Origin of the sequence: Paenibacillus oceani (genome assembly GCF_014705615.1) — a bacterium.
GTDB lineage: Bacteria > Bacillota > Bacilli > Paenibacillales > NBRC-103111 > Paenibacillus_AB > Paenibacillus_AB oceani.
Genome location: NZ_JACXJA010000038.1, coordinates 1 through 108,931, shown reverse-complemented (window position 1 = coordinate 108,931; position 108,931 = coordinate 1). Strand labels below are relative to the sequence as shown.

General features: G+C 55.9%; 102 protein-coding genes, 1 pseudogene, 1 riboswitch and 1 other annotated feature. Of the genes and pseudogenes, 24 read left to right on the top strand and 79 right to left on the bottom strand.

The genetic code is table 11. The annotated features are described in order from the left end of the window. Positions 1 to 198: 198 nt before the first annotated feature. Together IDH45_RS24875 and IDH45_RS24870 are read right to left on the bottom strand one after the other, a co-directional pair. A complete protein-coding gene (locus IDH45_RS24875) occupies positions 199 to 1,413 on the bottom strand; it encodes a DegT/DnrJ/EryC1/StrS family aminotransferase (protein ID WP_223836932.1) in 1,215 nt (404 codons plus the stop codon). Positions 1,414 to 1,726: 313 nt separating this feature from the next. After that, on the bottom strand, positions 1,727 to 2,008 hold the full coding sequence (locus IDH45_RS24870; RefSeq protein WP_190930839.1) for an alpha/beta-type small acid-soluble spore protein: 282 nt from the start codon (positions 2,006 to 2,008) through the stop codon (positions 1,727 to 1,729). Between the two features lie 171 nt (positions 2,009 to 2,179). Between IDH45_RS24870 and IDH45_RS24865 the strand changes: the two genes are divergently transcribed. The 3 genes from IDH45_RS24865 (at position 2,180) to IDH45_RS24855 (ending at position 3,806) form a co-directional block, all read left to right on the top strand. Beyond that, positions 2,180 to 2,611 carry a CBS domain-containing protein gene (locus IDH45_RS24865; RefSeq protein WP_190930838.1) on the top strand — a complete coding sequence of 144 codons (432 nt, stop codon included), beginning with the start codon at positions 2,180 to 2,182 and terminating at the stop codon, positions 2,609 to 2,611. A 236-nt stretch (positions 2,612 to 2,847) separates the two neighbouring features. Next, on the top strand, positions 2,848 to 3,444 hold the full coding sequence (locus tag IDH45_RS24860) for a TetR/AcrR family transcriptional regulator (protein ID WP_190930837.1): 597 nt from the start codon (positions 2,848 to 2,850) through the stop codon (positions 3,442 to 3,444). Next, the gene (locus IDH45_RS24855; RefSeq protein ID WP_190930836.1) at positions 3,441 to 3,806 is read left to right on the top strand and encodes a DoxX family protein; all 366 of its coding nucleotides are present in this window, start codon (positions 3,441 to 3,443) and stop codon (positions 3,804 to 3,806) included. The genes IDH45_RS24860 and IDH45_RS24855 overlap by 4 nt, the downstream gene beginning before the upstream one ends. Here IDH45_RS24855 and IDH45_RS24850 read toward each other — a convergent pair. The 11 genes and pseudogenes from IDH45_RS24850 to IDH45_RS24805 all read right to left on the bottom strand — a co-directional run bounded on the left by IDH45_RS24850 (position 3,689) and on the right by IDH45_RS24805 (position 14,748). After that, positions 3,689 to 4,354: a YdcF family protein gene (locus IDH45_RS24850; RefSeq protein ID WP_190930835.1), complete on the bottom strand. Its 666-nt coding sequence runs from the start codon at positions 4,352 to 4,354 to the stop codon at positions 3,689 to 3,691. The genes IDH45_RS24855 and IDH45_RS24850 overlap by 118 nt on opposite strands. Further along, positions 4,351 to 4,905: a hypothetical protein gene (locus IDH45_RS24845; protein WP_190930834.1), complete on the bottom strand. Its 555-nt coding sequence runs from the start codon at positions 4,903 to 4,905 to the stop codon at positions 4,351 to 4,353. The genes IDH45_RS24850 and IDH45_RS24845 overlap by 4 nt, the downstream gene beginning before the upstream one ends. A 243-nt stretch (positions 4,906 to 5,148) precedes the next feature. Continuing rightward, positions 5,149 to 5,289, bottom strand: a pseudogene (locus IDH45_RS34290) (alpha/beta fold hydrolase); the annotation flags it as partial. Beyond that, positions 5,283 to 6,386, bottom strand: a complete 1,104-nt coding sequence (locus IDH45_RS24840; protein ID WP_190930833.1) for a histidine phosphatase family protein — start codon at positions 6,384 to 6,386, stop codon at positions 5,283 to 5,285. The gene IDH45_RS24840 and the pseudogene IDH45_RS34290, both read right to left, overlap by 7 nt. A gap of 1,121 nt (positions 6,387 to 7,507) precedes the next feature. After that, on the bottom strand, positions 7,508 to 8,476 hold the full coding sequence (gene nrdF, locus IDH45_RS24835; RefSeq protein WP_190930832.1) for a class 1b ribonucleoside-diphosphate reductase subunit beta: 969 nt from the start codon (positions 8,474 to 8,476) through the stop codon (positions 7,508 to 7,510). A gap of 36 nt (positions 8,477 to 8,512) precedes the next feature. Further along, positions 8,513 to 10,597: a class 1b ribonucleoside-diphosphate reductase subunit alpha gene (nrdE, locus tag IDH45_RS24830; RefSeq protein WP_190930831.1), complete on the bottom strand. Its 2,085-nt coding sequence runs from the start codon at positions 10,595 to 10,597 to the stop codon at positions 8,513 to 8,515. Next, a complete protein-coding gene (nrdI, locus tag IDH45_RS24825) occupies positions 10,584 to 10,943 on the bottom strand; it encodes a class Ib ribonucleoside-diphosphate reductase assembly flavoprotein NrdI (protein WP_190930830.1) in 360 nt (119 codons plus the stop codon). Before nrdI ends, nrdE begins: the two co-directional genes overlap by 14 nt. Before the next feature lie 206 nt (positions 10,944 to 11,149). Further along, positions 11,150 to 11,348: riboswitch (cobalamin riboswitch) on the bottom strand. Positions 11,349 to 11,638: 290 nt separating this feature from the next. Further along, the gene (locus tag IDH45_RS24820; RefSeq protein WP_190930829.1) at positions 11,639 to 12,136 is read right to left on the bottom strand and encodes a cysteine dioxygenase; all 498 of its coding nucleotides are present in this window, start codon (positions 12,134 to 12,136) and stop codon (positions 11,639 to 11,641) included. A gap of 176 nt (positions 12,137 to 12,312) precedes the next feature. Beyond that, positions 12,313 to 13,101 carry an SDR family oxidoreductase gene (locus IDH45_RS24815; RefSeq protein WP_190930828.1) on the bottom strand — a complete coding sequence of 263 codons (789 nt, stop codon included), beginning with the start codon at positions 13,099 to 13,101 and terminating at the stop codon, positions 12,313 to 12,315. A 41-nt stretch (positions 13,102 to 13,142) separates the two neighbouring features. Beyond that, positions 13,143 to 13,874, bottom strand: a complete 732-nt coding sequence (locus IDH45_RS24810) for a phosphonate ABC transporter ATP-binding protein (protein ID WP_190930827.1) — start codon at positions 13,872 to 13,874, stop codon at positions 13,143 to 13,145. Between the two features lie 190 nt (positions 13,875 to 14,064). Further along, on the bottom strand, positions 14,065 to 14,748 hold the full coding sequence (locus IDH45_RS24805) for a metal-dependent hydrolase (RefSeq protein WP_190930826.1): 684 nt from the start codon (positions 14,746 to 14,748) through the stop codon (positions 14,065 to 14,067). 97 nt (positions 14,749 to 14,845) lie between these two features. Between IDH45_RS24805 and IDH45_RS34285 the strand changes: the two genes are divergently transcribed. Further along, positions 14,846 to 14,971, top strand: a complete 126-nt coding sequence (locus IDH45_RS34285; RefSeq protein WP_223836931.1) for a DUF6254 family protein — start codon at positions 14,846 to 14,848, stop codon at positions 14,969 to 14,971. Between the two features lie 307 nt (positions 14,972 to 15,278). On the opposite strand, the gene IDH45_RS24800 is transcribed toward IDH45_RS34285, so the two are convergent. The 3 genes from IDH45_RS24800 to IDH45_RS24790 all read right to left on the bottom strand — a co-directional run bounded on the left by IDH45_RS24800 (position 15,279) and on the right by IDH45_RS24790 (position 17,821). Then, positions 15,279 to 15,410, bottom strand: a complete 132-nt coding sequence (locus IDH45_RS24800; protein WP_190930825.1) for a DUF4023 domain-containing protein — start codon at positions 15,408 to 15,410, stop codon at positions 15,279 to 15,281. A gap of 195 nt (positions 15,411 to 15,605) precedes the next feature. Next, positions 15,606 to 16,940 (bottom strand): DegT/DnrJ/EryC1/StrS family aminotransferase, encoded by a 1,335-nt coding sequence (locus tag IDH45_RS24795; RefSeq protein ID WP_190930824.1) that lies wholly within the window; start codon positions 16,938 to 16,940, stop codon positions 15,606 to 15,608. Positions 16,941 to 16,996: 56 nt separating this feature from the next. Then, complete coding sequence (locus tag IDH45_RS24790; RefSeq protein WP_190930823.1) at positions 16,997 to 17,821, bottom strand: M55 family metallopeptidase; 825 nt, start codon at positions 17,819 to 17,821, stop codon at positions 16,997 to 16,999. Between the two features lie 170 nt (positions 17,822 to 17,991). Here IDH45_RS24790 and IDH45_RS24785 point away from each other — a divergent pair, with 170 nt between their 5' ends. Next, positions 17,992 to 18,885, top strand: coding sequence for a helix-turn-helix domain-containing protein (locus IDH45_RS24785; RefSeq protein WP_190930822.1), 894 nt, complete (start codon positions 17,992 to 17,994; stop codon positions 18,883 to 18,885). Positions 18,886 to 18,971: 86 nt separating this feature from the next. Here IDH45_RS24785 and IDH45_RS24780 read toward each other — a convergent pair whose 3' ends face one another. The 3 genes from IDH45_RS24780 to IDH45_RS24770 all read right to left on the bottom strand — a co-directional run bounded on the left by IDH45_RS24780 (position 18,972) and on the right by IDH45_RS24770 (position 22,125). After that, positions 18,972 to 20,192: a GNAT family N-acetyltransferase gene (locus tag IDH45_RS24780; protein ID WP_190930821.1), complete on the bottom strand. Its 1,221-nt coding sequence runs from the start codon at positions 20,190 to 20,192 to the stop codon at positions 18,972 to 18,974. 175 nt (positions 20,193 to 20,367) lie between these two features. Further along, complete coding sequence (locus IDH45_RS24775) at positions 20,368 to 21,234, bottom strand: MurR/RpiR family transcriptional regulator (RefSeq protein WP_190930820.1); 867 nt, start codon at positions 21,232 to 21,234, stop codon at positions 20,368 to 20,370. 27 nt (positions 21,235 to 21,261) lie between these two features. Continuing rightward, the gene (locus IDH45_RS24770) at positions 21,262 to 22,125 is read right to left on the bottom strand and encodes a sugar phosphate isomerase/epimerase family protein (protein WP_190930819.1); all 864 of its coding nucleotides are present in this window, start codon (positions 22,123 to 22,125) and stop codon (positions 21,262 to 21,264) included. 367 nt (positions 22,126 to 22,492) lie between these two features. Here IDH45_RS24770 and IDH45_RS24765 point away from each other — a divergent pair, with 367 nt between their 5' ends. Next, positions 22,493 to 24,628: a HelD family protein gene (locus tag IDH45_RS24765; RefSeq protein ID WP_190930849.1), complete on the top strand. Its 2,136-nt coding sequence runs from the start codon at positions 22,493 to 22,495 to the stop codon at positions 24,626 to 24,628. A 321-nt stretch (positions 24,629 to 24,949) separates the two neighbouring features. Beyond that, entirely contained in the window at positions 24,950 to 25,690 is a 741-nt protein-coding gene (locus tag IDH45_RS24760) for a YqaA family protein (protein WP_190930818.1), read from the top strand. A 23-nt stretch (positions 25,691 to 25,713) separates the two neighbouring features. Here IDH45_RS24760 and IDH45_RS24755 read toward each other — a convergent pair whose 3' ends face one another. Further along, positions 25,714 to 26,646 carry an MBL fold metallo-hydrolase gene (locus IDH45_RS24755; RefSeq protein WP_190930848.1) on the bottom strand — a complete coding sequence of 311 codons (933 nt, stop codon included), beginning with the start codon at positions 26,644 to 26,646 and terminating at the stop codon, positions 25,714 to 25,716. A gap of 189 nt (positions 26,647 to 26,835) precedes the next feature. Here IDH45_RS24755 and trhA point away from each other — a divergent pair, with 189 nt between their 5' ends. Continuing rightward, positions 26,836 to 27,483, top strand: coding sequence for a PAQR family membrane homeostasis protein TrhA (gene trhA, locus IDH45_RS24750; protein ID WP_190930817.1), 648 nt, complete (start codon positions 26,836 to 26,838; stop codon positions 27,481 to 27,483). Between the two features lie 135 nt (positions 27,484 to 27,618). On the opposite strand, the gene IDH45_RS24745 is transcribed toward trhA, so the two are convergent. The 24 genes from IDH45_RS24745 to IDH45_RS24630 form a co-directional block, all read right to left on the bottom strand. Continuing rightward, complete coding sequence (locus tag IDH45_RS24745; protein WP_190930816.1) at positions 27,619 to 27,906, bottom strand: ferredoxin family protein; 288 nt, start codon at positions 27,904 to 27,906, stop codon at positions 27,619 to 27,621. Continuing rightward, positions 27,903 to 29,213 (bottom strand): FAD-dependent oxidoreductase, encoded by a 1,311-nt coding sequence (locus IDH45_RS24740; RefSeq protein ID WP_190930815.1) that lies wholly within the window; start codon positions 29,211 to 29,213, stop codon positions 27,903 to 27,905. Before IDH45_RS24740 ends, IDH45_RS24745 begins: the two co-directional genes overlap by 4 nt. Beyond that, positions 29,210 to 30,301 carry an electron transfer flavoprotein subunit alpha/FixB family protein gene (locus tag IDH45_RS24735; protein ID WP_190930814.1) on the bottom strand — a complete coding sequence of 364 codons (1,092 nt, stop codon included), beginning with the start codon at positions 30,299 to 30,301 and terminating at the stop codon, positions 29,210 to 29,212. Before IDH45_RS24735 ends, IDH45_RS24740 begins: the two co-directional genes overlap by 4 nt. Positions 30,302 to 30,351: 50 nt before the next feature. Continuing rightward, on the bottom strand, positions 30,352 to 31,197 hold the full coding sequence (locus tag IDH45_RS24730; RefSeq protein ID WP_190930813.1) for an electron transfer flavoprotein subunit beta/FixA family protein: 846 nt from the start codon (positions 31,195 to 31,197) through the stop codon (positions 30,352 to 30,354). A gap of 15 nt (positions 31,198 to 31,212) precedes the next feature. After that, positions 31,213 to 31,464, bottom strand: coding sequence for a hypothetical protein (locus IDH45_RS24725; protein WP_190930812.1), 252 nt, complete (start codon positions 31,462 to 31,464; stop codon positions 31,213 to 31,215). Positions 31,465 to 31,600: 136 nt separating this feature from the next. Then, positions 31,601 to 32,497: a fumarylacetoacetate hydrolase family protein gene (locus IDH45_RS24720; RefSeq protein WP_190930811.1), complete on the bottom strand. Its 897-nt coding sequence runs from the start codon at positions 32,495 to 32,497 to the stop codon at positions 31,601 to 31,603. A gap of 71 nt (positions 32,498 to 32,568) precedes the next feature. Continuing rightward, entirely contained in the window at positions 32,569 to 33,312 is a 744-nt protein-coding gene (locus IDH45_RS24715) for an amidohydrolase family protein (protein ID WP_190930810.1), read from the bottom strand. A 144-nt stretch (positions 33,313 to 33,456) separates the two neighbouring features. Then, complete coding sequence (locus IDH45_RS24710) at positions 33,457 to 34,236, bottom strand: IclR family transcriptional regulator (protein ID WP_190930809.1); 780 nt, start codon at positions 34,234 to 34,236, stop codon at positions 33,457 to 33,459. 71 nt (positions 34,237 to 34,307) lie between these two features. Further along, positions 34,308 to 35,066 (bottom strand): SDR family NAD(P)-dependent oxidoreductase, encoded by a 759-nt coding sequence (locus tag IDH45_RS24705; RefSeq protein WP_190930808.1) that lies wholly within the window; start codon positions 35,064 to 35,066, stop codon positions 34,308 to 34,310. A 2-nt stretch (positions 35,067 to 35,068) separates the two neighbouring features. Continuing rightward, the gene (locus IDH45_RS24700; RefSeq protein WP_190930807.1) at positions 35,069 to 36,388 is read right to left on the bottom strand and encodes an aspartate aminotransferase family protein; all 1,320 of its coding nucleotides are present in this window, start codon (positions 36,386 to 36,388) and stop codon (positions 35,069 to 35,071) included. A 25-nt stretch (positions 36,389 to 36,413) separates the two neighbouring features. Beyond that, positions 36,414 to 37,898 (bottom strand): M81 family metallopeptidase, encoded by a 1,485-nt coding sequence (locus IDH45_RS24695; RefSeq protein WP_190930806.1) that lies wholly within the window; start codon positions 37,896 to 37,898, stop codon positions 36,414 to 36,416. A gap of 4 nt (positions 37,899 to 37,902) precedes the next feature. Next, positions 37,903 to 39,216 carry a M20/M25/M40 family metallo-hydrolase gene (locus tag IDH45_RS24690; RefSeq protein ID WP_190930805.1) on the bottom strand — a complete coding sequence of 438 codons (1,314 nt, stop codon included), beginning with the start codon at positions 39,214 to 39,216 and terminating at the stop codon, positions 37,903 to 37,905. Then, positions 39,216 to 39,611, bottom strand: coding sequence for a RidA family protein (locus tag IDH45_RS24685; RefSeq protein ID WP_190930804.1), 396 nt, complete (start codon positions 39,609 to 39,611; stop codon positions 39,216 to 39,218). The genes IDH45_RS24690 and IDH45_RS24685 overlap by 1 nt, the downstream gene beginning before the upstream one ends. Positions 39,612 to 39,673: 62 nt before the next feature. Continuing rightward, a complete protein-coding gene (locus tag IDH45_RS24680) occupies positions 39,674 to 40,774 on the bottom strand; it encodes an alanine racemase (RefSeq protein WP_190930803.1) in 1,101 nt (366 codons plus the stop codon). 278 nt (positions 40,775 to 41,052) lie between these two features. After that, on the bottom strand, positions 41,053 to 41,940 hold the full coding sequence (locus IDH45_RS24675; RefSeq protein WP_190930802.1) for a carbohydrate ABC transporter permease: 888 nt from the start codon (positions 41,938 to 41,940) through the stop codon (positions 41,053 to 41,055). Between the two features lie 12 nt (positions 41,941 to 41,952). After that, complete coding sequence (locus IDH45_RS24670; protein WP_317891282.1) at positions 41,953 to 42,918, bottom strand: ABC transporter permease; 966 nt, start codon at positions 42,916 to 42,918, stop codon at positions 41,953 to 41,955. A 171-nt stretch (positions 42,919 to 43,089) separates the two neighbouring features. Beyond that, positions 43,090 to 44,784: a polysaccharide deacetylase family protein gene (locus IDH45_RS24665; protein ID WP_190930801.1), complete on the bottom strand. Its 1,695-nt coding sequence runs from the start codon at positions 44,782 to 44,784 to the stop codon at positions 43,090 to 43,092. A 357-nt stretch (positions 44,785 to 45,141) separates the two neighbouring features. Beyond that, positions 45,142 to 45,312: a protein YhfH gene (gene yhfH, locus IDH45_RS24660; RefSeq protein WP_190930800.1), complete on the bottom strand. Its 171-nt coding sequence runs from the start codon at positions 45,310 to 45,312 to the stop codon at positions 45,142 to 45,144. A 183-nt stretch (positions 45,313 to 45,495) separates the two neighbouring features. After that, complete coding sequence (locus IDH45_RS24655; RefSeq protein ID WP_190930799.1) at positions 45,496 to 46,056, bottom strand: DUF1273 domain-containing protein; 561 nt, start codon at positions 46,054 to 46,056, stop codon at positions 45,496 to 45,498. A gap of 235 nt (positions 46,057 to 46,291) precedes the next feature. Beyond that, a complete protein-coding gene (locus tag IDH45_RS24650; protein ID WP_190930798.1) occupies positions 46,292 to 46,723 on the bottom strand; it encodes a PaaI family thioesterase in 432 nt (143 codons plus the stop codon). A 94-nt stretch (positions 46,724 to 46,817) separates the two neighbouring features. Beyond that, on the bottom strand, positions 46,818 to 48,599 hold the full coding sequence (locus IDH45_RS24645) for an acyl-CoA dehydrogenase family protein (RefSeq protein ID WP_190930797.1): 1,782 nt from the start codon (positions 48,597 to 48,599) through the stop codon (positions 46,818 to 46,820). Between the two features lie 16 nt (positions 48,600 to 48,615). After that, positions 48,616 to 49,800 carry an acetyl-CoA C-acyltransferase gene (locus tag IDH45_RS24640; protein ID WP_190930796.1) on the bottom strand — a complete coding sequence of 395 codons (1,185 nt, stop codon included), beginning with the start codon at positions 49,798 to 49,800 and terminating at the stop codon, positions 48,616 to 48,618. A gap of 15 nt (positions 49,801 to 49,815) precedes the next feature. Next, positions 49,816 to 52,206, bottom strand: a complete 2,391-nt coding sequence (locus IDH45_RS24635) for a 3-hydroxyacyl-CoA dehydrogenase/enoyl-CoA hydratase family protein (RefSeq protein WP_190930795.1) — start codon at positions 52,204 to 52,206, stop codon at positions 49,816 to 49,818. A gap of 34 nt (positions 52,207 to 52,240) precedes the next feature. Then, positions 52,241 to 54,430, bottom strand: a complete 2,190-nt coding sequence (locus tag IDH45_RS24630) for a (Fe-S)-binding protein (RefSeq protein ID WP_317891281.1) — start codon at positions 54,428 to 54,430, stop codon at positions 52,241 to 52,243. A gap of 216 nt (positions 54,431 to 54,646) precedes the next feature. On the opposite strand from IDH45_RS24630, the gene IDH45_RS24625 reads away from it, so the two are divergent. Further along, a complete protein-coding gene (locus IDH45_RS24625; protein ID WP_190930794.1) occupies positions 54,647 to 55,420 on the top strand; it encodes an electron transfer flavoprotein subunit beta/FixA family protein in 774 nt (257 codons plus the stop codon). A 21-nt stretch (positions 55,421 to 55,441) separates the two neighbouring features. Further along, on the top strand, positions 55,442 to 56,443 hold the full coding sequence (locus IDH45_RS24620) for an electron transfer flavoprotein subunit alpha/FixB family protein (protein WP_190930793.1): 1,002 nt from the start codon (positions 55,442 to 55,444) through the stop codon (positions 56,441 to 56,443). Here the strand turns inward: IDH45_RS24620 and IDH45_RS24615 are convergent. Beyond that, entirely contained in the window at positions 56,418 to 57,068 is a 651-nt protein-coding gene (locus tag IDH45_RS24615; RefSeq protein WP_190930792.1) for a GDSL-type esterase/lipase family protein, read from the bottom strand. The two genes, IDH45_RS24620 and IDH45_RS24615, sit on opposite strands and share 26 nt — an antisense overlap. 166 nt (positions 57,069 to 57,234) lie before the next feature. Between IDH45_RS24615 and IDH45_RS24610 the strand changes: the two genes are divergently transcribed. Together IDH45_RS24610 and IDH45_RS24605 are read left to right on the top strand one after the other, a co-directional pair. Beyond that, a complete protein-coding gene (locus tag IDH45_RS24610; RefSeq protein WP_190930791.1) occupies positions 57,235 to 58,410 on the top strand; it encodes a M20 family metallopeptidase in 1,176 nt (391 codons plus the stop codon). A 64-nt stretch (positions 58,411 to 58,474) separates the two neighbouring features. Further along, on the top strand, positions 58,475 to 59,281 hold the full coding sequence (locus tag IDH45_RS24605; protein WP_223836930.1) for a hypothetical protein: 807 nt from the start codon (positions 58,475 to 58,477) through the stop codon (positions 59,279 to 59,281). Positions 59,282 to 59,494: 213 nt separating this feature from the next. Here IDH45_RS24605 and IDH45_RS24600 read toward each other — a convergent pair whose 3' ends face one another. Continuing rightward, positions 59,495 to 60,529, bottom strand: coding sequence for a M42 family metallopeptidase (locus tag IDH45_RS24600; RefSeq protein WP_190930790.1), 1,035 nt, complete (start codon positions 60,527 to 60,529; stop codon positions 59,495 to 59,497). A gap of 169 nt (positions 60,530 to 60,698) precedes the next feature. Between IDH45_RS24600 and IDH45_RS24595 the strand changes: the two genes are divergently transcribed. Then, on the top strand, positions 60,699 to 60,848 hold the full coding sequence (locus IDH45_RS24595; RefSeq protein WP_190930789.1) for a hypothetical protein: 150 nt from the start codon (positions 60,699 to 60,701) through the stop codon (positions 60,846 to 60,848). A 520-nt stretch (positions 60,849 to 61,368) separates the two neighbouring features. On the opposite strand, the gene IDH45_RS24590 is transcribed toward IDH45_RS24595, so the two are convergent. Then, positions 61,369 to 62,118, bottom strand: coding sequence for an alpha/beta hydrolase (locus IDH45_RS24590; RefSeq protein ID WP_190930788.1), 750 nt, complete (start codon positions 62,116 to 62,118; stop codon positions 61,369 to 61,371). A 244-nt stretch (positions 62,119 to 62,362) separates the two neighbouring features. Here IDH45_RS24590 and IDH45_RS24585 point away from each other — a divergent pair, with 244 nt between their 5' ends. The 3 genes from IDH45_RS24585 to IDH45_RS24575 all read left to right on the top strand — a co-directional run bounded on the left by IDH45_RS24585 (position 62,363) and on the right by IDH45_RS24575 (position 65,137). Next, positions 62,363 to 63,229, top strand: a complete 867-nt coding sequence (locus IDH45_RS24585) for an amidohydrolase family protein (RefSeq protein WP_190930787.1) — start codon at positions 62,363 to 62,365, stop codon at positions 63,227 to 63,229. 29 nt (positions 63,230 to 63,258) lie between these two features. Then, positions 63,259 to 64,236, top strand: coding sequence for a zinc dependent phospholipase C family protein (locus IDH45_RS24580; RefSeq protein WP_190930786.1), 978 nt, complete (start codon positions 63,259 to 63,261; stop codon positions 64,234 to 64,236). 217 nt (positions 64,237 to 64,453) lie between these two features. Next, positions 64,454 to 65,137 carry a DUF2238 domain-containing protein gene (locus IDH45_RS24575; protein ID WP_190930785.1) on the top strand — a complete coding sequence of 228 codons (684 nt, stop codon included), beginning with the start codon at positions 64,454 to 64,456 and terminating at the stop codon, positions 65,135 to 65,137. Between the two features lie 783 nt (positions 65,138 to 65,920). On the opposite strand, the gene IDH45_RS24570 is transcribed toward IDH45_RS24575, so the two are convergent. From IDH45_RS24570 to IDH45_RS24555, 4 genes are all read right to left on the bottom strand, one after another. Next, positions 65,921 to 67,192, bottom strand: coding sequence for an MFS transporter (locus IDH45_RS24570; protein ID WP_190930784.1), 1,272 nt, complete (start codon positions 67,190 to 67,192; stop codon positions 65,921 to 65,923). A 177-nt stretch (positions 67,193 to 67,369) separates the two neighbouring features. Beyond that, positions 67,370 to 68,356, bottom strand: coding sequence for an ABC transporter permease (locus IDH45_RS24565; RefSeq protein WP_190930783.1), 987 nt, complete (start codon positions 68,354 to 68,356; stop codon positions 67,370 to 67,372). Beyond that, positions 68,346 to 69,863, bottom strand: a complete 1,518-nt coding sequence (locus IDH45_RS24560; RefSeq protein ID WP_190930782.1) for a sugar ABC transporter ATP-binding protein — start codon at positions 69,861 to 69,863, stop codon at positions 68,346 to 68,348. The genes IDH45_RS24565 and IDH45_RS24560 overlap by 11 nt, the downstream gene beginning before the upstream one ends. An 85-nt stretch (positions 69,864 to 69,948) precedes the next feature. Continuing rightward, complete coding sequence (locus tag IDH45_RS24555; protein ID WP_190930781.1) at positions 69,949 to 71,040, bottom strand: sugar ABC transporter substrate-binding protein; 1,092 nt, start codon at positions 71,038 to 71,040, stop codon at positions 69,949 to 69,951. Positions 71,041 to 71,356: 316 nt separating this feature from the next. On the opposite strand from IDH45_RS24555, the gene IDH45_RS24550 reads away from it, so the two are divergent. The 3 genes from IDH45_RS24550 to IDH45_RS24540 all read left to right on the top strand — a co-directional run bounded on the left by IDH45_RS24550 (position 71,357) and on the right by IDH45_RS24540 (position 73,395). Next, entirely contained in the window at positions 71,357 to 72,226 is an 870-nt protein-coding gene (locus IDH45_RS24550) for an AraC family transcriptional regulator (RefSeq protein ID WP_190930780.1), read from the top strand. Positions 72,227 to 72,324: 98 nt separating this feature from the next. Further along, positions 72,325 to 72,504 (top strand): hypothetical protein, encoded by a 180-nt coding sequence (locus IDH45_RS24545; protein WP_190930779.1) that lies wholly within the window; start codon positions 72,325 to 72,327, stop codon positions 72,502 to 72,504. A gap of 498 nt (positions 72,505 to 73,002) precedes the next feature. Beyond that, complete coding sequence (locus tag IDH45_RS24540) at positions 73,003 to 73,395, top strand: LytTR family transcriptional regulator DNA-binding domain-containing protein (protein ID WP_190930778.1); 393 nt, start codon at positions 73,003 to 73,005, stop codon at positions 73,393 to 73,395. Between the two features lie 41 nt (positions 73,396 to 73,436). Here the strand turns inward: IDH45_RS24540 and IDH45_RS24535 are convergent, their stop codons facing one another. Then, complete coding sequence (locus IDH45_RS24535; protein WP_190930777.1) at positions 73,437 to 75,122, bottom strand: long-chain-fatty-acid--CoA ligase; 1,686 nt, start codon at positions 75,120 to 75,122, stop codon at positions 73,437 to 73,439. Positions 75,123 to 75,238: 116 nt separating this feature from the next. Next, positions 75,239 to 75,772 carry a hemerythrin domain-containing protein gene (locus IDH45_RS24530; RefSeq protein ID WP_190930776.1) on the bottom strand — a complete coding sequence of 178 codons (534 nt, stop codon included), beginning with the start codon at positions 75,770 to 75,772 and terminating at the stop codon, positions 75,239 to 75,241. Positions 75,773 to 75,966: 194 nt separating this feature from the next. Between IDH45_RS24530 and IDH45_RS24525 the strand changes: the two genes are divergently transcribed. Then, positions 75,967 to 77,718, top strand: a complete 1,752-nt coding sequence (locus IDH45_RS24525) for a sensor histidine kinase (protein ID WP_190930775.1) — start codon at positions 75,967 to 75,969, stop codon at positions 77,716 to 77,718. A 101-nt stretch (positions 77,719 to 77,819) separates the two neighbouring features. Here the strand turns inward: IDH45_RS24525 and IDH45_RS24520 are convergent, their stop codons facing one another. From IDH45_RS24520 to IDH45_RS24495, 6 genes are all read right to left on the bottom strand, one after another. Then, the gene (locus tag IDH45_RS24520; protein ID WP_190930774.1) at positions 77,820 to 78,308 is read right to left on the bottom strand and encodes a hypothetical protein; all 489 of its coding nucleotides are present in this window, start codon (positions 78,306 to 78,308) and stop codon (positions 77,820 to 77,822) included. Further along, positions 78,305 to 78,967 carry a trimeric intracellular cation channel family protein gene (locus tag IDH45_RS24515; RefSeq protein WP_223836929.1) on the bottom strand — a complete coding sequence of 221 codons (663 nt, stop codon included), beginning with the start codon at positions 78,965 to 78,967 and terminating at the stop codon, positions 78,305 to 78,307. Before IDH45_RS24515 ends, IDH45_RS24520 begins: the two co-directional genes overlap by 4 nt. A gap of 30 nt (positions 78,968 to 78,997) precedes the next feature. Beyond that, positions 78,998 to 79,432, bottom strand: a complete 435-nt coding sequence (kapB, locus tag IDH45_RS24510; RefSeq protein ID WP_190930773.1) for a sporulation phosphorelay system protein KapB — start codon at positions 79,430 to 79,432, stop codon at positions 78,998 to 79,000. A 16-nt stretch (positions 79,433 to 79,448) separates the two neighbouring features. Next, a complete protein-coding gene (locus IDH45_RS24505) occupies positions 79,449 to 79,769 on the bottom strand; it encodes a thioredoxin family protein (RefSeq protein WP_190930772.1) in 321 nt (106 codons plus the stop codon). 3 nt (positions 79,770 to 79,772) lie between these two features. Further along, the gene (locus IDH45_RS24500; RefSeq protein WP_190930771.1) at positions 79,773 to 80,294 is read right to left on the bottom strand and encodes a hypothetical protein; all 522 of its coding nucleotides are present in this window, start codon (positions 80,292 to 80,294) and stop codon (positions 79,773 to 79,775) included. 163 nt (positions 80,295 to 80,457) lie between these two features. Next, positions 80,458 to 82,074: an ABC-F family ATP-binding cassette domain-containing protein gene (locus tag IDH45_RS24495; RefSeq protein ID WP_190930770.1), complete on the bottom strand. Its 1,617-nt coding sequence runs from the start codon at positions 82,072 to 82,074 to the stop codon at positions 80,458 to 80,460. A gap of 379 nt (positions 82,075 to 82,453) precedes the next feature. On the opposite strand from IDH45_RS24495, the gene IDH45_RS24490 reads away from it, so the two are divergent. From IDH45_RS24490 to IDH45_RS24480, 4 genes are all read left to right on the top strand, one after another. Beyond that, positions 82,454 to 83,887, top strand: coding sequence for an NAD-dependent malic enzyme (locus IDH45_RS24490; RefSeq protein WP_190930769.1), 1,434 nt, complete (start codon positions 82,454 to 82,456; stop codon positions 83,885 to 83,887). 374 nt (positions 83,888 to 84,261) lie between these two features. Beyond that, a complete protein-coding gene (locus tag IDH45_RS35075; RefSeq protein ID WP_317891280.1) occupies positions 84,262 to 85,311 on the top strand; it encodes an acyltransferase family protein in 1,050 nt (349 codons plus the stop codon). 276 nt (positions 85,312 to 85,587) lie between these two features. Then, positions 85,588 to 86,100 (top strand): SGNH/GDSL hydrolase family protein, encoded by a 513-nt coding sequence (locus IDH45_RS35070; RefSeq protein WP_317891279.1) that lies wholly within the window; start codon positions 85,588 to 85,590, stop codon positions 86,098 to 86,100. A gap of 75 nt (positions 86,101 to 86,175) precedes the next feature. Further along, entirely contained in the window at positions 86,176 to 86,370 is a 195-nt protein-coding gene (locus IDH45_RS24480; RefSeq protein WP_190930768.1) for a hypothetical protein, read from the top strand. Between the two features lie 266 nt (positions 86,371 to 86,636). Here IDH45_RS24480 and IDH45_RS24475 read toward each other — a convergent pair whose 3' ends face one another. The 20 genes from IDH45_RS24475 to IDH45_RS24380 form a co-directional block, all read right to left on the bottom strand. Next, entirely contained in the window at positions 86,637 to 88,412 is a 1,776-nt protein-coding gene (locus IDH45_RS24475; RefSeq protein WP_190930767.1) for a DUF6382 domain-containing protein, read from the bottom strand. 13 nt (positions 88,413 to 88,425) lie between these two features. Continuing rightward, entirely contained in the window at positions 88,426 to 88,941 is a 516-nt protein-coding gene (locus IDH45_RS24470; RefSeq protein WP_190930766.1) for an A24 family peptidase, read from the bottom strand. A gap of 98 nt (positions 88,942 to 89,039) precedes the next feature. Beyond that, entirely contained in the window at positions 89,040 to 89,699 is a 660-nt protein-coding gene (locus tag IDH45_RS24465) for a TadE/TadG family type IV pilus assembly protein (protein WP_190930765.1), read from the bottom strand. Positions 89,700 to 89,786: 87 nt separating this feature from the next. Next, positions 89,787 to 92,021, bottom strand: a complete 2,235-nt coding sequence (locus IDH45_RS24460) for a hypothetical protein (RefSeq protein ID WP_190930764.1) — start codon at positions 92,019 to 92,021, stop codon at positions 89,787 to 89,789. A gap of 35 nt (positions 92,022 to 92,056) precedes the next feature. Continuing rightward, positions 92,057 to 93,064, bottom strand: a complete 1,008-nt coding sequence (locus IDH45_RS24455; RefSeq protein WP_190930763.1) for a TadE/TadG family type IV pilus assembly protein — start codon at positions 93,062 to 93,064, stop codon at positions 92,057 to 92,059. A 50-nt stretch (positions 93,065 to 93,114) separates the two neighbouring features. Beyond that, on the bottom strand, positions 93,115 to 93,348 hold the full coding sequence (locus IDH45_RS24450) for a Flp1 family type IVb pilin (RefSeq protein WP_317891278.1): 234 nt from the start codon (positions 93,346 to 93,348) through the stop codon (positions 93,115 to 93,117). 28 nt (positions 93,349 to 93,376) lie between these two features. Next, the gene (locus IDH45_RS24445; RefSeq protein ID WP_190930762.1) at positions 93,377 to 94,147 is read right to left on the bottom strand and encodes a type II secretion system F family protein; all 771 of its coding nucleotides are present in this window, start codon (positions 94,145 to 94,147) and stop codon (positions 93,377 to 93,379) included. A gap of 3 nt (positions 94,148 to 94,150) precedes the next feature. Beyond that, positions 94,151 to 95,035 (bottom strand): type II secretion system F family protein, encoded by an 885-nt coding sequence (locus tag IDH45_RS24440; protein WP_223836936.1) that lies wholly within the window; start codon positions 95,033 to 95,035, stop codon positions 94,151 to 94,153. A 71-nt stretch (positions 95,036 to 95,106) separates the two neighbouring features. Next, the gene (locus tag IDH45_RS24435) at positions 95,107 to 96,336 is read right to left on the bottom strand and encodes a CpaF family protein (protein WP_190930761.1); all 1,230 of its coding nucleotides are present in this window, start codon (positions 96,334 to 96,336) and stop codon (positions 95,107 to 95,109) included. Continuing rightward, the gene (locus IDH45_RS24430) at positions 96,281 to 97,471 is read right to left on the bottom strand and encodes a nucleotide-binding protein (RefSeq protein ID WP_190930760.1); all 1,191 of its coding nucleotides are present in this window, start codon (positions 97,469 to 97,471) and stop codon (positions 96,281 to 96,283) included. Before IDH45_RS24430 ends, IDH45_RS24435 begins: the two co-directional genes overlap by 56 nt. Positions 97,472 to 97,745: 274 nt before the next feature. Beyond that, on the bottom strand, positions 97,746 to 99,392 hold the full coding sequence (locus IDH45_RS24425) for a serine/threonine protein kinase (protein WP_190930759.1): 1,647 nt from the start codon (positions 99,390 to 99,392) through the stop codon (positions 97,746 to 97,748). Positions 99,393 to 99,625: 233 nt separating this feature from the next. Then, positions 99,626 to 100,606 carry a C40 family peptidase gene (locus tag IDH45_RS35065; RefSeq protein WP_190930758.1) on the bottom strand — a complete coding sequence of 327 codons (981 nt, stop codon included), beginning with the start codon at positions 100,604 to 100,606 and terminating at the stop codon, positions 99,626 to 99,628. A 157-nt stretch (positions 100,607 to 100,763) separates the two neighbouring features. After that, positions 100,764 to 101,714, bottom strand: a complete 951-nt coding sequence (gene ilvA / locus IDH45_RS24415; protein ID WP_190930757.1) for a threonine ammonia-lyase — start codon at positions 101,712 to 101,714, stop codon at positions 100,764 to 100,766. 85 nt (positions 101,715 to 101,799) lie between these two features. Beyond that, positions 101,800 to 102,069: a binding site (T-box leader), on the bottom strand. A 45-nt stretch (positions 102,070 to 102,114) separates the two neighbouring features. Continuing rightward, entirely contained in the window at positions 102,115 to 103,173 is a 1,059-nt protein-coding gene (locus tag IDH45_RS24410; RefSeq protein ID WP_190930756.1) for an SAM-dependent methyltransferase, read from the bottom strand. 49 nt (positions 103,174 to 103,222) lie between these two features. Further along, complete coding sequence (locus IDH45_RS24405; RefSeq protein WP_190930841.1) at positions 103,223 to 103,987, bottom strand: ABC transporter ATP-binding protein; 765 nt, start codon at positions 103,985 to 103,987, stop codon at positions 103,223 to 103,225. A gap of 242 nt (positions 103,988 to 104,229) precedes the next feature. Then, positions 104,230 to 104,601: a cyclic-phosphate processing receiver domain-containing protein gene (locus IDH45_RS24400; RefSeq protein ID WP_190930755.1), complete on the bottom strand. Its 372-nt coding sequence runs from the start codon at positions 104,599 to 104,601 to the stop codon at positions 104,230 to 104,232. Next, a complete protein-coding gene (locus tag IDH45_RS24395) occupies positions 104,598 to 105,440 on the bottom strand; it encodes a deoxyribonuclease IV (RefSeq protein ID WP_190930754.1) in 843 nt (280 codons plus the stop codon). Before IDH45_RS24395 ends, IDH45_RS24400 begins: the two co-directional genes overlap by 4 nt. A 21-nt stretch (positions 105,441 to 105,461) precedes the next feature. Next, entirely contained in the window at positions 105,462 to 106,271 is an 810-nt protein-coding gene (locus IDH45_RS24390; protein ID WP_190930753.1) for an Fpg/Nei family DNA glycosylase, read from the bottom strand. Positions 106,272 to 106,294: 23 nt separating this feature from the next. Further along, the gene (locus tag IDH45_RS24385) at positions 106,295 to 107,113 is read right to left on the bottom strand and encodes a TIGR01457 family HAD-type hydrolase (protein WP_190930752.1); all 819 of its coding nucleotides are present in this window, start codon (positions 107,111 to 107,113) and stop codon (positions 106,295 to 106,297) included. 81 nt (positions 107,114 to 107,194) lie between these two features. Beyond that, positions 107,195 to 108,712 (bottom strand): ribonuclease H-like domain-containing protein, encoded by a 1,518-nt coding sequence (locus IDH45_RS24380; protein ID WP_190930751.1) that lies wholly within the window; start codon positions 108,710 to 108,712, stop codon positions 107,195 to 107,197. Positions 108,713 to 108,931 lie beyond the last annotated feature (219 nt).

Genomic DNA, 108,931 nt, shown 5'->3' with positions numbered 1-108,931 from the left:
TCTCTTCCCTCTCCTTGTCTCTTCAAGGTAAATTCCTCTTTTAATTCCAGTTTCTTTACCTTTCACTTTTTTGTACCTAAGTAGTTACCCTAATTGTATCCTATCAAAAGGAGCTTTCCTTCATTGTACTGATTTCGGCCTGTAAAAACCAGTCCCATTTGCTCGGCGCATCCTGCTTCGGCACTTGATTGGGCAAAATCAAAACGAACGGACCACTTTTTCAATCGCTTCCGCTACATCATGCATCGCTTTCTCATCCGACAGCAGCACATTTTGACCCAGCCACAGCGCTTCCTTGGCGCAGAGGCGTTCGCAGACCGGGCAGTCATATTCGCGTTTTTGTCCGGTCCACATCTCCGTCATCTCCAAAATGGAAATATTGCGGTTCAGCGGAATGTAGCCGGCGGCGAGCGGGATGCCTTCTGCGTTGACCCGCCTGATAAACTCGTTTTTGTCCGCCTGCTCGGCGAACGCCGAATCCAGCTTGAACATATAGAGATGATAGGCGTGCCGGGTAATTCGGGCATCCTGCTTGAGCAGCCGCAAACCCGGAATTCGCGAGAGCAGGCCGTTTAACAACGAAGCATTTTTTTCGCGCGTACGCATCTGCTCCTCGAGACGGGTCATTTGGGCCAGCACCACAGCCGCTTGAAACTCGGTCATCCGGTAATTTTGCCCAAACCGGTCGTGTTGATACCAGCCTCCGTTCGGCACGCGTCCGACGTTGCAGATCGACCACGCGTTTTCCCACAGCTCCGCGCTGTTGGTTGTAAGAATTCCGCCTTCGCCGGCGTTTAAGTTTTTACTCGACTGCAGGCTGAACGTCCCGGCATCGCCGATCGCGCCGACGCCTTGCCCTTCCCACGTCGCGCCTACCGCTTGAGCGGCGTCTTCGATCAATGCAAGGCCATGCTTGGTTGCGATCTCCTTCAGCCGGGTCACATTAGCCGGAGCACCGGCGATATGAACGGCGATAATCGCTTTCGTCTTCGGCGTAATTAACGGCTCGATCCGTTCCGGGTCGATGAGCAGCGTATCCTCCTCGATATCCGCGAACACCGGGATGATCCCATACGCAAGCGCAGCCGATGCGGTAGCAATGAACGTATACGGCGGGACGATCACTTCGTCTCCCGGCTTAAGGCCGGCCGCTTGCAGCGCTACCGTAATCGCTACGGTACCGTTTACGACGCTGACGGCGTATCGGGAGCCTTGCAGCTCGGCAAATTTGCGCTCCATCTCGGGCAGCTTCGGCGAGTAATTCGGCTTGCCCGCGCCGCCGGCTCCTCCCCATTTGCCGGACTCCAGCACTTCCTTCAGCAGCTGCAGCTCCAAATCTCCATAAATCGGCCACGAAGCGAACGGTTCCTTCCGAACCCGCTCGCCTCCATCGATAGCAAGCTTATTATTCATATCCAATCCCCTTTCCATTGCGGTGTCGATCCTCTGCAACACTAGTGTAAGAGGTTTCGGGAACGGACGTATGCCATTTCAAAGAGCCTGCTGGACATTTTTTGATTCCTCTGCACGGAAAATGAAGGCATGACGGTCCTGTCATCGCAAAGGCGCAAAAACAAATTCCTGCTCAGCTGCAGAAATCTTCCTCTCCACAGGCCGGAAACGAGCGCATAGGGCTGGAATGTTACCTTCCGGAGCGTCAAACGTCAATCACTTCCTGCACAACAACAAAAACCCGCCGGTTGGCGGGGAACGTTATATCGGTACGCTATTGCTTCTTCAATTGCTCCCGGGCCATCTTGATCATCTCGCGAACCATCGCGCCGCCGATTTGTCCGCCGATCTTGCCGGCATCCTCGGTCGTTAATTGTCCGTTGTCCCCGGACGTTAGCGGAATCCCTAACGTTCGGGCTACCTCAAATTTTACATGATCCGGCTGCTCCGGGCTGACCGCATACCCTTCCTGCTTCATGACCGCTACTTTGAATGCGTCCAGGCTCTTCCCGGCCTCAGGCACAATCGGCGTCCGTCTGGATCTTCTTCGGGCCATACTGATCACCTCACGTAGTAGGTTGTCCAGCCGACTTCCCGGTTATTCGAAAGCCGAACCTTGGGATTTGGTCGATCGTCTTATATAATAGAACATGGAAGACTATTAATCCGCCATTATTGCACGCTGTTTTTCGTGCATACATCGGCATTTCAAATGAGGGATATCCGAATGAATATTGCATTTTTTCTCGTGCCGAAGCTCGAAGTCATTTGTTTGACCGCCCAATCTACACTCCGGCAGGCGTTGGAGCGGATGGAGTATCACCGGTATACTGCGGTGCCGGTTTTGTCCGAGGAAGGCCGTTATATAGGGACGATTACGGAAGGGGACCTGCTCTGGTTTCTCAAGAACACCGAGGGTGTCACGTTCGATAACGCGCACCGCCACTTGATCTCGTCCATTCCGATGCGGATGCATAACCAGCCGGTGTATATCGGGGCTAACATGGAAGATTTGATATCGAAGGCAAAAGCGCAAAACTTCGTACCGGTGATTGACGACCGGGAGCACTTTATCGGAATTGTCCGCCGGAGCGATATTATCGAATACTGCGCGCAGCAATTGTTTACTGCCGCTGCAAGCTCGAAACGAACCCTATAATCAATCGTTCTAGCCAAGGGCTGCGCCGGCATGATGCCGTTCACGCGGCTCTTGGTGTTTGTTGCCCCATGTTGTTCCCCCTGCAATAGGACCGGAGCCCGCCCGGCTCTCCCACCAACTTTTTCCTTGACAGGGAAAGATCCCATCTGTTAACTTACTCATTAGTAACATTACTTTAAAGTAACTTTATTAGTCCCTAAGCAATAATCGCGGTAAGAAAAGGAGCAGAACCCGGTATGACGCGAGAAAAAGGGCAAAAAGGCAAAGAAAGCCGGAGCCGGCTGCTGCATGCAGCGGCGAAGGAATTTGCGCTGAACGGATTTCATGAGACCAAGGTGAGTTCGATCGTAGCCGCTGCTGGGATGACTCAGCCGGCTTTTTACCTCTATTTCCAAAGCAAGGATGCCTTATTCGAACAATTGGTCAGCGAGTTCCGTTCAGGCGTCCAGCGCCTCCTTCTGGAAATCCGGATGGAATCCGGCCTGAACAAGCGCGACATCCCGGATCGGGTGGCCGGGGCCGTCGAAGCGGTCTTTCGCTATATGGGGGAAAACGTTCATCTGACCCGGATCGGACTCCTGATCGCCCCCGAAGCCGAGTCCATTAAAGGAGAGTTCATCTCCTGGCTGACCGGTAATTTGCTCGCAGAGCAGCAAGCCGGTTATTTCCGCTCCGGCCTGCAGATGGATTTTGTCGCCGAATGTTTGTACGGCATGATCGAGCGGCTCGTGTTCACTCAATTGATACCGGGCACTCATTCTCCGCATACGCTGGCCCGGCAAATAGCAGATTTGATCCTGCCCGGTATGCTGGAAAAGGAGGCGGCACCATGAATATGATCATGGCGGGAATACAGATCGTCCTGGGGTTATACGTCTTGCTTGGCGGGGTGATCAAGCTTCTCCGCGTGCCGTTTCAAGTCGTTCATTGGGAGCTGTATCAATATCCGATGTGGACGATGACCTTGGTAGGAATCGTAGAGGTTCTCGCAGCCGCGGGGCTGATCGGGGGCTTGGGGGATCGCCGGCTAGCCGGTTTGGCTGCCGCTGTGCTCGTTGTGATGATGGCCGGGGCGATTTATACGCATTTGTTCCAGGCGAGACAACCTGTCGTTACGATTATTCCGGCCTCCCTCTGTTTCCTACTCGCCTTGGTTGTAATCTCCGGCAGTTGGCCTTGGGTATCCGGCCCCTGATGGAACGGACAATTAACAAAATACCAAGTCCACACCGAATACATCCACCAGTTGTCCCTCCGGGTGGTCAAGTCGTTCGCAGGGCAAAAGGAATACCCGATATGGTGGGGCATATGGGTTTTCAGGGTCAGACAGCATCTTCGCATATGATAATGCGTCGTAACGACCAAGATCCGTTTCAGCTGATCCAGCCCGATCTGTTGATCGAGCAGTTTCATCGATTCTGTAACGTTTTCCGTCGTATTATTGGCGCTTGTCTCCAAATAAATATGTTCGGCCGGTATGCCAAGCTCCATCGCCCGATCGGCCATTTGCCGGGCTTCTGGGACGTCCAGCTTGCCGCCGGTCATGAACAGCTTGCCCGTCCGTTTGGACTGATAGAGCTGAACGGCTACGGGAACGCGATAGCGGGCCGCTTTTTTGCTCCCGAACACAAGAGCGAGGTCCCCGTTCGCTCCGTCATCCTCCATCCCTTCGAACAAGATGCGATCAATCAGCGCCCGGTTGTTTGCATGCACCTGCTCAAGACGTACCTCAGATAGTTTCATTGATCGAAACCGTTCCTTTCCTGATCCGTTTCGCTCCGCTGCCCGCCTAGATTCCGAAACATCTGCTCCCACTCGTCATTCAATAGTTCTCCATTCAGGAAATGCAGCCCTTCGATGCCAAAACTGCCGTCCGATTTTTTATACAAGTAAAACCCCGCCCAATGCTCGGTCTCTTGCCCATTATGCGAGATCGTAACGAACGCATTGGTCAAAACGGCCATATCGTCGATACTCGACTTTAAATCCCGGTACGACACGATATAAGTGCCGTCTTCTTTCCACCTCTTGATCTTGGCCGCCCATGCAGCGCGAGAGGTCTCGTATTCATTGCCCGGCGAGGGTCGGACCGCTTTTCGGTCGTAGGCGACGTCGAACGCTTTCTCGTAATGCCCGGCGACCAGCTGTTTCATAAACGACTTGGAGCTGCTGGTCCGCTGTAACGTTTCGATCGGCTTCGTCTGAACCCCTATCACGGCCAGCAAATAAACGATTAACAGGAAAAGCAGCCCCCATAAGACACGGTCGACGATTTTCCGGACTTTCGGATTCAAATGTCTCAGCTCCTATCGTTACCCGTTGCGGGTGTCGCCCCTCTTGCCTGTCGTCAGCCGGTAAAACATTTGGCGTAAAACCGGCGGATCACGTCCGCAAAGGCGGCGGGTTCCTCGATATGAGGGCTATGGTTGCTTTCTCAAACACGACCAACTCGGCCCCGGGAACGAGATCACCAATCTCCCGCGAGCACTCGAGCGGGCATTGGGCGTCATATTTGCCGCAGAGCACGAGCGTTCTGCGAACAGATCGGCAAAATAGTTTCCCTTGTCCGTGAAGGCCGAGTAGAAAGGAGTGACACACAAAGGTTTCCCCTGCCCGGCGGAAAATAATTCAAACGTTCCCCGCTTCGTCTTCGCCATCATCGGCTCCCATTTCAACATTCGGGCTTCATCTCCTCCTGGTCCGGTTGGCCGGGATTGCTTGTTGCGGCTTTGACATATTTCAGAAAGTAGTCTCTCGTCTCCTCATGGGATAATCGGCTCTCTACATCCGCCAAGTCCACCATTGCTATATTGTCAATCTCGCCGCCGGTTAACTCCCAATCGTCACCGTTCCCCAAGTACTCCACTATAAACATGGTCGTTTCTTGACGCTCATAACCTATTTTAGCGCGAATTTCTTCTCCGAACGTAAACGTAAAAGGCTCCGGAAGCTGTCGAACGATCCGATAACGGTCGGAGCCCGTTTCCTCAAGCAGTTCTCTTAAGACCGCCTGCTCCGGATCGGAATCGGAATCCTCGACTCCGCCCTTGGGAAAATCCCATACCCCATCCATTTTCCCATAGCTGCTTGCTACTTTACGAACGAGCATGACTTTATTCCCTTGAAAAACAATCGCACCGACCGCTTTACGGACCACCCTGTAATGTGACGTATCCCCCAACATTTCTATTGCTGTATCACCGCGATCCGCATCCAGGACGACCTTGCTTAAGGCTGTCGGGTGAATGATCGGCGGCTGCCACAGTTTCTTAAGCGGATCGCCTCGAAAGTAAGCCATCATCATCTTTAAGGCGACCGCATGCGTCACAATTAATAAAGTTCCGCCCCGATGGGCAGCGATCAGTTCCGTCAACGCTGGAATAACCCTTTCGGATAACTGAACAAACGATTCTCCGCCACTTGAAGGAACATAAGTATGAGGCTCGTTCCAAAACGCAGAATACTTCGCAGAATCCGTACGCTCCAGATCGACGCGGTTCTGTCCCTCCCAATCTCCGAAATGAATTTCCTTTAAAGAATCCATCGGGATTATCGGGATATCTCGTGTTCCTCGGATTCGATCAGCCGTATCCGATGCCCGTTTACTCGAACTGCAATAAATCGCATCGATCGGCACCTTTTCCAGTTTCGCACCCAGCCATTCCGCCTGCTGCTTTCCCAGCTGAGTGAGCGCAGAATCCCGATGACCCTGCAGCCGTCCTTCCACATTCCATTCCGTTTCTCCGTGACGGGTTAAGTAGAGGGTTGTTTTCATCGTAGAATTTCAGCCCCTTTTGCAAACCAGATTATGCACTCTCCCTTGGTCCCCTTATTATACATCAGGTGACCCGACCCTCTACCCGGCTTCGAACAAAATAGGAGTCTTTGGTGAGGCTGTCAATTCATTGTGTAGAAGTGATAGCAGGTCGTTCCAAGTGAAAAGTTACCTTCTTCTGCTCAAACAGGTTGTCCGGAATCCCTTGATTGAATAAGGATTGTAAGGTAAGGGATTCCAGACAAAACTCGCCAGAAGGTAATCGTTTCCCTTTCCACTTGGTTAATCCACAATGAATCGACAGCCTCTTTGGTATGTTCTAATTTCGGCCTTTTCCAAAAACTAACACAAATAGAGGCGGTTTGCACTCCTTATTTCCACCAACTGGCGGGGGATTCGCCCTACTCACCGATTTTTACAGGGTACAAACCGCTCTTATTCAGTTCCTGCCACGATGAATCCCCCGGCATAAGAGGTAGCTTTTCTGGGTTCAGATTGTTCCGGTTCGCTTTAGCGCCTTAAACACTTTGGCGAATATAATTATCCCATGCTGAGCGAATTAAAAAATACGTCCGGTGAGCTTCCGGACGGTCCTTTGACGTACAAACCCATACGCTAACGCGTGAAAGAGAATGGGTACCACCTTCCTCCTTTGCTCCAGCCGCTCGCTCTCAGTCGTGTTGTCTTTTTGCGGTGGTATCGCTAACGAACCCAGCAACCGTTATCAGAGCCGAATGCGGGCGTTTGAATTTATAACGAACTCTAGTATGGTTATTTCCGCAAATCAGATTCGTTTTTTGCCACTTTCGGTTCAATAACGATCCTTAGATTCGTTACGTCTGGAAAAACGTCGTTTTTCAGTCATAAGCGTGATCCGATTCGTTAGTCATCGGACCTGAGTTTACGTACTCTAACGACAAGGAAGGAAACCCCTTCCCTTCATTTAGCACGGTAAAGAGCTTAAACTTCCCTGGCAGATAAAAAAGCCTTTGTACCCACGAAGTTTTATAAATTATATGTATAAAAAAAGCTGCCCGCATCCAAATCGATGAGAACAGCCCTTGTATATTCAGATAAAAGATGAAGATGATGACACATTCCCGACGGCTCCCGCTCCCGGATTAGAACTTAAAATCGTCGTCCGTCAGCGGCTCGACGTGAATGGTGCGCACATAACCGTTGCCCTTCTTGGAGAAGAAATCATGTTGCTTCGTACGCGTACTGATTCCGTTGAAGACGATCGGATTCACTTCCTCCTCGGGGAAGGCCGGCTCCTGTCCCAAGTTCATCAGCGCTTTGTTCGCGTTGTACCGGACAAACTTCTTCACTTCCTCAGTTAGTCCGACCGCATCGTACAGCTGCTCCGTATGCAGCTCCTCGTTGCGGTGCAAGTAGTGAAGCAGCCCTTGGAACGTCTCCAGCGCGTCCTTCTGTTCGTCTTCATCCAGCTCTGCGAACACCTCTTGAGCCAGTACGCCTACGTACAACCCGTGAATGCTCTCGTCGCGCAAAATCAGGTCGATCACTTCGCCGCTGCTCGTCATTTTGCCTTGTCCGGCCAAATACAACGGGTAGAAAAATCCGCTGTAGAACAAGTAGCTCTCGAGCAGCACCGAAGCCGCCATCGCCAAGTACAAATCTTTGCGCGTCTCGATCGAGCGGTAATATTGCGAGATCGTCTCCGCTTTCGTTTGCAGGAAGCGATTGTTCTCCACCCAGCGGAACACCCCGTCGATCTCTTCGGTCGTCGCCAGCGTCGTGAAGATGCTGCTGTATGACTTGGCGTGGATCTGCTCCATCATTCCCATAAATCCGAGCACCGCTTTGCGCTGCAGGCCGTCCACATGCTCCATAATCTTCGGCATGCCGACTCCGCCCTGCACCGTATCGAGCAGCGTCAGTCCGCCTAGCACCTTCATATACAGCTCGCGTTCGTCTTCATTCAGCGCAATCCACGACATTTTGTCGTCGGAAAGCGGAATTTCCTCGTCCGTCCAAAACTGCATGATGTTCTGATTCCAAAATGTATTGGTAAAATCGTCGTCCGGCCGGTTCCAGTTGACGGCTTTATGCGTCTTTGCCTCTTTCATGAGTCCATGATCTCCTTCCGTCCATCCACACCGTTGTTACACGGAGCAACTGACGCATTCTTCAACGGACAAACGGTTCGTCCGGGTGTAGTACAGCGACTTCAGCCCTTTTTTGGCGGCATATATATAGTAACGGGCAAGCTGTCTCGTCGTCACGTCGCTGTTCACATGCAGAACCGTGGAGATGCCCTGGTCGACATGCGTCTGAATCTCGGCAATCAGATCGATGACCTTAAACTGGTCCATGTTGTAAGCCGATTTATAGTAGAAGAAATTGTCCCGGTTCAAATACGGCATCGGATAATACGTAGTCGAGTTGGCATACGTGCGCGTCTCGATCGGCTCGACGATCGGCATAACGCTCGAGGTCGCGTTCTGGATATACGAGATGCTTTGCGTCGGCGCAATCGCCAAACGGTAGGCGTGGTACAAGCCGTGCTTCCTTACGTCTTCCTTCAGCTTGTGCCAATCTTGAGGCGACGGAAGGGCGATCCCTTCGAACAGCTGCTTGATCTTATCCGATACGGGACGGAAGTCGTTTTCCACATAACGGTCGAAGTAAGTGCCTTTCGCATATTCGGACCGTTCAAAACCCTCGAACACGATTCCTTTCCCGCGGGCGATATCCATGCTTTTCTCGATGGAATAAAAGTTCATCGCCATGAAGAACGTGCGGGCAAATTCGATCGCCTCGCCGCTGTCGTACGCAATGCTGTTTTTGGCCAGGAAGCCGTGCAGATTCATCGCCCCGAGCCCGACCGAATGCAGCTCGCGGTTCGCCTTCGCGACGCCAGGCGCATTCGAAATAAAAGTCATATCGCTAACCGCGGTGAGTGCGATCATCCCTTCATGCACCGACTCGCGGATCTTTTTCCGTTCCATCACATTGGCGATATTGAGAGACGCCAGGTTGCAACTGATGTCGCGGCGGATGATATCGGCTTGACCGTAGTCGCCGATCTCCGACGTTTCCTGCAATTGGAATATTTCCGTGCACAGGTTCGACATTTTGATCGATCCGATATCTTTAAGCGCGTGAGCGCGGTTGGCATTGCTGCGGTTCATCATGTACGGATATCCCGATTCGAGCTGGATCGTGGCGATTTTGACGAGCATGTCTCTGGCTCCCATAACCGCTTTTTTACGAATGCGGCCGTCGGCCATCAGCACCTCGTACATATCGTCCATATCCATATCGTCCAAATGGGTGCCGTAAGCCCGGTATACCGAGTATGGACCGAATACGTGAAGCGGCTCGTTTTGCTCGGCCAGCTTATAGAATTTATCCGGCACGATCAAGCCGATCGATAACGTCTTCAGCCGGGATTTCTCGTCCGCGTTAATTTTTTTACTGTCCAGAAATTCGATGACGTCCCAGCCGAAAATGTTGTAGTACCCCGCTCCGGAGCCTTTGCGCTGCCCCATCTGGTCGGCATAGGAGAACGCGTCCTCCATCAGCTTGAGCACCGGCATGATGCCTTTGGCGGCGCCTTCGACGCCCTTGATCGGCTCGCCGCGGCCGCGCAGCTTCGACAAGTTGACGGCTACGCCGCCGCCGATCTTGGACAGCTGCATGCAAGTGCCAATGCCGTAATTGATCGAATTCAGAGAATCGTCGAGCTCGAGCAGGAAGCACGATACCATCTCGCCGCGCCTGCTCTTGCCTGCGTTCAGGAAGGTCGGCGTAGCCGGCTGCAGCCTGCGCTCCATCATCGATTCGGTCAGTGAGCGGGCCGCATCCATATCGCCGCGCGCCAGATGGAGCGCAACGATCGCCACGCGGTCCGGGAAATGCTCCATATATAGGGAACGGTCGTCGCTTTTTAAAGCGTAATCCGTGTAAAACTTCGATGCCGCCATGTAGGACGGGAATTCGAACCGGTATTGATGCGCGATGTTATAGATCTCTTCAACCTGCTCCATCGTGTATGTATCCAGTACATTTTCGTAAAAGTCGTTGTCGATCATATGACGGACCTTCTCAGCCGTCGAAGCAAAACGAACGCTTTTGCGGCCGACTTCCTCCATAAACGCCGCGACCGCTTCCCGGTCTTTATCCAGGCTGAAAAAGCCGTCCTGATCGCGCTGCATCAGCATGTTGTTCAACTCAATATGCCGCAACTGCGTTCACCTCCCGCACGAACTTCTCTACATCCTGCGACGTTCCGGCCAGTTCGAACTTGGCCAGCACCGGCACCCCGTACAAGTCGGAGATCCGGTCCGCGCTCCGCGCGAAGCCTTCTCCCCAATTGCGGTTGCCGCTCGCGCATACGCCGATCATCTTGGCCGAGTTCCGTTTCAGGAAGTTCAGCGTTTTCTCCGGAGCTTGCCCGAATCCGGTTGTATAGGTAACGAGGACGAACGGCTCGTCGACAGTCATTTCTTCGTCAATCTTGACTGCCGGCAAATTCAGCTTGTTGACGAACCGTTTCACATTTCCCGTTCTGGAGTCGTAAGCGATCAACATCTGGATTCTCCTCTCTATGTACCCTAGACCCGTGAGCGTCTCTTCAGATGGGAAGATCTGCTTGCCGAAGGCAGCGGCTCCGCACCGATTCCGTTAAAAAAGACGCATCTGCGGTAGCCAAGTGCCGGATGCGCCTTTTGCGCGCATGCTAAAGAACGCCTGCAAGCACAAGGACGATGCGGACACTTTCCTATCGACCGTAGGTAACGTGTCTAAGATATCGGGCAGGTCTCCTGACTCGGGGATCATCACTTCGAGTCCGCCTTCCCGGCACTAGATGTGCCAGTGGCCAAGGACTGAAGCTACTCCCTTACAGTGGCGGGACCGTGCCGGCTTCTCACCGGACTTCCCTATTAAGCTATCGCGCCCAGTTGGGCGGTCAGCACCCGAACGAACAATATGTAGTTCATGGAATTTAATTTATATCAAGATATTGTGTTTGTCAATCGGTTCAGCCGCCCATTTAAGTATGAAAATATGAAAACGGAGAAAGGAAATACGTCAATCTCGCATGGGGATTGAGATTCCCGACTTCAAAAAATTTTCGTCACATCTCCTCGTTTGCCCTGCCTCGCGCTTTTGCAAAAAACTAGTGAAAATGGATCTTCTCAGAACAAATTCATCAAGAATGGGAAAGGCAGGAGCCGCTTCCGCGACATCTGCGGAAAAGCTCCTGCCTGTAATAATTAACGCCATTAAATAACATAATCCAGGACGTATTCCTCAGCGGCGCGATACGTTTTCGTCCCCGACAGCGGCGGAGCATACACATGTAAGGATACGGTTCGTCCGGACGCTGGATTGGCCATCTGATGGATTTGACCGTACGGAGCATCCATCAGTTGACCTTCGCGCAGAATCGCCTCGGAGGACGCGTAGACTGCCTCTCCCCGCCCCTCTTTTCGGTAGATCGTATTCCGCAGCGTACCTTCGATCACCAACGCGCAGCCGGCGGAACAGCCGTGATCGTGAATGCGCGTTTCGGTGCGGGCCGGAATATGGATCACGATCACTTCCGCCTCTTCCGTCCGGCCTATGACATGACGGCCGTAGGGGAGCTGGGCTGGTTCCGTCACATAGGGGGCGAGCTCCTCCTTCGTACACGCCAGGGACGACAGCATTTCCCGCAAGTCGCGGACAGTCGGCTGCCGCAGAACGGCCAGCTCCTTTTCCACTCGCTGCAAAACCTTCATGGGGATAACGACCTCCTGTATGTCGATCACAATCGTATACCCCATCTATATGCGGCGCACCCGCTTCGGGCAAGTTGTCAGAAGCGTCTTCTCCTCTAAAAAAAGCTGTTCCACGCAAAAAAATCCGCAAATCGTGCGGATTTCTGCTTGAACTGTATTCAATACGCCTTTTGCGATCACAACGCGCGAATCATACCGCCGTCGACAAGCACGGCTTGACCGGTCACATACGTATTGGCGAACGATCCCAAAAATACGATCGTTTTTGCAAATTCTTCCGGCGTTCCGTAACGGCCCAGCGGAATTTGGCCCATCAGCAACGCGCGAACCTGTTCCTCGGACGTCCCTTTTTTCTGTGCGGCTAGACGGTCCAGCTCCACGATCCGGTCCGTCTCGATCCGTCCGGGGCCGACCGTATTGACGAGAATCGAATCCGGACCGAGCTCGGCCGACAAACTTTTCGTCAAGGCGTACACGCCTGCGCGAAAGACGTTGGACAAGATCAGATCCGGGATCGGCTGCTTGACGGATACCGAAGTCAGGTTGACGATCCGTCCGCTCCCTTGCCGTCTCATATGCGGCAGCGCTTCGCGGATCAGCCTGACGACGCTCATCAGGTTTTGCTGAAACGCCGCTTCCCACGCTTCGTCTGCGAACTGGTCGAAGCCGCCTCCCGGAGGCCCGCCTGCGTTCGTCACCAGCACATCCAGCCGCCCCGACCAATCGATAGCAGCCTGAACCGTCTTCGCTATATCTTCCTTCCGGTTAACGTCGGCAGTTACCGCCAGCACTTCACGACCAGTCTCCCGTTCAATCTCTTCCTTGGCTTGCCGCAAATGGTCGGAGCTGCGGCTCGAGATGACGACGTTCGCCCCTTCCCGGGCGAATTCAAGCGCGCTCGCTTTGCCAAGTCCTTTGCTGCCCGCCGTAACGAGCGCCGTTTTTCCATCCAGCAGCATATTCATCTTGATCTAGTCGCTTCCTTTCCGATGTCTGTTTTTGGAGGTTACAGGATCATGTCCTTTTCTCTTTGCGTCAATTTGCGGGCCGGGATGTCCAGCACGAGCCGGCCGCCCGACAAGCCCCACAGCCGGGTAGCGTTTCTCTCCGCCATCTCCAGATTCTGCATGGCGCAGATAACGATCAAGTCCTGATCCTTGCACAGCGCGCGCAGATCCTGCAGCACTTTACCCGCCGATTCCGGGTCCAGCCCCTTGGTCGGCTCGTCAGCCAGGATGACTTTCGCGCCTTGCGCCAGCGCCCGTGCGATTGCCACACGTTGCTGTTCGCCCCCGCTAAGCTTCTCGGCGGGAAGCATCTTCGCTTTATCAATCAGTCCGACCCGCTCCAGGTAGTCCATCGCCCGGATATGCTCCTCGGTAGACACCGTACCGGTTAGTTTGCGCCATAACGGCAGTTGGAAAAACCGCCCGCTGAATACGTTTTTGAGCGCGTTCTTTTTGAGATTGAGGGCAGGACGCTCCTCAAGGTAAGCCCAGTCCTTGCGCAGCTTGAGCTTGTCCATCACATTTTTGTCGGACAGCTCCGTTCCATCCACGATCAGTTGCCCTTCCGTCCATCTTTGCTGGAGGGCGATACAGCTGAGCAGCGTCGATTTGCCGCTTCCGCTCGCTCCGATCAAGCCGACGAATTCCCCTTTGTCGACCTGAAAGCTCACTTTGGACAAAATCGTCTGGCCTTCGGGTAATGTTCGGGTTAGATTGCGTACAATGATCATTGAAATATCAGGACTCCTTTGCCTCGGCGGCTGCCGTTCCAGTAGCGGTTGCACAGGCTTTACGCTTCATTATATCACAGGCGCCCAGCGGTTGCGGAACCGTTTTCCCGCCCCGATACATGGAAGCGAAAAGGCCTTTCGTCAAAGGGATGACAAAAGACCTTCCATCCACAGCAATCATCAAGCTAACTTACAGTGAAATGCTGTCCTTGCTCTTCAGCGGATAACATTCGATCCCGTGCTCCTTGAGCATCGCGGTGAACCGTCCCGCATCCTGCTCGATCACCGGAAACGTATTGTAATGCAGCGGAATAACCCGCTTCGTATTCAGCCATCGCGCCGCATATACGGCATCGTCCGGTCCCATCGTATAATTGTCCCCGATCGGCAACGCCGCAAGCGAGATCCGGTTCATTTCCCCGATCAGCTTCATGTCCCCGAACAGCGAAGTATCCCCGGCATGGTACAACGTTTTGTCGCCCATCGTCAAAAGAATGCCCGCCGGCTGGCCGGCGTACAAATAGTCGTCGCCTTCGCGAAGCGAGGAACCGTGAAACGCCTGCGTATACTTGACCGTGAAGCCGTCGAACGTATACGACCCGCCGATGTTCATTGCATGGGCCTTCGCCCCGAGCCGCGTACAGTGCATCGCCAGCTCAAAAACGGCTACAATCGGACAGTCGTTGCGCTTCGCGATCTCGATACTGTCTCCGAAATGGTCGTCATGCGCATGGGTGAGCAGTACGGCATCCACCTCGATCTCCCTGGGCGAAACTCCGGAAGACGGATTACCCGACAAAAACGGATCGATAATAACCTTTTTCCCGCCGTTCTCCACGTACAGGCAGGAATGTCCCAAGTATGTAATGTTCACGCGAATTCACCATCCTTCGTCCAATTGTTGGCTTCCACCCCATTGTACATAAAATCGCCCGGAGAAGCCAACGATACGGGTGGAGGTGCATATTCCGATGTCTACATCCAAACGGCGCAAAGAAAATGCATGGAAAATGCGCAAGCAGAACCAGCAGCCTCACGGCAAAATTACGTCGCTAAAGGAATTGGCTGATCAGACTTCTCCTTCACCCGATCAGTAAGCATCGCCGCGAATAAAACCCCGTAGTTGCGGGCGGACTTGCGTCGCTCGTCAAATACGGGGTTGATCTCGTTTGCCGGTCTGTTCCGGTTCCTAGGACTCCTGCTTGCCGATTCCGTTCGCGGACGGCGGGAAAGCTTTCGCCTTATCGGCATGGAGCGTGCGGGCTTCTTCCTTTATACTCGACATATTTTGCTGTTCCTTATAAGCTTTTCGGCGATGATAGGGCACGATGCGGGTCACCTCCGTCAGATTATAGTCGGCTCATACATGTACCGGAAACTACCGGTCTTTCCTGCTGCTTCCTGTTAGTCGTCCTTGCTCTTCTGCTTGCCGGGCAGCCGCTGATCGGCCTTGCCTTTGCCCTGAGTCCGCCGGTTGCGTTCGTCCTTACGCTGCGTATCGTGAAGCTTGTCTAAGTACGATTGCGTATCGTCCACATTCGATTCCTCCTCGGCGTTACGGATGAATTCTATCCCTACAGGAATAAGAACACGTCCTTAGTGTATCCAGAACGAAAGTAAAACCGACACGTTCAAGTTGCCATTTCGAGCAAGCGGACCTCAGCCGAAGAAATGCCGAAAAAGCTCCCTTCCCCGAGCTCGGGGGCGGAAGCTTTTCGGTATACGAAGATATTATGCGCGCTGGCGGAAGAAGTTCCAGCCGCCGATCGTCGCCGGATTGCCTTCGTCGCTCGCAAGCAAAGCTTCATATTGAAGCGCAACCTTGCGGAACGCTTCGACATAACCGTCAATTTCTTCCGGACGGAAATGTTTGAACCACGGCAGCGAGTAGACCCGGGTCGCGATCGTCTCCGATACCGGCAAGCTGCCTTTCGGCTGACGCAGGTCGCGGCTTGCGTTCGCAATAATCGTCGGCTTGCCGTGACCGTATACGTCCGCCGTATGCTGCAGCGGATGCAAGTGCAGCGGCAGGTTGCAGCCCGGTCCGATCGGCACGCCTTCGGCGCTAACCGCCTGACAGAATCGCGTTACCGACAGTCCGCCGAGCTCCTTCGGCACATAATGTCCGTGCGTCGCGTACCAGCCGCCCATCGTGCTGTTCGAACCTTTCTCCGGGCGATGCGCTCTAAGCCCCGGAACGCCTTCCAACTGGTCCCAGAAATAGTTCATCGCCTTGTCGATCTCGCCGATCCGCTCGTCATAATACTTCAATTGAACGCGGCCGACAGCGGAGCTGACCTGGTGCATCCGGAACTTGTAGCCGCCGAGCGGCAGACCGATATTCGGCTGCAGGTACGGAGTTTGAATCTCCGCGTTGTTCCGCTCGTAATGGCCGAACGCGATCGCACGCTCGTAGATTTCCAGATCGTTCGTAACGAAAATGCCGCCTTCGCCGATGGCAAACGATTTGCCCGCCATGAGGGACATCGCCCCGACGTCGCCGATCGTTCCGACCCGGCGTCCTTTGTAGTAGCCGCCTTGGGCATGGGATACGTCCTCGATGACTTTCAGGTTGTGCTTTTTGGCAACCGCCATAATCGCATCCATATCGGCCGGGTAGCCGAGGTAATGTACGACGACGATCGCTTTCGTCCGTTCGGTAATCCGGTGCTCGATATCGTTCGGGTCCAGACACAGCGTAACCGGATCGATCTCCGCGAATACGACGGATGCGCCCAGCGAATAAGCCGGGAGCGCGGACGCCCAATATGTGACGCTCGGACAGATGACCTCGTCGCCTACGCCGATGCCGCAGCCGTAAAAAGCGCCAAGCAAGGAGCTCGTACCGTTGTTGAAGCCGAGAGCGTATTTCGTACCGAGCCATTCGGCGAATTCGCGCTCGAACTTTTTCGTAATATCGGTACCGGACATCGCGCCGTCGCGCAGCACCTGTACGGCAGCCGCCTCATCCTCCTCGGTAATGATCGGCCATTTAAACATACTTTGTGTCGGCTGCGGCACTGCCTTCGGTCCGCCCAGAATCGCAAGCTGTTTCAATTCGCTCATTGTATAAACACTCCTTATCATGTAGTGAAAGCTTCACAAACACAATCAAACCCTTTTCAGCTGTCCAGACCCATAGATTTCCCGCCGAGCAGTTTGATCAAGCTGGCCGGATGCTCGTCGCGCAGCGTGTAGGCCGCCTTCATACCATCGCTGCGAAACCGGATCTCCCGCCGGTACGGAGGCTCCACTCGCAGCATGGCAAACTGCTCGGGATCTTCCAGAAATCGGCGTGCCGCCCGTTCAGCTCCGGCACGAATCCGGTCACGGGCGATTACGGGATGGACGTGTATTGCCCCGTTGTTGCGTTCTTTGTACCCCTCGGTATTAAATTCGTCGCCGTTGCCCGGCATGAGCCCCCGCTTGACCGATACGGTCTCGATCCCGCCGACGAGTGCCGACGCCTCCGCCGCAAACGCTTCGTCGCCCGCACCAAAGATCGAACGGATGCCGAGCGTAGCTCCGCACATCGCAAGCTGGCCGAATTCTCCGACCGATACGTCATTGATCCGGTAGTCGATGACGTTGAACCAGCCGGTATGGGCCATCTGCGCGAAGGGCGTTCCCGCCTTGGCATGCTGCCCGATCCAGGCGATTGCGTCAAAGGAAGAATCCAGCATCGAGAAGTAATTGCCGTGGTACGGCCCCCGCATATACTGGGCTCTCGGGTCGAGCAGCAGATGATTGATTCCGCCGTAGCCGTGTCCGTCCACGACGAGAAATTCGGTCGCTCCGCCCGCGGCGAACCCTTCGATGGCGGCGTTCGTCTCCAGTGTGAGCAGCTTCTTGCCGTCCTCGTAATACGTTCCCCCCGGGACGACCCAATGGTCATGATTCACAATTCCCGCTACGCCTTCCATGTCGGTCATGATGATCATCTTCATACCGGTTCACCCCATCCGCAGAGCCGCCATTCGGCACCCTTGCTTCGACCGAATGTCGTCTCAGGCAATCGCTTTCCTTTTTTCAAAGTAAATATATAATAGAACTTGAAAGGACGTATGACAGAATCGTCACCGTCACGTGACACTTTTTAACCTATGGAGGCGCCATCATGAGAAAGACGATCCTTCCCGAATATCAGGACCATATCGGCGGGCTTGCGATGACTCCGGACGGCCAGCAGAGGTTTTTTATCAACGTCGGTTCCGTCGCCCATTCGCACCTGCACCATCACGATTTCGCAGAATTGTCTTTTTTCGTGGAGGGCTCGGGCGCCGAGTCGATCAATGGCGTTGAGCACCGGATTCGTCCGGGCACCGCTTCGTTTCTGCTTCCCAACCATATGCACAAGCTGGACAGCGACTCGGACCGGACTTTTACGAAATACCGCTGCATGTTCGATATGCCGATCTTGTTCGGCGTCCATGAGGACCCCGAATTTTCCAGACTCGTATACGGAATCGGAATCTCCTCGCCGTCGTTCGTCGATTTTGACGGCTCTTCGGCCGAACGGATGCGCACTACGATGGAGCAGCTCCTGGAGGAATACGGCAAGCCGGACTATCCCGGACGGCGTCACATGATCCGGCTGAAGCTGAGCGAAGCTTTGCTCTTATTCGTCCGGGAAAGCTCGGGCCAGCGGATTGCCGGTTCCGGAAGCGAGACGGAGAAAGTAAAGCTGTCTCCGATCCTGCAATACGTTCATATGCATTACACGGAGAGGTTGACGCTCGAAGAGCTGGCCTCGACTTTCCGCCAGAGCGCGCCTCACATCAGCCGTTCGTTCAAGGAGCATACGGGCAAAGGGTTTCTCGAATATGTCCGCCAGCTTCGTATCGAAAGCGCCGTTACGATGCTGCTCCATACGAATATGAGCATTACGGATATTGCCGCTTCGGTCGGCTTCGACTCGTTTCGCACCTTCGCCCGTGTCTTCCGCGATATTAAGGGGCAGACGGCGAGCGAATACCGGGAGGCTGTGAGAGCGGGACATCACCGGATGTAAGGAGTTGTACGCCGGTTCAGTCAACGCAAATAACCGGAGCAAGCTCCGGCGTATTCGTGGCGGCGTGATGCCGATTCGGAAATTTCTCAAAAATAATCGGAAAAGTATGGACGTTCCCGGATAATCAGCCTTTCCAGCAGATGAACGCTCGCCTGATCCGATTGGAACCGCCCGATTTTCGACAAATAAGCAGGCCGCTTGTACCCCATCAGCATCGTCGTCAGTGTCGGGATGTCGAACGAGGCGGACGGATTCGTCCCTCCTTCATCCAGCCGTCCTTTACCTGAGCAATCGACCGTCAGCATAAACGTTCCCTGGTTCCATTCCAGCATCGGGTCGTGCAGCTTGAACACAAGCGTGCTGTCCCTCTCCTGAAACTGAAACGGGTACTGCTCGACGAACATCCGGATATCGACGATCCGCGCCATGTAATAAGGAGCAATCGTCTCCTTGATATCCCCGTCGTCCAGCAAAAAGGCGAGCGGCTCATCCTTGAAAATGCTTCCCTTCACACGAGTAATCATTGAGAAATGAGCGCTTATAAAGTTCCAAAGCCCCGTCCTCGCCTCTTCGTTCAGGAAAATCATTTCCTTTATATAAAACACTTCCTCCGCCACCCAATACAACAAATAACCGGTCGGCTGGTCGTCACCGTCGAAGTAGATCGCCGCGGTCATATCGTCCAAATCCCAGCGCAAATACTCTTCCCAGGCCAGCTCGTTGCGCAGCATCGCCCCGTGAGTCTGCAGTGCAAAATGATCGTAGATGGTCTTGATGTCCGGATGTTCAATCGCCGCCCGCTCCACATTGCCCGGAACGCTTCTCAGCTTCGGCAGCTGGGTGTCCTGAACCTCGAAGGTCAGCTTGTCCGAGATGATCTCCCAGCCCTTGCGCCGGTAATAAGGGATCGAATACGGGTACAAATAGGAAATCGACTGTTTCCGGTCGCGCATATGGCTCAGCGCATGGAGCATCAGCTTGTTCATCAGCCCCCGGTTGGCGTATTCGGGATACGTCCCGACCCCGGTCAATCCGCCCATCTCGTATATATGGCCGAACACGTTCACCTGAAACGGGTATACGGCCAGCTGCGAGATCAGCTTGTCCCCGTCGAACCAGCCGAGCACGTCCGCATGCCGGAGAATCGGCAACTTCGACTGCGCAATCTCCCGGTTTTCCCATCCGAATGTCTGCAAATCGCGGTCGGTCACCTGGAACACGTAACGGAGCAAATCGTTAAACTGCTCGCCGTGTCTCGGCTCCACTTGTCGTAATCTCAGTCTATCCTGCATATGCCGGCGACTCATCATGGACCTCCTCCATCGGGTAAAACCGTTTCCATTAGTTTGATCAGATAACGGGTTCTCATACCCGGCTGGCGGTAGTCCGGCTTTCCTGAAACGGCAAAAAGGACGGGAAAAAATCCCCGTCCTTCAAATTCGCTTATGCAGGCTGATGCAGTGCGTTAAAACCGCCTGCCACCTAGTACAGCTTATTCAAAACGGCCTTGGCCGTCCGCTCCAGCGACTCATACGTCCGCTCCTTATGACCGATCGCAAGCGCCGTGCAGAGCACGTCCAGCGCATGGATCTGCGACAGCTTCGAGGAGAACGAGCCGCCTTGGAGCGGGCTTTCTTTGGATGCGGTCAGCAGCACCACGTCCGCAAAATGGGTGATCGGCGAACGGGCGTGGCTCGTCAGGCAAATGATATTTGCGCCGCGCCCCTTCGCGATTTCCATCGCATCGACCAAATCTTTGGTGCTGCCGGAGGTGGAGATGCCGATCACGACATCGCCGGGCTTCGTCAACGCTGCGTTCATCGCGATAATATGCGCATCGTTCTCGGCCGCGCATTCGTATCCGATCCGCATGAACCTGTGCTTTGCGTCGATCGCGGTGATCCCGGAGGAACCCACGCCGAAGAAATACAGCTTCCTTGCCTCGCGCAGAATCGCGATCGCCTGCCGCAAGCTGTCCTCGTCCAGCAGCGTCGTCGTATTATGAATATTTTGCACGTTAATCGCGCTAATCTTCTTGACGATGATGCTCATCTCGTCGTCGTCTTCAATATCTCCGTGGATATTCTGGGAAGGCGTCGACAAGTTTTGGGCGACGGACAGCTTAAACTCCTGATAGCCGCGAAACCCGAGCTTCCGGCAAAACCGGATTACCGAGGTTTCTCCCACGTTCGCCTTCTCCGACAGATCGGTTATCGTGAAAAAGACGGCCGCTTCCGGCTCCTTCATGACGACGTCGGCCACTTTTTGCTCCGACTTCGTCAGGGAGGAATACACGCTTGATATTTTTAACAACGTATTGTTCAAATCGGGTATTTTGGTATGTTTCATAGATTCAGGCAAGGCTGCCCGCGCGGCTTATACTTCGTTCCAGATGCGGAACGTGTTGTCCATCGCTGCCTTGGCCCCCCACTTGCACTCCTCTTTGCCTTCGAATTCGATCGAGATGTATCCGTCGTAGCCGGACTCTTTCACGAGGCGGACCACTTCATAGATGTCGATATCGCCTTGGCCGACGACCGCGCCGCGCAAGTAGTTGCCGCTTGTGGAGCGGAACCAGCCTTCACCCGGATTGCGATACGACGGACGGACGTAAAAGTCTTTGAAATGAACCATCGAAGCGTAAGGCAGGCTTTTCTTGACCGCCGCAACCGGATCTTCGTCGACGCACAGGAAGTTGCCGATATCGATCGTATGACGGAAGTTTGGACGGTTGACCGCTTCGATAATCCGGTGAACGCGTTCCGTCGCTTGTACGAAAAACCCGTGGTTTTCGATGCTGGTAACGATGCCGAACTGGTTCGCATAGTCCGCGATTTCGATGGATGCTTTGACGATCGTGTCGAAATCGGCTTCAAACTTCGCCGTGCCCGTCTCCGGAATCGGACGCGACGCTACGTCATGACGCATCCGCTTGACGCCGAGCCGTGCCGCGATATCGACATGCTTCTTCACGCGCTCGATCTCCGCACGGTAGCCGGCTTCGTCCAAATCAACGAATTTGGCGCCGATCGCGTAGTTGGATATGTCGATGCCGACTTCCGCCGCCTTGTTCACGATCGCGTCGATCAGCTCGGAATTGTTCTCCAGCGTAAATCCGACCGGCACGATCTCCACGTGCTGTCCTCCGTTATCGGCGATCCATTGAATCGCGCCCAATACGTCCATTTCTCCTGCCGAGATCGCTCTTGCCAAGCTATAAGTGCTTAATCCGATTTTCATGTTGGATTCCCTCCGATTAATAAAATTTACCCCTATTTTCAATCTACCCATCCATTGTAGCCGAACCGGAGCGGGTTGTCTGCCTTTTTTTCCGCAGAAGCGGCCGTTTTCACCGGAAGTTCACGGGATGGCGGCGCACAGCCCCTTCATTAATATAGGAAACGATTTTAAGAGCTGCAGTCCTGCCGAGCCCGGATGATTGCCGGAAAGAATCGTTATAACCGAATCCGGATTTTCTTTTTGTCCGGCGATGTGGTAGTATGAAGTTCTATTTTTTCAAGAACGCAAACCAAAGTTGGAGGTAACTGAATTGGATATTCAAAGTGCCTATCAAGAGGAATTGGATAAGCTGGAGCAAGCCTCAAGCATGATCAGTCGCAGACTGCAGGCTCTTCAGTCGGTCCCGAGGTATGCCGGCGACGATGTGAACGAACAGATTCTGGACGCGATCCGGCAGGACAAAATTAGAGCGATGTCGGGCGCATCGGACGAACCTTACTTCGGCAGGCTCGACTTTCAGGAGGAAAAGGAGCAGGATGTCCGTCCCCTGTATATCGGAAAGCTCGGGATGGAGGACGACAAGTCCGGTCAGCCGCTGGTCGTCGACTGGCGTGCACCGGTGGCGAGCCTCTTTTATTCGTTTAACGGCGGCGAAGGAAACGCCTCGTACGAGGCGCCGGACGGCCTGATCGAAGGGCTTGTTTATTTGAAGCGAAATCTGGTGATCCGCAAACAAATTTTGCAGCGGGTTGTCGACACGTACGACCGCAGCAGCGACAATCCTGCCGTCACCGACGAGTTTTTATTGTACCGGCTCGGCGAGAACAAGGACAACAAGCTGCGGGATATCGTCTCCACGATCCAGGCGGAACAGGACCAGATTATCCGCTCCGTCAAAAATACGGCGCTTATTATCCAGGGAGTCGCCGGCAGCGGCAAAACGACCGTCGCGCTTCACCGGCTGGCTTATTTGCTGTATCAATACCGCGATCAGATCCGCGCGGAACGCATGATTATTTTGGCGCCCAACCGGATGTTCCTGGACTATATATCCTCGGTTCTTCCGGAACTCGGAGTCGGACATATCCAGCAGACGACGTTCGAGGATTGGGCGCTCGAGACGCTCGACGACCGGCTGTCGCTGGCGGACGAAGCCAAACGGCTGGAACGCTGGTTCGCTTACGGCGGCGACAAACTCGAATTAAACGACGAAGCGCCGGGCCGGTTCAAGGGATCGGTCCGCTTCATGCACGCGATCGGCGCCGCTCTGGACGAATTCGAGACCGGCTTCGTGCCGGACGGAGATTTCGACCCGTGGCCGGGGGCCAGGCTGCCCAGGGCGAAGATCAAGGAATGGTTTTTCGAGGAATATAAGCATTATCCGCTTATGAAACGGAAGGAACGGCTCGAAGGCCGGATCAAGCGCTGGCTCGAGATGGAGCTGAACGAGACTCGCGACCCGAACGTGCGCAAGGACCGTAAGAAAAAGGGTTCGCAAAAGCTGAAGACGTACTTGAAGCTGTGGCCGGACGACACCGTCTTTACGTTTTACCGGTCGCTGTTCCTGCAGCCTGGCTCCGACAAATCCGGCTCCTCCGGCTCCGGCAAATCCGCCGACAAAACGGTTCGCCGGAACCTCCCCGGTCTGGATATCCCGGCGGCGGTGGCCGACGAATCCGAGCGCGCGTACCGGAGCCGCCGGGTATTTCCGGAGGATCTCGCCCCGATGCTGTACATCAGCGAGCGGCTGTACGGCATCGATGGAAACCGCACCTTCGACCACGTCGTCGTCGACGAAGCGCAGGACTTCTCGCCCCTCCAGGTTGCCGTGCTGAACCGGTATGTCCGTAATGGCTCCTTTACGATACTCGGCGATCTGTCCCAAGGGATACACGCTTACAAAGGCATCCGTTCCTGGAAAGAGTTCGTCAGCTTGTTCGACTCCGGCGCAAGCGGCTACTACACGCTCGAGCGAAGCTACCGGTCGACGATGGAAATTATCCGCTTCGCCAACCTCGTCCTGGCCGGCGGCATCCCGAACGCTATGCAGGCGGTCCCGGTATTCCGCAGCGGCGAGAAGGTAAAGGTGCTGCGGCATGCGCCGGAAGCCCGGAATTCAACGATCGTACGCGCCGTCCGCAAGCTGATGAGCGGAACCGCCTCGACCGTGGCGGTGATCGGCCGAACCGAGGCCGAATGCAAGGACGTGCATACGATGCTGCTTCGCGAGGACATCTCGGCCACACTGATTGATTCGCAGCGGAACAAGTATGAAGGCGGCTTATCCGTCGTCCCGGTATATCTTGCCAAAGGACTCGAATTCGACGCCGTTATTCTGATCGATGCGGATGCGGCGCATTACGGCGGCAACGAGCACGATGCCAAACTGCTTTATGTGGGCTGCACGCGCGCGCTCCACGAGTTGTGGGTGCTGCACGCCGGGGAAGCGACCCCGCTGATTGCCGGCATGGACGATGAATATTCGAAATATTCGCCTGTATAAGGAAACGTCTGCACACATTTTTACAAATGATATGAAACAAAAGACACCGCCCAACGTAGAAGTATAGGGCGGTGTCTTTTGTTACCGATGAAACAGGCCGCGGAGCGGATATTCACATTGCCTGCAGTTACAGGTCCGGGTGATGTATCGACTAAAGTCCAGGTTTCGTCTCGTCAAAAGTCGGTTTCGTTACTGGAGAACTATAGTACAATAAGTACAGTACAATCTATAGAATCGGCAAAAAAATGAACGCCTTCTTTTGTTCAGACCAGCGTTATCGTATGATAGAGTTTGGATACTCAAAGTATGGGAGACTACTTTATGCTGCATGGAATTACTGAATTTTTATCGACTTTCGGAATATGGGGAATGTTCATCCATTCGTTTATCGATGCGATCATTTTCCCGATCCCCGCGTTTTTTCTCCAGGTCTCCTTAAGCATATTGAACCCTTCCTCCGCACTATGGCTTGCGACCGTCGGTTATATCGCCTGTCTGCTCGGAACCCCGATCGGGTATTTGATCGGCAGATTGCTGGGCAAATCGGTGCTGACCAAACTCGTCAAAAAGGAATGGGTCGAAAAAGCGACCGTCATGTTCAAGAAAAACGGCGAAGCCGCGATTCTGATCGGCTCCTTTACGCCGATTCCGTTCAAAGTGTTTACGATTTTGTCCGGCGCCCTCCATTTTTCGATTTGGCGCCTGCTGGCCTTTGCCGCAATCGGGCGAGCCGCCAAGTTTTATATCGTCGGCGTCCTGTTTTATTATTACGGCAAAGCGGCGGAACAGCTGATCAACAGCTACCTCACTTACGTATTTCTCGGGATCGCCGTCGTACTCGCCATCGGCTGGGCTTGGTTAAAAAAGCGGCAGAAAAAAAAAGAACAGGCCGTCCGGCAGCTTTCCGAGGAAAGCCCCGTTCAAGCGAGCATTGCCCCGATCGAGCAAGCTGCGGAAACTCCTGCTCTGGAAGAAACGGTACTGGCGGATTCCCAAAAGGACCGGATTCCTAAAGATCAAGCCGTCAAAAAGATGACCGCCCCGCGCAAGCAGGTCCCTTGAACACCCGGAGCGACCGGCTCATCTTATACACGAACGAGCTCTCCCAGCTTCGGTACGAGCAGCTTGTCCGGATGCAACCCGCTTGACCTCCAGGAAGCGTACAGCCTGTCCAGCGCTTCCTTGGGTGTATCGTCCGCAAGCCGGAACGCTCCGTAATGCATCGGTACGAACGTATCGGCTCCTACGTCCCGGAACGCCTGCACCGCTTCCTCAGGCGTAACGTGCTGCGGCGACATGAACCATTCCGGTTCGTAGGCGCCGATCGGCATAAGGGCGATATCGATGTTCCGGAAACAGCGGCCGATCTCTGCGAAACCGCGGAAATATCCGGAATCTCCCGCAAAATAAATCGTAGTTTTGGCCGGATCACCGGCCGCTCCTTCACTCTGATCCCGCCTTTCCGCTTCGATCACCCATCCGCCCCAGTGCGTCCGGTTCATGTCCCACAGCGTTCTTCTTGTCCAATGCTCGGCCGGCACGAACGTAAAACTGACCGCTCCCGCCTTCCAGCTGTCCCACCATGCAAACGGTTTGACGTTGGATAATCCTTTGCGCCGAAGCAGCACTTCGGTTCCTTCGGGTACCAGGTGCATCGGGTTTCCTTTCAGCTTGCGAAGCGAAGGGATGTGCAGATGATCGTAATGACTGTGCGACAGCAGCACGATATCTATAGGGGGCGTATCCGCCAGAGGGATGCCCGGTTCCGTCAATCTCCGCTCGAATCCCATCCGCGACGCCCAGACCGGATCGGTGACGATATTCAATCCGCCCAGTTGCAGCAAAAATGTCGAATGTCCGATCCAGAAAAAGCGTCCGTGATCCGGCGGAGCAAGGAGTTCTGCGGGCAGTAAGGCGGCATGCGGAACCTGATACGATAAATCTTTCACTTTTCCTTTCCGTTCCTTCTGCCATAAGCGGAGATCGCGGAAAGTCGGTTTTTTCGGAGCGCCGTCCATATTTTCATATACTCGCACGTTTTCCTCATCCTTGTCTTCAACAATTCGGTATACTTTATCTCATACGCATCAACAATGTTCCGGTTTCGGGCCATAACCGGAAGTGTTCCTCCACCGTCCGGTTTCCATCCGGGTGCCCGCCATGTTACAATGAATACCAGATCATTAACGGAAGCGGGGAGTTCAGACATGCAATATTCGCTTAAGGAAGAAGTCGCCAATGCGATCAGTCACGGCATCGGAGCGCTGCTAAGCGCAGCCGCTTTGGCTGTGCTGGTCGTGTTCGCCAGCCTGCACGGCACCGTATGGCATATCGTCAGCTTCAGTATTTTCGGAACGACGCTTGTCCTGCTGTATACATGCTCCACCTTGCTCCATAGCTTTCGGGAAGGCAAAACGAAAGATATTTTCGAGTTTCTCGATCATTCCGCGATTTATTTGCTGATCGCCGGCACGTATACGCCGTTTCTGCTCGTTACGCTTCGAGGCCCGCTCGGCTGGACGATTCTCGGGATCGTCTGGGGACTCGCTGTCGCGGGAATCGTCTTTAAGGCGTTTTTCGTCAAAAAGTTCATTATGCTGTCCACCCTGTTTTACATCGGTATGGGCTGGCTCATCGTATTTGCGATCAAGCCGCTGTATGAGCAGCTTCCCTGGAACGGGCTGCTGTGGCTGGTCGGCGGAGGGATCTTTTATACGGTCGGAACGATCTTTTACGTATGGCGCAAAGTCCCGTACCATCACGCCATCTGGCACACGTTCGTCATCGGAGGAAGCGTCTGCCATTTTATCGCCATCCTGTTTTACGTGCTGCCTATGCCGGGTGCAGCCGCCTGATACGTATAGCCGTCTCGCAGCCCCTGACACTGCGCGGACCCGTCTCCAGCCGGTCCCGCCGGTGCCGGGGGCTTTTGAGATCCAATGAGATCCAAACAAAAAAGGAACCGCTCGGGTTCCGCTGCTTGCCGCTGCCTAGCCATATTTATAGGTGATGCCGTAACCGCCTTTCGGATACACCCAATGAATGTTATGCGAAGGACAAGCCAGTCTGCAAGTGCCGCACTCGATGCAATTCTCGTACGCCACCGTGGTCATTTTCTGCTTTTTGTCCCATTCGTACACATCGGACGGGCAAAAGTAGTTGCAGTCCTTCGTCTTGCAGGACAGGCAAGTGTCCCTCTCCTTGATGATCAGATGCGATTTGTCGTCGCACTTGTAACGGATTGTAAACAACCGGTCGGAAACCCCGCATTCGCTCATCCGTTCATCGCCCTCCATCCTTTGTAGCCGAGCTTGAGCAGGTTCATCGAGCCGCCGGCCGCTTCGCGGATCAGACGGACCGCTTTTTTCTGCTTATCCGCCTTCGATGTCCCGTCGATGCTCAGCATCTCGAACGCCGCCTCGTTTACCGCTTTCGGCAGCTTGTCGAACAGAAGCTCGGGGTTTTGCTCTTTCAGCAGACGATGCATCCCCCGGTATTTGCGCAGATCCTTCATGACGAACGTTTCCCGGATCAACTCGTCGTACCGTTTGAGCGACGCTGCAGAATAATCGCCTTTTTGGTGCGCCTCGATGATCGCTTCCGCCACCAAGCGGCCCGATGTCATCGCTAGATTCGTCCCCTCGCGGTGTACGAAGTTGACCAGCTGGGCGGCGTCGCCGGCTACGCACCAGCCGTCCCCCGACAACTTCGGAATCGAATGATAACCGCCCTCGGGAATAAGATGGCCGGAATATTCCTTCATCTCTCCGCCCTGAATCAATTTGCGGATCATCGGGTGCTGCTTCACGGCATCCAGCAGCGCGTACGGCTTCACTTTCTTATCGCGCAGATGATTGACCATCACGCCGATCCCGAGCGAGATCGTATCTTTATTCGTATACAGGAAGCCCATTCCGGCCATGCCAAGCGACGTTTGTCCGACAAACTCGATCGTGACCCCTTCGTCGCCCTCCAGTCCGAAACGGTCCTCGATTTTTTCTTTGGGAAGCGCGATCACTTCTTTGACCGCCAGCGACACCTCGTCGGGAGCCCATTCCTTATGAATGCCCAGCTGCTTGCCGAGCAGCGAGTTGACTCCGTCGGCGATGACGACGACGTCGGCATACAGGTCGCCCTGGTCGCGGTCCGTCCGGACGCCGACCACGCGCCCCCCTTCGATCAGCAGCTCGGTCGCCACCGTCTCATACACCGGGATCGCTCCCGCCTGCACGGCTTTGTCGGCAAACCACGGATCGAACCGGACCCGCAGTCCCGTGAAGCAGTTGTACGGATCTTTGAACGCCTCATTACGATGTCCAAGCGTGACGACCGATTGCTCGCCCATCAGCCACAGCCGCTGCTCCACGATATGCCGCTCGACGGGAGCGTTCCGCTCCTTCCAGAATTCGGGAACCAGCTCTTCGATCTGCTTCCTGTATAATACGCCTCCGAACAAGTTTTTGGCACCCGGAAATTCGCCTCTCTCCAGCAAAACGACGGACAATCCCGCACGAGCCATCGTCAGAGCCGCCGCCGCGCCTGCAGGGCCGGCGCCGACGACGACGGCGTTACATTTTTCGGTCATGAGCCGCTACCCCTTCCCTTATTCGGCGATGTGTGATCCGTTATTGCCGACGCCGACTGTTTGCGCCGCTTCATTTCCTCGGTTATAGCCGGTACGATCTTGAATAGATCACCTACGATCCCGTAATGGGCGAATTGGAAAATCGGCGCCTCCGCATCCTTGTTAATCGCGACGACGACCTCGGAATTGCTCATGCCGACCGTATGCTGGACCGCGCCCGATATGCCGATTGCAAAATACAGCTTGGGCCGCACGGTCTGACCGGTCTGCCCCACCTGATGCTCATGCTTGATCCAGCCGGCATCGACGGCGGCCCGGGAGGCGCCGACGACTCCGCCGAGCGTATCGGCCAGCTCCCGGAGCATCGCAAACGGTTCTGGGCCCCCCAGTCCGCGGCCGCCCGCTACGATAATGTCCGCTTCCTCCAGATTGATTCTCCCCGTTTCGCGGACGAAGTCGAGCACTTCCGCGGCAATGTCCGCAGGCTCCATCCGGAACGCGATCTCTTCAATCGCCGCCTCGCGTGAGTCGTTCCGGGGCAGCGACTGGAATACGCCTGCGCGGGCGGTCGCCATCTGCGGACGATACTGCTTGCACAAGATGGTCGCCATCATTTTCTCAGAGAAGGCCGGACGACTCGCCAGCAACAGACGGGACGGCGGCGGCTCAACATCCAGCTCCGTCGTGTCCGCCGTCAGCCCGGTCGGCAGATGGGTCGCGATCGCGCCGGCCAAATCTCTGCCGGTCGCCGTCGCTCCGAACAAGACGATCTCCGGCTTGGCATCCTCAATCAGCTGCAGCACGACTCGGCTGTACGGGCGTGTCCGATAATTCGCCAATTCCGGATGATCGCACCAATAGACGTGATCGGCTCCGTAATACCCGGCTTCGCGGGCGAGATGGCCGACTCCGTGACCGATGACGAGCGCTTTGACCGGAACGTCCAGCTTCGCCGCCAGCTTTTTCCCTTCCCCGAGCAGCTGCCAGGAGACCGGCTTCGCTTCGCCGTCCCGCTGCTCTACGACGATCAGGACGCCGCGGTAAGCGGACCAATCGGGCATTTGTTCTTCCGCCCGCTCCGTTGACATGGCACTTTGCCCCTTTCCCTTTCGAATACAGGTTGAACCAACAATTGCGTCTATCGGCTGGCAGCTGTCCAGCCCAGCTTCTCCGGGAGCGCCTTGTCCCAGAGCAGATCCGCCAGCCGCTCGGCCATCTGCGCTTCCCCGTCGCCTTCGACCATCGTCGTCTGCACGGCTTTCACTTCCGGAACCCACGTTTTGGATACGATCGTCGGCGAGCCTTTCAGTCCGATCTTCGTTTTGTCCAAATCCGGGAAATCGGCGGTCGTCCAGACGACGGGCTTGTAACGCGCCGCCCGGATCATCCCCGGCAGCGAGGCCCGCCTCACTTTGTTCAGCTCCTTAAGGGCCGTTATAAGCACAGGCATCCTCGTACGGACCGTCTCCACCCCGTCCTCCAAATTCCGGTTCACGGTTACCGTCCGGTCCGCCGGATTGACATCCACCACTTGACCGACATAGGTAAGCTGCTCCAAATCGAGCCTGCACGCTACGCCTGGGCCGACCTGACCCGTATCGCCGTCCAGCGTTTGCTTGCCGCAAAAGACGATATCGGCAGGCCCCCACGTCTCCTCGATTTTGCGGATCGTCTTCGCGACGACATACGAAGTCGCGAGCGTATCCGCCCCGGCGAACCCGCGGTCGGTGACAAGCACCGCTTCGTCCGCCCCGAGGGAGATGCATTCCTTCAGCCCTTTCTCCGCCGGCGGCGGTCCCATCGTCACGACCGTAACGCGGGCGCCCTGTTCGTCCTTGATGCGCAGCGCTTCCTCCAGTCCGTGCATGTCATAGAAATTCACGATGCTCGGCACTCCTTGACGAATAAGCGTGTTCGTTTTCGGATCGATCCGGATTTCCCGGCTGTCGGGCACCTGCTTGATGCATACTACGATGTGCAGCAACGTATCCCCTCCTTTTCACTTTGCATCGGCACCGGCCTGATCCTCCTGCCCCGGCTTCTTGTTCTTCCTGGCAAATTCCATCTGTTCGAGCGTAGCATGGTGACGGTCCCAGACGAACTCGTTGTCGTATTCGTAAGTGTCTTTGCCGATCCATCGGTATACGATCCCAAAAACAGCGCCGAAACACGCGAAGCAGCCCAGCATAATGACGATGAACGCGCCCATCGGGACGACGCCTCCTCCCCGGATTCCGTCGATTGCTATCATTTATATGTCCACCGCAACCAAAAAAGCACCCTCGGTTGAAGGCGCTTTCCATCATGGAGCAGGTGGTATCCGGTGCCGAATCGAAAAAGGGACCCGCTAAGGTCCCTTGACGTCTATCTATTCTATACATTCCGAGTTACACATTCTCGGCCACCATCTTGTTCGTCACGCTGCCGAGGTTTTCGATCTCGACCGTTACGACGTCGCCCGGCTGCAAGTAGACGCGCTTTTCCGGAGGATATCCGAGTACGACGCCTTCCGGCGTTCCGGTCAAAATGATATCGCCCGGCTCCAACGTGAAGTGGCGGGAAATGTAGCTGATAATTTGCTTGCAGTTGAAGATCATGTCGGACGTATTGGAGTTTTGACGCTCCTCGCCGTTCACGACCGTTCGAATGTTCAATTGGTTCGGATCGGCAATCTCGTCGGCGGTTACAAGCTCCGGGCCGATCGGCGTAAAGCCGTCGCACACTTTGCCGAGCATCCACTGGTTCGTACGCAGCTGCAGATCGCGCGCGGAAATGTCGTTCGCGGAAGCATAACCGAACACGCTGTCCAGCGCCTGCTCTTCGCTGACATGTTTCGTGCGGCGTCCGATCACGATCGCCAGCTCGGCTTCATAGTCGACTTCCTTCGAAGTAACAGGGAGTTCGACGTCGTGGCCGTGGCCGTTCAGCGTATTGTTGAACTTGTTGAACAAAATCGGGAACTCCGGAATTTTGGCGTTCGTTTCCTCAGCGTGCTTCCGGTAGTTTAAGCCGACGCAAATGATTTTCTCCGGACGGGTCACGCACGCTCCGTAAGAAACCGATGCCGCATCGAGCCATTCCGCCCCGGAATCCAGTTCCGCTGCGCTAACGTACGATTCGACCGCTTGGCGGGCAGACGCTCCGCCTTCGATCAGTTCATGAATTGTAGTCGGAAGGGAGCCGCTGGTCCCCGAACGGGCGGCGGCCGTAATGTTCAGAATGCCGCGCGCGGTTTTGACTCCCAATTGATTCTGGTTGTCGATCTGGATGGTGACGAGTTTCAACGTAGTTCCTCCCCTTTGGTAGCGGCCGTCCGTACTAACCGGGCATGTCCCGCTCGAAGGCGGGAGGCTGGTCAGACGTTTAGGTTGAACAGACGAACCGTATTGTTCGCAAAAATGTCTTCCCGCTGCTCCGCAGTCAAATCCGCTTCCATCATCTGGGCGTAATTCGTCAGAAACGAGCAGCCCGGCATGTCCGAACCGAATAAAATACGGTCCGTGCCGACTTGATCCACCGCATAATCGATATCTTCGCGTCCGAATAACGATCCTGAAAAATCGGTCCAGACGTTCGGATAATCGCGAACCGCCTTGATCCCGTGATACGCGTTACCGCCCAGATGCGCCATAATCAGCTTCGCTTCGGGGTAACGCTTGGCAAGCTCGGCTACATGCACGCCAGTAGACTCGTCCGGATACTGGTTCACCGCTTTATGAAAAGCGTGCAGCAAGATCGGGACTTTGTAATCGATGCAAAGCTCTACCAGCGGATATACAAGCGGATCGTCGCAATAGGCGGCAATCCACAGCTTCAGTCCGATCATCCCGTCATCCTCGATGCCGCGGCGCACCACTTCCGATGCGTCGGCATTACGCGGATTCGCGTAGACATACCCTTCCACCAAACCGGGCTGCTCGCGCTTGAATCTGACAACGTCCGCATTATGCTGCCGGACTTCGGACTCGTCCGGATATTGTCTCGCGATTCCGGAGACGAAAATCTTCGCGATATCATACCGTTCGCAGTTCTCGCGCAGTTCCCGGGTATGCAGATCGTACCGGCCGCCCCATACATGAGTATGCATGTCGATAATCATGGTTGTTGTTCCTCCCGAGCTTTCGCCAATAGAAATCGGCTATATCCATCGTAGCGGAATCGGGACGGCAAGTAAACGACATAATTCGGTCTTTTATACAGACACGGTCTGAAACATGTCTTTAAACCGCCAAGACTCATCGGTTTATGGTACATAATACAGCCTGGTGCTCATCTCTTTCGCGCCTTGACGGACGGCTTGCACGATGCGCTCCCACAGCTCCGGCTCCCATCTCGCTTCCGGGATCGATACCCCGAGCGACGCCGTTACCTTCTGGGCGGTGCCGAAGACCGGAGCCGCCACGCAGCGGATGCCATGCACCGACTCTCCATAACTCGTTCCTAAGCCGTCGGTACGGATGGCGGCAATCTGCTTCATCAGTTCGCCGAAATCGGTAATCGTTGTCTCGGTCAGCCGTCCCAGCTGCTTATCCGGATACAGCTTCCCGATCTCCTCGTCGGTCATGCCGCTCAGCAGCGTCTTGCCCATCGCCGTCGCGTGAAGCGGCAGCTGCATGCCGAGATGGGAGACGAACCGTACCGGATGCGTGCTTTGCTTCTCCGCTACATACAACGCTTTGTCGTGATTGCGGATCGTAAGAAACACCGATTCGTTCAGCTCGTCGACGATTTTTTGCGCGGCATATTGGAACTCGCCGGACAGATCGGTCCGCTGGGCGTACCTGCTGCCGATCTCGAACAGCTTGTAGCCGAGACGGAACGTCTTGCCCTGGCTCTCCGTCTCCAAATAACCGCGCGCCAGCAAGTTTTGCAGCAGCTTGTGCGCGCTGCTCGCAGGGAGATCCAGCTCCCGGGATAACTCGGATAAATTGATCGGCTCCTGCCGCTCGGCGAACAGTTCGAGAATATCGAGCACCCGGTCGGCGGATTTGACGGTAGCGGTTTGCTTTTCGTTGTCTTTCATAGTTGCCCCTTTCCGGTGCTGGGATCAGTCGCTATTCCGGTTTGTCCGCCGAATATCGGCCGGCTATCGGGTTAAGACAGCTTGATCAGCTGGCCTCCATCGACGACCATATTCGTTCCGGTCATATAGGAAGATTCATCGGAAGCGAGGAAGACGGCGGCCGCCGCAATTTCCTCAGGCTGCCCTACCCGCTTCATCGGTACGGTCCGCAAATAGTCCGCGATCGCCGGCGGGTTGTCGATCAGCGGCTTGGTCAGCCGGGTCTCGATAAAGCCCGGGCACAGCGCGTTGACGCGGATGCCTTGTTCGGCAAGCTCCAGCGCCATCGACATGGACAAATTAATCATGCCGCCCTTGGTCGTGTTGTAGTGCACCTGATCCGATTCCGCCTGAATGCCGTTAACGCTGGACATCTGGATGATCGAGCCGCCGGTCCCTTGACGGACCATCTCGCGGGCGGCACGCTGGCTGACCAGAAAAGCGCCTTTCAGATTAATCGCCAGATGACGGTCCCACTGCTCTTCCGTAATGTCCAGAAAAGGCGAGACTTCGCAAATGCCGGCGTTATTGACGGCTATGTCGACCTTGCCCCATTCGGCAATCACTCCGTCGACGAAGCGGTCCACCTGAGCCTTGTTCGATACGTCGGTCTCATACGCGATCGCTTCTCCTCCCGCTTCGCGAATAAGCGCGACCGTCTCATCCAAAGCGGCTTTGCCTCTGCCGCATAACGCAACCTTCGCGCCTTCGCGCGCGAACCGGATCGCAACCGCTTGACCGATCCCGTGCGATCCGCCGGTCACGATCGCCACTTTGCCGGATAGTCTCATCTTCAGTTCCCCTCCGTCAGTCTCGCGAAGACGCGATCGATCGCCGCGAGCGTCGATTCGATATGCCCGGCCTCGTGAACGGTGGACAAATACCACAAGCCGTTAGGACGGACCAGAACGCCTTCCTCCAGCATCAGCTCGGCGAACTTGGCATAACGCGCGGCATTGCGTTTCTGGAACGTATCGAAGTGGGTCACCACGTCTTCGTCGATAAACATCATATGGAATACAGGACCGATCTGGTTGACGACTCCTCTCATCCCGTGCTTGCCGAACAAGGAGCGGATTCCGGAAGCGAGCTGAACCGCATGTCCCTCCATTGTACCATAAACGGCCGCGTCGTTCTGCGTCAGCAGCTCAAGCACCGCAAGCGCGGCGGAGGTGGCGACGCCGTTGCCGTTAAGCGTTCCGAGATGGCTGACCTGCTCCGAGTCGATCAGCTCGAAAATCTCCTTGCGGCCGCCGACCGCGCTTACCGCGATCCCGCCGCCAAGCGCTTTACCGACGGTCACCAGGTCAGGCGTCATGCCGAACCGGCCGTGAGCTCCGCCGGGGCTTAACCGGAATCCGGTGATGACCTCGTCGAAAATAAGAACGATGTTCAGCTCGCGGGTCAGCTCTCGCATTTTCTCCAGGTAACCCGGCTCCGGCAGGATACAGCCCGAGTTGCACATGACCGGCTCCGTAATAACCGCGGCGATCGAGCCTGCATGCTCGCGCAGCGTAGACTCCAGTTGCTCCGGATCGTTCCACGGCAGGAGGATGACGTCCTGCAAGCTAAGCTCGCTTTGTCCTTTCGTGCCGGGAGGCACGCTGTTCGCGGCGGCGGAAGTCGCCTTCTGCATCATATCGGGGCTCGGGAACGATGTGAAGATCGAGTCGGACCAGCCGTGGTAATGGCCGTGGAAACGGACGACCTTGCTCTTCCCGGTATAAGCGCGGGACAGACGAAGCGCCAGCATGACCGCTTCCGTGCCGGAGCCGCTCAGCACCACTTTGTCCGCGCACGGCAGCACTTCCGTCAAGCGGCGGGCCAGCTCGATCTCGCCGTCGTGCTGCAGTCCGTAGGTGATTCCTTTCGCCATGGCTTCACTTACTTTGGCGTTAAAGCCTGTATGGGCATGCCCTAAAATAAGCGGTCCGTAGGCGAGCTGATAGTCGATATATTCATTGCCGTCCACATCTTTCACGATAACCCCCGATGCGGATTCCACATACAACGGGGTCGGCTTCATCGAGCCGCGCAGCGTACTCGCCACTCCTCCTGCCAGCACTTGTTTCGCATCCGCCAGTTTAACACGGGACTTCTCATAGATTTTCATCTTCGTTCTCCTCTCCGGTTATCGGTTATCCGAGCTCGTCAAGCGGGTATATCGGCCGGTACAAAGCTTCGAACTGGAAGCGGTGCAGGTTCGCCGTGCAGCATCCCGGCGTGTCGACGTCGATCGCCAGCTTGGCAACGTCGCCGAACGCCGTTTTCCATGCGAGCGCCGATTTGACTACGATGATCTGGAACGATTCGGGATCGAGTCCGACGGAGCGGACATGTCCGGGGTCCCAGGGAGCTACCCGCTTCTCGGTCAGCATCACGGTGACGCTGCCGCATTGCACGACGGCGGTCAGCCCCATGCGCGCATGCTGCCCGGTCATATAAGCCCCGACATGACGGTAATTGCCGTCAAACAACGTACGGACCGTACCGGTAATCGGCACCGGCTCGCCGTGCTTGTCGTCCGTCTTGCCGCCTACGCTGCAGCTCAGTTCGCCGCCGATGCCGAGCTTCGCCGCCATCCGTACCGCTTCTGGATCGCAGAGAACGATCAGGCTTTTCTTCGAGGCGGCCAGCAGATGAGGCAGCAGCGTCGTGGAATCGGCCGGAGAGCCTCCGCCGACGTTGTCGGAGCTTTCCGTTAATATAACCGGCCCCTCCGGATGGCGGACGGCCCGTTCGACCGCTTCGGCCGGGCCCGTCTGCCGGACGAGGAACCGTTCCCGGCGCTCCCACGCCGCCGCCCGCAGACGCTCGGCGCACTGTTCCGCCGCAGCGATGTCCTTATCCGCCGTTACGACGAACGTCATCCCCGCATCCGCCACATCGCTGTAGGGGAAACCGCCAGCCACCGATATATTGAGAATGCCAGGCGACTTCTCCAGCTCGAAGGCGAGGTCCATCAGTTCCTTCATCGCCCCGGCATCGGTCAGCATCGCTTGCGGAGCGACGAGCATCCGCGTATGAATCAGCTTCTGAACGGGCTCGATCTCCCCGTCGAGACGGCGCTTCAGCATTCCGGTCGCTTCCACGGCCCGGTCATAAATATCCACATGCGGGTACGTATCATAAGCGACGATTATATTCGACAGAGCGACCATCGTCCCGCTTATATTCGCGTGAAGATCCAACGTTACTGCGATCGGAAGGCTGCTGCCGAGCTTCGTGCGAAGCCGCCGCAAAATTTCGCCTTCCGCATCCGGGTATGACACGGCGACCATCGCACCGTGCAAAATGACGACGAGTCCGTCGATCTCCGGCTGCACCGAATCGGCCATGCCGTTCGCGATCGCATCGAACGCTTCGTCAGTCACCATGCCGCTCGGAGTAGCCTGGGTGTACAAACCGGGCAGCAACTCCAGTCCCAGCGTCGCAGCCGCGTCGATGACGCCGCCCATCGACGTTTTCGTCCCAGTATACCGTTCGAGAAACGCCTCTTTCCCTTGAATCCAGTCGCCGGCGAACGAGTCCAGACCGGTCGTGCCGGGCGCAAATGTATTCGTTTCGTGAACGACGCCGATGACTCCGATCTTCTTCGGTCCGTTGTTCCCTGTATGTGCCATCGTTTTATTCCCCTTCCGCTTCGCACCAGTCGATCATGATTTCCGCGAACCAGCGGATCAGCTTGTAGTAACTGTCCAGATCCATCTGTTCGTCGGCCGCATGCGCGTTTGCCCCCGAAGGCCCGAGCACCAGCGCTGGCGTCGGACTGTGCAGGTTAAACATAAATCCGTCGCAAGCGAACGGAGAACCTTGCGAAGGCCCCGGCTCCTGTCCCAAAGCGATCGCCCCCGCCTGCCTGACAGCGGCGAGAAACTGTTCCGTCTGCTCTCCCTTCGCCATCTCGCTGCCGGACAAATACCGGATAAGCGGAGTCACTTGCGGCCTGCATTTGGCCAAAATCGGGAAGTTAGGCAGCTCGCTCTCGTAAAACTCCCACAGCATGTCGAGAATCTGCGTGTCGGTCATACCCGGATACCCTTCGATCCAGAAGTTCAGCCTGCCGTCGGCCGGCAGCTTCTCCTGAAGCTCCCGGTTCGTATCGCCGGACACGATCGTCAGCACGACGACGTCGATGCCTCTGTCGGTATGACTCCACAACGGATGAGGCTGGATAAGTTCGTTAAGCCGCTTCTTGAACTTCTGGAGCAGCATGGCAAAGGATACGGTCGCGTCCAGGGCACTGATGAGCTCTTCCCCGTTAAAGCCGATGCCGCTTTTACCGGAAAACTCCGCCTTCCAGATCCCTCCGCCGAGATGCGCAGGGTACGGAATCAGATTCGTCGGCTCGGGGATGATCGCCATATCGGGGTTAATCCCCATCAGCCGGCCTGCTAACGTGCCGTTGGCTCCTCCATGCTCTTCGTCGACGACACTTTCAATATGTACCGTACCACCCAACCGTATATCCAATTCCTGCAAGCATCGCACTGCTTCGAGTGCCGCCGCCATGCCGCCCTTCATATCGTAAGAGCCGCGTCCGAACAGCTTGCCGTCGCGGATCGCTCCGGAGAACGGACCGTCCTCCCAAGGCTCGACGCCTTCATATACCGTGTCCGCATGACCGGAGAACACAAGCGATCTGCCGCCTCCCGTGCCCGAAAACTTGCCGTGAACGTTCGGGCGGTTCGCATATTGCCTGCCTTTCATATACGCAGGGTGCTCCTGCAGTCCCGGTACCGTATCGAGTTCGTACTGCGATACTTCCGCTCCGATCGATCGAAGGCGATCTGCAAAAAACGACTGGTAAGCGGCTTCATTTCCATACGGCGGATGATTGACACTCGGGATCCGGACGAGCTCGGAAGCCAAGGCGGCGGATGCCGCCTTGTTCCTCTCCACCCATTGCCCGATCTTCTCGGATAACAGGCTTCGTTTCATCAGGCGTTTTCCCCTCTACGAGTCGGCGCATAGGCAATGACGTCGATTTCGATTTTATAATTGCCCAGACCGCTTTGCACTGTCGTACGGGTCGGGTACGGCTTGCTGAACAACGTTTCGTACACTTTATTGTAAGCCGGCGAATCAGCCAGGCTCGTAAGGTGAGCGTTCACTTTAATGACATGATCGAGCGTAAGGCCGGCCGCTTGAAGAATCGTCTCGATGTTGCGGACGCTTTGCTCCGTCTGGGTTTCGATCGTGTCTCCGACAAGCTCCCTCGTATCCGGGTATACGCCTACTTGGCCGGACACGTATACGAAATCTCCGGCGCGGAGCGCATGGGAGAACGGCAGCGGGAACTGGGGAGCGTTAGGAGCTTTAATTTCGATAGACATGGTACGGATCATCCCTTCAAATGGATAAAGTTTAGAATAAAATGTGCGCGCATTGCCTGGACTTACTGAACTTTGCCTCGGGCATCTACCGTCAGCCATTTCTCGAAGCGGCCGCCGCGTACGCCGGCAAGCCGGTCATGCAGATTCGTCACGACACAGCAGTGGTTCGGCACGATCCGAAGCTGCTGTCCGACCTGGAACTGATCCCGGTCCGGAACCGAAACGATGCCGTGCTCCTCGCTCAGCCGTTCGATGACGACTCCCTCATGACCGAGGATAACGCCATAACCGGGATGATACTTGCTCACGTCGCTGCTTAACGTCTTCGAGCCCGCGTCGATAATGATCGTACCCGGACGCGGACGCCCGACCACCGTAGCAACCACCGTCATCGCGCATTGCTCCTCGGAGATCAGCCCCATCTTCCACTGGCCTCCGTCGCCGAATACGTAAGCGCCCGGACGCGTCTCCGTCACGCCGATCCCGGCAACGTCTGTGATGAACTTGGAAGTCGGGGTCGAACCTACGCTGATGTTCTCGATTCCGATTCCGTCCTTCTCCAGAAGCTGTTTCGTCATCAGCAGCGCTTCCGCTTCTTGCTTGGCCGCTTCACGAATCGCATCCGGAGTATTGTGGCCGTACGCATGGCCGGAGTGCGTCATCAGGCCGGTCACGCGTATGTACGGCAGCTGCGAGATCCGCTTGACCAGCTCGGCCGTCTCTTCGCCCGGCTCCCGGCCGCAGCGGTTGAGACCTGTGTTCACATCGACATAAAGAGGCACTTCCCGGTTCAAGCTTTTGCCGAATTCCGACAGCTGTCTGGCGACGTCTTCGTCATCGGTGCTGAGCGTAATTTTCGCCTTATCCATCAACCGGCCGAGCCGCTCCAGCTTCGAAGCCCCGATGACCGGGAACGCAATCAGAATATCGTCGATGCCGCCTTCCGCCATCACTTCCGCTTCCCCGAGCTTGGCGACCGTAATGCCCGCCGCTCCGTAACGGATCTGCTCCTTCGCCAGCCAGACGCTTTTATGAGTTTTCGTGTGAGGACGCAGCTTCACGCCGGCTCTGGAGGCGTTATTTGCGGTATCTCGTAAATTTTTGTCCAGTATATCCAGATCGATCAGAACGGTTGGAGACTCCCATTGCTCCATAGTGCTCATTCGAATCCTCTCCCCGAAAGGTATAGTTAGATTCCGGTGCCGGACGGACCGGAAAAAGTGTTTTCGCGATCATCGTATCACAGCACCGATTTCCCATCAAGAAAAACTTTTCCCAAATAGAAAAAAGACCCTTGTCGAACATAAAGTCCGATAAGAGTCCAGTTTGGTCAACATTGCGGAACCGCAAGTCTGTCCCGATGTCAGGGGCGCTGTGTCCTGAAACGGGAAAAAAGGAGCTAGCAGCCCCTTCCCCGTAAAGTCGCAGCGGTTGCCGGCGATTAACCTTTGATCGAACCGAGCAGCATCCCTTTGACGAAATATTTCTGCAGAAACGGATAAATAATGAGAATCGGAATGATCGCCACAACGACTGTGGCCATCTTGATCGTCTCCGGAGGCAGCGTCTGCAGATCGCTCGCATTAACATTCAGCTCCGAGCTGACGCTTGGCGATACGATCATATTCCGCAGCACGACCTGGATCGGCATCAGATCTTTGTCGGTCAAGTACATAATACCGCCGAAGTATGCGTTCCAGTGGGAGACCCCGTAGAACAAGCCGAGTGTCGCCATAATCGGCATCGACAGAGGTAGGACGATCCGGAAGAGCGTCTGCATGTCGCTGCAGCCGTCGACCTTGGCCGCCTCTTCCACCTCGGCCGGCAAGTTCTCGAAATACGTCTTCATGATCAGCAAGTTAAACGACGAGACGAGTCCCGGTATAATAAGCGCCCATATCGTGTTAAGCAAGCCAGTCGCCCGGACGATGATGTACAGCGGAATCAGACCGCCGGAGAACAGCATTGTGAATACGATTCCGACGAGAACGAAGTTACGTCCTGGCAGAAACCTTTTCGAGAGCGGGTAAGCCAGGAACGTCGTAACGAGCAGGTTACAGAACGTTCCGATTACCGTTACGATTACCGTAATCTTCAACGCGTTCGGAATCCGGTTGCTCTCGAAAATGTATTTGTAGGCTTCGAAGGTTACTTCATTCGGCCAGATGACGAATCCGCCGTTACGCAAAACTTCCGCGATCGGAGTAATCGACATCACGACTACGTAGTATAGAGGGAACAGCGTAGCAAGACCGAACAAGGTCATGGACAAGTAGATAACAAAGTCGACAACGTAATCGGATTTTGTCTTTTTGAGTATGAATGACATCGTTTTGACCTCCTACCAGATCCCGGACCCGCCGAGTTTTTTTGCAACCTTGTTCGCAGTGACGACAAGCACAAATCCGATAATCGATTTGAAGAAACCGACCGCGGCCGCCACGCTGAAATCCAGTTGCTCGATCCCTCGCCGGAATACCCAAGTGTCAATGATGTCCCCAACCTCATATACACGGGCGTTCAAGAAGATATACACTTGCTCGAAGCCTGCGTCCAAAATATGACCGATACGCAAAATAAGCAGCAATACAAATACTTCGCGGATACCCGGCAGCGTAATGTGCCAGATCTGTCGCCAGCGTCCCGCTCCGTCAACGACGGCCGCTTCATACAGCTCGTTATTGATCGTAGCCAGAGCCGCCAGGTAGATAATGGCGCCGTAACCGGTACTTTTCCAAATATCCGTTATGATCAGTATAGGCCTAAACCAGTCTTTGTCTGTTAACAAGTTCAGTGTCTCGCCCGTATTATCTCTCCACCAGGTGCTGATCAGACCAGCGTCCGGAGCCAGGAAGGAGAATACGAGTCCGTATACGATAATCCACGACAAGAAGTAAGGGCCGTAAGTGATCGTTTGAACGACCCGCTTAAACCACTGCAGTCGAATCTCGTTCAAAATCAGCGCAAACAATAAGTCCGGCAGCATGTTGAATACGATTCTGTACACGCTGATTACTAATGTGTTTCGAAGTAGATCCCAAAAGTCCGGAGACGTGAACACGGTTCGGAAATTGTCGAATCCGGCCCAATCACTGCCCCAAATCCCTTTGACCAGGTTGTACTTCTTAAATGCGATCAGCAGGCCGCCCATTGGTATATAGTGGTAGATGATGTAATACAGTATGCCTGGAAGCATCATCAGGTAAAACCAACGGTAACGGACGATTGTTCTGCCAATGAAGCGGAACTTTTGCGCTAAGCTCACAGGTCCGTCCGAATTTCCTGCCGCAACATGGTCTGTCTTCACTCCTGCATTCCTCCTGTTTGAATTGCGTTTCGTGTCGAAACGGTAAAGCGTTTACAAAGCTATCCCATACATTAATAATATTCGTTCGGGATTCTGATTACAAGGTTAACGTGACGCAAAATATGTCTTTAAAAGGTCTTTATTGTACAAGCAGCGAAAGACCCGGGAAGCTCAAATTCGGATTACCTCTTTCCTGCAAGGAACACCGAACCGCTCGACTGTCCCGTCGCCGAGATCGCCTGTGCCGCTTGCGGTAACGGGCACGTATACGACGATGTCCCACTCCGACGCTGCCCCTTCGAGACTGACTTTTCCGTCACCGCTTAAGTCGGCCTTTAAGGTGCGGCGATATCGTTCCCAGTCGTTCACTTTTTTTCCTGTCCATAATTCAAACTGAAGTTGACGCGCTTCCGACACCAGCTTGCGGATCGAATTTCGCACGGCTTCCCAGTTGTAAATATGGATCTGATGGTACAGGAAATGCGCCACTCCGCCTACCCGCTTCACCTGCTCCAGAAACGGACGGATGACGGAATTGTCGGACAAATTCGAAAGCTCCAGATCCTGGGTTAAGAAGCTCATCTCGAGCACGTCGTAATGTCGATTACCGTCGTTCGCCCATGCGATCGGGAAGTAAGGATGACAGGTGCCGAACAGCATGCCCACATTGCCTTTTTTGCTCGGGCCGCGAGTCTGATCGGCCGCGATCCCGTGCCGCTCGCACCATTCGAACAGTTCCCCCCAGCCTTCGAAGCGGGTGTAGTGGTTTTTGTTCGACGTAATCCGGTCCATACCCGTTGCTTCCTTGAGCCATCCGAGCTGGCGGACGAACTCTTCCTCCGACCATTTGCCGCCTTGGCTGTCCAGCGCGTTGTAGTGGAACGCGAGCTCATGGCCGGCCGCTTTCACCTTGTCGTAAATGTGTCCACTGTACCCCGACTCCAGCATGCACCAGGTCGTCTGAACGCCGACTTCATCCAGCAGCGCCAGCGTCGCCTCCGCATGTTCGTCCTTATTATGGTCACTGTCATGGGAAATCATGAGCACCTGCGAGATTCCATTCGGATAATAGCCGATGAGAGGGATCGTTTTCCCGTCTCTGACCAACGCCTCCAGCATCGATCCGATGAACGCTTCCTTCCACAGATCGGCATACGGGTATGGGAAATACGGCATGCCCGTCTCCGTTACGACCCGGTCCAGCTCCCAGTCCACAGCCATCTGATCGTCGGCTTTCAAAATGTTGTCGTTCACAGCGCCGGTCCCGTCGCGCGCAGGAACGCCGTCTTCGAGTACGGGCGCTTTCCCCTGCTGCAGCCGGACGATCGTATCCCAGATGTCGACCGACCAGCGGTACAGCCGGCCGGCCCCGACGGAGAAAACCTGCAGGGCGGGTCCCGCCTCCACTCCGTCCGGACGATCCTTCACAATCGATCCCGTCTGTTCGGCCGGAGCGGCGCTGTTCTCCTTGAACGGACGCCACGGAACGGCTTCCAGAAAACGCAGTGGCGTCTGCCCGGCGGCTTGCGTGTTCAGGTGAGCATAACCGACGCCGATCTCCTCTTTGGCGTAGCCCAGTGTCGTACCCAGCTTATTCAAGCCCGCGCATGAGATCACGACGCCGCCCCGCTCCATATACGCCGTCAGTACGGCCGCAGTTAGGTCATCTTCCGCGCAGACGGCGGCGATAATTACATCGCAGTCACAAGCTTCGACTTCCGACGCTTCATGCAGCTCGGTATAACCGATCCCTGCATGCGACAAAACTTCCCCGGCAAACGATCCGAACGCGTTCTGCCCATTTTGGTTCCGCTTAAGATGGGCATTCCGGTCGCGCAACACCGCAATTTTGGCTGCTTTTGTCATTCCACTTCTCTCCCCTCGGTTAGTCAGACCCATCTTGTTCCTGATCCCGGACACATTTCGAATCTGTATATTACCTGTATTTAATTTATCATAAAAACATTAAAAATGTATCATATGAAACGCCGATCGGCAATGAAGAAGTTTTGGCACAATGGATCAAAGTTGTTTTTTTTGCGGTTCAAACCGGTGTGAAAACAAGGAAAAAGCTTGATTTCTCAAGCTTTTCCGCCGTTGGATATTCATCTGCACATTCACGCCGGCAAACAGAAGCGGCGCGTTCATGGTTCATTCAAAAATCCAAAACGCAAAACAAACCTACCTGATCGGCGGATCAAGGGCAACCCACCACAGAACGGACTAAATCGCTTTTTTCGAATCGGGCTGAAAGGAAAGCGGATACGTTTTCTCCCCGCTGCATTCGGTACAGACGTGCATGTAACATTCCGATTGTTCCTCCATGACGGTACCGCATTTGGCACATTGCTTTTTGGGCAGCGAATCGAAAAACTGGTTGACGGATGGCAGCATTCGAGACCTTCACACCTTTCGGAATAGTTGTACTAATACAGATTGTATTTTATGTGATTTTATTATATAACAATCTATGCGTAATTGCGAGAAAGAATATTTTGACAAAACAAAAACGGGCTTCCCGGCCTGTCGGCCAAAGAACCCCGCTCGCTTGCTCGCTTTTCTTCTGCTTCCCGACAACTACGAATCAAACCCGCTGTATCTTTCCTCGTCTGCGATACTCTGAATATCGTCCGAACGGATCGTCAAAATCCGGTACCCGTCCTTTTCGTGTTTTTTCATCGCTTTTTGCTTGTAAAATCGGGGACTGCCTTCCGCTGCGTCCTCGTCGTAGAACAACAGGATGCCGTCCGTTTTGCGAAGCAGCAAATCGTCTCTCGCCGTCAGCTGCCAAACGCCGTTGTAAGGCTGGTTGCTCACCGTCCCGTAATAATCGACTTTGTTGAGGATGTCGTGAAAATACTGCTGCTTCTCCTCTTTCCACTTTTCTTCCGGATTTTGATAAGCCGCGATGATCGACAGCTTCAAGTGCGGATACCGTTTCTTCAGTTCGATAACGGTCTCGCACGCCCATAGATCGACGCCGTATTGGCCCGGCGTAAGCACCCACTCCAATCCTTCCTCGATTAAAGGAAGGAGCCTTCCTTCGATCGCCTTTTTAATATAAGCGATCCCTTTGTTTTTCTGATCGAATATGTTAAGCTCGTGCGCCCGGTAGCCCGTAACCAGAATGTTCTTCATCCGTATATTCCTCTCTGTGCCGTTATGCTGGTTGAAAGCAAGTCCGGCACCCGCCGCTGCAAAGTGATGTCCTATGTACGAATATACGGAATTTTTGTGCGCATGTACAACCTTTCTGTCCCGCCAAGGGAAAACGTTCGTTGAAAGGTCAGCGCCATGCAAACGGGGAGAAGCACGCCTAAGCTTCCTTGGCATCGCCCAAGCTCCAGCGCGCTTCTCCTTGCAGGATCACCGGTCAGCCCTGACCCGGAGCGGTACCGCCCGACGCGCGGAACGAACCGACGCCCCACGAGCCGAGATTCCCTTGTTCGTCCTCGATTTTCCCCTGAACGGTCAAAATTTTGCGCGACTGATGGATCAGTTCGGCGGTAACTGTTACTTTGCCCGGCCACAGAGGCGATAAGTAATGCAGATTCAGATTCGTCGTCACCACCTTTTCTCCCGGCCTGGCGATCATCGCGGTAATGCCCATCGCATTATCCAGCAGCGAAGCGTGCACGCCTCCGTGCAAGATGCCGATGCCGTTCAGATGCCGGCTCTCTACCTCCAGCGACACGATTGTTTTGCCCGGCTCCGCAAACTCGAGGACACACCCGATATCGTCCCAGAACGTGCCTCTGGCCGCTTCCCCCAGCTTGCTGATCAACTCCTCCACGTTGCCGTCCACGTTGCCGTCTCCTTCCGAAGCAGACTTGACGGAAGAACCGCTTCACCGGACGCATCCCGTTCCTCTTGCATCCAGGGCCTCCCGTCCTGCTCGCCTAGCGGATGACCGTATACCTTTGCTCCGTTTTGACGCTTTCCGCAATCCGCCGCTTGAGCGAGATCGTATCGACCGGAGTATGCCGGGTCCATTTGCGCAGCACCGACAACTGCAGCGACAGCAGATCGCCCGAGGCCATCGCCGCGACGTTTTGTTTGGCCGCCTGCTCGATCTCGGCGAACGCTTCGCAAACGTACACCTTCGTCATCGCTTCCGCCAGCCCACCTTTGGCCGCGCCGGATCTCGCCGTTATTTTCTCCGCACGCAGCAGCGCGCTTTCCATCGCATAGATCCGGATCATCATATCGGCCAGCCGCGACAGCACTTCCTGCTGCTCCTCCAGCTCCATCCCGTACGTTTGAACCGCCTGCCCGCCGATGAGCAGGAAGATTTGCTTCGCCGTCGCGAGCAACCGCTTCTCTTCGCCGAGTCTGTCGTCCGTCTCGCTCCTCACGGAGGTCGGCTCCAGCATGCTCATCTGCACGCTTTGGGCGCGCTCCATCAGCGGGAGTTCGCCCTTCATCGCCTTTTTCAGCAGCGTTCCGGGAATGAGCAGCCGGTTGATTTCATTCGTCCCTTCGAAGATCCGGTTAATCCGCGAATCGCGGTAGATACGCTCAATTTTGTACTCCTGGATAAATCCGTAGCCTCCGTGAATTTGCACCCCTTCGTCGGCCACACGGTCCAGCGCCTCCGTACCGAACACCTTAATGATCGAGCATTCCAGTGCATATTCGGCTATGCCCTTGGCGGACTGTACGCCGGCCTGCTCGCTGCTCAGATCGATGTCCTGCAAAATCCCGTCGATCAGCCCGGCCGTACGGTATACCATGCTTTCGAGCACATAGGTGACGATATTCATCTCCGCGAGCTTCTGGCCGATCAGCGGAAAGGACGATATCGGCTTGCCGAATTGGGTCCGCTCGTTCGCATAGGACGCGCTTAGCGCGATCGCCTCCTTGGCTCCTCCGACGCAGCCGGCTCCAAGCTTGAACCTGCCGATATTCAGAATATTAAAGGCGATAAGATGACCCTTGCCAGGTTCCCCGAGCAGATTGGATACCGGGACGCGAACCCCCTCCAGAATAAGCGGGCAGGTCGACGACCCTTTGATGCCCATCTTTTTCTCCTCGGGTCCTATGCTGACCCCTTCCATCGAACGCTCGACGATAAACGCCGAGAACAGCTTGCCGTTTATTTTCGCATAGACGATAAACACATCGGCAAAGCCGGCGTTCGTAATAAACTGTTTCGTTCCGTTCAGCTCGTAATACGTCCCGTCCTCCGACAGTTTCGCCGTCGTCCTCGCCCCCAGGGCGTCCGAGCCGGACGAAGGCTCGGTCAAGCAGTAGGCGGCGATCTTGGAACCGTCGGCCAAGTCCGGCAAATACCGCTTCTTCTGCTCCGGGGTGCCGAAAAACACGATCGGCAGCGTGCCGATCCCCACATGCGCGCCGACCGACAACGCAAACGAGGAGCCTCTCGCCAGCTTCTCGCTGATCAGCGTCGAGCTCACTTTATCCAGGCCGAGCCCTCCGTATGGCTCGGGAATATCGACGCCAAGCAAGCCCAGTTCTCCGGCTTTGCGGATCAGCCGGACGGTCAAGCCGTAGTCCAGCTTCTCCAGCGCCTCGTCGTGCGGCAGCACCTCGTTCTCGATAAAATGTTCGGTCGTCCCTGCGATCATCAACTGCTCCCCGCTCAAATCCTCGGGCGTCGATACGCTGTTCCAGTCCGCCGAATCGATGACAAAGCTTCCGCCCTTAACCGTTGTCACCATATGCGCCGCTCCTCCTTCAGCCTTCATAAACTTCAAATACGCCTGCCGCCCCCATGCCGCCGCCGATACACATCGAGACGACGCCGTAACCGCCGCCGCGCCTGCCCAGCTCGCGGATTAACGTCGCCGCCAGCTTGGCTCCGGTGCAACCCAGCGGGTGGCCGAGCGCGATCGCGCCGCCGTTGACGTTCACTTTCGCTTCGTCCAGCTCAAGTTGACGGATCACCTGAATGCATTGCGAGGCGAATGCTTCGTTAATTTCGAATAAACGCACCTCGTCCCGGCCGATACCGGCAAGGCGCAAAGCTTTCGGAATCGCTTCGACCGGCCCGATTCCCATCAGCTCCGGCGCTACCCCGGCGACCGCAAAGGAACGGAACGCCGCGAGCGGCTTCAGGCCGAGCGCCTCGGCTTTGCGCCTGCTCATCACGGTCAAGGCGCTTGCGCCGTCGCTGACCGGCGACGCGTTGCCCGCCGTTACCGTGCCTTTGGCCGAGAAAGCCGGCTTCAGAGAGGCCAGTACCTCCATGGACGTATCCGCCCGAATGCACTCGTCCGTATCGAAGCGGAGCGGCTTCGTCCATGCGCCCCGTTCAGAATCGAATCCGCGAACCGCCGTATCGACCGGGACGATCTCGTCTTTAAATGTTCCCGCCGCTTGTGCGGCCGCCGCCTTCGCATGGCTGGCGCAGGCAAACCGGTCCTGCTCTTCCCGGGTGATGCCGTATCTGGCCGCCACCCGTTCGGCCGTATGACCCATACCCATATACACTTCGGGCATAAGTGCGATCAGCCCCGGATGCGGGGAAGGCTTGAAGCCCGTCATCGGGACGCGGCTCATGCTCTCCACCCCTCCGGCAATGATCGTATCCGCATACCCCAGCTGAATGCGTTCGGCCGCATATGCAATCGCCTGCAAGCCTGACGAGCAGAACCGGTTGACCGTTATCGCCGGCACCGTTACGGGGAATCCGGAATACAAAGCCATCGCTCTGGCGAAATTAAGCCCCTGCTCGCCCTCGGGCATGGCGCAGCCGATCACGATATCGTCCACCTGCTCTTTCGTCAGACCGGGAACCCGCTCCACAGCGGCCTGCAACACAGTTTTGCCCAGATCCTCGGGCCGCGTCTGGGCAAGCGAGCCTTTGCGTCCCCGGCCGACGGCTGTCCGGACAGCCGATACGATTACCGCCTCCTCCATAGAAGCCACCTCCCGTCAGTTTCTCAGCGGCTTGCCGGCCGACAGCATATGCTTCATACGCGCCTGCGTCTTCGGTTCGCCGCACAAGCTCAGAAACGCTTCGCGCTCCAGATCGAGCATATACGCTTCCGTGACCTGCGTACCCGAGGGCACGTCTCCTCCGGCCAGCACATGGGCCAGCTTTCGCGCGATTTTGAAGTCGTGCTCCGAGATGTATCCGCCTTCCCGCATCGACTGCGCTCCGGCCAGCAGCACCGCTTTCCCTTCGCGGCCGACGACCCGGACCGACTCGCCGCTTCGGCGGGCATAACCGTCGCGGTGCAGCTCCAGCACGGTGCGCCGCGCCTCGTGCACGAGCCGGTCGCGGTTCATCACCGTCCGGTCCGCGCTGCGCATAAGCCCGAGACGAACGGCTTCCGGCGCGCTCGTCGACACCTTGGCCATGCCGATCACCTCGAATGCGCGGTTGACCGCCGGCTGCAGATCGTCGCCGCCAGCCGTCGTTTCCGCCGCACGGAGCGCCATTTCCTTCGTTCCTCCGCCCGCCGGGATCAGGCCGACTCCGGCTTCCACAAGGCCGTAGTAGGTTTCCGCGTAAGCCGTCACCCGGTCCGCGGCCATGCACACTTCGACGCCCCCGCCCAGCGTCATCCGATGCGGCGCCGCCACCACCGGGCGCCCGGCCGTCTTCAGCTCCATCATCGCTTCCTGGAACACGCGAATAATCCGGTCCACTTCGTCCCATTCTTCCTCCTGCGCTTCCATCAAGAGCAGCATCAGATTGGCCCCGACGCAAAAGTTGCGGCCTTCGTTCGCAATAACAAGTCCGCGGTAATGGCGGCGCACCTCTTCCACGCTTTTGCGGATCATCGTCAAAATATCGCTGCCGATCGCATTGCTCGGCGAATGGAACTCCAGACAAGCGACCTCTTCGCCGATGTCGATCAGACTCGCGCCGCCGTTGGACAGCACGGTGCGTCCTTTGTCCTTCAAGCCCCGGAGGGAGAGATGCTCGATATCGTCCACGAGCTGCACGTACTGCCCGGCGTGGGCATACCGCCTGCTGCCGTTCTCCCGCTTGTAAAACGTCGCGTTGCCGGCCTCGATCCACCGCTTCACCCAGTCCGGGACGATCGCCCCTTCGGCTTCCATGCGCGCTGCCGACCGGGCAAGCCCGATCGCGTCCCACAGCTCGAACGGGCCGAGCTCCCAGTTGAAGCCGAGCCGCATCGCTTTGTCCACATCGGCGATCGTATCCGCGATTTCATCCGCTTTGTCGGCCGCATAGAGGAGAACCGGCTTAACGACTTCCCAGGCCAGCTCGGCATACCGGTCTTCGCCTCCGAGCAAAGCCCTGCACTTCGCCGCCGCCCCTTTGGCTGCTCGAGCCGCCTCCAGCGATGCCGCCTTCACCGGCGAAGCCTCCGCATACTGCATAGTGGCCGGATTCAGCTCCAAAATCCGGGAACCCGTATCTGTCTTCACTTTTTTGTAAAATCCTTGCCCGGCCTTCTCGCCTAGCCACCCGAGGCGGGTCATGTCCGCCAGCAGCTCCGGAGTGTCGAACGTCGCCTTCTCCGCCGGATCGGAGGCATGGTCGTACACGTTTTTGGCTACATGGACGAACGTATCCAGGCCGACCAGATCAAGCGTGCGGAACGTGGCGCTTTTGGGCCTGCCAAGCGCAGGGCCCGTTACGGCGTCAATCTCCCCGACCGTATAACCCTGCTCGGCCATCAGCCGCAGCGTGACGAGCAAACCGTAGGTCCCGATCCGGTTGGCGATAAAATTCGGCGTGTCCTTGGCAAATACGACGCCTTTGCCGAGTCGGTGGCCGAGAAACTGCTTCATCCCGGACAATACGTCCAGCTTCGTCGCGGGTCCCGGAATGACTTCGACGAGCGGCATATACCGGGGAGGGTTGAAAAAATGAGTGCCGAGAAAATAAGAGCGCAGTTCCGGACCGACCGCTTCCGCCATCGCGGCGATCGAGATGCCTGACGTATTCGAGCTGACGACCATTCCTGGCGTCCATACCGGTTCGATCCGTCTCAGCAGCTCCCGCTTGTCATCCAGCCGTTCGGTGATCGCCTCAATAATCCAGTCCGCTTCCTTCAGCCGATGCAGGTCGTCCTCCACGTTGCCTATGCGGATCAGCTCCGCGCATCGTTCTTCGAAAAAAACGGCCGGATTCGTCTTGTTCAGCCGGATGATCGCTTCTCTTGCCAGCCGGTTGCGCACGTCCGGATGCCGGATCGTTCGTCCGGCCGCTTCCTCTTCCGGCGTAAGCCGTTCCGGTACGCGGTCGAGCAGCCATACATGGATGCCCGCATTCGCCAGATGCGCCGCGATCCCCGCCCCCATCACGCCGGAGCCGATAACGGCGACCGTTCGGATCGTTCTCATACGGGAAGTCCCTCCTTCTTGGCATTTTGATGCATTAACTCCGCGGCCCGAACACCGATTCCCCCAGCAGCTCGGCGACGTCTTTCGCCGCGACACGATCCTCTGCGGACAGCTGCTTCGTACCGTCCTCCATCATCGTCAGGCAATACGGACAAGCGCTGGCGATCACGGCTGGCTCTACGGCGAGCGCCTGCTCGGTCCGGGCCACGTTGATCCGCTTGCCCCGGCTCTCCTCCAGCCACATCAGACCGCCGCCGGCCCCGCAGCACATCGCATTAGCTCCGGATCTGTCCATCTCGGCGAGAGTCAAGCCCGGTATCGCTCTTAAAATATCCCGCGGAGCTTCGTAGGTGCCGTTGTAACGCCCCAAGTAACAGGAATCGTGATACGTCGTCCGCTGCCGGACCGCATGCTGCGGTACCAGCTTCCCTTCATACAGCAGCCGGGCGAGCAGCTCGGTGTGATGGAACACTTCGACGCCGTCATCCAGGCCGAACTCCGGATACTCGTGCTTCAGCGTATTGTACGTATGCGGACAGGCGGTTACAATTTTACGCACGTTGTACGTTTGGAACACTGCAATATTTTCTTGGCACAGCTGCTGAAACAACAGCTCGTTGCCCATCCGCCTCGGCGTATCGCCGGAATTGCGCTCCTCGGCACCGAGAATCGCGAACCGGACGCCGGCATGGGCCAGCAGCTTGACGAGCGCGACGGTCACCTTTTTGGTCCGGTTATCGTAAGAGCCCATCGATCCGACGAACAGCAAATAGTCGAAATCCGGCAGATCCCGGACCGTCGGAACCCATATTCCTTTCACTTCCTCCAGCCATTTGGCGCGGTCGCCGCGGCTGATCCCCCAGGGATTGCTTTGGCGTTCGATGTTTTGCAAGGCGCGCTGGCCGTCGTGAGGCATGCTTCCTTCCGTCAGCACCAGATACCGGCGCATATCGATAATTTTATCGACATGCTCGTTGCCGACCGGGCACTGGTCTTCGCAATTGCGGCATGTCGTGCAGGACCACAGCTCCTCCGGGCTCATGATGTCGCCGACCAGGTTTACATCTGCGATCGCAGCCGCCGTTCCGGACCCGGCGCTTTCTCCATCCGCGCCGCTGCCCGCCTTGATCCAGCTTTTCTTCTGCAGCTCCATCGTCGGGCCGATATCCGTAATTCCGCCGCCGCTCCATTCCCGTCCGGCCGGCTCTTCCGGCCGGAACACGGAGGCCGAACCTGCGGTGCCGGGGAAAGCGAATGCGGGCACCCAGGGCGATTTCGAAGTTACCGCCGCCCCCTTCTCGGTCAGATGATCGCGCAGCTTGACGATCAGATGCATCGGAGACAACAATTTCCCGGTCCCCGATGCCGGGCAGACGTTCGTACAGCGGCCGCACTCTACGCAAGCGTACAGATCGAGCAACTGCTTGCTCGTAAACTGCTCCACCGCTCCCGCGCCGAACGACTCCGCATTCTCGTCCTCCAGATCGAGCGTCCGCAGCTTCCCCGGCGGAGACGAGCGGGCCAAAGCCAAATTCACCGGAGCCGTCAGCAGATGAAAATGTTTGGATTGGGGGACATATACGAGAAAGGCGAGCAAAATGAGCAAATGCGCCCACCAGGCGGTGTAATAAAACACCGCTGCGGTTACGCTCCCGGCCAGGCCGCTCATCGCTGCGGCAAGCAGCGATGCCACCGGCGCGAGCGGCGAAGCTGGCAGTCCGTGCCACAGTCTTTCGAAAGCGGATACGAGCAGCACCGACAGCAGCAAGGCTCCGATAAAATACAACACAATACTCGGCTTCCAGTCTCGCTTCAGCCTCGCCAGTTTTTCCCCGTACCTGCGATACCCCGCATAACCGATCGCCACAAGCACCGCCACGACGGTAATCTCTTGGGAGAGCACAAACAGGTCGTAGGCGGGCACAGGCAGCCGGACGCCGAACAACCCTTTCAGCACGATGTCGGCCGCCCCGAACTGAAGGACGATGAAGCCGTAAAAAACAAGGAGATGCATGATCCCGCTTCGGCGATCTTTCATCAACTTGCGGTGTCCGAATAACTGGGCGATCCATTCGCGCGCACGGCGGCGGTCGAGGCGAGCCGGACTCTCGGGCTGCCCCAGCTTCATGTAAGCGATCCGGCGGGATACCGCCTTCCCGAACAGCAACGCGCCATAACCGGTCGCAGCTAGAAACAAAGCGAAATGGACGACTTTCCAGACCACGGATACACACGCTCCTTTCCGCTTTCGCCCTGCCGGCCGGATTATTCCCGGGCTTTTCTTCATATAAATCAGGTAGGCAGGAAGTGCAAAACGCGAATTCGCGTTACTTGCAATGTATGTTCGGCCGGGCTGGTCCCATGACAACAATACTCGTCTGCTCCGCAGCCGCAAATCCGCCATCCGGCCGCCGCAGCCCATACGGAAAGGGGTAAGCCGATGAATGTGGTTGTATTGCTGAAACAAACGTTCGATACGGAGGAGAAGGTGCGGGTCCGGGACGATGCAGTGGATGAGGACGGCGTCAAGTTCGTCATTAATCCTTACGACGAATATGCGGTAGAAGAGGCGATCCGGCTGCGCGACGCGCACAGCGGGCAAGTGACGGTCGTGTCCGTTGGAACTGAGCGGTGTGCGGAGGCGCTTCGGACGGCACTTGCGATGGGAGCCGACGAAGCGGTGCTGATCGGGGAGCCGGACGGCGCGGACGAGGCGGTGATCGCCAAGCAACTCGCCGCCTATTTGCGCAGCAGGCCGTTCGACCTCGTGATCGCCGGACATTTCTCCGTCGACCGCGGCTCCGGCCAAGTGGCGCTACGCGTCGCCGAGCTGCTGGATCTCCCCCACGCCGGCGCAATCACGAAGCTGACAGTCGACCCGGCTCCCGGCGGGAGAGCGGTCGCGGTCCGCGACGCGGAAGGCGACGACGAGACGGTGGAGCTGCCCCTGCCTGCTCTGATCACCGCCCAGCAAGGACTGAACGAACCGCGATATCCGACGCTTCCGGGCATTATGAAAGCGAAGAAAAAACCGTTCTCGCGATTATCCGTTGCGGATCTGGGCTTATCCGAAAACGAGCTGGCGCCTTATACGCAAACGATCGGAATTCGGCTCCCGGCTCCCCGTCAGGCCGGCCGCCTGCTGGGTGGAGAGACGCCCGACCGTGTCCGGTCGCTTATCCAGGCATTGCGCGAAGACGCCAAAGTGTTATGAATCCGAAAAGGAGGTGTCCCCGTGAGCCGTTATGTACTCGTTGTAGCCGAGCTGCGCGAAGGCGCACTTCGCCAAGTATCGCTCGAAGCGGTCGCCGCAGCCCGGATGGTTGCAGGCGATGACGGCACCGTAGCCGTTTACTTGGCGGGTCATCACCCGCAAGCGCACACCGGCGAGCTGCACCTTGCCGGTGCGGACCGTATCTTCGCCGAGGAACTGGCCGCAGGAGAGCCGGTCCATACCGAACGGCTGCTGCAGTCGCTAGTGAAGATCGCCGGCCCGAACCCGCCTGCTGCGGTCGTGCTCGGACATACCGCTGCGGGTAGAGATCTAGCCCCCCGGCTGGCCGCCCGGCTCGACGCCGGGCAACTATCAGACGTCATCGCGATCACGCCGGAGCAAGGCACACTCGCCTTTACCCGTCCGATTTACGCCGGAAAAGCTTTTGAGAAACGGATCTTTCTCCGCGAGCCATGGATCGTCACGATCCGGCCGAACAATTTCCCGTGCAAGCCGGAACGAAGCGCCGCCGAGGAGCCCGAATCGGCCAGCTGCGCAGTCGAAGCGGTCCCCGCTCCGGACAACGGCAGTCTGCGCACCGTCATCCGGGAGGTCGTCCGCCGAACGGCGGGCAAAACCGATCTTGCGGAGGCGAAAATGATCGTGTCCGGCGGGCGCGGGGTAAAAAGCGCAGACGGCTTCCGGCCGCTGGCGGAGCTGGCAGATGTGCTCGGCGGAGCCGTAGGCGCTTCGCGCGGAGCATGCGACGCCGGCTACTGCGATTATGCGCTGCAGATCGGCCAGACGGGCAAGGTCGTGACGCCCGAGCTGTACATCGCCTGCGGGATCAGCGGAGCGATTCAGCATGTAGCCGGGATGAGCGGATCGCGGGTCATCGTCGCGATCAACAAAGATCCGGAAGCGCCGATTTTTAAAATCGCCGATTACGGAATTGTCGGGGATTTGTTCGAAGTCGTGCCGCTGCTGACCGAGGAGTTCAAACGTCAGTTATCCACGGGATAAGCGGATATCCTGCCGCATGCACCTTTTCCGCGATAATCCGGTACCCTTCCGCATTCGGATGAAACCGGTCGTCCGCGAGCAGGTTGTCTTCCTTGCCGAGAAACTGATCGTACACTTCGATGACGTAAATGTCGCCCGCATGAAACGAACGCAGATGCTCATTGAATTTATTAACCCAAAACGCCGCTTCGGCAAATTCCGGAAGCGGATTGTACAGTCCCAGCACGCGGACGAAGTAAGGATCGCCCCCGGCTTTTATCGCTTGGATCGTTTCCAGAATCGAGTCGATATTCCGCTGGTACGCCTTTAAGGCGGACATAAGATGCCGCGTATCGCTATCGAAGAAATAATGCTTTGCCGCCTGAATCAGATCGTTTCCGCCTGCGGTCAGCGTAATGATCGTTGACCGCTCCGCAGCGGAACGCACCTGCCCGTTCGTCCGGACCGTTTCGAGCACTGCGCCGGTCGTCGCCCCGCTGATCCCCGCATTTTCCGTCCGCACCTGCCACCCGTAACCGGTCTCAAGAAGCCGGGCATACCGGTGTACGAAGCTTTGCTCCGGAAGTGCTCCCACTCCTGCCGTCAATGAATCGCCTATCGCCAAATATGCAAGCTCCCGCTTCATGAAACCTACCTCCACACGTCGTCATTGCTATACCATATTCAAGAAACGCCGATTGGGCCCCGACGCCAAGCAAAGTTTTCTTCCCGGAGGCAGGCTCACGGTTCGCATTGCGCCGCTCTTTCCTGTTACAATGGGGATATAACGCTATGGAAACGGGGGAGCCAGGATGAAACAGACCATCTGGAACACGATCGAACATCACGCGGACGCGCTTAAGGAAATCGCTCTGTTCATCGGCGAACATCCCGAACTCGGCCACGAGGAAGTGCTGGCGTGCGGGAAATTGACAGATAAGCTCAGACAGCACGGCTTCCGCGTCGAGACCGGAATACTCGGCCTGGATACCGCCTTCATCGCTATGTACGAATCGGACAAGCCCGGACCGACGGTCGCTTTTTTGTGCGAATATGATGCGCTTCCCGGACTTGGACATGCTTGCGGCCATCACCTGATCTGCACGATGGGAATCGGGGCGGCGATCGGGCTGAAATCGGCGATCGATACAACCGGCGGCACCATACGCGTCTACGGCACACCTGCGGAGGAGACCAAAGGCGCCAAAGTGCCGATGGCCGAAGCCGGGCTGTTCGACGATGTCGATCTGGCGCTGATGGCGCATCCGTTCCACCGCTACGAGCAATCGGGCTCCTCTTTGGCGATGGACGCGCTTCAATTCGAATATTACGGCAAATCGGCGCACGCCGCCGCCAATCCCCAGGACGGAGTAAACGCGCTCGACGCCGTGCTCCTCCTCTTCAACAGCCTGAACGCGCTCCGGCAGCAGCTCGAGAGCCATACCCGCATCCACGGCGTCATCACGGACGGCGGCAAAGCTCCGAACATCATACCCGACTATGCGTGCGCGCAGTTTTACGTACGGTCGGCGAACCGTCCTTACACCGACGAGACCGTGCGCAAAGTTATCCGGTGTGCCGAAGGCGCTGCGCTGCAGACGGGGTGCACGCTCAAGACGAGCAATTACGAATATTCGTACGACGAGCTGCGGACGAACGAACCTTTGTCGGAGGCGTTCACCGCCAATCTGCACGAGCTCGGAATTGCGGCCGACCGCGTATTTTCCGGACAGGACCACGGTTCGCTTGATCTGGGCAACGTATCCCGCCGCTGTCCGGCGATCCATCCGTTCGTGCAGGTCGTTGATGAGCCGTTCATGCTGCACACCCCGGAATTTCGCGATCACGCGATGATGAACCGCGCGCTGGACGGGATGATCCTCGGCGCCAAGGCGCTTGCAGGCACCGCTTACGATGCGGTGGCGACTCCGGGCATGCTGGAGCGGATTCGCTTGGCGTTTGAGCGGACCAATAAGCCGGGACAGTAGGACCGGACCCGACCAGACGGTCAGATGCCGACGATTCGTCGGGCCTAACAGAAAGGAGCGTTTTATGATGGGACAAGGATATACGTTCACAATCGAACCCGGATCTTTTTATTCGTTCGAGGACGAAGCCGCTTTAGTGGAGCAGTGCAAGGCATGGGGATTGCTATCGGAGAAAGCGGCGAAAACCAAAACGTTTTATTACAAAGGGAACGGACTGAACGTCCCTTGCAGCATTATCGGATTGGCCGATCCGATTACCGCCGTCATCGAGTTCGACAACAAGCAGCGGCATTGCATCCATCCTTCGTATCTGAAAGAAATGCAAGCTTCAACATTTGGCCGGAGGGTTACGGCATTGTCGGATGACTCAACTGAAGCCGAAGATGCGGAACCGGCAGCGGCGGTACACGCGGAAGTGCAGGAGGCTCAGGAAGCTCAAGTAGCTCAGGAGGAGGTTCAACAAGTTCAGGCATCAACGCCGGACGAGCCTGCGGCCGAAGAACCGGCGGCTTCCGTTCCGGAATCGAAGCCCGAGCCGACAGCCAAAGGAAAAGGCAAAAAGGAAAAGATTCAATTACCGGAAGAAAAAGTGAAAATGACAGCTACCGTGATGGAGTTTACGACGGTGCCGAACCATTTCTCCGATACGGACGATGAAGTTATCATTTACGAAGCGGTAGCCATCACCGAACCCGAGATTGAGCTCGGCTCCGCCTGGTCCAGCCACAGCGCCACTCTGAAAAAGCTGGACCTTGCGGTCGGAGACGTCCTCACCTTCGAAGGCAAAATCGTGGCCAAAAAGCTGACCAAACATCCGGTTCCGTATAAAATCAACAATCCGGCCAAGCTGCAAAAAGTAACGCAAGAGTAGTGCAGCCGGTAAGTGCGAACATAAAAAGCCTCCGACTCCGCATTGTCAGCGGCAGTTGGAGGCTGGTTTGGTTTGAATACTTTGCACAATTATGGAGAGATTGCGATGAACGGATCAGATTTCGGATTGCTGCGGAAGTGTGGTTCTTTCACCGGAGTCACTTCGCACGCTTTTAGAAGTTTCTTCCGTCCGAGGCCACACGCCTGCCGGCCGTTACTGCGTTGCATAAGCGAGCAGCAAAACGGCCGTATTCGCAATCGCGTCTTCGTGAGTCCGCTCCATGCCGTGGGAGGCGTGTACGCCCGGGCCGATTAACGCTGCCCGGATGTTGCTGCCGCCACGAAGCGCCGCTGTCGCATCCGAACTGTAATTGGGATATATATCGACGGCAAACGGAATCCCCTCCTTCTTGGCCAGCTCGATAAGCCGCGAAGTCATTTCGTAATCGTATGGGCCGGACGAATCTTTGGCACAGATGGATACGTCGGTTTCCTTGCATTCCAGATCGTCTCCCATCGCCCCCATATCCACCGCGATCAGCTCCCGGATATCCGCAGGCAACGAAGACGAGCCGTGTCCGACCTCTTCATACACCGAGATAAACATTTTCACGGTTCGCTCCGGGACGGTTCCCGAATCTTTCAGCGCCTTCAGCATAGCCAGCACGGCCGCCACGCCCGCCTTGTCGTCCAGATGCCGCGACTTGATGTATCCGTTCGCCAGCTTGCGCGTACGAGGGTCCCACGAGATGTAATCGCCTGTCTGTATCCCGAGCTGCGCTACGTCTTCTTTGCTTGCTACACGCTCGTCGAGCCGGATTTCCATATTCGCCTCTTCCCGCTTCAACTCTCTGGCGTCCCCGTATACGTGAACCGAAGGTTTTACCGACAATACCGTGCCTTCATACTCCCGCCCGTCGCGCGTATGAACGCGGCAATATTCGTTCTCAACCGACTGCATCATATACCCGCCTACCGGAGTGAACCGGAGCGTTCCGTTTGGCTTGACGGACCGGACCATCGCGCCGAGCGTATCGACATGCGCGGAGATGCCGAGCACTTCATCGCTTTTGCCGGGAACGGTAAGGATCGAACAGCCCTTCAGGGTCCGCTCGACCAGACAGCCGAGAGCCTTCGCTTCCTCTTCGACGAGCCCGATAATGCGGCCGCAAAATCCGGACGGACTCGGCACCGCCAACAGCCTGAGCAGGACGTCATTCATATATTCACGATCGATTCTTATCGCCATGCCTGTTTCCATCCTCTCCCCATTCCGTATCTACGTCCAGTATACCGGATTATCCCTCTCCCGGAAACTTGCGGACATCCGCCGATCGTATGAGATCGGAGTGGCAAGAGACACTATAGGAGTTCCCGCCTGAAGCGGGAACATCTCATAAACCGGGAGGTGAACACCGATGGCAGGACGGAACAATCGGCCGAAAAAGAACGGCCCGGCTGGACATCCTTCGCAACTCGACCAGTATCGCGAGGAATTCGCCTTGGATTTGACCGAGAAACCGGAAAACGAAAAGGAACGCACAGACAAGACGCGTTACACGCAATAATTGGCGATAAAACCGATCCCGGTTACGAGTAGTCCGCGCTTTACGGTAAAAGCCAGCCTGAAAGAAAAAACCGTCCGGTATTATATGATCCGGACGGTTCCTTGACGTGCAAATCCACACGTTTGTTTGTGCGTGTAAAGGAATGGGCCATCGTTCCAACTACTCATTTTAAGGTTCTGCGGGAACAATTCGACTCCAATAATTAAAGCCCGTTCTTGCCGGGCGGGTGGTGTTCGTTCGTCTTCGCCAAAACGTATGTACGCGGGCTCTGTACAAAATAGGAGTCTTCGGTACATTCTATTTTTGGCCTTTTCGCCAAGCAAAAACGAATAGAGGCGGTTTGCAACCCTTATTTCAACCAATCTGATGAGAATGTACCCTTCAGGATTTTAACAGCTTCAAACCGCTCTTAATCTGTGTCCAAACGGGTTTCCGGACAAAATAACGGGTACAAAACGCTCCTATGCGGTTCCTTCCTCCCCCGCTTCAAGCAAGGCTTAAAGGTCGAACGGTTGCGCCTTCAGTCCGAACGGATCGGAAGCCAATTCAGCACGCGGCTGATGTACGAATCCCAGAAGCTCCATTCGTGTAGCCCGGGACCTTCCTCGTATGTGACATCGAGTCCGACGTTCCGCGCATGGGCCAGAAACCGCTGGTTGTGCGGATACAAGAAATCTTCCGTCCCGCAGGCCTGGTACAGCTTGGGCTTAGGTCCATCTGACAAGGCTACCTTCTCGGCGAGACGAAACAGATCATCCTGTTCGGGAATGCGGTCCACTTGTCCGAATATATAGCCGAAATCCCGGCTCCAGCGCTCAGGTCCGTCTGTGAGATCCAACGCTCCGGATAAGCTCGCAGCGGCGGCAAACAGATCCGGCCTGCGAAGCGCCAGCTTAAATGCGCCATAACCGCCCATGGACAAACCGGCCACAAACGTATCCTCCCGCTTGTCCGACAACGGGAAGAACGCTCTAGCTTTGGCCGGGAGCTCCTCGCTGACGAACGTCCAGTACGGATACCCGCTTGCCATATCCGTGTAGAAGCTGCGGTTGACGGCTGGCATGACGATGGCCACGTTTTTGGTCCTCGCATACCGCTCGATCGCGGTATAACGCGTCCAAGCCGTGTGATCGTCCGATAGTCCGTGCAGCAAATAAATCGTCGGAAGTTTGCGGTCCGTCTGGCCGGATTTCGGATCGGGAAGAATGACGTTCATCGATACGCCGATGCTAAGCGTATCGGAAGAGAAGCTGCATTGCATAAATGCCATGAGTGCGACCAACCTTTCGGAAATTTACGATACATTCAGAACGCTCTCATTATACTGCACTTTTGCCCTTGCTTTCCATCTTTCTCCGCTTGATTTCTCCACTCTGTCCGCCTCGGTTGCATCGCGGAGCTGTCTTTAATCGCGCACTTAATTGGAATAAGTGTTGAATACCTGTATATGGCTTGTTACAATGATACCGATCCACATTCATTTTCCGAATACATAAGAATCGAGGGGCTCGATTATGATTATCGACTGCCACAACCATCCGGACTGGTACGGGTACAACGTCACCCGCTTTCTGGACAACATGAAGCAATACAACATCGACAAAACATGGCTGATTAGCTGGGAGTGCCCGGCGGACGAGTACAACCCCGCCTACAACAAAAGCATTCCCGACGCCGGGCTGCCCGACGGTCCGATCTCGTTCCGCCGCTGCGTCTCTTACGCCGAGCAATATCCCGACAAGTTCATTCTCGGCTACGCTCCCGACCCGCGCCGACCGGATGCGATCGACAAGCTCGATCATGCGATCAAGCTGTACGGCGTCCGTGTGTATGGCGAGATTAAGCTGCGGATGATGTACGACAATCCGGATGCGATCCGCCTGTTCCGTTTCTGCGGGGAGAAAGGGCTTCCGGTTATCGTCCATATCGACTACGAATTCGACCACGGCTCCAAGTACCCGCGTCCGAACTGGTGGTACGGCGGCGGTATCGACGCGTTTGAGCGCGCGGTCAAAGCATGTCCGGATACGACCTTCCTCGGACACGCCCCCGGCTTCTGGGCGCATATTTCCGGCGACGATCAATACGACAAAGTCGCTTACCCGAAAGGCAAAGTGGTCGAAGGCGGCAAAGTGGGCGAGATGCTGCGCAAATACCCGAACCTGTACTGCGACATTTCCGCCGGTTCTGGAGCCAATGCGTTCAGCCGCGACCCCGAATTCGCCAAAACGTTCCTGACCGAGTTCCAGGACCGCATCCTGTACGGACGGGACTATTTCGACAACGTCCATCAGGAAGTGCTGAACAGCCTGGGTCTGCCGGCCGACGTGCTCGGGAAAATTTACTCCGGCAACGCCTTGAAGCTCGTTCCGCTCGACTGATACAATAAGGGAACAAAGGAGCGTTCCCTATGCCTAACATTTGGACTCATTTCATTTTCGGCCGCGAGCTGGCGGACCTTGTCGGATTTCAGGCCGCATCCGCCACTCCGGAGCTCCGACGCATATACAATATGGGCTGCCAGGGACCCGACTTTTTATTTTATCACCGCTTCCTCCCATGGCAAAAAACCGCCGGCATGCCCGAGCTTGGAAGCGCCATGCACAGCAGTCAATGCGGCCCTTTCCTGCTCGATCTGCTCGAAGCGGTACGGGGCAAGCCGCTGGACGCTCCGGACACGGTGTTCGCGCTTGGCTTTTTGACTCATCATATTCTCGACCGCAATGCGCACCCGTACGTGTTTTATTTGTCGGGGTTCAAGAAGTGGGACCATCAGCGGTTCGAGATTTATATCGATACCCTGGTCGCCCGCAAACGGCTCGGGATCGAGACGTGGAACACTCCTGTCTGGAAAGAGATCGACGCCGGCGGTGCTCTTCCCGGCAGGATGGCTGCAGTGTTCGAGCGATTGACGCGGCTGCACTATCCGGAGCTTGGCGGGCGGTTCACCGCCAGGGACTGGGACGATGCATACCGCGATATGATTCGCGCCCAGAAGCTGTTCCACGACCCCGCCGCGATCAAACGGAAGATTACGTTCGGTCAGATCGAACCGTTTCTGTTCAAGAAGCAAGTGCCCCTACTCGACTTTCTAAACGAATCGCGGAAGGAATGGCGGCATCCCTCCATTCTGGAGGAGCGGCATACCGAAAGCTTCTGGGACTTGTGGGAGCTGGCGATACAGGACGGCGAGCCGCTGATGAGAGCGGCGCTGGACTATATTGCGCCCGAATCGGCTGTCGCAGAGAACGGATCGGCGGGATCCGCAGTTTCGGACCGTGCGCATGCTCGCGTCAGGCTGGAAGCCCGGCTTGGCGATATCTCCTACGAGACCGGCAAGCCTTGCTCCGAGGGCCATAAGATCGTTCATGCAAGCCCGATGCTTTGACTGCCCAGCGCCAGCGGAACGAAAAACGAATCGAATCAGCCTCCTGTTATCGGCCCTTTGGCGGACAACAGGGGGTTTTCTTTTACCGCATATGCTGGATTCATAACGAGCGAAAGTCCGTCCCGCCGCGGATGTATGAATTACCCGCAATCGTTCACACTAAAGCAGATCGGCGATTCCCTAACCTTACCTAAAGGAGGAAGGAGCAGCCTAAGCCATGGATCGGGATTTTACCGCACCTCATCCGAAACACACACGACCCAGCTCCACGCCCCTGCTGCTTAATCCGCATATACCGTTTTGGCGAAACCGGGTGCTGCAGCTTCTTATTGTCGTTTACGCCGCCTTTTGGATACATATGGCCTTTTCGCCGACGAACCGGATGCAATGGTTGATGGAAAACATGCTCCCCGTCACAGTCGTGCTCGCATTAGTGTTCACCTACCGGAAATACCGTTTGAGCACACTCTCTTATTTGCTGCTGTTTGGTTTTTTTTGTCTCCATACATACGCAGCTCATTTTACCTATCAGAATACCCCGTTCGACGTTTGGCTGAAATCGGCTTTTCATACGAAGCGCAGCTACTTCGACCGGATCGTCCATTTTGCTTTCGGGTTGCTGTGGGCGTATCCGGTGCGCGAACTGCTTGTCCGGAAGGCGAACCTGCGCGGAGTGTGGGCGTATGCCGTTTCAGTGTCGATCGTGTTCGGCTGCAGCGCATTGTTCGAAATACTGGAGATGGTCGTCGCCCTGATCGGCGGCCAAGCCGGCGAAGATTACATGGGCATGCAAGGCGATCTGTTCGACAGCCAGAAAGATATGGCGCTTGGATTGGCCGGAACCGTCGTCGCCATGGGAGTGCTGGCGTGGATCAATAAACATCGGAATACGGCCAGATGATACAGCAGATCCCGGAGACCTGCTTGCCCAAGGAAGGATCGGCATCGCGAATGGATTCGCCTGCTCCCCACTTCTGCTGCCGGATTGGATGCATCGCTTCGCTAGATAACAACCAAATTCGATTTCGTCTCACCCAACAACCGCATCTAGCAAAAACCGTAAGGGGCCAGCTTCGCGAAAACGTAAATCCGCTGACCCTGTAACAAATAGGAGCCCCTAGTATCCTCTATTTTTGCCTTTTTCGGAGGGCAGCAGCTAATAAAGGCGGTTTGCACCCCTTATTTCAACCAATTAGCGGGGTGAGTACCATTTTCGGGGATAATAGAGGGTACAGATCGCTCTTATTTCTCCGCCAAAGCGGGTTTTGGACAAAATAGAGGATACAAACCGCTCTTATTCGGGTTTGGGTTTGGGTTTGGGTTTGGGTTTGACTTTTGGGTTTGACTTTTGGGTTTGACTTTTGGGTTTGACTTTTGGGTTTGACTTTTGGGTTTGACTTTTGGGTTTGACTTTTGGTTTTGACTTTTGGTTTTGACTTCTGGCTTTGGCTCTCGGCTCTCGGCTCTCGGCTCTCGGCTCTCGGCTTTCTGCTTTGCGCTCGCGCCCGCTCTTGCTCATGCCCCTGACCATGGCTGCTTCCGGCGCATTGGCTCGGATCAATCGCTCCGCTGGTTGACAGGTGACGAGCTTTTAAGTGTCTGAGCGAATCGAAAAACCGATGCCCCCGGAGGGACATCGGCCGATTGCTATGGCCGTGCTATACGAGAAGCGAAGCTGCAAGCGTCAAACCTCCGCCGCTGCCGCCTCTGCCGCACCTTTTTGCAAATTCACTTTCATCAGCATCGCGATTCCGACGATGAAAAAGACGGCCAGCGCCAGTATGCCAAGCCGGCTCGAACCTGTCATCAAACCGACTACCGAGAAGACGAACGGTCCGACGATCGCCGAAAACTTGCTGGATACCGTAAGAAATCCGAAAAATTCCGCCGGACGGTCTTGCGGCACGAGCCGGCTGTAGATCGAACGGGCGATCGACTGGCTGCCGCCCTGCACCATCCCGACAATAAACGCTAGCGCGTAGAAATGCCAGGTCTCGCTCATAAAGTAACCAAGCAAGACAATCAGCACGTAAACGCTTAACGAAATATATAACGACCGCTTCGAGCCGAGCCGCTCCGCGATTTTACCGAACAGCAGCGTGAACGGGATGCCGACAAACTGCGTAATGACAAGCGCGCCGATCAGATGACCCGTACCCAAGCCGATTTCCGTGCCGTAAATCGTGGCCATCGTAATAATCGTGCTGATGCCGTCATTGAAAAACCAGTAAGCGATCAAATATTTAAGCAGCTCCGGATACCGTCTGATCCGCTTAAACGTATCCCGGATGCGGGTAAATCCGATTGCCGTATATTGGCCGATCGTGTGACTGCCTCCGGTTTTTTTATCCTTTACTTTGCGGAACAGAGGCAGCGAGAACAAATACCACCACAAAGCGACCGAAGCGAAGGAGATATAAGTACCCATCGTTTTATCCGGCAGTCCGAACCATTGATACTTTTCAATTAACAGCAGGTTGATCACAAGCAGAATCCCCCCGCCGATATAACCGAACGCATAACCTTTGGACGATATGTAATCCCGCTTCTCCGGTACGACCAAATCGTTTAACAACGCATCGTAAAACGAATTGCCTCCGGTAAATCCGATTGTTCCGAGAATAAATAAAAACGAAGCCAATACGTAGTCGCCGTTGCCTACAAATACGAAGCAAAGCGAAGCCACGATACCCAAATACGAAAACATCCGCAAAAATCGGATCTTGTAACCCGAATAATCCGCAACCGCTCCCAATATAGGCGTCAGCACGGCGACAAACAGCATCGCAATCGATTGCGTAAGCCCCCAATACGAAGTGGCCAGCTGTTCGTTCTGCAGTGTCGACGCAGCTACGCTGCTGTAGAAGATTGGCAGTACCGCGGCCATCATCGTCGTGGCGAATGCGGAGTTGGCCCAGTCGTACATCACCCATGCCCGAACCGTTTGTCGATCCACGGGAGTCCCCCTTTCGTAGTAACCGCTGTCTTCCGTTATAATCCATCCTCATTGTAACACCGCACCCAACGGACGCCTACGATTTTTTTCGGAAATGGCTGCGCTCTCGCGTTTTCCCAAACACAAAAAGCCGCAGCTTGCGGCGGCTCCTCGCTTTATATAGAACATGTAAACTTTCTACACCCTGCGGCGGTTCAGATGGACGAACGTAATAGCGAGCGCAAGCACCAGCACGCCGCCTTTAATAATATCAAATGCGTAATAAGGCATGTTCAGCATCGTCAGCCCGTTCAGCAGCACGCCGATCAGCACCGCGCCGAGGAACGTGCCGATGACGTTCGGTTTGCCGGCGCCGAGCACCGAGAATCCGACGAACACCGCCGCTACCGATTCCATCAGGAGCGGAGCGCCTGCATCGATTTGACCGGAACCGACCCGGGCCGCGTACAGCAGCCCGCCGATGGCGGCAAAGCAGCCGGACAGCACATAAGCGATCATCCGGACGCGGTTCACAGGAATACCGGACAGCCTCGCGGCTTCGCGGTTGCCGCCCGTAATGTACAGTTGACGGCCCCAGCGGGTGTATTTCAGGAAGATATGAACAAGCGCCACCGCCAGCAGCATCAGCACGACCGGTACCGGCACGCCGAGCAGCTCTCCCTGGCCGATCCACTTGAACGATTCGAGAAACTGTCCCGGCGCTTTGGTCCCGTCGGTCATCTGCATGTTGTTGTAGATCGCGTAACCCTTCGTATACGTCTTCTGAATGCCTCCGACCATATACATCACCGCCAAAGTGGCCAGCAGGTCGGGAATCCGGAAGCGGATTATGAGCAGCGAGTTAAGCAGTCCGATGACCGCGCCGATCAAGATCGGAACGAGAATGACGACGATCAGCGGCTGCTCGAACCAGACCATCATCGTCGCGGCCGCAACAGTCGTCAGCGAGACGGTCGAGCCGACCGACAAGTCGAAGCCGTCTACGATTTGCGATAACGTCACTCCGATCGCAATAAACGTCACGATCGAGATCGAACGCAATATATCGGCGATATTGCCGTAGGTTAAAAAGTTTTCGTTCGCTATCGAGAAAAAGAGGAATACACCGGCTATGACGACCAGAGCGCCGTACTTGAAAGACAAATCCAAAAGCTTACTTTTCATCCTCCTGCTCCTTTCCGGCGCTTGCGAACAGCAGAATTTGCTCTTCCGTCGCCTCGCCGCGGTTAAACTCCTTAACGATCCGTCCGTCGCACATGACGAGTATCCGGTCCGAGATGCCGATGATTTCGTTCATTTCCGAAGACAGATACAGCACGCCTTTCCCTTGCCGGGCCAGCTGCCCGATCAAGCGGAAAATATCGCTTTTGGCGCCGATGTCGATCCCTTTGGTCGGTTCGTCGAACATATACAGCTTCGCCTCGGTCGGCAGCCATTTGCCGATCGCGACCTTCTGCTGATTCCCTCCGCTCAAGTAACCGACCGTCTGCTCGATATGCGGCGTTTTCACGCCGAGCTGTTCGACGAGCTGTACCGCATGTTTCGACTCGGCTCTGCCCCGGATCCAGCCGGACGGCGCAAGACGTTTCAGAATCGGCAGCGTCAAGTTTACTTTCACCGACTCCCCGATCAGCACCCCCTGCTGCCTGCGCTCTTCGGGGACAAGCACGATTCCGGCGCGGATCGCATCCTGCGGTTCCTTGAGCTTCAGCGCCGTTCCGTTCATACGGAGCGTCCCCTGATCGATCCGGTCCGCGGCGAACAGCAAGCGGGACAGTTCCGTCTTGCCCGCTCCGACAAGTCCGACGATCCCGACGATTTCCCCGCTGCGCACTTCCAGATCAACGCCATGCACTTTGCCCGATCCGTGTACGTTGTCCGCCTGGAACAACACGCTCCCGATATCCGCCTGAAGCTTCGGAAACTCCTCCTCCAGCGACTTGCCGAGCATCAGCTCCACGATCTGCGGTGCGGACGTTGCGGACGCTTCAACGGTCGATACACGTGTTCCGTCCCTCATCACGGTAATCCGGTCGCAGATTTCGAATACTTCCGGGAGCCGGTGGGAGATGAAGATCAGGCCGACACCTTCCGACTTTAACGTTCTCATCGTGCGGAACAGGCTCTCGGTTTCCTCCAGGCTGAGAGGAGCCGTCGGCTCGTCCAGGATGATGTATTTTGCTTTCTGCGCCAAAGCTCGCGCAATCAGAACGAGCTGCTTCTGGGAGATCGGCAGCTCGCCTACCGGCTTGTCGACGGACAGCTTCGTCACGCCGATGCCTGCGAGAATGGCGGCCGCTTCCCGCCGGAGCGCTCCCCAGCTTACGAAAGCGCCGCCCGAGCCATAGGACAGCCGGTCCAGCATGATATTCTCCGCCACGCTTAATCCGGGAGCCAGAGCGGTATCGACCTCCTGGTAGACGCACTGGACGCCCGCACGCTTCGCGTCGATCGGCGTCCGGATCGACACGGCCTGTCCGTCGATCGTGATCGTCCCTTCGTCCGCGGTGTAGGCGCCGGACAATACTTTCATCAGCGTGCTTTTTCCCGCCCCATTCGCACCGAGCAGCGCGTGAACTTCGCCGGAACGCACTTCAAAATCGACGCCCGAAAGCGCACGGACACCAGGGAAAAACTTGCCGATTTGCTTCATTTTCAGCATTCCGCTCATCGATTTACCAGCCCCTTCCTGCATTCCGCCGATACATGCGAAATCCCACCGGCTTGCCGCCGATGGGAGCTTGTCTATCTAACCTTTATTTTTGAATCTGTTTCTCCAGTTCCTTCACCTTGTCCGATAAGCCTTGCTGGCTGCCGCTCCAGCCTTTGACATAATCGCCGAGCTGGGTCGTCGATACCGCTTTGTCCGTCGGGAGCTGATCGCGGGAGACAAATACCGGTTCCAGCACGACGCTGTCCGGCGTCGACTCGCCCAGAAACTTCTGATACAGGTAACGGGCTTGCACGCGGCCGATATCTTTCGGATCGACGGCGGCCGAGGCGATCCACGGTCCGTTTTTGTCTTGAATCATTTGCAGATCCTCATCGCTCAGGTCGATGCCGTATACTTTAATCTCCGTACGACCCGCCTGCTGGATAGCGCGGGATGCGCCTTTGGCAAACTCGTCCCATGCCGCCCATACTGCGGTGATATCGCCTTTGTTCGGATATTTCTTCAGAATCGCTTCCATCTGCGCCTGCGTATCGAGCGCCGTATTGTTCGTAGCCGCTCCGAATGCCGCGATTTCTTTAATATCTTTGTTTTTGTCCATAAACTCCTTGTACGCCAGTTGACGGCGTTCCATCGGAGCGAATCCGGCTACCCAGATTTTGACGATGCTGCCTTTGCCGCCGATATCTTGAGCCATCTTCTCCAGCGTGACCTTCGCCATCTGCTGGTCGCCTTGGGACAATACGGTAACGCCGGGCACTTTCAGATCGGTATCAAAAGCGACGACCGGAATTTTACGCTCCAGCGCCTTTTTCACTCCGGCTTCGAGCGCTTCCGGCTTGCCGTGGTCGATCAGGATGCCGTCGAACTTCTGGTTGACTGCCGCATCCAGGTTCGCGATCATTTTGTTCATATCGGTTTCGGCGCTGAATACGGTCACTTTGCCGCCCAGCTTCTCGACCTGCTCGGTTACACCCGCTATGTACTGAGCGGAGAACGTTCCTTGGTTAAATTCCATAATTAGTGCAATTTTCTTGCCGTTAAGCGATGGCTGCTCTCCGCCGCCCCCCGCATTCGTCGCCGATCCTGCAGGCTCCTGCTTGGTCGAGCACGCTGCCAGCATCATAGCCAGCACGACGGCCAGCACGACGGCGATGTAAGACTTTCTGTTTCTCATGGCCTGTTACCCCTCTCCGGTACTCCGTATCTGTGGACCGATTTCTGGAATGACGTACAGATCGGTCTGTATCCATCAATCCCAATCCACCAGATCGGAATTGATAGATAGTATAATAGCACCGTCCAACGCCGGCGTCAATCATTTTTCGACAATTTAACCTTCTATTCCAATTAAATTAGTGTGTTTTATTGGCGATTGTCACCCAAATGTTATTTTCCCGCTATCTTGCCCCTGCTTATCAGCGATTGTTTTGGCGCGCTCCGCCCTCTATACTTAATTGTACTATCGGGAAAAGAGAGGCTTGCCGCTATGGATGTATCGCATTTATCTCCATATACGAACAGCTCTCGATCACACCGCCCCAGCCGGCTGGGTGCTGCACGAGCGCGTCCTGTTCGACTACGAGCTGCTTTACGTAAAGGAAGGGCACATTATCGTGACGGTCGGCGATATTACCTACGAGGGCGTGCCCGGCGACATCTTTCTGTTCAAGCCCCGGGAGCGCCACTCGATTCGGCTTGCTCCGGGAAGTCCCGCGCTGCGCCAGCCTCATATTCATTTTGACCTGATCGAACGGCCGGACAGTCCCGAGGTGAAGATCAGCTTTAAGCCGATAGATCAGATGAGCGAACAGGAGCTGCGCTGGTTTCGCGACGACGTGTTGTCCTCGCCGCCCATGCAGTTGCCCAGCCGGGTCCGCCTGCGGAGCAGCGCCCTGTTTGAGTCGATGCTGCTCGGTATCGTGGACGGATACGAGCGGAAGCTGCCGTTTTATGAAACGAACGTGAAAGGGATGTCCATTCAGCTATGGACGCAGCTGATGCGCGAATTGTACTGGCAGGAGCACGAACATGTGCTGACCAATATGGAAGCGCTGCAAGCGGCCAAGCTGCATCTTTCCCGCAATCTGGACCGCCGCCTGTCCGTCGACGAGCTGGCTGCCGCATCTAATATGAGCAAATATTATTTCATCCGTTCCTTTAAAGGAGCCTTCGGCGTCCCTCCGATGAAATATTACCAGAGCAAACGAATCGAAAAAGCGAAGCAGCTTATCCAATTCACGACGCTGCCCGTTACCGAAATCGCGCAGCGGCTCGGCTACCCGGGCATTCATGCATTTAGCCGGGCCTTACGCATGGCGGAAGGGGTCGCTCCCACCTATTACAGGGGAAAGGACCGATAGTTCCGTGTGCCCGATTGCCGCTGGGCAACCGCCCTCTCCGCTTCCGCCCCGAAGACATATAGTGTAGTATCGTTTGCCGCAAAGGAGCTGGAACCAACATGAGGCCTGTCCCCTTTCCCTATACGCCGGCGCCCGCCTATAACATCTACGCCCGTCCCGTTGTCGTCTATCGCGACATTTATCACCCGTATGTGATTCGAATTCTTCATCCCGTTCCTTGCATGCCGCCTTCGGCCGGTACCGGCTGCTGCCGGGTATGCGGACGCGGCCGGACTTAAGAGACGGTTACCGCCTCGGAAAAAGAAAGTACGCCGCCTTACCATCAGCACGTTATCGTTGTATAAACCTCTTAAAGAGATTCTGCCGGAGTAAAACAATCCGGAGCATCTCTTTTTGTTTGGCGACATAGAAGTCCGATCCGTAAACAGCGAATAGTCTTTTTTAATATTTGTATTTATTTCCATAAATTCTATTAACAGCACTTTTATATTCCACTATTATCCATTATAATAACAGTATATACCTATAGTTGTAATATATTGTATGACAAATAATATCCATTATAGTTGCACAGGAGCGTCGTATGAGTTCAGACAGTTCCTTATCCTTTTCGACATTGGAGCGGGCTTCGCTGATCGTTTCGTCCAAACGGCTTCGCTCTTCGCAGGCCATCGTCCTGAAGCTCCGGTAGAATCGAACTAATACCGTTTGTGCACGTGTTGCCCAAGTTCGGACTGAAGGCGGCCCGGCCATCCTTGAAGCGGGTGTGTGTATATATGCATTTTCCGGTCACGCGTGATCCCAAAAACAATGACGAAATTGTATGGCTTGATATCAGCCAGGTCGTAAGTATACAAACCTGGGAACGTTCGGTCATCTTCCATACGCTGGATGGAGAATACTATCCCGTCTTGCCTAAAATATCGACGCTGGAGAAACATCTGGACCATTTTGGTTTCCGCAGGCTGGACCGGACGAACCTTGTCCACTTGTGCAAAATTCAATCTTTCGATGAAGAACGGTCAGTCGTTTTTTTTGAGGAACCGATTACCCCAGGCAGCAAATATTCGACTGTATCGCACGGCGAAAGAAGGCTGGTCAAGAAGGAGCTGGCCAACTGGAAACAGCTTGGGATCAAGCGGAAGCAGAAACAGCAGGAAGGAGGGTAGCCGTCATGACCTCCCTCCTGTTCCGTCATATGCGGTTAACCTCACCCTTTGGGATCGTCCGCAGGTTGCTCCTCTCTAAGTTCTCTACGGAGCACCTTCCCGATCATCGACTTGGGCAACGAATCGCGAAATTCGTAGATTCGCGGCACCTTGTACGCAGCCAGCTTGAGGCGGCAGTAGCTGTCCAGCTCCGATTCGGACACCTGAACGCCCGGTTTGCAGACGATAAACGCTTTCACCGTTTCCCCCCGGTATTCGTCGGGCACGCCGATAACGGCCGCTTCCAGCACGTCCGGATGCTCGAACAACACCTCCTCGACCTCCCTCGGGAAAATATTGAACCCTCCGGCAATAATCAGATCTTTCTTGCGATCGACAATATAAAAATAACCTTCTTCGTCCATATAAGCCATATCGCCAGTACGCAGCCACCCGTCCCCGACCGTAACAGCTGTCTCCTCGGGCTTGTTCCAATACCCTTTCATCACCTGCGGCCCTTTTAGAAGCAGTTCGCCGATCTGATTGGGGGGCAACGTATCGCCGGTGTCCATATCGACGATTTTGCTGTCGGTATCCGGCCACGGCAGTCCGATCGAACCGGTTTTGCGACGCTCCCAGATCGGATTCGCATGCGTTACCGGCGAGCATTCCGACAATCCGTAACCTTCGACCAGCCGCCCGCCCGTCAGCCTCTCGAATTGTTGCTGAACTTCCAGCGGCAGCGGCGCGGAACCGCTAATGCAGCAGCGAATCGAGGACAGCTTGTATTTGACTGCCGAGTCCGGGTGATGATTGATCGCGATATACATGGTCGGCGCTCCGGGAAATATCGTCGGTTTTTCGCGGTGGATCGTTTTTAGCAAATTTTCGACTTCAAACTTAGGAACCAGTACCATATTGGCGCCGATGGACAAGCCGAAATTCATACATACGGTCATCCCGTACACGTGAAATAACGGTACAGCCGCCAGCATGATTTCTTGTCCGGCATCGACCTTATACATCCAGCTTGCGCATTGGCGCGTATTGGCGGCCAAATTGGCGTGCGTCAGCATAACGCCCTTCGGTGCCCCGGTCGTTCCTCCCGTATACTGCAGCACGGCCACGTCCCGCTCCGGATCGACGGGATGGGTGACGGACTCCGGCTTCGCGGAGCGGAGCAGCCGGTGGAGGGTGAACAGTTGCTCCTGTTCGGCGTCGTACTTCGGCAAAGGTCCCTTCCGTTTCTGTACGAGCGGATACAGCGCTTTCTTCACCAGCGGCAGCTCATCGCGGATTCCTGTTACGATAATCCGCTTCAGGCCGGCCTTCTCGCGGATATTGCGGATTCGCGGCAGCAAGAGGTCCAGGCAAACGATCGTATCCGCCTGCGAATCGATGATGTGCCGAAGCAGCTCCCGTTCGACATGCAGCGGATTCAGCTGCACGACGGTCGCGCCGCCGAACAAAGCTCCATAGTAACAGATCACATACTGAGGCATATTCGGCAAAAGCAAAGCGACCCGGTCGCCCGGAACGACTCCAAGGCTGTGCAAGCCGTTAGCGAACCGGTACGATTGCTGCAGCAGCTCCTTGTACTTCGTCCGCTTGCCGAAAAACGTAACGGCCGGACGGTCCGGATACTGCTCCGCCGTCGTTTGCAACAGCGTCGTAATGGGAACGGACGGATAATCGAGCGTAGTCGGCACTTCTTGGGGGTAATAGTCATGCCACGGTCGCCGGTCCATGCATCATCCACCTTCCTGAACGCGGCGCTAAACCGCGCGGTTAGTACATGATATGGGCCAACGCCTGTTCAAGATGACGGAAAAGCTTCAACCATATTTCATACATTGTCCCCGGTTTACCGGTAATACCGGTCCATATCTGCGGCGATCTGGTCGGCCAGCGGGAATACGATCTCCTCGTTTTTGCGCAAATGCTCTTCCAGTATAAAAAGCGCCTGTTCGATTTGCCGCAGAAGCTCCCTCGTTTTCGGCTCCGGGCTAAACATTCCGATACTGCCGGATTGCTCGATATACGACTTTAAATATTGCATCGCCCACTCCCGCTCCAGATCCATCACCGACATCGGCCCCATCCTTTTACCGGTCAGTTCCGCAAGGAGCGGAAATACATAACGCTTCTCCCATTCCTCATGGCTTTGCAGACGCGCCATCAGCTCGCACACGTACGGCTTCATCTCGGCGATCCGGGCGCAGACCCGGCCGGGCTCTCCCTTCCCGCTCTTTTCCACCAATTGCCGAATCGACAAAATTTGAGCTTTCATCTCGCCCTGCTCCTCTTCCAGACGGTTAACCGCATCGCGAAACCGGACGCTGGGGTCGCAAAGCACCATCGTATGCTGGGTGTTCCTGTCCGTTATGAGTCGGCTCATCGCTGCATTCCTCCCGCTCCTGATCTATGCTTTTAGCATAACCGGTTTCAGCTTTTATGCCTGTAATCCGGATCACACTACTTTTTACGACAAAATATGCAGGTTTATATCGAAAAAAGTCGAAAATGCAATAACATTGGTGTATCTTTTAGGCTATAATGAGGATACATATGTTCTGCACCTGGGGTGATGGCTTGCACCTGAAATCACGGATTTTCTACCTCGTTATCGGATACGTTATTTTTATATTATTTTTTAACAATATTTTGTTCTATGTGACGACCAAGGAGACGCTTGTCGGGAATGTAGAAGAGCAGTCGGTTCATGCCGCCAGCAACTTGAGAAATTCGATCGACCAGTACAAGACCAGCGTGAAATATGTCGAGGACATAGTCGGCCAGCAGCTGCGGTTGGCCGCGATCGCCGCCAAGGAGCGGCTTTCCCCGCAGGCCGAGCATGTGACGAACGACGAGCTGGAGCAGATCAGCAAGGAGCTTGGGGTGTCGCATATCACGCTGCTTCAGAAGCAAGGAGACGATATTATCGGCGTCCGCTCGTCCGATTCCAAAGAAATCGGCATGAGTACGAAGAAGTGGGGATACTGGTATACCGCTTTCCTGCAATTGCTGGAGTCCAGAAACGTTACGATCCCGGAAGGGCAGAAGCTGCCCCATTATTGGTCGGGACCGATCGAACATGCCGATACCGATCCGAGCAAAATCGACAAATGGGGCTACTATTACGACGGGGATACAGACTACATCATCAATCCGTATGTGGAAGATATCCAGATCAAGCAGTATGACAGGCTGGCCGGTCCGGATCTTATCATGAAGAAAATGATCGAGGACAATCCTGGCATTTTGGAGATGACCGGTTTTAATTACAACCATTTCGGCAAGCCGCTAAAAGTATCCAAATCACAAAGCGGACAATATTTCGTATCGCTGTACGACCGTCCGATTCCGTTCGGTACGTATATGTACGAAGACCGCGACCGGGACATCGACAACGTCAGACAGGCGCTTGAACGGAATGAGCCGGTAACGTACACGACGGTCGTTCTAGGGAAAAAAGTGATCAAAAGTTATATCCCGGTGCCGTCGGACGCCGACAATCAACAGCTGGACTATCCTTACGTTATCGGAGTGGTATTCGATTACCATATGATCCGGGACGTGCTGGAAGAGCAGATTACGACGATGGCGGCGAGAATCGGATTTCTGACCGTATTAAGCCTCGTGCTGCTGTATTTCGTCTTCCGGATGATCGGCCGCAACAAGGACGAAGCGGTTCGCGTCACGCAGGAGGCTTACATCGACGAAGTGAACGACATGTTCACGACGATCCGCGGCCAGCGGCACGACTTCCTGAATCATGTGCAGACGATTCATACGTTTCTTCAGCTCAAAAAGTATGACGATCTGCACCGGTACACGGGAGAACTGATCGGGGACATCCGCCAGACGAACGATATTATTCAGATCGGCCATCCCGCGATCGCAGCGATCGTGCAATCCAAGCTCGTAACAGCAATGGACAAAAAAATCGATTTCAGGCACGAATTCGCTCCGTTCGGCAGCCTCAATCTGGGCGTCAAATCGGTCGATATCGTCAAAATTATCGGCAATCTGGTCGACAATGCGTTCGACGAAGTGACCTGGCTTCCGGTGCATGAGAGGTGGGTCGAGCTGCGCGGCTGGTACAACGCCGGCAACTTGTTCATCTCCGTCCGTAATCCCGGACGCGTGTTGGATGAGGAAGAACGACGCAAAATTTTTATGCCCGGCTACTCGACCAAAAACAGCGGCGACCATTCGGGGATCGGACTTGCCATCACCAAGGAGAGGGTCGGATCGTATAAAGGGACGATTACGGTGGAAAGCGATATCGGGCAAGGAACCACGTTTACCGTATGCATGCCGCTGCAGCGATTCGGAATCTAAACTGGCGGCCGTTTTGAACCAAGCTCCCGTTATCCGCAAGAACTCGCTTACCCTATACAAGCACAAAACGGACCTCCCAAGGTCCGTTTTTGTATGTCCGCTTAATCATCGAGTTTGCTCAGCTTCCGGTTGATCTCGTCCAGCATACGCTTCACCGATTCCGGGTCGCGCGCCCCTTCCCGTTTCCAGGCTCCGAGAATGCTCGCTGCATCGCCCGCCAGCTGTTCCGCATCCGCTCCGGCCCCTTCGATCGTCTCGGAAGGATCGAACCAGACATACTTTCCGTCCGGGCCGTTGCGGAGAAACGATCGCCGCCAATGATCCGGGTACGTATGCGGCTGTTCTCCGAACATCAGGCCAAGCACGTCGTCGCTCTCCAGCGGAAGCAGCTGATGGAACGACTCCTTCGTTCCGTCCGCGATCGTAAGATGCAAGTAGGCATAGTGCAAATAATGCTCGCCGGTCGCCGTATCTTTCACGATCTCGTACAGCTCCGTCCCCTCGCCGCCGCCGAGCTCCTTGATCGTCTGCAGCCTGTCCTGCAGCTCGTCCTGGGGGATCTGCTTCCGCTCGTTCCATGATTCCCTCATAAAGCCCGCTCCTCCTCCTTTCCTCCGGCTGCAAGTCTCCGTTGATCGGCCGATTGATGAAAATCCAGCTTCCTGCGGGGCAGCTTCCAGCCGTAATAGACCGATAACATCCGCATCGTCAAGATGACCGCAAATAATACAGCTGAACGGATCTGCCCGTCCATCCACCCGAATCCGAGCGAAATTCCCGCCAACATCGCCCATAACGCATAAATCTCATCCCGGAACACAAGCGGTTTTCGGCCTGCAAGCACGTCGCGGATCACGCCTCCCCCGATTCCGGTCACTACCGATGCGAAGATGACTACGCCTACGGGCAGCTCCATTCGGGCCGCGAATAATGCGCCTTGTATCGAAAAGGCGGCCAGCCCGACCGCATCGAAAAACGTGGCGATCGGCTGCCACTTGCGAATCCATACAGCCGGGAACAAATACAGCAGGAATATCGTCGCAAGCGCCGTGTTCAGCAGCAGCCCCTGCGACCATAAGGAGGTAATCGGTATCCCGATGAACAGGTTGCGGACGACTCCGCCGCCAAATGCAGCCGCCATTCCGAGCACGGCAACCCCGAAGATGTCGTATTCCTCCTCCATCGCGATAATCGCCCCGCTCGCGGCAAAGGCGACGATCCCCATCAAGCTTAGCACATCCCAGGTCAATGCCGTTCCTCCCCGCTTGCCGGCCGCCCGTTAAGACGAGCCCGAGCCCCAATAGTCTTTCTCCAGCGACCGCAGCTGCTCGATCGACTTGACCGCCCAAGCCTGCAGCTCCGGACGAGCCGGATAGCGGGCACGGTCGTACGAACCGTCCGCGACGCTTTGCATGGAAGCCATCAACTCTTCCCACGCGCTGCGGAGCGATTCGTCGTAAGACGGAACGTCGCCTTCATACGGCTGCACCGACGCAGCCGGAACCCACACTTTCTCCCGCTGGGCCGCCGCCTTCCGTTCGTGGAACAAAGTGACGTCGGCTTTATACCGGTTATGCAGATCGCCTTGCAGCGGATGCTGCAGCACGGCAATGATCTCGACCAGCACGCGGGGCGGCGACGATTCCAGCAGCTTGGCAATATATGCGCCCGTCCGGTGCTCTACAGTTACATAACGTTCAACGGATTCGTTCATCGCTTTTCATCCTCTCTTATTGGGGCTCCGGGAATAACGGCTGCAAGAAACGATATACGTTCTCGACCGACTCGAACGCATACAACTTGCGTACGACTGCGCCGTTATCCAGATGGATCAGGCAAGGTACGCTTTCCACCCGCCATTCTTGAATCAGCTGCGGTGTCGTATTCACGTTCGCCTGCTCGATCGGGTAATCCGGCCGCATCGTCCCGACCACGTCGAGCATCCGGCTCCCTACCTTGCATGTGCCGCATAACGGCGTATACAAAAAAACGGCGAACGCCTCTCCAGCGTTTAGCCGTCCTCTCAGCTCCGATTCCGACCGCTCGATCATCCGTTATTCCTCCAGGTTGTAAGGTTCCAGCTGCCGCAGCGTTCGCAGGGTGTGCTCCAACAGGTCGGGAATATCTTCAATTTGTCCTTCCCCGATTTTCCGGTCGAAATGTACGCCGATCTCGTTCAGACAGCGGGAACCGTCATCCCCGTACCGGTAGGATAACGTCTGGACGATGGTCGGATTCGTTTCCCACAGCTGCTGCAAAATGTCTTGAATGTTGCGGCATGCGCTCTCCGGGTTGCGCAAAGGAAGCGAGAAGACGACGTCCAGCTTGCAGCCGGGCAAGGCGTTTTTCCATTCCATCTTCTCTCCGGCCAGGTCGACGAGTCCTGCGGACAAGCGAATCTCGGCCGTACTCCTGCTGTCCTTCAATCGGTAGCGGATGATATAACATCTTGACATCACCGCGAGATCAATCAGGTCGGAACGATGCGTAACGACGATTTGCCCTTCCAAATCGAGATCGTACACCGCCCCTTCAATGACAACCTTTAAATTTTCGTATATCGTCGGATCAAACATGCGCTCCCTCCTGACGGGTGATGTGCGGCGGACGCGGCCGGCGCGGTTCCTTGTAACGGATATAATACGACACGGCGCCGGCACAACCCTTTTGCTCCGCATAAATTTCCGGCTGGACATGAAAGACGGGAGACCGGCGTGATGCCGTCCCCCGTCCTGTATGTCAGGCATATAAAGATTCGCGCAGCCTTTTGATATCCTCGTTGTTCAGGTACTCTTCGTACGTCATTTGCCGGTCGATGAGCCCTTTTGGAGTAATCTCGATAATCCGGTTGGCGATCGTCTGGATGAACTGCCAGTCGTGAGAGACGAACAGCATGCTTCCGTCGAAATCGATCAGACCGTTGTTAAGCGCGGTGATGGACTCCAAGTCCAAGTGGTTCGTAGGCTCGTCGAGCATCAGCACGTTGGCGCCGCTCAGCATCGCTTTGGACAGCATGCAGCGCACTTTTTCTCCCCCGGAGAGAACGGACGCTTTCTTCTGCGATTCTTCGCCCGAGAACAGCATGCGTCCCAGGAAGCCGCGAATGAACGTTTCATCCGGATCTTTGGAATATTGGCGCAGCCATTCGACGAGATTCATTTCCACCCCTTCGAAGTAAGGCGCGTTATCTTTTGGAAAATACGCTTGAGTGGTCGTAACGCCCCATGCGAATTCGCCTTGATCCGCTTCCATTTCACCGGCAAGGATTTGGAACAATACCGTCTTGGCCGCTCCGTTCGGGCCGATTAAGGCGATCTTGTCGCCTTTGTTGACAACGAAGCTGATATTGTCAAGCAGCTTCTCGCCATCAACCGTTTTGCTCAGGCGATCGACCGACAAAATGTTTTTGCCCGCTTCCCGCTCCGGCTTGAAGTTGATAAACGGATATTTGCGGTTCGACGGCCTGATATCTTCCAGCGTAAGCTTCTCGAGCTGCTTTTTCCGCGAGGTCGCCTGCTTGGACTTGGAAGCGTTGGCGCTAAACCGCGCGATAAACGTCTCCAGCTCCTTGCGCTTCTCATCTGTCTTTTTGTTCGCATCTCTGATCAGCTTAAGCGCCAGCTGGCTCGATTCATACCAGAAATCATAGTTGCCGACGTAAAGCTGAATTTTGCCAAAGTCGATATCGGCGATATGCGTACACACTTCGTTCAGGAAGTGCCGGTCATGGGATACCACGATAACGGTGCCTTCAAAGCGACCCAGGAAATTAACAAGCCAATTGATCGACTCAATGTCCAAATGGTTCGTAGGCTCGTCGAGCAGCAAGTTTTGCGGATTGCCGAACAACGCTTGCGCCAGCAGCACGCGTACTTTCTCATTGCCGTCGAGCTCTTTCATTTGCTTCTCATGCAGATCCGTACCGATTCCAAGACCGAGCAGAAGCGAAGCGGCATCGGCTTCAGCTTCCCAGCCGTTCAGTTCCTGGAACTCGCCTTCAAGCTCGGCGGCCCGCATGCCGTCCTCTTCGGAGAAGTCCGGCTTGGCATACAGGGAGTCCTTCTCTTCCATAATGGCGAACAGCTCGCGATGACCCATAATAACCGTTTTCAAAACTTGAATTTCGTCAAATTCGAAATGGTTCTGCTTCAGTACAGCGAGTCTCTCGCCCGGCGTTATGAACACTTCACCGCTGTTAGGCTCGATTTCACCGGACAAGATTTTAAGAAATGTCGATTTGCCTGCGCCGTTCGCCCCGATCAATCCGTAGCAATTACCGGGGGTGAACTTTATGTTAACGTCTTCGAATAAGGCGCGTTTTCCGTAACGGAGAGTTACGTTACTAGTGCTGATCATAAAAACAACAACCTTCCCTTCCATACTATTCTGGCCGTCAACTTCTTACTATAGCATAATTTGCCTCAGCTTCAAAGCATTTCGTCGCTTCCTTGCCGCGTTATAAGCCGGAAAAATGAACTTGGGAGGGGAAAGCTGCGAAGATGGGACACAATCGCCCCAAAAGCGGATCGTTCTCTTACAAACAGAGGCAGCATGCTCTTCTACGAACGATGGGGATTCATAGAGCGCATAGGGATGATGCGGGTTTTTGGCATGCTTTCAAACCGAACAGAAATGAAATGCAGCTGATTTTGGTTACTGCCCGCGATTTGGTGAAATCCTGTAGAAAGGAGCGAAACCAGATACAGCTTCTAAGGATTGGAGGGAGTAGCAGCTCATGAGCGACGAAGGAAATAAACAGCTGATTACCGGCAAAAGCATCATCCTTCGACTGGAAATCGATACGAACCGGATTCGTTTCAGCGATATTGTCACCGCGATAACCGATGAAGGCGGAGATTTGGTCGCGATCGACGTCATTCAGACGAAGCAGGAGCTGTCGATCCGGGACTTGACCGTAAATGTCGCGGATACGCTGTACACGTCCAAAATCGTAGATAAAGTGAAACAGCTTGGCGGTGTAAAGCTGGTTAACGTATCGGACCGGACCTTCCTGCTGCATCTCGGTGGGAAAATCGAGACCAAGCTGAAAACGCCGATCCAAAACCGCGACGATTTGTCCCGCGTCTATACGCCCGATGTCGCCCGCGTCTGCATGGCGATTCATGAAGAGCCACGCAAAGCTTACACGCTGACGATCAAACGGAACACGGTAGCGGTCATCTCCGACGGAAGCGCCGTCCTCGGGCTCGGCAATATCGGTCCGCACGCCGCCATGCCGGTAATGGAAGGCAAAGCGATGCTGTTTAAACAGCTTGCCGACGTCGATGCGTTCCCGATCTGTCTGAATACGCAGGATACGGAAGAGATGATCCGGACCATTATTGCTATCGCTCCGGCGTTCGGCGGCATTAATCTGGAAGACATCTCGTCTCCGCGGTGCTTCGAGATCGAAGAGCGATTAAAGCAGGCGCTCGATATCCCGGTCTTTCACGACGATCAGCACGGAACCGCCGTCGTGTTGTACGCCAGCCTGATCAGCGCTCTGAAGCTGGTCGGAAAATCGATCGATTCGGTTAAAGTTGTCGTGTGCGGTATAGGCGCGGCAGGAATCGCCTGCAGTAAAATATTGCTCGCCGCAGGCGTCAAGGAATTGATCGGGGTCGACCGGGAAGGCGCTTTGGCAGCCGGCCATACGTACGGCAATCCGATGTGGAACTGGTATGCGGAGCATACGAATCCGAACCGTGTAACCGGCAGCTTGAGCCGTGTGCTCGCCGGAGCCGATGTATTTATCGGCGTATCCGCCGCCGGTTTATTGAAACGGGAAGATGTCCGGAGCATGGCCGCAAATCCGATCGTGTTCGCGATGGCTAACCCGAACCCCGAAATCAATCCCGAGGAAATCGAAGATATCGCCGCCGTTGTAGCGACCGGGCGTTCCGATTACCCGAACCAGATCAATAACGTCCTCTGCTTCCCCGGGATGTTCCGGGGCGCTCTGGATTGCCGGGCCCAGACGATCAATGAAGAAATGAAGCTGGCCGCCGCCGAAGCGATCGCCTCTGTCATCTCGGATGAGGAGCGGAACAAGCTGTACATTATTCCAAGCGTGTTCAACCAGAAGGTCGCCAAGCTGATTCGCGACAAAGTGGTCGAAGCGGCGATCCGGACAGGCGTTGCGAGACGAATTCCGCGCGAATACCGGTAATCTGAAATTCCGTCAGGCGAAGCGGAGTCCTGGATAAGGATCGTATAGCAACATACATTATATCGGCAATTCGGATGATTGGCCTCGTCCTGAGGAGTCGAGTTCCGGAGTCCCTTTTGCCGGGCAACTGCCACATAGCTGAATCGTATCGTATCGTATAATGCTTTCCATTAGCAGGCTTCTCCAACATCGGGATGCGGGAGGTCTGCTTTTTGTCGTCCAATTTGTTGCGGGAATAGACACAAACATTTTCATTATCCGTGGAGGCCGCTTTTTTCATTTTTCATCAAACCTTTCCCCGGTCTGCCCCGTCTTTTCTCTGTCATGTTATTACACGGTGTGGGATACAGCCGAGCAGCAGGAGGATACATACGATGATCAAAGAACAAGGCGAAGGCAAAAGCCGCTACATGCCCGGTCTTGACGGGCTGCGGGCCCTATCCGTCCTGGCCGTTATTGCCTACCATATGAATGTATCCTGGGCTCCCGGGGGATTGCTGGGCGTTGCCGTTTTTTTCACGTTGTCCGGTTATCTGATTACCGATCAATTAGTCGCACAATGGCAAACCACGAAACGAATCGATTTCGCCGGCTTTTGGATGAGGCGTATCCGCAGACTGATGCCGGCAATGTTTGTTATGCTGGCGGTCGTCGGAGCTTGGCTGCTGCTGTTTGACCGCGGACGTCTGGCCTCGCTCCAGGGAGATTTCGTATCCGTCGCCTTGTATTTCAACAATTGGTGGCTGATCTTCCACCAAGTCTCTTACTTTGAAAGCTTCGGTCCTCCGTCGCCGCTCGGGCATCTTTGGTCGATCGCGATCGAAGAGCAATTTTACTTGATTTGGCCGATCTTGTTGTTGGTTTTACTGCGTGTTACGAAACAGCGCGGCAAGCTGATGATCTTCATTTTGCTGGGAGCGGCCGCTTCGACGATAGCTATGGCAATGATCTATGTGCCCGGAAGCGATCCGAGCCGGGTCTACTACGGGACGGACACCCGGGCGTTCGCTTTGCTGATTGGCGCAGCGCTGGCGGTTGCCTGGCCGAGCAGAAGCTTATCCGCAGCCGTTTCGGATAAATCCCGTTTGGTTCTTGACATACTGGGCGGAGCCGGCTTGCTGGCAATCGTCTGGCTGATTTGGAAAACCAATGAATACGATTCCTTGTTGTATCACGGAGGATTGGCGCTTTTTTCGGTATTAACGGCAGTTGTTACAGCCGTACTCGCTCATCCTGCCAGCCGGGTCGCCAAGGTGATGGGAAGCAAGCCGCTACGCTGGATCGGCGTACGCTCCTACAGCCTTTATTTATGGCACTTTCCGGTTATGATCCTTATGAGTCCGTCAGGCAGCGCAGATGATGCCCATGCGGGCCGAGCGATAGCTCAGATCGCGCTGAGCCTGCTGCTGGCCGCATTATCCTAGACGTACATTGAGGAACCGATCCGGCGAGGCTCACGGACGCCTTTCCGGGGAAAAATACAAGGCTGGTCGCCATTCCAGTACCGAAATAAACGCGCCATATCGGCGTTCGCCCTCATGCTGTTCCTTATCTCCGGCTATAGCAGCCTGAACGCCGACAAACCTGCCGATCCTTCGCCGGCAATAATCGATACTAGTTCAAACGGACAAGAAGGTACAACCGTACCTGTTACAGATCCCGGGATACCGGCCGTCGTCATACCCGAGGCTCCGATGCCAATGGAACCGCAACCCAAAAGTGAGGAAAGCTCGAAGCCCGCGACTAATGGCGGAATTACGGCAATCGGCGATTCCGTCCTGCTCGACGCTGCGCCGCATCTGGAGAAGCTCCTTCCCGGCATCGTGATTGACGGCAAAGTCGGCAGACAGATGTATCAGGCCTTGGATGTCGTCGCCCAGTTGAAAGCGGAAGGAAAGCTGGGAGATCGAGTTGTCATCGAGCTCGGAACGAATGGCGCTTTCTCCAGCAAGCAGCTGCACGAGCTGCTGTCTTCGCTTCAGGATGCGCGGAAAATCGTATTGATCAATACGCGCGTACCTAGAAAGTGGCAAGATACGGTCAACTCCACCCTGCAGGAAGTCGCCGACGAATATTCCAATACCGAGATCATGGACTGGTATTCTGCCAGCAAAGAAAAACAATCGTACTTTGCGGACGACGGCGTTCATCTGAAGCGGGAGGGCGCCGAATCTTACGCTTCACTGCTGAATAAATCTTTACAGGGCGGATAACGTAAGCAGAAAGGCATACGGAAATTCCGACCATCGCTCCGAAATTGCATGATTCGCCATCGAACGGGGAACCTTATGGATGAAACGGAGGCGATCCTGTTGAACAAAGGCCAACAAATTGCAAAACTGCAACAATACGCGGAAGCTAAAATTGCGATTCAAGCCGTTGAGGATAAGCAGGCTTACGCGTCAAGCCGGGTCACGGAAGATGAGGGCGCTCATGAAACGCCGAATCAAGGCCAGCCGGACAGAGGGTACGACAAGCTTTAGCGACAACTGGAACAACTGAAATACCATATCGGCGCGATGACAGCCTTAGTACGGCATTAACACCGGACTAAGGCTTCGTCGCCGATGTGTTCAGAGGGAAGGAACCTGGAACCTGTATACTTACATATACGTTGGCATTGTGCATCTTTGGCTTCCGCGGCCATACGGAATCCGACGTCCGACCGGCCGCCGTCAAACGGCGCAACCGCGCTCCCCGCTCCCCTGCCTATAACAGATCGCCGCTGACCCTCCGATCTTCTTCATCTTTATGTTCCCACAGACTTGCCGACAAATACGAATCGGGTGTGTACGATTTGCAAAGAATCCCCTTCCGCCAGCGGATACCATTTGTAAGGAACCATCGGCTCGTTGTTCCATAACGTACCGTTTTTGGAACCCAGGTCTTTGGCGTAATAAGATGCTCGCTCACACACGATCTCCGCATGCAGCTTCGAAACGCCCGCCGTATCTTCCGTAAAATCTGCAGCACCCGCGTCGCGGCCGATTACAAACCGTTCGGACTTCAGCGGGACCCGCTGCACCGTTCCGGCTTTGTGCACCTCCAGTTCGTCATATTGCGACTGGTCCGGCTCGACCTCCACATGAAGTCCGTTCCCTTCCGGACGAAGCAATACAGTCGCATCCGGAGCGCGAAGCAGCGTAGTAGGTTCGGCGGCTGCGGCTGCTTCCTGCCGCCCGTATAAGCCGGAAAAAGGTTCATTTTGCTCCGGATTCGGATGTCCGGAATAGGAGCCAGCTGACGCTGGAACAGCGGAAGTGCTGCTGCGCGGCGGCAAACGCTCCTCTTTTTTCCTTGGAGGCATATATCCGGTTAACCCGGTCATCTCCCGCTCCTCCATCGCTTGATAAGACTGGGCGATCGCATGAAGCTTGCCTTTACCGGGCCAGCCCGGGCGCAGCAAAACAAACACGAATATCGCATCAAGCAGCAGAACGGTTAACCCCGCCCATACGATGAGCGCTCCTTCCGGAGCTTCCGCCGGATAAAAGCTCCATAAGAGCAGCAGCACCGCTCCCGCACCGGCTCCCGCCAACAGCCTTTGACGCGGGGCCAGCGGCCTGCCTTCCACCGCTGCCTCTGCAGACCGGATCGCGGGATCGGACTTCGCCAGCTCCTCTTCGATCCCCTCTAATCCGCTCCATATTGGAAAGGGATGGGATGATCCGCCGCGATCGGTAGCCGCGGAATCGGCTCTGACTCCTATCCAGGACGGAATGTTCAGCGGTTCCGCGTCGGGTTCCGATAACCCGTCGGATCTTCCGGCATTCGGCGGACCACTCACTCTCGCTTCCGATCTTCCGGCATTCGGCGGACCCCCTCCCATGGCGGCTGCTCTCCGATCCGTATGGGCGGGTGTTGCAGTGAGACCAGGCTCGGGATCGAGGGGGGAAAGTTGCGGTTTGGCGCCCGGAGCCGTCTGCACCGGATCGAGATACGAGCTGAGCTGTTTTTTGAGCTCATGAAATTCGAACCGTTCACGGCGCAGCACGGACATCAGTGCGGAAAACTCGCTCCCTTCAATCCTGTCGATACAGCCCGACAGTCGCAGCGCCAGTTCCTTAAATTGTTCCCGTACCGGCGGCTTGGCACCTGGGAGCACCGCATCAGCTGCGGCTACCGGCACATAGACGATTTTCAGCTCATCGGGCGATTCCGGGCAGACGAACAGGAAATCCTCATGAAGCCAATAACCCTCTTCGCGCAGCATATAGATTTTGCTGTCATCGATGATTTTCGCGCACTGGAGCAGCAGCCTGTAATAAGTCTGAAGCGCCAGCTTCTCCGACTTCATACACTGGGACAACATTTTGTAACCGGTAATATCGTAGCGAAACCGGATCTGCAGATCGATTTCTTCAATCTCCAGCGGAAGCAGCCCGGGGATATCGTTGGACTCCAGCATACGCCGCCCGATTCGTTCCAGATCATCATAGCGGATCGGCTGCACGCCCGATAAGACGAGACAGATTCCTCTGTGCCGGACGAAATCAAAATTGAAGCCGTACCATGTTCGTTCCATCACAATCTCCTCTTTATAACGACGGGTTGCAATAAGTAGCAGTGAATATCATCGCCGGCAGCACGGCATACATAAACGGAAAGGTGGCCGCCGACTTCTTGTAACTGACAATCCCCTTCATATCGCGAAACAGCAGCAAATTGAACAACAGCGCTCCCGTACTCCGAAGCCGCAGCACGAACTGCTTGCGTACAGCGATAAGCACGAGCCCGATCACCGCCGCGAACAGGATCGAGTTCAGCGCTCCGTTTATGACGAATTCGCCGCCCGCCATAGCACCGATGGCGCCAAACAGCTTGACGTCTCCGGCACCGACCGCGCCGAATAGATACAGCGCCAGCATGATGCCGAAGCCTGCGGCGAAACCAAACAACGATCCGGCTAATCCGTCCCAGCCTCCGGTTGCTGCGTGATACCCTACACCGGCCGCAATTCCGGCTACCGTATACCGGTTAGGAATTTTACTTTGCTTGACATCATGGTAAAACGACACCAGAATTAAAGCGGCCAGTCCCGCAACGACCACCATCCTTCATTTCCCCCATTCCCGAATCGGAACTCCACCTGCACATCAACACCCCGGAACGTGAACGTACAGCGCTCTGTTTATTCGCTGCCTTGTCCCGCTTACGCTCCCGTCCATATACGCTCGTACGCTTTTTTTCGAAGCTTCACGGTTTTATTTACAAATGGGATCGGCAATCTCACCTCGTATTCCGCTTCGATCCCTACGAACCGGCGGCCCGGGTCCGTGAAACTGGGGACGACAGCTTTGGAGACAGTCAGATTGTCTTCCTTCAGCACATTCCGGTCCGCATAACGCAGAACGGCCAGTTTGAAGGCGGCGCGAACCGCCGGATCGATATGAGTTTCCACGTAACGGTCGTATTCGTCCGTTCCAAGCTTCTCCAGCTGCTCCCGCTTTTGGCGTTCCCAATCGACCCAATCGACGAACAGATCCGGGATAAACGCTTTGTAATCTTCGACCCATTGCTCCCCTTGCGTCAGCTTATCCCGGGCGGAGCGGATATTGCCCAGCCATTGCTCGACGAATCCGCCTGCCTGGCTCTGTCCATACAACCGGAGCGCTTCATCCGCAAGCAACTGGACCGGATAAGCGCTGGCGGCCATCTGCTTGACGGTTTCCGTGGCTGCGTTCTGCAGCGCCATATCGGCGACAGTTAGCTTGATCATGCATATAAGCGCAAGCACGAACGCGAGAAAAAACGGCATCGCCAATGTCGCCTCAAGCGTCACGCCGCCATGCTCGTCCGTTATCAGCTTCAAGCCGCCCCTCCGGCGATCCGCCTTATACATAAGTTCCCCCCTTTGGATCCAGCAGCCTTACTTTACATCCTGGCGGACAGTGACGCTTCAATACGATAAAGCAGCGGTTTTCGTGATAGCCGCCTGCCTGCCTTCAACCGGATAGCCGAACAAAGACATGGAATACGGCATAAACCAGAGCCGCACCTTCGTTTCCGTCCTCGCTTGCATATAGACCGGCGTCTCCCTCAGATCCGTCCCGGTATTTAACTCGATTAAGCTTTGCATCCGGGCGGTCATCGGTTCTCTTTTGGTATGCAGGAGCAGAAACAAGCGCAAATAATCTTTGTAATTCATCGTTACGGTATCCGGAAGTTTGTCCGACACCGGGACTTCCTCCCCGTTTACGAGTTTCGTCATGTCGCTATACGCCTTAACCCCGCCTTCGGCAATCGCCCAGAGGATCGTTAGCAACGGAGAACCGGCGGCGACGATTTTCGCTTCCGGCGACATGAGCGCCTCCGCCGTTCGGACAGCCAGTCGCAGCGTGAACATCTCCGTATAAGCCGCGGATTGGTTTTTCAGACACGAATTAAGCCCGTAGAGCAAATATTCCGCTTCCTGATCAGGCAGCTCGTGCGAAGCGCGCCCGGATCTTTCATAATCCGGTTTTAACACGCCGTCCTTGCCCGTCTCCTTTCCGTACGTCCTATAGTTGAATTTCGTCAGCGCATACTCATTGATATACATCTCGTCCCGGAACTGGCCGGCTGCGTCAGCCAAGCCTCCTAACAGCTTGTCGATCGTGCCTTTGGTTCGTTCCTTCGCCTCCTCCGCGCTGCCCATCTCTTCTACGCCGGACGTTTCCGATGAAGAAACCCGGTTGTAGTCCATATACTTTCGATAAAAGGACGGGTTTGCCGAATCGGAGTCGTCCGTTAATGCTTTGTAGGCTTCCTCCGTGCCGCCTCCGCAATCCGCCCATATTTTGCGCACCTGGTCCCATATTTGGGCGTAACGTTCCTGTTCCTGGCGTTTTAATTGGGCGATCCGCCCGGTTTGGGCTGTTCGGCGTTCCTCCTCCGCGCGTTGTTCGTTAAGAAATTGCACCGCTTTGCCCGCGTACGCGTCGTTGGACTCCGATAAAATCTCCATCCGCACCGAATCGAACCGGGTGTCTCCGGCAAATAAAGTCGTTGCGTCCAGCGCAGATTCGAATCCGCTAAACATGGCGCTGATCCCGCCGAGACCGGTCTTGTACGCTATATAATAAGCATCAGACATCGTTGCCGCATGCAACGTCTCCGGAGCTATGCCCGAATCCGCCGGCAATCCGCCCATCTCTTCCCTGATCCGGTCGTCCAGCGCTTTAGCCCGGTCCAGCGTCTGGAATACAGCTTGCGTCTGCTCGGTCAGTATGGCTTGATCGCGCTTCGCTTCCATTTTCGTTGCGGGCAGCAAAAGCGTATATTCGGCGATATACAAAAGAATCCGTTCCAGCTCGTCAATTTGGGCGTACAATTGCGCTGCGCTGCGCTCAAGCTCGCTTATGGATTGCGACATAGCGGCCAGCACCTCCGCTGCCTGTACGCCGGCGCGGATCAGCTCGGCCATACTGGCTTTCCGTTCGGTAATCGTACGGTTCAGCGCTTCGGCCTGTGAACGGATCGTCTGGATCTGCCCTCTCACTTCCTCCGCCTGGCGAAGTCCGATCAAACGGCTCAGCTCATCCAGTCTCCCCAGCTTCACAGCATAGTAGTTCCGGTAGATCGAAGCTTTCTCGGCAATTTCCTGCGCTTTGGCCCAAGCCCCGTCCAATTCCTTCTCCCGTTCGACAATCAGTTCCTCGATCTTCCCGGCCTGCTCCGTAAACTTCGAGAAACCGGACAGCATGGACGTCGCTTTCGAGCCGTTCAGCAGCTTGTCCGTTACATTCAGCGTAAACTCGACCGGGGCGCGATACTTCATCTCCTCCAGCACTTGCCGCTCGAAGACGGCCGAATTCGCCAACGTATACAACGGCTTGAGCGATTCGGATACCCGGGACGCTTCGACCAGCCGGAACGTTCCCCCGCCGCCCGGCGATAAATTTTGTTCCAATACTTGCGCAAAAAGCTCGGAACTCTGCTCCGGACTTATACCCAAGCCATACAATCCGTACGTTTGCAATACCGGGTCGTAAGCGGACAGTACGGACCGCAGCGCCGCCTTGGACGCTATTTCCGTTTGCCGCTCCGCCATCTTCACCCTTGCCGAGTCAATTAATACCGAATGAAATGCAAACAACGGCGCGATCAGCAATACGAGCGATATAGATACCGTACCCGCTCTCGACTTCCACACAAGCGCGAAGCCTCCTTTCCGTGCACCGCCTGCCGTTACTGATGGATAACGACAAGGATGCCACGCTTCTCCAGCTCTTGCCTCAGCGGCTTCGAAGGACCGATCTTCCCGTCTTTCTCCTTGCGGAAAAAGTGCCATACGACTCCTTTCACCTGCGAGCCGCTGCGCATTAGTTCCAAATCTTTAATGATCTGCGATTCGATATCCTTACTTTTGGACGTATACCCGAGCTTCACCTCGTGAACGAGACCGTCCGCGTCGAGAGCGTCCAGCTGCCTCCGTCCGGAAGGCGGGCTTACCGTTATTTTTACTCCCCCGGTGATCGAGCGGATGTATTCGGCCGCTTCTTCGGCACGCCCGAACGCCAGCTTCTTCGTGACGTTTTCGGTCGGGACGGGAACCGTTTGCTCGGCTTTCGGTTTCGATATCATATCCTTAACCCGGACGACGAACGTTCGGACGAAATCGACATTGCGGATCAACTCCACCGGTTCCGTTACGACAGAGCTAACTTCGGTTTCCATCCAGGATCGGGTCCACTTGCTCGCCAGAAACGGAAGCACCCCGCTTTGTCCCAGGCGGGCCGTCACCTCCCGGTCTACGATTCCATGCCGGTAAGTGATCGTACCCTTTACTTGCTGCGGCAGTTCCTCGGCCGCTTTGTACAGCTTCCGTTCTGGCAAGCCGGCTCCCGCTTCGTCTGCGGAGCCGGCGGGAAGCTCGATCTTCCGCACCCCGCCGCTCGCGCCGAATGCGAACATCCCGCTTATTCCGTCACTGCCTGTACGCCAGTATAAACCGTCGTTTCGCTGCGGCGCCACGTTTCCCGTCTCCCAGTCTTTTCCGCTGTTGTCCCAAGAGTACGCCGAACGTTCGGCAGCCGCAGCCGCAGTATGATACAACGATACCTTTTGGTACAAAAACAGGCTGAAAAAAACAATCGACAAAACAATCAGCAGCACAGTCGGATATACGAGCGACGTTTCCAGCGTAAAGCTGCCCGAATCCGACCGGATGAACCGGTTCGCTACCCGAAGCGCCAAACTGGAATTCCCTCTCCCGCCGTTTGGCCGGAGACGTTTCGCTGTACCGGTCATGGAGAAGAAGGAGCCTGGCACGAATCGGGCGCGCTCAGGCAATCTTTGGCTCCCGTATTGCTCAGCTCGCTGTTGGCCTCCCCGAACAGTTTTTTAATAAAGGATAAAATCCATTTGCGGAACGCAATCGCAACGATCACGAGAACAGCTACAATTAGCAGCAGCTCCAGTGTCCCGATTCCGTCCTCTTCCTCCCATAGTTGCTTCATCAACCGTTTCCCTTGATCCACCACATTGTTCCTCCTTTTAATGGTCCGTCTAGTCCATAAGCAATATGGCCGGCGCAGCCACTATCGTCATCACGGCGAGCAATATAAGAAGCATCGGAAAAATAAGTTTCGCTGACGCTTCCTCCCCGAGTATACGCGTCATCGCCTTCCGTTTCTCCCACAGCTCGCGGTTCAGGGACCGCAGAGACAGGACGAATAATTCGCCGCCCCTTCGGTAATTCATCAGTACGGTCGTTGTAAATACCGATATTTCAGCGGAGGAGCAACGCTTGCTCAGCTTCTCCATCGCGATCGGAAACGACTCGTTGTTGCGTAGCCGGTTCGCCAGCATCACCAGTTCTGTGGCCAGAGGTCCTCCCGTTCCCGAGGACGAATAAGCTTCGGCGCATCGGACGATGGCGCCCTGCACCGTATCTCCGGCATTGACAAGCAGCGTCAGCTTGTTCAGAAATTCGGGCAGCTCCATAACCAGTTTTCTTCGCTTCTGCTGGATCTTGTTATCCAGGCGGCGAAACATCACGAACGGAACCAGACAGGCGCAAGCGATGCAAGCTCCCGTTACATACAGATCGCCGCCTGTAAGAAGGCCGAGCAAAACGGCTGACGCAACGGTCAGCCCTATCGCGGAGATTAGATCAGCCGAAAACGTTTTGGCATGTCGCATATCCGGATCTTCGCCATAGAGCGCAATCATTTTGTGAACCAGATTCCAATTGCCCTTCGACAACTTCTCCGTCAGCCTCCACCTTTCGGCGATTCGGCCCGACAGGGGAGCCAGCAAGCGGAGCATACGTTCCATAACTCACATCCCGATGTTCATAATGGTCCGGGCCAGCCACTGGCTCACTGCGAGAATAAGCAGCGCCGCAGTCATGATCAGATGACCCGCCCCTTGGTATAGAGGCTCCATATAATCCGGAGAGCTGAACGACAAAAACGCAACGATCACAAACGGTATAAACCCGAGCGCCTTCGCCTCGAACCGTTTCTGTGCGATCAGTACCGACAAGTCCTGCTCTATGTCCATCTTCTCCCCGATCAGGTTCGACGTCCGGCGCATCACCTCGACCAGATCGCCTCCCGTCCGTTTGCAAGCGGCGAACGATTCCGCGAACTGCTTCACGTCCTCAATGCCGCTCCGGCGCCCCAGATCGAGCAGCGATCGCTCAATCGGTTCTCCGTTCTCGGTCCTCCGGTTAATCCGGTTCAACTCGCGAATCATATCGGTACGAGGGTCGGGATACAACAAGACCAGATCGCTTCCCGTCTCGCGAAACGCATTCTCCACCGACTTACCAGCCGAAAGCGCCGAGGACAGTGAGTACAACGCATGCTTGAATTGCCTGCGCAGCTCCTCCTTGCGTCTCCGGACCAGCTGCCGCTTCCTTACTTTCGGATACAGAACCGCAATCATCGAAATCACCAGACAGATCAGGACGTTTTTGTAAAATAAAAATCCGAGCACGAACAATACCGCTCCGGCGGCGCATCCCGAAATCCACTGATCCGCCCGGCTCATCGCATAATCCTCATAATCGCCAATGTCCGGCGGGACAGATGCGCTGCCGGATTTGCGATCCGTCCTCCCGCCTGATCCGCGTGCCATACTTTTTCGGCTTAAATCCAACCGCCCCCACAAAAGGAATGCCGCATAAGCAGCCACCCCGGCGGCAATCGCAACCGCCATTATCCACAACCCGCAATCACCTCCTTTCCTCATCAGGTTGCCTGATTCTCATGCAGATCCGGCATTGGAATCTACGGAAGCAGGCTGATTCCCGCCTGTTCGAGCTTCTGCATCCCGAGAAGCGGATTGCCGGTTCGCTGCAGGCGGCCAAGCACCATACCCGCTTCGTCTTCGCCTTCCTCTACAAACGTGTACAGCGGATTCAGCCGAATCTCCCCGTCCTCCATCCCCGCAATCTCGGTAATCTCGGTTACCCGTCTGCTCCGGTCGCGAAATCGGGACAAATGCACCATAATGTCGAGGGCCGATTCGATCTGTTTGCGAACGACGTCGACCGGCAGCGCCGCACCGCTAAGCACCATCGTTTCCAGCCTGCTGAGCATGTCGCGGACCGAATTGGCATGGCCGGTCGATAAGCTACCATCATGACCCGTGTTCATCGCCATCAGCATGTCGAACGCTTCGGCGCCGCGAACTTCCCCGACGATAATCCGATTGGGCCGCATACGCAGCGACGCCCGGATCAGATCGCGGATCGTTATCGCGCCTTTCCCTTCCGTATTTGCATTGCGGGTTTCCAGCCGCACCCAGTTCGGCACGCCGCGGATTTGCAGTTCCGCCGAATCTTCGATCGTAACGATCCGCTCGTCCTCGGGCACATAAGCGCACAGCGCATTCAGAAAAGTCGTTTTGCCCGACCCGGTGCCGCCGCCGATGAATACGTTGTATTTGCCGCGAACCAGCTTGGCCAAAAACGCCGCCGCCTCATCGTGAATCGCTCCGCGGCTGATCAAATGCTCCATCATTAACGGACTGGTCGGAAATTTACGGATCGTCATAGCCGGTCCTTTGAGAGCAATCGGCGGCAAAACGACATTAACCCGCGATCCGTCCGGCAGTCTGGCGTCGACGATCGGCGAAGACTCGTTCACGACCCGGTTCACTTTGGCCACGATCGACTGAATCACATCCTCCAGCTTGCCCGCCGACTCGAACCGCCCTTCAAACGGCAGGACGCGGCCCTCCCGCTCAATATAAATCTCGTCATATGCGTTGATCATCACCTCTGTAATCGCCGGATCGTCGATTAGCGGCTGCAGGACGTCCAAGCCCCGGAACGAATTGAAAATCGCCTTGACGACTTCCCGCCGTTCGTTCGCCGTCATATACGACTCGCCCGCAAAACGGAACACCGTCTCCTCGATGGATCGATAGAAGCTCTCGTCCGAATGGTCGCCGGCCAGATCAATCGTGTCGCGAACTTGGTCGCGAAGCGCGCGGGCTATCGCTTGTACGGACAACAGGATCACCTCCGGAGGCGGGACGGATCAGCTCGGCCATCTCCGCGATTCGTTCCGCGAACAGCGGATCGGACGATGAACGCTCGGCCCCGTGCAGTTGTTTCCACTTGGACACATACGGCAGCCTGGCCGTCATAGATATCGCCTTCCCCTCAACACCCGTTATTCCCCGTTGAAGCTTGTCGGACAAGACGCCGGTATGTTTGTTCAATACGAACCGGCATTTCTCGAGATGGTCCGCCGCTCCTCCCAGACCCTCCTTCATTTCGCTCAGCAGCCTCGATGTCTTGGCCGCCGACTCCTTATCCTCCGTAACGAGCCATAATACGATATCACATCCGGCTAAGGCGCCAACCACCCGTTCATGAAACGTCGATTCCAGGTCGATGACGACAACATCGTATCGACCGGCAGCTCTTATCCGGAGGATCAGGCTGGCGACGTCGTCTCGCGTAAGGTCCAGCGATTCCTTTACTTTGCGAAAGCCCGGAAAATAATCGAAGCCATACGGCTCGGCACGGGCCAGCAGCTTGGGCAGCGCCTCGTCCGTCCAATCGGCATTCGTGCGCAGCCCGTATACGAACCGGGCCGCAAGCTCAACATCCGCCTCCTGAGGGAACGCCGCGCCCGGAAACAGCTCCATGTTCCAGTACAGGCAGCGCTGTCCCTTCTCCGCCAGACAGCGAAGCAGATGAACCGCAACCGTCGTCTTCCCCGCTCCCCCCGAAGCCGAATACAGCGCGTATACTGACGCCGCACCGGATACGGGGCGCGGCTCTCCCGGATTGGAGCGGCTGCGGTACAGCTCCAGCATCTGCCCGAACAATTGGTGCAACGGCCGGTATTTATAAATGCCGGCTAACTCCCCGGCATCGGCCCGGCCCCCGCCCGCTTCCCACGGTGTCTCCTGCAGCAGGATGACCAGGCCGTCCATCCCGTCCTCGATGCAGAAATCCGGATGGATCAAATAGATGTCGGCCCCCCTGCTCTGCCGGTGCTCCCGGAGCATGTCCGGCCTGGTCAACTGCCGGACCGACAGCAGCTCGCTCCAATCCGATTCCCGTACATAATGCATTAACAGCCCCAAATAATCCGCATCCCGGTCCGCAATCACGACCTCCAGCTTGGCCGTCATTCGTCTCCCCCTCGCCTCATTCAAACTCCAAACCAGGTCCACAGTCCGGACGCCACCATCGCGATTCCGGCGGCGGCAGCTCCGACCGCAAGCCCTATCGACTGCTTGCGGGTCATGGTCCATTCCTCCTCTCCGGCACAACCCTTCATCGTTCAGAAAACGACATGCTCCCCTGAACGACAAAAAAGCACCACAAACGACGGTGTTGTAGCCGTCGATTGCGGTGCTTCCGCTTATAACGATTTGATGTAACCGATTATACCATAATTTCCAATTAGTGCAAGAGCGTACCCGAAAATAGTTTGCCGAGCCATCCTTTGCCGCTATCGCTTTGCCGGTCCACCTTCAGCGACTTGGACAACCATGCGGACAACGCCTTGTGCAGGACGGGCATCACGTTCGGGTTTTCTTGCGGCAGCTTGCCTTTCCAGGACGACTTGACGATCTCTTCGAACGGCACGTACGGAATGACGGCGGAAGGGCGCAGCGGAAAAGACGACAACCATTCTTTGGCTCCTCCGAACGGGACCGCCTTGTTCGCCATAAAATGAACGCTTCGGCCCGCCGCATGCCGCCTCATTAACGTATCGGCGATGGTCCGGGCGGATGGGCTCGTCCACCGGGACGGACTCGGGTCCGCAACCGCGACGATCGCATCCGCTTCATCCAGCAGTTTGACGACATCGTGGTCAAGCCACCGGTCTCCGATATCAATCAGCGTGACCTGGGCGTCGATTTTGTAGATCCTCTGCACGATAGTCCCTTCCTCAGGCAACGCCGCATGGCCGGCCGGCGCAAGCGGCACCCACTCCGTTAACCCGGTCGTCCAGCGTTCGCGGACAGCCGAAGCTCTCCCCGTGTGGCCCAAATAGTCGGCGGGCGCGTTCCGCTCGCCATCCAGCAGCCCGTAAAGCTCAGGACGAACTCCGGGATGCTCGACCACCGCATTGGTGACTCCTCTCTCGCTAAGCAAGGAGGCGAGCGCTACGGCAACGAACGTCGCTCCGGCTCCGGGATACAGCCCGCCGACAACAACTCTCACTCTTTTGACCGGAAACAAGCCGCCGGCTGCGCGGCCGTCAATCGCATCCGCCCGGTAAGCGTCCGGATCGGAGCATCGTTCGAGAAGCGATTTCACTTCGGAAGCCGACGCCGGCCGCAATACCGGCGAATCGTCCAGCAGCCGGTCGACCAGCTCCGTCAGCAGCCGTTCCCGCTCGCCGCCTGCAAGCGCTAAAGGTTTGCGGACCGTATGGTACATCCGTCCTCCGCTGAGCAAATAGTAAAATGTCGCTCCGAGGGAGTACAGATCGGATCTGTAATCGGTCCGGCCGGACTCGATGAGCTCCGGCGCGGCGAAGCCGACCGTGCCGAGCGGCACCGTGTCGGCCAGCCGGTCCGGCGAGTGTTTGCGGGCGATGCCGAAATCGATCAGCCTTACGTGATCGGCAGTGTCGATCATAATGTTCGACGGTTTAATGTCGCGAAAGATAACCGGTCCCGATTCCAGCTCATGCATATACTGCAGCAGCTCGCACAGCTGAATGCCGTAGCGGATCAGCGAAGCCGCAGGGATGTGGCCGCCGTTCCGTTCGAATTGCTGCTGCAGCGTAATTCCGTCGACATATTCCATGACCAGATGGCTGAACCCCTGTTCGTCCGGAGGAAAATAATCGACAACATGCGGCAAATAAGGATGGTCGAGCTTCATGAGAATAGCGGCCTCATGGGCGGCCGTCAGCCCGGAAATGCCTGTCAGCTGTGTCCGCTTAACCGCCCATAACTTGCCGGGAAGCCGCAGATCGTCGGCCAGATATACGGCGCTCATCCCGCCTTCGCCGAGCGGCCGTATAATTTTGTAGCGCCCCCCGTATACGGTTCCTGCCGGCGGAGCGCCGGCCGGTGGTGTCGAACGGTTCATCGATTCCCCCCATTCTATGCGGTTTACCACTCATTATAGCGAAATCGGACGAACCGTTCCACCATCATTTTCCACATCACGCTCCGTCACTCATTTTCTATTCCCAGCTTCATCCCATCTTCTTGGGTGCTGAAAACCGGACTTTTCGAACTCGCACGATAGGGCGAATAGCGACAGTCGTTGACAGCCGCCGGCGAATCGCTTGGAGCAAGCAGCGGCGGCTTGTCAATCCGTTATTCGGGGATATATCTCCGGGCGCCTGCAAACTCCTGCGAGTAGGAAGGCGTATCAAGCGGAATGATCTCGATCGAGCGATCGGAGCTGGGCGAATGAAGCATCCGACCGCCACCCGCATACATGCCGACATGATGAACCTTTCCCTTGCCGCGATTCGAAGCAAAAAAGAGCAAATCGCCCGGCCGCAGCTTCTCCCGGTCTACGCGCAAACCCGACTTCGCCTGATCCGAAGCGTCTCGCGGGATCAGAATGCCGAAGAAATCGTAAAGCGTATGCGTGAAGCCGGAGCAATCGAATCCGAAGCCGGACATCCCGGCCCATAAATAAGGCAGTCCGAGAAACGATTTTCCCGCGGATACCAGCTGCTCGCCGGAAGGCTTAGAAAGCCTGCCGGAAACGTTTCTGACAACGGCTTCCGACTTTCGGACCGACTTCTCCCCGTTTGCCGGCGTCTGAACGACATACATGTCCCTTTCCTCGCGGACGACCGGAAGCCGGGTATTAAAGCTGATTTCCATAAACGGAACGGTACCTTCCTTATCGGCGTACAAAAATGCGGTCGGCGAACTTACGACAGCTTCCGGGCAGGTGGCTAGCGAGACAGAACCGCCGCATTCCGCCAATTGCCGCAACGGCATCCAACCGGGATAGCCTTGATCGCTCCGGGAAGTCGGCTGACCGGGGACGAAAACTTGCGCCCAATCGCCGTCGGCGGCAACAAGCTTCACAGGCTTCCCGTACAGCACCTGCGTCTCCAGCTTCCCCACGAGCCACAGCTTCTCCTCCACATCCATGCTGCCGGTCCAAGCGCGCATGTCTGCAGCCGCGAGCAGAGAAGGCCTATCCTTCTCCCTGGCCCGATTCGGCCCGCTCCACAAAGTGGCGACTGCCGAATTGACCACAAGCTGCGTTTCAGCCGCTTTCGCCGGATCGTCCAAATCAACCGGATTCGCTCCAATCGGCTCTTGCGTTGTCACATTCCACTCCTCCTCTGGAAGCAAGTAAGCAAGCCACAGCTCGCTTCGGAACTCCCGTCACCGATTCCTCCGCTCCCCGGCATCTGTCGTTAATGCTCATACGTATTCCGTTATCCCGGGAGTTTATGCCTCCAAGTTTGCTGCTTCTCCCTTTCCCCTACACCTGATGGATCGCAGCCGGAGCGATCGTACCGGCCCACCGGATCAAGTCCACATTACCCCCGCTGAGGACAAGCGCAACCCGTTTCCCCTGCAAGCCGAGCGTCCGGTTCATTACCGCCGCCAAACCTACGGCACCCGCACCTTCCGTCAGTACTTTCGCCCTTTCCAGCAGCATTCTCATCGCTTCGGCGATTTCTTCTTCCGATACGAGTACGAAATCGTCGACGAACTGCAGCATCAGCTGCAAAGGCAATTCGCCCGGACGCTTCACGAGCAAACCGTCCGCCGCCGACGCCGGACGCTCCACCCGGCAAACCGAGCCGCTGCGCCACGAATCGTATCCCGAGCTGGCCGCGACCGGCTGAACCCCGATCACCCGGACTTCGGGCCGTACCGATTTGACAGCCAGCGCGATTCCCGAGATCAAACCGCCGCCGCCGACCGGCACCAGAATCGCATCCACATCGGGCAGGTCATCCAAAATTTCCATCCCGACCGTTCCTTGACCTGCAATGACGTAACGATCGTCGAACGCGTGAACGAGTGTCGCCCCCTCCGTCACAGCGATCTGGTTGGCGCGCTCGTACGACTCATCGTAGTTCATCCCGTGCAGGATCACTTTAGAACCGTAGCCTTGCGTGGCGAGCACTTTCGCTTCGGGGGCGCTTACCGGCATTACGACGGTTGACGGAATGCCGGCCTGAGCGGCGGCGAGCGCCAGTCCCTGGGCATGATTGCCCGCCGACGCCGTAACGACGCCGCATGCCCGCTCGGCTTCGCTCAGATTGGCGATTTTGTTGATCGCGCCTCTCACTTTAAACGCACCCGTCTTCTGCATATTTTCCTGCTTCAAATAAAGCTCGCAGTCGGCCATCCGGCTGAACGTCTGCGAATGGACAAGCGGCGTGCGATGAATTCTTCCATTCAGCTTAAACTTGGCTTGCACGATGTCCCGATACCCGACTTGGTAATCCCCATCTAAACCACCTCATTTGTTATTTGGTCGAGAAAACAAAAAAAGCCCTCATCCCAAAAGGGACGAGAGCGATCTCGCGGTACCACCCTAATTCCGGCAAATCGTCGTTACCGTAAACATACGGCAACAAGACGAAGCTCCGGCGCTTCTTGTCGGCATACCATCATATGCCGTTCCTGGTAACGGTGGAAATCCGTGTTCCCTACTTGCATTCGGGTCCCGTCTCCGAGGTGATTTTTGACGCTGGCTGCACATCGGCTCGCACCATACCGCCGACTCTCTGGGAACAGGGGAAGCGTCTACTCTTCCTCTTCATCGATTTATTGGCTGATCAATTTGTCGTTAAGTGTATCACAGCGCCAAGTCGAGATCAATTGATTTTTTGCAAATAAACAGTAAGCTCGTCCCGGTTATGAAACAACTGCTTCGCTTTGCGCAGCTGCATGACCGGCTGCATCATCCGAACCGAATCCTTCACCGTCTGAAACGGCTTGCCGTGCATCAGCTTCAGCGTAATAACAGCGGCCCCTCCGGGACGCAAGGCGTCAAGCAGCGGCAGGATCAGCTTGATCATCTGCTTCGGACTCCAGCTCATATCGCATACAAGCAGATCATAAGAAGCGCTGCGGAAAGCGACTTCTCCGGCATTTCGCTTCAGATAGGTCAATTGGGGATGTCCGAGCAGATCGGGATGCAGATCCGCAGGATCGACGGCTGTCACTTCCGCCCCCCGCTCCAGCAGCAGCGAGGTCCACCCTCCCGGGGCAGCCCCGATATCGAGCGCTTTGCGAAACCGGGACAGCTCCAGCCCGAATGCGTATTCCGCCTCCAGCAGCTTGAACTTCGCCCGGGACACCTGTCCCTCTTCCTTTCGGTAGCGCACCGCTCCGCCCGGCCAATCGGACAAATTGTCCGCAGATGCCGAGACGCCTATGTATGCGGCGCCGGACGACAAAAATACCGATACGATCCGGTCCGCTTCTTTCACTACGGATTCCACCCCGCAGCGCTCAAGCAATACGCCGGATATCGCTTCCCGAAGCTCGGCTGGGGAATATTCGCTCTCATATCGCTCCGCCTTGCGAATCTGCACCGTGACTTTGCCGATCTCCCCATCGAACCCGTCCAAAAACAGCTGACCCGCCAAATCGGCCAACAGGCTGACATCTTCCGCCGTACCGGAAGTTCCGACCGTTCTGTCAATCGGATGCATATGTCTCAGGAAAATAGGCTCATGCGACGTAATGCGGCGGATCGCCGCCTCACGATCGAGCGGAATCCGCATCAGGTACGTTTCATCTGTGATCAAGGGTTCAAACTTCGTTCCCGGTACCAGCGCCCGCAGCTCGTCTTGAGCATATGCCGCAAATCCGTGGTTGGACGTAACGACAAATTGCGAGGCGGCGGCGGTGTCGGCTTGCTCGTTCATCGATGCACCTCAACGTTTCTATCATTCACTGTATGAATAGTGGATGTCATTAAACAACGTGAATCCAGGGCCGGTCCTTGATCCAGTCGATCTCTACCGGCACTTGATAAGCGTCGCGCAGCAGTTGGGCGGTCAATACTTGCTTCTTCTCGCCCTGTGCCACGATTTTGCCCTGATCCATCAAGGCGATATGGGTAAAAACCGGAACAATCTCTTCGATATGGTGAGTGACATATACCAGGAGTATTCCCGTTTTGCCCAGCTCCTGAATATCTTCAAGCAATTGCTCTCTTTCGAACAGATCGAGGCCCGAGCAAGGCTCGTCCAGGATGAGCACCGACGGATCGGTCATCAAGGCGCGCGCAAGCATAATTTTTTTGCGTTCCCCTTGCGAAAGCGACCCCAACGGTTGTTCTGCCACGTGCGGCAGACGGACCTGCTCCAGCTTCTCGATCGCCTTGCGCTTCACTTCATCCGGAATATCCTGATAAAACCGCAAAAATCCGTATTCGCCGGTAGCGACTACTTCCCATACCGGGTCGCGCATCGTCAGCTTCTCCATCAGCGACTGGCTGATGTAGCCGATCTTATTGCGCACCATCCGCAGATCGATTTCCCCGTAAGGCTGGCCCAGTACGCGTACTTTGCCCGAGCTCGGGAATTGGTAGCCGGTAATCAGCTCCAGAACCGTCGTTTTTCCCGAGCCGTTTTTGCCGAGAATGACCCAGTTCTCTCCCTGACGCATATGCATATTGACATCGTTTAAAATCGTACGTTCCCCGCGTATAAAATGAATATTGTCCAGCTGGATCAAAATCCGCACACCGCCTTCAGATATACTCAAGCTCCTGTAAGAGGTTGTTCAAAAAGTCCGCTTATGATCTCGAAGCCGATCAGGAAGTCTACTCGACATCGAATATGGAATTCAGCCGGAACTTCCGGTGCTCACAAAAACTCCCACTACGCTACGCTCCGCTCCTCATTTCCTAGCTTCATCCCTTCTTCTCGGTGCTGAAAACCGGACTTTTTGAACTCGCACTGTAAGAAAGACCTATCCTATTGTAGCTTATGTGCGGACTCGTTTTCCACCTCGAATTTGCCGCTTGCGATCAGGCGCAGCAGTTCTTCCGGCATGGGATGGTTGAATAACCGGACATGATCCGGCTTGTTCGTATACAACATATGATACATCGCGGAACGCCCTGCGGCGCTCGACGAATGCAAATAAATATAAGCCGGATACTTTTGCTCCGCAACGAGAAAGCGGACGACTTCCATCCCGTTCGGGGCGCCCCAGCCCAGATCGAAATCCAAAGACAGCACCCGCACTTCGCATTCCCGCAGCAGCTCGACGCATTCCTCCGCGTTTTTGGCCAGCACGAACCCTTTCGGACACTTGCGCATGTCGTCCAAATACAAATCGATCATCCGTTTCCCTCTCCGCTTACAAATTTTAGCTTCGCAATTTCTTCCCTATGCGTGCCGGCCTCCGGCGTCGGCGTCTCCAGCACGATCGGAATATGCCGGAGGTAGGGGGACTCCAGCAGCTTGCGCAAAGACGTCTCCCCGATTTCCCCTTTGCCGATGTTGGCGTGTCGGTCTTTGTACGATTGGTGAGGGTAAACGGAGTCGTTCAGATGAACGGCCTTCAGCTCGTCGAAATAGCCGAGCGAAACGCCCTTGGCCTCGACCTCGCCCCAGTTCGAGCCGTCCCATAATCCGCTGGCGAACGCGTGGCACGTATCCAGGCAAAATCCGACCTTGTGCGGATGGGCACACAAATTGCGGATTCCGGTCAGCTCCTCGAACGTCATCCCCATCCGGGCGTGCTCGCCCGACTGGTTTTCGATCAGCAGTTGCGACGTTCCTTCCCACTGTTCAACCACTTCATTTAACGTGGCTACAATATTTTTGTACCCGTCGAGCCGTTCCGCCCCTTTGTATATGCCGAAATGGACGACAACGCCTACCGCTCCGCAAGCGTCGGCAATCTCCAGATCGTTCAGCAGCGAGCGGACGACGATCTGTCTGCGCTCTCCGGCATCTGCGGCCAGATTCGTCGGATATGGCGTATGGGCGATCGAACGGATGTCATGTTCCCGGCAAAAAGCGGCACACGCTTCCGCGTCGCGGCGGTCCATCGTTTTAAGCGACAGGCTCCGCGGATTTTTCGGAAAAAACTGAAACGCGCGTCCCCCCATGCGATGAGTCTGCTTCGCGGCTTCCAGAAAACCGTGGCGAATGCTTACGTGAGCGCCGAAATACACGGATCGGTTCCTCCTCGTTCGTTAATGCTGGCAGCTCGTGCAGTAGAACACCTTGCGAGAAGCAAGCTCTTCCTGCACAATCGGACTTCCGCAGCGGATACACGGCTCCCCGCCTCTGTCATACACGGTGCAGCGGCTGTTCACCCCGCCCGTAAGCGCATCCCCGGGAAATAGCGGGTCCTCCATATAGCCGCCGAACCGAATGGCTTCGCGCAGCACCCGGTTCATCGAACGGTAAAGAGCTCCGAAGTCGGACGGAGACAAGGAGTAGGTTTTTCGTGTAGGCAGCAAGCCCGCATCAAAGCAGATTTCGTCGGAGTAGCAGTTTCCGATCCCTGCAATCGTCTTCTGGTCGGCAAGCGCAGGCTTCAGCATCGTCCGTTTCCTCATCAGCCTGCGCTGCAGATCGGCTTCGGAAAATCCGGGCTCGAGCGGCTCCGGCCCCAGCTCCGCCAGACGGCTGTCCGCTTCCTCCCGGCTGAGCAGATGTAAAAAACCGAGTCTCAATCCGATAAAATACAAATTGCGCTGTCCGAACGAAAGCACGACCTGCGTCGTCCGGTCCGGCTTCTCCTCTTCGGTGCCGTAAAACATCCAGCCGCCAAGCATAAGATGGAGCAGCAATATCTCGCCGCTGTCGAGGTGAAACAACAGATGTTTGGCTCTCCGGGATATGCCGGTGACGAAACGGGCTTCGACCCGTTGACGGAACGCCGCGACCGGGACGTTGATCGATTTCTCGCGTTCGACCTCGACCGTTACGATCGGCTGATGCAGCATTCGCTGGCTTAACAACATGCGGTACGTTTCCATTTCGGGAAGTTCTGGCATTGGATTTCCTTCTTTTGGTTGTTTTACTTGCTAGCCTGCCCTTCCGGGTGCAAGTTCAACCGTTCCAGCAGCGTTTCCAGGTTGCAGCAGATCAGGTCCGGCGACGCTCCCGAACGCTCCAGCAGCTCTTCGACGTTGTCTGCCGTCGCAATGCCCGTCTGTACGAGCGCAGTCCGCAGACCCGCCGCTTGACCGGCCAAAATATCGGTCGCCGGGTTATCGCCTACCGCCCATACTTGCTCTGCAAACGTCAGCCGCTCCAAAGCGAACCGCATGATCGGCTCATACGGCTTGCCGATGACGACAGGTTCGATCTGCAGCGCGCCTTGGATCGAAGCCGCGATCGAGCCTGCTCCGGGAACGAGCCGGCCATCCGAAGGAAGCAGCCGGTCCGGATTCGTGAGCACGTATTCGGCGCCATCCGTTATATACTGTACGGCTCTCGCCAGCTTGTCGTAATTGAACTGCCTATCGATCCCCTGTACGACATAATCGGGCTGATCTTCCACAAGCTCCAGACCCGCTCCCTCAAGCGCGCTTTTAAGACCGGCTTCACCGATCACGAACACCTTTGCTCCCGGTTTACGCCCAGCAATATAATGCGCAGTCGCCTGCGAGGAAGTGACGACCTCCTCCGGCTTTGCCGCTATCCCCATCCGGATTAAATGCTCGGCCACCTGCTCCGGCGTCCTCGAAGAGTTGTTCGTCACAAACAGAAACGGGAGCTTCAGCTCCCGGAGTCTCCCGATAAAAGGTTCCGCATGCTCGATCTTCGAGTTCCCTGCATACATCGTCCCGTCCAAATCGATTAAAAAAGCGTGGCTATTCTCGCGACGGCTCATCGCAGAAGCAGCTCCTTCCTGCCAATTCCTTATTGTATTCCGGTCCTATCGGTTTCCTTCCATTGCTTCCTCTTTTTCATCCTACAGCAAAGTCTGCTGCCACACCTCAACCGTCCGAACCGCGGTACGACGGCTTTTTCGGGTGGCCGGAGCCTTTGCCGTTCTTGCCGGCTGCGCGGCGGTTTCCCGCTTCAATCTCAGCCGGTCGATGCGCTTGCGGATCGCTGCCGCTTCCTCCGCCGAAGCCCCTTCCTTGCGGACGGCCGCCATCCGTCCAATGGACCGCTCCAGCGCCAGCTCGGCATACTGCAGCGCCTTATCCAAATCTTTTTCCCGATGCTCGTAATACATCGCCAGCTCGATATAAGGCTCCGGAGTCACAACCCGCGCGCGGCGCTTGCGTTCGATATAACGCTCCCAGAGCGAGACCGCCGCTCCAAATCTTCCTTGCCGCTTATAAAAACTTGCCGCAGAAAGCCAGTAGTCGGCGGCGTTGTCCGTCTCCCGATCGAGCAGCTCCCGCATCGTCTCCTCCGCTTCGCCGGGACGCCCCAGCTTATCGAGCCACAGCGCCAGCCGGTAGAGTTCCTCCGGCTCCATCCGCGACAGGGGAATCTGTCCGCCGAGCAGCCGGGTAAAATGAACGGCCAAGCAGGCTAACGTCAGCACGTCCTTCTCGTTGTGCTCAAATACGCCTTCGACCAGCGCCGCGTCCCCTTCGGCCAAATATTGAAAGTAAAGCGCCGGAGCCAGCGAACCGGGTACGTCATCGATGCGGCTGAGACCGAGCCGTTCGCGCTCCACCGAACTGAGACGGCACGAGGGCAGCGTATTACGCCACAGGCTCCTCGACGGATACAGAAAGTCGTAATGAACCGGGTCAACCGCTCCGTCCTTTTGCCGGTTCAGGATGTACCGGTTTTTAATAATCGGCCAGTCGAAGCATTTGCCGTTGTACGAGACGAGCAGGTCGCGCTCCGCCAGCTTTTCCCGCAGATGATGCAGCATCGCCGCTTCCTCGGCGGGGTTGCGGATGAACATCTGCTCCACGACAAAGCCATCCGGCTCATAAAAGCCGATCCCGACCATAAACGGGACGTTGCCCGCCCCGACGCCGAGGCCCGTCGTTTCCGTATCCAGGAACAACAGTCTGTCATGCCTCGCGCATACGGCCGGTGCCGGATCAGCAGAAACAGAGGAGCTTCGCCGCGAGGTTCCGCTTCGGCCTCCTTTGGTTTTGGACGCGGAAGCTCCCAGCGCAGCGAGCGGCTCCGCCTCGCCGATTAGATCGCCGAGACAATAGGTACCGTGACGGTAATCGAAAGGATATACGATTCTGCGGATGACGAAATGTCCCCGCTCATTATGATGAGCCTTCGCTCCCAACCGGTCCCAAGACCTACCAAGCTGGCCGGCTTCGCCTGCAGTATCGGTGCTGACCATGCTTCCGGCACCGGATACACCCGCTTCGGCCAAAACGCCTGCGCCCACTCGGACTGACGAATCACCGGCAAGCTTATCCGCCTCCGGAACGGCCGGCTTCTTGGAAGCCTCATTGCTTTTCGTTAGCCGGGAAAGCTTGTCTTTCAGTGAGCTCATGGGCTTCAGCCCCTTTCCCTCATCGCGGCGAGCAGCTTCACGGCCAGCGACCTGCCGGTCAGCCCAACCTCCTGATATCGGTCATAGATAGTCCGTAAACGGAATTTTTTGAACCTCTCATGACTAAAATCACGAGATTCTTGGGTAGTCCCTTCTAACGAAGAGAAGTTCACCAAGCTAACCCTGTCGTTCCGACAGTTCGTGTAAGGATTACACAGC

Bases quoted from the DNA above. Each gene is read 5' to 3' on its own strand.
- yhfH (WP_190930800.1), bottom strand. From the start codon at position 45,312: ATGCTGCCATCCGTCAACCAGTTTTTCGATTCGCTGCCCAAAAAGCAA.
- IDH45_RS24550 (WP_190930780.1), top strand. From the start codon at position 71,357: ATGTATCGCATTTATCTCCATATACGAACAGCTCTCGATCACACCGCC.
- IDH45_RS24745 (WP_190930816.1), bottom strand. From the start codon at position 27,906: ATGAGCGAATGCGGGGTTTCCGACCGGTTGTTTACAATCCGTTACAAG.
- IDH45_RS24765 (WP_190930849.1), top strand. From the start codon at position 22,493: ATGATCAGTCGCAGACTGCAGGCTCTTCAGTCGGTCCCGAGGTATGCC.
- IDH45_RS24770 (WP_190930819.1), bottom strand. From the start codon at position 22,125: ATGAAAATCGGATTAAGCACTTATAGCTTGGCAAGAGCGATCTCGGCA.
- IDH45_RS24795 (WP_190930824.1), bottom strand. From the start codon at position 16,940: ATGAGCGAATTGAAACAGCTTGCGATTCTGGGCGGACCGAAGGCAGTG.
- IDH45_RS24440 (WP_223836936.1), bottom strand. From the start codon at position 95,035: ATGGCGGTTGCGATTGCCGCCGGGGTGGCTGCTTATGCGGCATTCCTT.
- IDH45_RS24495 (WP_190930770.1), bottom strand. From the start codon at position 82,074: ATGATCAGCACTAGTAACGTAACTCTCCGTTACGGAAAACGCGCCTTA.
- IDH45_RS24600 (WP_190930790.1), bottom strand. From the start codon at position 60,529: ATGGCGATAAGAATCGATCGTGAATATATGAATGACGTCCTGCTCAGG.
- IDH45_RS24490 (WP_190930769.1), top strand. From the start codon at position 82,454: ATGAGCGACGAAGGAAATAAACAGCTGATTACCGGCAAAAGCATCATC.
- IDH45_RS24840 (WP_190930833.1), bottom strand. From the start codon at position 6,386: ATGAAAACAACCCTCTACTTAACCCGTCACGGAGAAACGGAATGGAAT.
- IDH45_RS24500 (WP_190930771.1), bottom strand. From the start codon at position 80,294: ATGTTTGATCCGACGATATACGAAAATTTAAAGGTTGTCATTGAAGGG.
- IDH45_RS24735 (WP_190930814.1), bottom strand. From the start codon at position 30,301: ATGTCAACGGAGCGGGCGGAAGAACAAATGCCCGATTGGTCCGCTTAC.
- IDH45_RS24780 (WP_190930821.1), bottom strand. From the start codon at position 20,192: ATGAGTCGCCGGCATATGCAGGATAGACTGAGATTACGACAAGTGGAG.
- IDH45_RS24680 (WP_190930803.1), bottom strand. From the start codon at position 40,774: ATGAGCACTATGGAGCAATGGGAGTCTCCAACCGTTCTGATCGATCTG.
- IDH45_RS24860 (WP_190930837.1), top strand. From the start codon at position 2,848: ATGACGCGAGAAAAAGGGCAAAAAGGCAAAGAAAGCCGGAGCCGGCTG.
- IDH45_RS24635 (WP_190930795.1), bottom strand. From the start codon at position 52,206: ATGAGAACGATCCGAACGGTCGCCGTTATCGGCTCCGGCGTGATGGGG.
- IDH45_RS24810 (WP_190930827.1), bottom strand. From the start codon at position 13,874: ATGATCATTGTACGCAATCTAACCCGAACATTACCCGAAGGCCAGACG.
- IDH45_RS24520 (WP_190930774.1), bottom strand. From the start codon at position 78,308: ATGAGGGAATCATGGAACGAGCGGAAGCAGATCCCCCAGGACGAGCTG.
- IDH45_RS24865 (WP_190930838.1), top strand. From the start codon at position 2,180: ATGAATATTGCATTTTTTCTCGTGCCGAAGCTCGAAGTCATTTGTTTG.
- IDH45_RS24775 (WP_190930820.1), bottom strand. From the start codon at position 21,234: ATGAAACATACCAAAATACCCGATTTGAACAATACGTTGTTAAAAATA.
- IDH45_RS24580 (WP_190930786.1), top strand. From the start codon at position 63,259: ATGCCTAACATTTGGACTCATTTCATTTTCGGCCGCGAGCTGGCGGAC.
- IDH45_RS24665 (WP_190930801.1), bottom strand. From the start codon at position 44,784: ATGACAAAAGCAGCCAAAATTGCGGTGTTGCGCGACCGGAATGCCCAT.
- IDH45_RS24690 (WP_190930805.1), bottom strand. From the start codon at position 39,216: ATGAAACGAAGCCTGTTATCCGAGAAGATCGGGCAATGGGTGGAGAGG.
- IDH45_RS24615 (WP_190930792.1), bottom strand. From the start codon at position 57,068: ATGAAGCGGGAGCTTGCATATTTGGCGATAGGCGATTCATTGACGGCA.
- IDH45_RS24575 (WP_190930785.1), top strand. From the start codon at position 64,454: ATGGATCGGGATTTTACCGCACCTCATCCGAAACACACACGACCCAGC.
- IDH45_RS24820 (WP_190930829.1), bottom strand. From the start codon at position 12,136: ATGAAGGTTTTGCAGCGAGTGGAAAAGGAGCTGGCCGTTCTGCGGCAG.
- IDH45_RS24475 (WP_190930767.1), bottom strand. From the start codon at position 88,412: ATGGAACGAACATGGTACGGCTTCAATTTTGATTTCGTCCGGCACAGA.
- IDH45_RS24640 (WP_190930796.1), bottom strand. From the start codon at position 49,800: ATGGAGGAGGCGGTAATCGTATCGGCTGTCCGGACAGCCGTCGGCCGG.
- IDH45_RS24700 (WP_190930807.1), bottom strand. From the start codon at position 36,388: ATGAAAATCTATGAGAAGTCCCGTGTTAAACTGGCGGATGCGAAACAA.
- IDH45_RS24470 (WP_190930766.1), bottom strand. From the start codon at position 88,941: ATGGTGGTCGTTGCGGGACTGGCCGCTTTAATTCTGGTGTCGTTTTAC.
- IDH45_RS24870 (WP_190930839.1), bottom strand. From the start codon at position 2,008: ATGGCCCGAAGAAGATCCAGACGGACGCCGATTGTGCCTGAGGCCGGG.
- IDH45_RS24565 (WP_190930783.1), bottom strand. From the start codon at position 68,356: ATGAAAAGTAAGCTTTTGGATTTGTCTTTCAAGTACGGCGCTCTGGTC.
- IDH45_RS24410 (WP_190930756.1), bottom strand. From the start codon at position 103,173: ATGAACGAGCAAGCCGACACCGCCGCCGCCTCGCAATTTGTCGTTACG.
- IDH45_RS24785 (WP_190930822.1), top strand. From the start codon at position 17,992: ATGAGAAAGACGATCCTTCCCGAATATCAGGACCATATCGGCGGGCTT.
- IDH45_RS24790 (WP_190930823.1), bottom strand. From the start codon at position 17,821: ATGAAGATGATCATCATGACCGACATGGAAGGCGTAGCGGGAATTGTG.
- IDH45_RS24755 (WP_190930848.1), bottom strand. From the start codon at position 26,646: ATGGACGGCGCTCCGAAAAAACCGACTTTCCGCGATCTCCGCTTATGG.
- IDH45_RS24705 (WP_190930808.1), bottom strand. From the start codon at position 35,066: ATGAGACTATCCGGCAAAGTGGCGATCGTGACCGGCGGATCGCACGGG.
- IDH45_RS24380 (WP_190930751.1), bottom strand. From the start codon at position 108,712: ATGAGCTCACTGAAAGACAAGCTTTCCCGGCTAACGAAAAGCAATGAG.
- IDH45_RS24605 (WP_223836930.1), top strand. From the start codon at position 58,475: ATGATGGGACAAGGATATACGTTCACAATCGAACCCGGATCTTTTTAT.
- IDH45_RS24855 (WP_190930836.1), top strand. From the start codon at position 3,441: ATGAATATGATCATGGCGGGAATACAGATCGTCCTGGGGTTATACGTC.
- IDH45_RS24760 (WP_190930818.1), top strand. From the start codon at position 24,950: ATGCTGCATGGAATTACTGAATTTTTATCGACTTTCGGAATATGGGGA.
- IDH45_RS24675 (WP_190930802.1), bottom strand. From the start codon at position 41,940: ATGTCATTCATACTCAAAAAGACAAAATCCGATTACGTTGTCGACTTT.
- IDH45_RS24725 (WP_190930812.1), bottom strand. From the start codon at position 31,464: ATGATAGCAATCGACGGAATCCGGGGAGGAGGCGTCGTCCCGATGGGC.
- IDH45_RS24595 (WP_190930789.1), top strand. From the start codon at position 60,699: ATGGCAGGACGGAACAATCGGCCGAAAAAGAACGGCCCGGCTGGACAT.
- IDH45_RS24505 (WP_190930772.1), bottom strand. From the start codon at position 79,769: ATGATCGAGCGGTCGGAATCGGAGCTGAGAGGACGGCTAAACGCTGGA.
- nrdI (WP_190930830.1), bottom strand. From the start codon at position 10,943: ATGTTGATCGCTTACGACTCCAGAACGGGAAATGTGAAACGGTTCGTC.
- IDH45_RS24715 (WP_190930810.1), bottom strand. From the start codon at position 33,312: ATGATTATCGACATGCATACTCATGTATGGGGCGGCCGGTACGATCTG.
- trhA (WP_190930817.1), top strand. From the start codon at position 26,836: ATGCAATATTCGCTTAAGGAAGAAGTCGCCAATGCGATCAGTCACGGC.
- IDH45_RS24540 (WP_190930778.1), top strand. From the start codon at position 73,003: ATGCATTTTCCGGTCACGCGTGATCCCAAAAACAATGACGAAATTGTA.
- IDH45_RS24590 (WP_190930788.1), bottom strand. From the start codon at position 62,118: ATGGCATTTATGCAATGCAGCTTCTCTTCCGATACGCTTAGCATCGGC.
- IDH45_RS24625 (WP_190930794.1), top strand. From the start codon at position 54,647: ATGAATGTGGTTGTATTGCTGAAACAAACGTTCGATACGGAGGAGAAG.
- IDH45_RS24445 (WP_190930762.1), bottom strand. From the start codon at position 94,147: ATGGAACGTATGCTCCGCTTGCTGGCTCCCCTGTCGGGCCGAATCGCC.
- IDH45_RS24400 (WP_190930755.1), bottom strand. From the start codon at position 104,601: ATGATCGATTTGTATTTGGACGACATGCGCAAGTGTCCGAAAGGGTTC.
- IDH45_RS24710 (WP_190930809.1), bottom strand. From the start codon at position 34,236: ATGAAAGACAACGAAAAGCAAACCGCTACCGTCAAATCCGCCGACCGG.
- IDH45_RS24530 (WP_190930776.1), bottom strand. From the start codon at position 75,772: ATGAGCCGACTCATAACGGACAGGAACACCCAGCATACGATGGTGCTT.
- IDH45_RS24430 (WP_190930760.1), bottom strand. From the start codon at position 97,471: ATGACGGCCAAGCTGGAGGTCGTGATTGCGGACCGGGATGCGGATTAT.
- IDH45_RS34285 (WP_223836931.1), top strand. From the start codon at position 14,846: ATGTCTACATCCAAACGGCGCAAAGAAAATGCATGGAAAATGCGCAAG.
- IDH45_RS24535 (WP_190930777.1), bottom strand. From the start codon at position 75,122: ATGGACCGGCGACCGTGGCATGACTATTACCCCCAAGAAGTGCCGACT.
- IDH45_RS24695 (WP_190930806.1), bottom strand. From the start codon at position 37,898: ATGGCACATACAGGGAACAACGGACCGAAGAAGATCGGAGTCATCGGC.
- IDH45_RS24875 (WP_223836932.1), bottom strand. From the start codon at position 1,413: ATGAATAATAAGCTTGCTATCGATGGAGGCGAGCGGGTTCGGAAGGAA.
- IDH45_RS24815 (WP_190930828.1), bottom strand. From the start codon at position 13,101: ATGAATATGCTGCTGGATGGAAAAACGGCGCTCGTTACGGCGGGCAGC.
- IDH45_RS24850 (WP_190930835.1), bottom strand. From the start codon at position 4,354: ATGAAACTATCTGAGGTACGTCTTGAGCAGGTGCATGCAAACAACCGG.
- IDH45_RS24385 (WP_190930752.1), bottom strand. From the start codon at position 107,113: ATGAGCCGTCGCGAGAATAGCCACGCTTTTTTAATCGATTTGGACGGG.
- IDH45_RS24390 (WP_190930753.1), bottom strand. From the start codon at position 106,271: ATGCCAGAACTTCCCGAAATGGAAACGTACCGCATGTTGTTAAGCCAG.
- IDH45_RS24560 (WP_190930782.1), bottom strand. From the start codon at position 69,863: ATGAGCGGAATGCTGAAAATGAAGCAAATCGGCAAGTTTTTCCCTGGT.
- IDH45_RS24555 (WP_190930781.1), bottom strand. From the start codon at position 71,040: ATGAGAAACAGAAAGTCTTACATCGCCGTCGTGCTGGCCGTCGTGCTG.
- IDH45_RS35070 (WP_317891279.1), top strand. From the start codon at position 85,588: ATGGAACCGCAACCCAAAAGTGAGGAAAGCTCGAAGCCCGCGACTAAT.
- IDH45_RS24655 (WP_190930799.1), bottom strand. From the start codon at position 46,056: ATGAAGAACATTCTGGTTACGGGCTACCGGGCGCACGAGCTTAACATA.
- IDH45_RS24545 (WP_190930779.1), top strand. From the start codon at position 72,325: ATGAGGCCTGTCCCCTTTCCCTATACGCCGGCGCCCGCCTATAACATC.
- IDH45_RS24610 (WP_190930791.1), top strand. From the start codon at position 57,235: ATGAAACAGACCATCTGGAACACGATCGAACATCACGCGGACGCGCTT.
- IDH45_RS24685 (WP_190930804.1), bottom strand. From the start codon at position 39,611: ATGTCTATCGAAATTAAAGCTCCTAACGCTCCCCAGTTCCCGCTGCCG.
- IDH45_RS35075 (WP_317891280.1), top strand. From the start codon at position 84,262: ATGATCAAAGAACAAGGCGAAGGCAAAAGCCGCTACATGCCCGGTCTT.
- kapB (WP_190930773.1), bottom strand. From the start codon at position 79,432: ATGAACGAATCCGTTGAACGTTATGTAACTGTAGAGCACCGGACGGGC.
- IDH45_RS24740 (WP_190930815.1), bottom strand. From the start codon at position 29,213: ATGACCGAAAAATGTAACGCCGTCGTCGTCGGCGCCGGCCCTGCAGGC.
- nrdF (WP_190930832.1), bottom strand. From the start codon at position 8,476: ATGAAAGAGGCAAAGACGCATAAAGCCGTCAACTGGAACCGGCCGGAC.
- IDH45_RS24425 (WP_190930759.1), bottom strand. From the start codon at position 99,392: ATGAACCGTTCGACACCACCGGCCGGCGCTCCGCCGGCAGGAACCGTA.
- IDH45_RS24480 (WP_190930768.1), top strand. From the start codon at position 86,176: ATGGATGAAACGGAGGCGATCCTGTTGAACAAAGGCCAACAAATTGCA.
- IDH45_RS24645 (WP_190930797.1), bottom strand. From the start codon at position 48,599: ATGGTGACAACGGTTAAGGGCGGAAGCTTTGTCATCGATTCGGCGGAC.
- IDH45_RS24585 (WP_190930787.1), top strand. From the start codon at position 62,363: ATGATTATCGACTGCCACAACCATCCGGACTGGTACGGGTACAACGTC.